Below are 115,343 nucleotides of genomic sequence, written 5' to 3' on the forward strand. Positions count from 1 at the left end.
CCGCCACTTCCAGTAATGCCAGTGCTACGGACTCAGCAGCATCGAAGGTGGCTTCATTAGCATCGCTCACTAGCTCACAGGCTAGTGATACCCATGATGCTTCCAGTGTCGCTGCTTCCGTGCTGGCCGCTGAAAATAAGGTCGATGCACCGACTCAAGCCGAACTATCTAGTGATGCTTCGGTGGCCGCCAGTGCTGCTGCCGATGCGGATAATGCTAGTTCTGCAGCTAGTCAAGCTAGCTCGAACGCAAATCATGCATCGAACATTGCCAGTTCTGCCTCTGCCAGTGCTGCTAGTGCCAGAGCAGCTGCTCAATCGGCAACCAACGACGCGGTTAGTTACGCTAGTCAAGCATCAGCTGCTGCGGTGCTAGGTAATAGCTCCGCTGCGGATGCCTTGAATAGTCAGGCCAAGTCCGCTGCGAACTCCGCTAGTGCCCAAAATTCAATTGCCCAGGTTGCTGATCAAGCTGCTTCTAGCGCTAGTTTAACTGCTGCCGGTGCCTTACAGACCGCTACCAATGCATTGAGTGCTGCTAGTTCTGCCAATTCCGTTGCATCATCGGCTGCCTCCGATGCTCAATCCAGGGCCGCTAGTTATGATGCAAACCAAAGTAAGAAACGGGCTTCGAATGCGGATTCTGCTACTAACAGCCATGCCGATGACGTTACCAGTGATCGCGCAAGTGTAAACGATACGTCCAACGTTACGAACCAAGCTGCTGAAGCCACTAGTTCTGCTAATAGTAATGCTGCTGTAGCTGCTAGTGAGACCGCTGCGCAAAGTTCGGCGCACCCTAAGAATGTTATCATTTCAAGTGCCAATTCCGTTGCCCAATCCGCTTCAACGGTGGCATCGAGTGCTTCAGCTTCGGCAAGTGCATTGAACTCGACCGTTGCAAGTGCGTCTGCAGTCATTAGTTCAGCTTCCACGACCGTCAGTTCGGCCCAACAAGCTGCTTCGTCTGCTCTCGCCAGCGCCTCGAGCTATGCTTCAATGGCTGCTGATCCGAGTTTGCCACAATCACAACGGGATGACGCTAGGGCCTCCGCTGCACTGGCTGCTGATAGCGCCGCCGCCCAAGAACAAATTGCTTCTAAGGCGGCTTCGGATGCCAATGCTGCTGCCAGTGCCACTTCCGGATTAGCCAGTCAAGCGAGTGCTGCACAATCGATTGCCAATAGCGCTGCTAGTCAGGCTGCCAGTGCTAATTCAGCAGCGAGTGCTGCTGCCACTGCCGGCAGTCAGTTTGACGCTGGCGCTGATTCCGCTAATTCGGTCGCTAGTTCCACGAGTGCCGTTGCATCCAGTGCTGCTAGCGGTGCTAGTGCCGATTCCGCAAATGCAGCCAAGTACGCTAGTCAAACTAGTGATTCCACTAGTCAAACTGCTGATGCAGCACCAAAGGCTTCTAACGCTGCTTCACAGGCAAACAGCATCTTTGCGAACTACCCAGCAAATAAGGTGGTTAGTTCAGCAGCGAGTGTAGCGACTTCCGCTGCTAGCGTTGCCAGTGCTGCCAACTCCGATGCGGCAATTGCCAATTCCCAAGCGCAATCGGCGAAGTCAGCTGCGTCTGATGCGGCCTCCGCTGCTGATCAATCGAATGCGGCGGCTAACGCTGCCAGTTCTGCTGCGGCGAGTGCTGCTAGTGCTGCCAAGAGTTACGCAAGTGATGGGGATGAATCATCTGCAAGCTCCGCAAATGTCGTGGCGTCAACGCAGGCTTCGCTTGCTAGCTCGGCTGCCAGTGCTGCGGTGGTAAATAGTCAAACCGCATCGACTGCCGTTCAATCGGCTTCGAGCGCTTCAGTTAGAGCTGCGTCCGATGCGGCCGTTGCGAATGCTGCATTATCGGCTGCGAACTCCGCCAATGCAGCGGCATCCAGCGCTGCTGCTGCCCAAGATGCTGCCGAAAAGGCTGCATCCGATGCTGCCAAGAATGCGGCTAATCAAAATAACCAGACCGCTTCCCAAGCTAGCGGGGCTGATTCAGCGAACTCATCGACTACGGCCCACGCAAACGTGGCGAGCGCTAATAATGACAATGCGCAAAGTAACTCGGCCGTGGTTAATTCGGTTACCAGCGCCATTAACAGCCTTGCTTCCAACGCCCCACAAAACAGTAGTGCACAAAGCTATGCACAACAGGCAAGTACCGCATCTGTCTTCGCTAGCTCCGCTGCCTCACGGGCTAGCAGCGCTAATTCCGTGGCCCAAAGTGCACGGAGCGCTGCCAGTGCTGCCAATAGTATGGCGGCTTCGGCTAACCAACAGGCTAGTTCGGAAGCATCGATTGCATCAGCGCTTGCTAGTCAAGCTGCTTCGGCTGCGAGTGCTGGAGATTATCCAGCAGTTAGTTCATTAAATAGTCTGTTATCCTCTGCCAACAGTGCTGGGAATTCATACTATAGTGAAGCTTCCGCTGCCAATAGCATTGCTAGTTCAGCCAACAGCGTTGCTAGTTCGGCCCAGTCATTGACGGAATCACTTGCTTCAGTGGCTGCGAGTGCTTCGACTGCAGTGCGGGATGCCTATGCGAATGCTTATCGGGTGACCCACTTGTCGAACAAGGCTGATCAATACATGCCTGCTACCAGTAATGCTGATAGCTTGACTTCAGCTAACATTAGCGCTGTGAATGCCGACTTGAACCAGGCCAACCAATACTCAGTGGCTGCTTCATCCAGCACTTCTGGCACTTACGCTCCCGCTAGTTCGGCTCAGGTATTGGCCAGTCAAGTGATCAGCCAGGCAATGTTACCGAATGCTGATTCAGCAACGCGGAGTTTCGCCTCGTTAGCAAGTTCTGCTGCCAACACGATCGCATCGGCCTCCGCTGACGCCGTGATTGCCAATCAGATTGCTAGTTCAGCCACCTCGGTGGCAAACTCCGCAGCTGCAGCGGCACGCTTTGCGGCAACGGATGCTAACTACGCCGTCAGTGCCGCCAACATCGCAAACGCTGCAGCCTCAGCTGCCTATGCGCGTGGTGATCAGGAGTCCGGTGATAGTTATGCGGCTGCTGCTTCATCCGCAGCGAGTGCTGCTGCCGTAGCGGCTAGTCAAGTCGCCAGTGCGAACTCCGTCGTTGCGTCTGCAACGGCAGTGGCTAGCCTAGCCGCTAGCCGGGCTGCCAGTGATTATCAAACGATTATTGAGTCTGCGAAGTTAATCTTCGCCCACCAACCATCAGCTGTTGATTCAAGTGCTGCTGTTGATTCGAGCGCTGCTGCTGATTACTATGAACAAGGGGTCAGGGATGCAAAGGCTAGTGTTAAGAAGAATGCTAACTACCTCAGTCAACCAAGTTATCAGGGTGGTTATGATGGTTACCGCGATGGTTACAAGAACAAGGCTAAGCAGACTGACTTTACCGGCAAGACGGCGCTCTATCGGGCTGACTATGAAAAGGCCTACCTAGTAGGGCAAGCTGCTTACCGGGCTGAAGTTGCCAAGGGCCGGGCTGCCGCTAACCGGGATCGCTTAGCAGTTGGTTCCCTTGCTGGCAAGTCAGCTGGTTATAAGTATGGCTACCAGCTCGCATTCAACGCTAAGCTGAGAAAGCATCCTAAGTATATCTACAACACGCAAAACATTTATCTTTACAATAATGCTAACTTTGCCACTGATCACCGGGTTCGTGGGTACCTTAAGAAACCGCAAAAACGGGTTTCTGAATTCAAGATTACGAAGATGGTAATTGCGAAGAATGGTCGGGTTCGGTATGCCGTTAAGAGCCACTTAGCTGACCATGTTACCAAGGGGTACTTGACTGCTAACCGGCACTTTATCGTGAATGCTTACTACAGCAAGACCGATATGAAACGGGCTAATAGTCATACCGTTCGGGTCATTAATCCGAAGGGCGCTCGACTTCATTCGACCTTAGCCTTTAGCAATAAGAATGGTCAATACTACAAGCCAGGGACTAAGCTCCACGTTAGTCACGTGGTGAACTACCATGGCTTGACCCGCTTTAGTGTTGGCAACGGGAAGTACATTACCAGTAATAAGAAATTTGTGAAATTCATTTAACGTTAATTTTAAAATAAGGGATTTAGATTGGGATGAAAAACCAACCTAAATCCCTTATTTTTTTGGTACATTGCTAAATTTATAGTCTTAAATCTAGTTAATCATTCAAATAAATGGTAGAATTTAACCATGTACAACTGTGTGCTCTTTTAATAGTGACACAAAAGATCGGAGATGTTTTAATGCTTTATAATAAATTTGAATATAGTAAAGTAAACGATAAAAAAGTCCTCCGGAAAGTCAAGAAACAATGGGTGGTCATGTCACTATCCATGTTCACAATTCTTGGTGGAGGAGCAGCCATTGGCCAACACATTACAACGGTAAGTGCCAATGCTAATACCAGTACCTATACATCTGATTCTAACAGCGATGCAGATTCTGCATCATCTAGCACGGATAAAGCATCAGCTAGCTCCTCTGCTGATGCCAGTGCCAATAACACGACTAGCTCACAATAGAGTACCACTAGCGTTAGTTCCAGCGCCACTACTGATAGCAGCGCTGCTGACGCCACCAGTGGGTCCAATTCTACCGATTCTACCAGCACCACTAGTAAAGCAAGCGAAACCGCTGCTTCCAGTAGTGCTGATGACAGCCAATCATCGAATTCAACCAGTAGTAGTGCCACTAGCAATCGCAGTTCCGCTAGTGACAAGAGCAGTGCTACCAGCAGTTCTGCTGACAGTAGTTCTGCTGACAGTAGCTCCATAGATAGTAGTTCCGCCGACAGTGCTTCAGCTAGCTCAGCTGAAAGCGCTGGTTTTGCTGCGGCTTCATCCGCTGCGCAGGCCGGAACCACGGTTTCCAGCAGTACTGATGCTAATTTTAATAAGGGCGTTTCGGAATATGCCTCCTCAGTTGCAGCAGCTTCATCAGTGGCTTCCTCAGCTACCAATGCTCAAAAGAGTTCTGCTGCTGATGGTGATAGTTCATCGGATGAAATGACCATTAGTTTATCATCGACCGCTAGCATTGATGCGGTGGAATTAGATCAAGACGTAATGGATCGGATGCTAGGGACTGATAACACTACCAGTGGCAGTAGTTCCAGTGACCAAAGTGCCGAATCCAGTGCTGCCTATTCCATTGCTTACTCCGCCTTTAGTGCCGGCTCTACTTACACCAGTAGTAATGCAGATTCTGCAGTTACTTCTGCAATTTCCAACGCGAGTGTGGCTTACAGCGCTTATAGTTCCGCCTTTAGCGCTGGTTTTTCTGCTGCTTCCTCCGCTGCATTAGCTGGGAAAAATCCGAATAATTCAAGTACTAGTGGCTATACTGACGGATTGAATGCCTACTATGCTACCAACGCCGGGGCGGTGGCTGCTTGGAACTCATTGCACCCTGATGACTTAAAATCAGCTGATTTAGCAGCCTCGTTTACCGCTAGCAATGCCTATTACGTTGCCGGTTATAATGCCACGATTGATGGTTACAATAAGTACAATGCATTGAATGCTAGTGCTGGGACCCAGTCTGGATCTGCGATTTACGGTTCCGGTGGGCTTGGCCAACAAACCAGTGTAACCAGTGGCTCCGTTAACCGGAATACCAGTGCACAGGTGGTTAATTCACCTAGCGATAGTGCCGAAGCTTCTTCTGGAAACTACGTTCAACAGGGAACCGCCGGTAACTTGACTGGAACTGGAATTAACACCGCTGCGCCAACCCAAAGCCTTGCTTATAATTACGCAGTCGACTACTTCTTAGGGCGCCAGGGAGCCTACGATGCTGAAACCGGTCGGTGGAACGGTGCTGATGGGAGCGGTGCTTATACCGTCTTGAATACCAACACCAACAATCCATATATTCAGGCCTATAACGGGGCTCAAGCTGCAATTAATAATGAGCAAAGTGGGAATTTCTTCGCGGTTACGAATTTAACCGCCGCCCAACAAAGTGCTAATTCCACTAATTATAACTATGGGTACAATGACGTTGCTAATAAGGTTAATAACCAAAACATCTATTTTGTTACCTACAATACTTCTAATGCCAATATTACTAGTTTCTTTTATCGTGCCCCTAATGGTTATACTGAACTAAGATTTACTTCTGATTATAATGCCAATCCAGCCGATATTACTGCATACACTTCAATGCCTAATACTAATATGGTTATTAATGGTGCAAACCATATTGTTGATATGCAAAAGTGGCACTATGATCCACATAATCCGGCTAGTTTAACGATTGAGAATATGGCCAAGATGTATGCATACAATATTTATGGTCCAATCAACCTATATGATTCTGGTTCTGGAAGTTTAACTTATCGGAATGTTAACTTCGAAGGTTCTCAACTATTCTATGGACCGAACCTGCCAAATGTTTACATTGACGGTGGGGTTAGTGCCATTAGTGAGGGTAAATATACCAGTCCATTCAATAAGAACTTTGGGACTCAAAATAATAATCAACAAAATATGCAGGTTAGTACCTTGGAATTACTGCCTAATTCTTATTACTATGGTAAGACTGAGCAGGGGAATAACATTGAATTAGGTAAAAACCTGGTTCTAGATCAAGGTTCTACGATGTACCTAGTTCCTCGTGGCCGGGGCGGTGAAAATGCTGGTTCCGGTGGTGACCGTGGGCTAGTAGTTAATGGTAGCGTTACAATTAACAAGAACGCTAATCTAACCGCAGCGCCTGGTGATGGCGGGGCCGATGCCTTCGTTGTTAATAATGGTGGTAGCGTTACGATTAATGGTGGTTCTATGAATTCGATTTATAATTATAATCCTACCGATAATAATCCGACCTGGATTCAAGGTAACGTTATGGTAAAGGATGGTGGAACCATTACTGCTCACGCTACCAGTTCCGCTAATAATTACAATGGTGATTTATTTACGATTAGTAACGGTGCGACCTTAAGTATCCAAAACCGTGGGAGTTTACAAATTTATTCTGACGGGACCAATACGAACTCTGGGATGACATTACTTAATAATTCCGGGACTGTTACCATTAATAACCCGGGTAAAGACATTATTTTGAGTAAGAATGGTCTTAATGGGAACGCTACTGCGAATGGTAGTGCTGGAAAATTCTTTAATACGTCTCCAATTTTAGCTTATTCTGTCATTGGACAAGTTGATAAGGTCTCTGATACTAAACCTCAATACATGGTTAAAATTAATGGTACTAATGGTAACGTGGTTCAGGTCTACAATCAAAGCGGGCAGACAGTTGCCGATCAAACCATTACTAGTTTTGATAATAGTAATTCACAGTACTTGTCATTCAAGGCGGTGCCAACTGTATTTATTACAGGAAGTCCAGCCTTATCTGCTGATCCTAGTGCGGCATCTAAGTATGACATTAACACGACGCTACAACTAACGAATATTAATAGTACTGACGGTTATGTTTACGTTCGGGTTCAAACCAATGGAACGGATGAAAAGCCAGCAGCTGGTGATAATCCAGGGAATGCGTCCCTTACCAATGGCATGTTACAAGATCCTAGTCAACCAGTTGATAATGGTCAAGATTCTGACTACCGAAATGCTTATACGACAGCCATTCCAGTATCAGCATTTACTAAGACTGGTGATGGGACTTATACGTATAGTTATAGCCATGCAATCAATGCAGTTACCGTTGCACCTACTGATGTAATTGTGACTGCTCAGTACCAAGTTACTAATAGTAGTACTGAGATTAAGAATAGTGGTAGCAATACTGTCATTACTAACACTACTCATAACCCAGCCACTACACCGGTTCAAAACAATACAACTACTGTTAGTGGTAAGATCACCGATAACATAATCGTGCCTAATAATACGGTGAAGTACAACACATCCGCCCAAACGGCTAACAGTAGCACTGCTTCATACGCTTCTTTGGCTGCTTCGGTGGCTAGTGCTGCGACCTCTTATTCAAGTGTGGCTTCGTCAGCATCATCCGTTGTGAACACTTATAGTAGTTCCGCACAATCATTTACGAGCGCGCAGAATGCAAACTTAGCTAGTGATTCCAGCTTATCATCAGCGGTTTCTTCAGCATCCACTGCTATTAGTTCATACAGTGTTGATGCTAGCAAACAATCATCAATCGCTAGTTCAGCATCTTCGGCAGCAAGCTCGGCTCTTTCTGCAGCCCTTTCTTATTCCGCAACCGCTAGCACTGCTGCTTCCGTAACATCTAGTGCGATTGCTGCCTTTAACAGCGCCGCTAGTTTATCGCCACAGGCTAGTGTTGCTTCTGCGCAAACTCCAATTAGTTCGTCTGCATTGAGTGCTGCATCTGCTGCTGCATCTGCTGCTTCTGCTGCATTGGCATCATCGGCATCAGTGAATTCCATTAATACCGATGGGCAAAAGGCTGCCTTACAGGCAATCAACGATCAGCGTTCAGCTGAAATCCAGGGATATGTGATTACATCCGCTGCTGCTAGTCTTGCCAAGTCCCTTGCGAATAAAGCAAGTAGCGAGAACAGTCAAATTGCATCAAATTCGGCTAATACTAGTAATCAGTCTTTAGCAGTTGCAAGCATTGCCAATCTCTATCCTTCTGATTCTGCAATTAAAAGTGCTCAATCAACTGCTAGTTCAGCATCATTAACCATGTCGTCAGCATTCGCTGCTGCTTCATCAGCTAATAACACTGCTCAGTTTAGTCAGTCACAAGCAATTGCCGCTTCTAGTACTGTTAGTTTATTATCAGCTACAGTTAGTTCAGCTTATTCTGTATTTAGTTACCAAATTTCACTTGCTCAAAGTTATGCCTCGAACGGTGATTTATCAAATGCTCAAAATGCTCAATCAACTGCTAGTTCGGCTTATTACGATTCTAGTGCTGTCTCTGATAGGGCTGCACTTTCTTCCGCCAATCAAGCTGCCATTACTGCTAATAGCGCTACATCATCTGCTGAAGTAATCGTTGCAGATAATTTGAAGAGTGCAAATGCTGCTGCAACAGATGCATCTAATGCTCTTTCTGGTGCTAATTCTGCGGCTACTAGTCTCGCTAACAGTGTCGGTTCGACTGCAAATTCCACTGCAGCTAGCGCTGCTTCAGTTGCTGCTTCAAATGCTTCCAGTGGAGCTTCAAATGCTGTTTCTCGTGCTAGTGACGCTAGTGTGAATGCATCCAGTGCAGCCATCAACAATTCAGTTGCTAGCTCCGCTGCAAGTGATGCTAGTCAAGCTAATTCTAATACCCAGTCGATTGCAGCTAAGAATTCTGGAAACGCTCCAATTAGCTCTGCTGCTTCAGTGGCTAGTTCTGAAAATACTATTGCTAGTTCCGCTGCTAGTGTTGCTAGTTCTGCTAACTCTGATGCCCAGTCGGCAAAGAGTCGGGCTGATGCAGATAATGCCAAGGCATCAACTGCTAGTTCAAAAGCAAATAGTGCGTCGGATAATGCTTCTTCCTATTCTTCTGCTGCCAGTTCTTATGCCGCTAACAGTAATCAGTCTGCTGCATCTAGCGCTGCAAGTGCTGCTAGTTCTGCCGCTAGTGATGCTGTTTCCGCTGCTAGTGACGCTTCTAATGCTAATAGCGATGCAGCGAGTGCCTCGAGTGCTGCATCGAGTGCTTCCAGTGTTGCTGCTAGTGCCGCTGTGGATGCTAGCTCCGCTAATTCCGTAGTGCAGTCCGCAAACTCATTTGCAAATAGTATTTTCAAAGGGGCAACTACTGCTGCTAATGAAGCCGCTAATTATGCTAGTCAAGCCAAAAGCAGTGCTAGTCAAGCAAGTGATTCAGCAACTAACAGTAGTAATGGGGCCAATAGTGCGTCTGATGCTGCGGGTAAGTACTCTAGTGAAGCTAGTGCTACTTCCAGTCAAGCTGCTCAGTCGATGAGTTCAATTGCTTCTGCTCAAACGAGCATTAATAGTTTAAACAGTCAAGCTTCAGCAAACCCAGTGGTAAGTAGTGCATCTTCAGCAATTTCTTCTGCGGCTTCAGTCGCTAGTTCCGCATCTAAGGATGCTACCGATGCCTCGAGTTCTGCTAACTCAGCCAGTTTTGCTGCTAGTTCGTACGCAGCGAGTGCAAATGCTGCTGCCAAGTCAGCTAGTGAACAGGCATCGATTGCTAGTTCTGCCGCTTCTGCTGCTGCTAGCGCTGCTAGTGCTGGAAATACTGATGCTGCTCAGGCTGCTGACTCGAGTGCTAAGGCTGCTGCTGCTTCGGCGGCAACGTTTAACAGTAGTGCTTCTGCTGCTCGGGATTCAGCCGCTAGTGAGGCTTCCGTAGCTTCATCGGCTAATTCCGTGGCTTCGAGTGCATCTACTGCGATTTCCAATGCTGCCAGTGCAGCTTCTAAAGCTGAAAATGATGCTTCTTTAGCCGTTAGTGCTGGTGACAGTGCAAACCAACAGGCTAGCTCGTATGTATCCAATGCTGAACAAGCTTCAATTAGTGCCTCTAATGCTGTGACTGGTTCTGAAAATGGATCAATTGCTGCCTCTAATGCGGCCTCCCATGCAAACTCAGTTAGTGTTACGGCTTCTAGCGTCGCAGCCAATAACTCAACGACTAGTTCATCTGCATCACTTGCTAGTTCGTATGCATCTAATGCTCAAAATATCTTAAATAGTAATCCATCTAATTCGGCAGTAAGTAGTGCCGTTAGTGATGCTAGTTCTGCTGCATCCCTAGCAACTTCTGCTTCGACTGATGCATCAAATGCTAACTCAGCTGCCATTTCAGCTAAAACACGGGCTGATAGTGATAATGCGGTGGCATCTACCGCTAATGCTAATGCAAGTAATGCAGCATCGGCAGCAAGGTCTGACTCGATTGCTGTTAGTTCAGCCGTTGCTAAGGGTGATTCCTCAGCTATATCGACAGCACTAAGTGCTGCTTCGACTGCTGCGGATAGTGCTTCGACTGCTGCAGATAATGCAGCAAAGGCGAATGCAGATGCATCATCTGCAGCTTCTGATGCGGATAGTGCATCAACAGTTGCTTCGTCAGCTTCTGTCGTGGCTTCGAATGCTGCTAATTCTGCCAAAAGTGCAGCGCAAAAGGCCTCTGATATCGCTAATGGTGGGAGTGATGCTGTTAATAGTGCCGATTCCGCTGCAAGTGCTGCTGATTCCGCTGCAAAGGCTGCAAATACAGCGGCTTCAAATGCATCCAGTGGTGCGAATAGTGCATCTAGTCAGGCCAATAATTATTCTAGTGAAGCCAGTTTGGCGTCTAGCCAAGCTGCGCAATCAATGACTTCGGTTACCACTGCCCAAAATGAAATTAATAGTCTAAACCAGTCTAATGCTGCTAACTCCACGGTAAGTAGTGCTTCTGCAACGATTTCTTCTGCGGCTTCAGTCGCTAATTCAGCAGCTAAGGATGCAACTGATGCCTCAATTGCAGCTAATTCTGCTAGTGTTGCCGCAAGCTCCTATGCTTCAACGGCTCGTTCAGCAGCTTCGGCTGCTAACGTTCAAAGCTCAACTGCTGATTCAGCAGCATCAGTTGCTCATTCTGCAGCTTCTGCTGGTAATAATTCACTAGCTAGCTCTGCAGCTTCTACAGCTTCGATTGCTGCGAATAGTGCAATTGCTGACCAACATTCTGCTGAAGATGCAAGTAATGCAGCTGATTCTCAGGTTACCGCTGGTTCCACTGCATCCGCTAACGCTGCCAATGCATCCATTGCGATTTCAAAGGCTGCCATTGCGGCTTCTCAAGCTGCTGCCGATGCTTCCTCAGCCGTTAGTGCTGGTGACAGTGCAAACCAACAGGCTAGCACGTATGTATCCAATGCTGAACAAGCTTCAATTAGCGCCTCTAATGCTGCGACTGGTTCTGAAAATGGATCAATTGCTGCCTCTAATGCAGCTTCCCATGCAAACTCAGTTAGTGTTACGGCTTCTAGCGTCGCAGCCAATAACTCAACGACTAGTTCATCTGCATCGCTTGCTAATTCATATGCAGCTGATGCTCAAAATATCTTAAATAGTAATCCATCTAATTCGGCAATAAGTAGTGCCGTTAGTGATGCTAATTCTGCTGCATCCCTGGCAACTTCTGCTTCGACTGATGCATCAAATGCTAACTCAGCTGCCATTTCAGCTAAAACACGGGCTGATAGTGATAATGCGGTGGCATCTACCGCTAATGCTAATGCAAGTAATGCAGCATCGGCAGCAAAGTCTGACTCGATTGCTGTTAGTTCAGCCGTTGCTAAGGGTGATTCCTCAGCTATATCGACAGCACTAAGTGCTGCTTCGACTGCTGCGGATAGTGCTTCGACTGCTGCAGATAATGCATCAAAGGCGAATGCAGATGCATCATCTGCAGCTTCTGCTGCGGATAGTGCATCAACAGCTGCTTCGTCAGCTTCTGTCGTGGCTTCGAATGCTGCTAATTCTGCCAAAAGTGCAGCTCAAAAGGCCTCTGATATCGCTAATGGTGGGAGTGATGCTGTTAATAGTGCCGATTCCGCTGCAAGTGCTGCTGATTCCGCTGCAAAGGCTGCAAATACAGCGGCTTCAAATGCATCCAGTGGTGCGAATAGTGCATCTAGTCAGGCCAATAATTATTCTAGTGAAGCCAGTTCGGCGTCTAGCCAAGCTGCGCAATCAATGACTTCGGTTACCACTGCCCAAAATGAAATTAATAGTCTAAACCAGTCTAATGCTGCTAACTCCACGGTAAGTAGTGCTTCTGCAACGATTTCTTCTGCGGCTTCAGTCGCTAATTCAGCAGCTAAGGATGCAACTGATGCCTCAATTGCAGCTAATTCTGCTAGTGTTGCCGCAAGCTCCTATGCTTCAACGGCTCGTTCAGCAGCTTCGGCTGCTAACGTTCAAAGCTCAACTGCTGATTCAGCAGCATCAGTCGCTCATTCTGCAGCTTCTGCTGGTAATAATTCACTAGCTAGCTCTGCAGCTTCTACTGCTTCGATTGCTGCGAATAGTGCAATTGCTGACCAACATTCTGCTGAAGATGCAAGTAATGCAGCTGATTCTCAGGTTACCGCTGGTTCCACTGCATCTGCTAACGCTGCCAATGCATCCATTGCGATTTCCAATGCTGCCATCGCGGCTTCTAAAGCTGCTGCCGATGCCGCTGCGAACGTTAACAGTGGATCTAGTGCTAATAGTGAAGCTTCTACCGCTGTTCAAAATGCCGATCAGGCTTCCATTAACGCCTCGAGTGCAGCAATTGGTTCTTCCAACGGGGCGATTGATGCCTCTAACACGGCCTCCCATGCAGCTTCGGTTGCTTCTGATGTAAACAGTGTTGCTAGTTCTAACACTGCTACCCAGAGTTCAGCCCATGACACTAGTTCATACGCTAGCACGACCAGTTCACTTGCTTCTGCGAACCCAGATAATACGGTGGTATCCAGTGCCAACTCGGTTGCAAGCGCTGCTAGTTCTGCAGCTAGTTCTGCTGCCAGTGATGCTTCTGCTGCCAGTTCCGCTGCTTCATCTGCAAATTCCCGGGTCGATTCAGATAATGTGAAGGCTTCCAGTGCAAATGTGGTTGCCAGTTCCGCTGCTTCTGCGGCGCGTTCGGCTTCCACTGCTACTAGTAGCTATGCTGCTGCTGGGAACTCAAAATCCGCTCAATCAGAGGCTGATCTTGCAAATCAACAAGCTTCAATTGCTACCTCTGCAGCTACCGACGCATCCAATGCGAATGCTGATGCCAGTGCCGCTGCTTCCGATGCCGATTCAGCATCAAATACGGCTAATACTGCATCTTCAGTTGCATCCAGTGCATCCAGTGCTGCCTCAAGTGCCGCTTCTGATGCCACTGCCAATGTTAATCAGGTGACTAACGATAGTTCAACCGCTAGCACGGCTGCTGCAAATGCCGCTGCCACCGCTACACCAGTTTCATCAGTTGCTAGTTCTGCAATCATCAGTGCCAGTGCGGCATCATCCAATGCTGCTGCCGTTAAATTAGCTAGCTCCGCAATTTCAGATGCTACTAATACTGCCAGTGTTGCCCAGAGTTCCGTTGCCTCAATGGCTACCAATAACCCTGGCAACAGCGCAGTTAATAGTGCGGCATCTGTAGTTAATAGTGCCTACAATGCTGCGAGTGTTGCTAGCCAAGACGCAACGATGCAAAATTCAGTTGCGCAATCAGCAAGTACCACGGCCTCTGCTGCTAGTTCTACTGCTAGCTCTGCTAATTCCGCAGCAGCAGCTGCTGCCAGCCAAGCTGCTCAACAATCAATTGCTGCAAGTAATGCTGCTAAGCGCGGGGACGCTAGTGCAACCTCCAGTGCTGCATCCGCTGCCCAGTCATTTGCGTCTCAGGCCGTTAATGAAAGTAACACTGCCAGCCAGGCGAGTGCTTCCGCCGATGCTGCAAGCATTGCTGCTTCTTCGGCCAATGCTGCCATCGCAAAGGATCAAACTATCGCGAGTCAAGCTGCTCATGACGGTTCCAGTGCCGCTGCTGCTGCCTCAAATGCATTAGACAGTGGTTATGCTACTGGAGCAAGTAATGCCGCTTCTAGAGCAGCTCAGGATAGCAGTGCTGCCGGTCAAGACCTTACTTCAGCTCAAAATAATGCTGACGCTGCTTCCAAGGCTTCAGTTGCTGCAAGTGGGGATAATGATCAAGCCAGCAGCTTCGCTAGTGCTGTTAACAGTGCTTCAGCTAATGTTAATAGTTTAAACAGTAATAATAGTCAAAACCCAGTTGTATCAAGCGCGTCCGCTGCTATCGCATCCGCTAGTGTCGTTGCGTCGTCCGCATCTTCCGATGCAGTGATTGCATCGAGTGCCGCTAACTCTGCGAAGGCCTCTGCTGATGCAGCTGTTGATAGTGCTAAGGCTGCATCGACGGCTGCGTCAAATGCTGCCGTTGCTGCTAGTTCATATGCTGCCCAAGCTGAATCTGCGCACGGTGATTCTGCATCTTCACTAGCAAGTCAGGCTGAAAGTGCTGCTGCCGATGCCGATGCCGCATTATCGAGTGCTAATAACGCTTCGAATGCTGCGAACTCAGCTGCCCAAAGCGCCCTTAGTGCTGCTCAACGGGCTGCCTCTGATCAATCAGCTGCATCCAATGCTGCATTAATTGCTTCGACGGCTGCTAATGATGCATCAAACGCAATTTCCGCTGGAATTTCCAGTGCCAATAGCGCTGTTAGTTCTGCCGGAATTGTCGTTACCTCCGCTTCAAATGCTGCTTCGAATGCCGCTAACGATACGAATAATGATAGTTCCGCCACTAATACCGATTCAGCCCAAGCTAGTTCCAATAATTCAGTTGCTAGATCCGCTGCGAACGGTGCGAACGTTGATGCCCAAGATGCGTCTGCAATTGCATCTGCTGCGCCAACGAACTCGTCGTTATCAGCCTTTGCTTCACAAGCTGCTTCTGCAGCAAGTGCGGCTCAATCAGCTGCATCCGATGCTAATTCAGCATCGAATGATGCTTACCGAGCATCGTCAACAGCATCGAGTGCAAATTCAATTGCAGCGAGTGCTGATGCTGACGTTAATTCTGCCAATATTGACTTTAGTTCTGCATCTGCTGCTGAAGCATCTGCTGCCAGTGCTAACAACAGTTCCGCTGCCGCTAGTGCCGCTAGTGCCGCTACTTCTGCTGCTATCCGGGCTTCGCAGGGGGCTTCAAACGCTTCAAGTGCCTCCAGTATCGCTGATGCTGCTTCGATTGCTGGTTCTAATGCTGCCAGTCGGGCTGCTGCTGCTAATACTGCTGCTAATTCATACTCAGCAATCGCCAGTTCCGCTGATAGTGCTGCGAATGCGCTTAATGGGGCCACCCCATCTGATTCTAGTGCTGGGAGTAGTATGGCTTCGAATGCCGTTAACACGACTTCTAATGCTAAGGACGTTACTGGACCCATCGTTAGTTCCACTTCACTTGCAGCATCCAGTGCCGATAGCTATGCCAAGATCGCTAGCGATGCTAATAGTGGTGCGGGTGATTCTTCCAGCGTAGCCAGTGCTGCTACCGGACAGGTAAATAGTCTTGCTTCTCAATACCCACAAAACGTGGTCGTTTCCAGTGCTGCTTCAGTAGCTAGTGGTGCCAACAGTACCGCTAGTTCAGCAGATGTGATTGCAGCCAGTGCCAATACCGTTGCTTCCACTGCTAAAGCAATTGCCGATTCAGCAGCTAATGATGCTAGTCAACAAGATTCAGTTGCTAAATCTGCTGCCATTGCTGCCTCAGCTTCTAAGGCTGCTGCTTCTGCTGCCTACGCTGCTGGTAACTACGTTGCTGGGAATAAGTTTGCGCGTCAGGCCAGCCAAGCCGCTGTTGATGCCAGCGCTGCTTCTACGAAGGCCCAGGCTGATTCTAGTGCTGCTAGTGCCGCTGTCATTGATGCTTCCAACGCTGCCGCTAGTGCTACTTCTGCATCCATTGTGGCCTCGAGTGCTGCCAGCACCGCTACTAGTGCATTGAGTGCTGCTAATGATGCTGCCAATGCTGCGAATGGGTATGCCTCTGGAGCCGTTAATGATGCCAAACGGGCGTCTTCAGCTGCCAGCGTAGCTGCAAATAATCAAAATAGTGCAAGTGGGGTCACATCAGGGGTTTCTAATAATTCATTTGATGCTTCGATTTCATCTGACATTGCATCCAGTGCTTATATTTCAACTAGTTCGGCCGCTGCTGCTGCCAATAGTGCAGTATCGATTGCAAACTCAGCATCGTCTGCATATTCGAATGATCCATTAATTTCTTCATATGCTTCAGCGACTAAGTCTGCATATTCGACTGCTTCGAGCGCGAATAGTGTTACCAGTAGTGCTAACAGTGTGGTTCAATCAGCAAGTAGCGCCGTTGACACCGCTGTTGCTTCTGCTAATAATGCAAGTTCAGCCGCTTCAAGCGCTTATGTGGTCGCATCGAGTGCTGCATCCGCTGCAGTCATTGCTGCTGCTACTGGAAACGTATCGACTGCTTCAGCTGCTAGTGTAGTGGCATCTCAACAGGCCAGTGCTGCAATCTCTGCTGCGTCCAGCGCTAGTTCTGCTCGTTCGATTGCTTATAGTGAATCGCAGGTCGCATCGAGTGCCGCATCCGTTGCTAGATCCGCCGCTGCCGCTGCGAGTGCCGTAAACGTAATTGGGAGTCAAAATGCTGCCAGTGCCCAATCACGCGCCGCTAGTTTGGATGCTTCGAATGCTACTTTGAACTCCATTCGGGCATCTAATGCTGATTCAGTTGCCATTGTTCATTCAAACAATGCCGATAGTTATGCTAGGGCAGCTTCAATTGCGAACGCTAGTGCACAGAGTTCGAATGCTCAAACTAGTTCTGCTGCCAGTGTCACTAGTGCTGCTTCCAATGCGGTCAATTCAATTGAAAGTACGTACCCGAATAACAAGGTAATTGCGGGTGCTCAATCTGCCGCTAGTCAAGCTGGCTCAGCTGCTGCTTCCGCCAGTGCTGATGGATCGATTGCCGCTAATCAAGCTAGCGCTGCTAATACCGCTGCTCAAGCTGCATCCGCATCCGCTAGCGCTGCAGTTCAATCAGCAAACACTGCTAATTCAATTGCTGCGAGCGATGCGAGTGCCAAACCATATAATTCGAGTGCTGCAGTTTCTGCTGCCAATGCTGCTGAGGCTGCCAACAATAGTGCTTCGGTTGCTGAAACGAATGCCTCATCAGCGGCATCAGCTGCTCAATCAGCATCGAACCGGGCTGCAACCGATTCATCATTGGCCAGTTCTGCTGCAATAGCTGCACAGGCTGCTCAAAACACTGCCGAAGCTGCTAGTCAAGCAATCGTAACTGCCAACAGCGTTGCTATTGATTCTGCAAAGGGATCTACTGCTTCGAGTACCGCTAATGTTGATTCTTCTAACGTTTCATCCACTGCAAGCTCAATGAGCTCAATGGCCAATAACGTCTCGAGTAAAAATAATGATGCAAGTAATCAGGCTACGTTAGCTAGTTCCGCTGCATCGGTTGCCAATTCAATGGCCCAAAGCTATCCTGCTAATCCAGCCATTCAAAGTGCTGCTCAAACTGCTACTTCACAAGCTAACAACGCAAGCGCTGCTGCTTCCGTTGCCGCTAGTGCTAATTATGCTGCTCAATCAGCCGAATCGCGGGTCAACAAGGATAGTTCGGTCGCTGCGAGCGCTAGCTCGGTTGCTAGCTCTGCTGTCAGTGCAATCAGTTCTGCATCGGTCGCTGCACAAGTTGCCGCTTCAAATGGTGATCCATCGACTGCTAGTCGGGAATCACAAGTCGCTAGTGTTGCTGCTGCCGCTGCATCCAATGCGGCCCAGAGTGCTAATGCTGCCAATAACGATGCTTCCACCGCTGCGAAGGACATGAGTAGTGCTAATTCTACAGCAAATTCCGCGGATGCTGCTGCTGCCACAGCTAACGCTGCCGCTTCCTCCGCTAATTCATTTATTCATGACATCGCTGGTAGTGGATACGATAACGTTAATTCTGCTGAATCTGCAGCCAAGGCGGCTTCGATTGCCGCTAGTTCTGCTGGTAATACCGCTGGTAGTGGTAATTCTGGAGCCGGGAGCTATGCTGCTGCTGCCAATAGTGCATCCGCTTCCGTTAGTGCTTCATCCCAGGCTGCAAATAACTCCATGGGCTCGATTACCAGTGCTCAAACCAGTGTCAATAGTCTTCAAAACGCCAACCCAAGTAATGCCGTTGTAAATTCTGCTTCCAGTACCATTAATGCGGCTTCGCAGTCCGCTAGTGCTGCATCTGCTTCTGCAACTAGTGCTTCCAGTCTAGCTAACTCAGCTAGTGTGGCTGCTAGTTCGTTTGCCAGTGCTGCTGCTAACGCTGCTCAGTCCGCTAGTGTGCAATCATCAATTGCCAGTTCCGCTGCTTCTGCTGCTAGAAGTGATGCTGATGCTGGGAACCTGTCAGCCGTTCAAACCGATGCAAGCAATGCGATCGCTGCGAAGAGTGCTGCAGATGGATTTAATAGTGCTGCAAGTACTGCTCGTGATTCCGCATCGAGTGCCAACGCAGTGGCAAACTCACAAGTTAATGTTGCAAGTAGCGCCCAAAGCGTAGTTTCCAGTGCTGCGAGTGTAGCATCGAGCGCCGCTGCTTTCGCTTCGTCAAACGTCAGTTATGTTACCGATCAAAGTAGTACTGCCAGTTCCGCTGCTTCAGTGGCTTCCAGTGCCAACGCACCGGTTTCTTCAGTGACCTCAAATACGAACTCAATCGTTAGTGCCGTTTCGAACGACGCTAACAGTGTCAAGGCGGCTTCTGATGCAACCTCGGCATCCGCTAGTGCTACCAACTCCGCTGCTTCAGTTGTTAATTCAATGGTCTCAGCTAACCCAAGTAACAGTTCGTTGGCAGCTGCATCATCAGCTGCTTCCAGTGCGGTAGCTAAGGCTAGTGCTGCCTCCAGTGACGCTACGGTCCAAAACTCCGTTGCTCAATCTGCAAGTACCGCTGCTTCAATTGCAAGTAGCAATGCCAGTGTGGCCAGTGCCTCTGCCTCTGCAGCTAATAGTAACGCTGCTGCTGAAAGCGCCGCTGCTAGCTCAGCATCTGTTGCTGGAAACTCAAGCGCCGCATTATCTGCTGCTAGCGCAGCGAAATCGTATGCTTCTGATGCAATTAATGCATCCAATGCTGCCACTGCAGCCAATAGCGCTGCTAGTGCTGCAAAGCAGAGTGCTGATTCGGCATCCACTGCTGCTGCATCCGACGCTGCCGCTGCTAGTTCCGCTGCATCCGACGCTGCCAGTGCCCAAAGTTCTGCTGGGAGTACGTTAGATAGCGGCTTTGCTTCTAATGCTGGAAGCGATGCTATTCGGGCCAGCTCAGATAGTAATTCCGTTGCCCAAATCTCGGCTGCGGTTGCTAATGCTGATAATGATGCTTCATTGAAGTCCAGTCAGGCAAGCGTTTCATCCAGTCAGGCGAGTGATTCAACTAGCGCTGCTAATTCTGCGGCCGGGGTCGTTAACAGCATCTTTAATAACAACAGTAGCAATGCTGTGATTGCCCAAGCTTCCTCCGTTGCCAGTTCGGCGGCCTCAGTTGCTAACGCTGCTTCTGCTGATGCCACGAGTGCTTCTGCCGATGCTAATCAAGCTAAGGCCGATGCCGATGCAGCTTTAGCTAGTGCCACTGCTGCTTCTACCGCTGCCTCGAATGCTGCCTCGGCTGCTAATTCATACGCCGCTGCTGCTTCGAGTGCCCATGGGGATGCTGCTAAGATGCTTGCTTCACAAGCCGCTAGTGCTGCTGTTAATGCCGATACTGCATTAGCAAGTGCCCAGGCTGCTTCGAGTGCTGCCTCCAATGCTGATAGTCGGGCAAGCAGTGCATCGAATCGGGCTTCAACCGATGCCTCGACTGCCGCAGCTGCCAATAATGCGGCCTCAACTGCTGCTTCGAATGCGGTTGCTGCAAGTAAGGCGATCTCAAACGCTAATGGAGCCCAATCACTTGCTGATGGTGCTAGTCAATACGTTAGTGCTGCAAGCGTAGCCCAAAATAGTGCGTCAATTGCTGCTAGTTCGGCTGCCTCAAATGCAACGAATGCATCTAAAATTGCTGCTGGAACGACAGGGGACGTTGCTAAGGTCACCTCGAATTCTTCTGCGGTGGCTAGCTTTGCGTCCGTCAATTTAAATGATCTAAGCGTTGCGAGTGCATCTGTTACTGCTGATGGCTACTCTTCAACTGCTGCATCCGCTTCAGCAGCTGGGTCAATCGCTGCCTCGAATGCGAATGTTGATAGTTCTAACGCAGCTTCGTTCGCTAGCCAAGCTGCCAGTCAATATGCTGCTGCCGTCGCTGCTTCGAATGCGGCAAGTAGCTACGCTTCCACTGCTGCTAGCTATGCAATTAAGGGTGATAGTGCCAACGCTTCCACCGCTGCGAGTCAAGCAATTTCGGCTGTCTCGGCTGCAAGTAACGCTGCTGCTTCTGGTTCGTCCTATAATGTTCAGGCTAATAGTGCTGCTCTACAGGCAACGACTGAATCGCAAAATGCTGCAAATGCAAAGACAGCGACCTATAATGCTGCAAATAGTGCCTCAATTCTTAAAATCGGTCTAGCTTCCTCCATTGCTAGTGTTACCGATGCCGCTTCTAATGTAGCTTCCAATGCTCAACCAGTGGCTTCTAGTGCATCCAGTACCGCTAGTTCCGCTTCATCAGGAGTGGTGGTTAATAGTCAAGCTGCTAATAACAGTTCATTAGTTGCAAGTTCTGCTAATGATTCTGCTAGTACCGCGGCTACGAACGCCCAAAACGTTGCTGATCAAACGGCTTCAATTGCTTCGGCCAACCCAACCGATTCATCAATTTCAAAAGATGCTTCAATTGCTGCTAGCACCGCGGTCATTGCCTCTAGTGCTGCCAGCGTTGCGCTAAGCGCTTCTAGTCAAGCATGGACTGACTCTTCCACTGCTTCATCTGCTAATTCGATCGCCTCATCTGCAACCGTTGCTACGAATAACTACTCCGCTGCAGCCCTGCAGAACGCGGCTTCCGCTTATGCGGCCTCAGCTGCCGGCAACATGGCGTCTGCTAGTTTTTATGCTTCGGCTGCTGCTTCGGCTGCCGCCGCTGCAGCTGCGCAAGCGGTGATTGTTAATAACGCAAGCACTGCGGCTGCACAAGCTGCTAAGGATGCTTCCGCCGCCGCTTCGCTTGCTAAGAGTGCGAATACTGTTGCACAATCTGCCAATAGTACTGCTACTAGTGCTGGTAAGGACGCTACTAAGGCTAGTTCCGCTAACTCGAATAATGCCGGTTCCGGTGCTAGTGCTGCTTCCAGTGCCGCTAGCGTTGCCCCTGGCTTTGCAAGTGGGGCTTCCGCTAGTGCTAGTTTAGCTAACTCCTATGATCAAGATGCTTCGAAATACGCTAGTGCTGCCAGCGTTGCTAGTTATGGAGCCAGTGGCTCTTCATCAGCCGCTAGTGCCAACAGTCAATATGCTAGCTCCGCCGTTTCAGCCAACCCAAGTAATTCTGCAATTAGTGTTGCTGCTGGCACCATTAATTCTGCCAACGTCGTTACGTCGAGTGCATCTGCCGATGCCAGCGTTGCTAATTCACAAGCTGTTGCTGCTAAGGCTGCCGCCGATGCTGCCAGCCAATCTGCTAGTTACCAAAGTTCACTTGCACAACAGGCAGTCTCTGACGTTAATACCGCTAGTGCGAGTGCTGCATCCGCTTATGCTGCTAAGGACTATGCTGGTGGTGATAGTTACGCTGCCGCTGCCGTGAGCGCTGCTTCTAGTGCTGCTTCAGCTAGTGCTAGCGCTGCTGTTGCCGTGAGTGCTGCATCCACCGCTGCTCAATCAGCTTCCAGTGCTGCTGTTCGGGCGCAATCTGATTCAACGGTCGCCTCCAGTGCTGCAAGTGATGCCGCCAATGCACAGGCTACCATTAGCAACGCCATCAGTGTACAAAATTCACAGGTTAGTGCTGCTGCATCCATTGCTAATTCAGCATCAGCAGCTGAAAGTACCGCTTCTGATGCTAATACCAGTGCTGGGCGGAATAACGCCGCAGTTGCTGGGAACGTTAGCTCCACTGCTTCCACTGCCACTAGCTTAGCTTCGCTTGCTAGTCTGGCCAGTTCGCAAGCAATCGATGCCAATAATGCTTCATCCGTTACTTCATCGATCGCATCAGCTGAACAGAGTGCCGATCCAGCAACAACAGCTGCTTTGAATAGTGATGCGAGCGTGGCTTCCACCGCCGCTGCATCCGCCGCCGCTGCTAAGGCGAGTGCTGATCAATTTAATGCCAGTGCCGCTGCCGCCAGTGCTGCCGCTAGTCAAGCTGCAGTCAGTGCTGCTAGTGCACGGGATGCTGCTAGTGTTGCCAATAACTCCGCAAGTAGTTATGCCAGCCAAGCTGCGAGTGCTGCGAAAGCAGGTGATAGCTCTGCTGCCGATAATTTCAACGCTCAAGCAACTGCCGCTGCCAATGAAGTGGTTACGCAAAATTCAAATGCCCAAGTTGCCGCTGCCTCGGTTGCCGCTGCAAGCAGTGCGGCCTCAATTGCTGCTTCCAATGCTGCAAGTGCATCGAGCGTTGCCAGTCAGGCTTCTTCAACGGCCTCCAGTGCAACCTCTGATGCGCAATCCAGAGCCGCAAGTTACGATGCCAACCAAAGTAAACTACGGGCATCAAACGCTTCTTCCGCCACTGATAGCCATGCTACATCCGTTAATGCTAATAGTGGTGCGGTTGCCAATGACACTAGCGCTGCTAGTTCAGCGGTTAGTGCTATTAATCAATCGGTCATTAACGCAAGTTCTGCGGCTCAGGCTGCTGCAGCACAAGCCGCTGCGCATCCTCAAAATTCAACCATTGCGAGTGCAGTCTCTAATGCTAACTCTGCATCGGTAGTTGCCTCACAGGCTGCTTCTGATGCCGTGGTAGCAAGTGGGATTATTTCGAGTGCTTCCGTAACGGTTAGTTCCGCATCGTCAGTAGTTACCAACGCGCAAACGGCGGCTTCATCTGCTTACTCCGTTGCTGCTAGTGCCGCTGCTGATGCAAGTAACCCAAGCTTAGCTCCAGATTCCAGATCAGCTGCTAAGTCCGCTGCCGCTAGCGCTGCTGATGCTGCTGCTTCTCAAGAACAAATTGCTTCCAATGCTGCCAACGCCGCAAGTAATGCTACGGATGAAGCGAATGCAGCAGCTAGTCGTGCTAAGAACGATCAATCGATTGCAAGTACGGCCGCTAGTCAAGCTAGTGATGCGAATAATGCTGCTAGCTCCGCTGCTAATGCTGGGACCCAGGGTGATTCGAGTGCCAATGCAGCTAATTCAGAGGCTAATTCCGCTTCAACGGCTGCATCCAATGCTGCTAACGGTGCCGATTCAGATGCTGGTAGGGCATCTAGTTATGCCAGTGCTGCTAGTTCTTCAACTAGCAACGTTGCTAACAATGATAGTGTAGCTTCAAATGCAGTTGTGACTGCTGATAGCTTCGCTTCTGCCAACCCAACCAATAAGCAGGTCAGTGCTGCTGACTCCGTTGCTAAATCAGCTGCAGCGGTGGTTAGTTCTGCCCATGATGATGCTAATTCCGCTAACAACGATGCCCAAAGTGCTAAGAGTGCTGCATCTAATGCTGCAGCTTCAGCGAATAGTGCTGCGACTGCTGCTAGTTCCGCTTCAGTGCTTGCTTCAAGCTACGCTTCTGCTGCCAAGAGCTACGCTTCCAATGGGGACCAATCTGCTGCTGCCAATGCGAATGCTTCCGCAGCCGCTCAGGCAACGGATGCAAGTAACGCGGCGGTTCAGGCTTCTGCTGCATCTAAGACCGCATCAATTGCCGTCCAAAGTGCATCCAGTGCTGCATCTAGAGCTGCTTCTGATCAAGTCGTAGCAAGTACTGCTGCTAGTGTAGCTTCCGATGCTGCCAATAATGCCAGCAACGCCGCTAACACTGGAGCACAGGGGATCACCAGTGCCAACAATGCCATCAATTCAGCTAACAGCGCCAACACCGCTGCATCTAACGCCGCCAGTGGCGCCAATGCGAATGCAGTCTTAGCATCTAGTTATGCTAGTGATGCTAATGTATCTACCGGTTCAGCTGCCAATGCCGACACCACCGCTACGACTGCATCGAAGGCCGCTAGTGCCGTTGCCTCTGCTAACCCAACCAATGCAGCGGTAAATGCTGCTGTTGCTTTGGTTAGTTCCGCTGCCAGCGTTGCTAGTTCCGCCCATGCGGATGCTAATTCCGCTAATGCTGACGCACAAAGTGCCAAGAGTGCTGCTGCTACTGCTGCTACAAGTGCGAATACCCAAAGCATCAACGCTAGTTCAGCCGCCAGTGCTGCTAATTCTGCTGCCAGCGCTGCCCTAAGCTACGCTGCTGCAGGTAATCCTGATTCTGCATCTTCCGCGAACTTAGTGGCTGCCCAACAGGCTGCAACTGCCAGTACCGCTGCGAGTGGCGCCGTTGCTGCCAGCATTGCTGCTTCGATTGCTACGCAAAGTGCATCCAGTGCTTCAGTACGGGCTGCTTCCGATGCTGCCGCTGCTGCTACGGCTGCCAACATTGCCAGTGCTCAAAACTCAATTGCTGCGGCTGCTGCTAGTGCCGGGAGTGCCGGGACCAATAGTGCCAATGCTTCGTCATCCGAAGCAGCCAGTGCCAACACCGCCGCAAGCAACGCCGCCAGTGGGGCCAATAACGATGCTAACTTAGCATCGAGTCTCGCTAGTCAAGCCAGTGCTTCGACCAGTGATGTTGCCAACGATGATAGCAATGCTTCTGGCAATGCGAAGTCAGCAAATAGTTATGCTACCGCTAACCCATCGAACGCCGTTGTTAGTTCGGCCGCTTCGGTCGCTACTTCTGCTGCTGCAACTGCTAGTGCTGCCCATGTCGATGCTAATTCAGCAAATAGTGATGCCCAAGCTGCCAAGAGCGCTGCCAGTGTTGCTGCCGCTAGTGCGAATGCGCAAAGCAGTGCCGCTAGTTCGGCTGCTGCTGCTGCAAGTACAGCTGCATCGAACGCCAAGAGTTACGCTGCTGCGGGTGATTCTTCTGATGCATCCACTGCTAACTCGATTGCATCCGTCCAAGCTTCGACCGCTAGTGTTGCCGCTTCTAACGCTGTGGTTGCTAGTCAAACCGCATCGACGGCCGTCCAAAGTGCATCGAGCGCTTCCGTTCGGGCCGCTTCCGATGCTAATGTTGCTGACGCTGCTGCGCAAGCTGCATCGTCTGCCAACTCAGTTGCTTCCAGCGCTGCCAATGCCGGGACGCAGGGCTCAGCCAGTGCCAGTGCAGCCCTTAGCTCAGCTACCAGTGCGAATACGGCTGCAAGTAATGCTGCGAATGGCGCCAATGCAGATGCCAGCCTAGCATCCAGTTACGCTAGCGATGCGCAAGTATCTACCGATACGACTTCTAGTGCGGACAGCACGACCGTTAAGGTGGCTAAGTCAGCTGATAGTTATGCTTCAGCTTACCCAACTAACTCAGTGGTTAGTTCCGCTGCTTCCGTCGTTGATTCTGCTGCTGCAACCGCTAGTTCCGCTCATTCTGATGCTAATATTGCTAACACGGCTGCTCAATCAGCCAAGAGTGTTGCTAGTGCCGCAGCCCAATCAGCGAATGTGCAAAGCACGACCGCTAGCTCCGCTGCTTCCGCAGCCATTTCTGCTGCGCAAGCTGCGCAAAGCTATGCTGCTGCCGGGAATGCTGATTCTGCATCTGCTGCTAACGTGGTTGCATCCACGCAGGCTGCTACGGCAAGTGTAGCTGCTAGTTCCGCCGTTGCTGCTAGTCAAACCGCTTCGATTGCTGTGCAAACTGCATCGAGTGCCTCTGCCCGTGCTGCTGCGGATGCAAAGCTTGCTAGTGATGCTGCTAGTGCAGCGGTTTCTGCTGGTTCAGTTGCATCCAGTGCTGCGAGTGCCGGGGATGCTGGATCCAGTAGCGCCAATGCTTCATCATCCGAAGCCGCTAGTGCTAACACCGCGGCAAGTAACGCCGCCAGTGGGGCGAATAACGATGCCAACTTAGCATCGAGTCTCGCTAGTCAAGCCAGTGCTTCGACCAGCGATGTTGCAAATGATGATAGCAATGCCTCTGGCAATGCAAAGTCTGCGAATAGCTACGCTACCGCTAACCCATCGAATGCCGTCGTTAGTTCGGCTGCTTCGGTCGCTACCTCGGCTGCTGCCGTGGTTAGTGCCGCCCACGTCGATGCTAATTCAGCAAATAGTGATGCCCAAGCTGCTAAGAGCGCTGCGAGTGCTGCTGCCGCTAGTGCGAATGCACAAAGCAGTGCCGCTAGTTCGGCTGCTGCTGCTGCTTCGACGGCGGCATCGAACGCCAAGAGCTATGCTGCTGCCGGGAATGCTGACTCCGCATCCGCTGCTGACGTGATTGCTTCGAACCAAGCCGCCATCGCAAGTGTGGCTGCTTCCAACGCCGTCGTTGCGAGTCAAACCGCATCAACGGCCGTTCAAAGCGCATCGAGCGCCTCATCCAGAGCCGCTTCCGATGCCAAGGTTGCTGATGCTGCTGCCCAATCTGCATCTTCCGCTAATACAGTCGCTTCCAGCGCTGCTAACGCTGGGACGCAGGGCTCAGCCAGTGCCAGTGACGCCATTTCATCAGCCAACAGTGCCAATGCTGCTGCATCTGCCGCTGCAAGTGGCGCTAACGCCAATGCAACCTTAGCATCCAGTTACGCCAGTGATGCCAAGGTATCGACTGACTCGACTGCGGCTGCAGATTCAACCGCTGCAACGGCGTCCACCGCTGCTAGTTCGGCTGCATCCGCCCAACCAAATAACACGGTTGTGACCTCGGCTGCCACTGTCATCAGCTCCGCTGCCAGTGTCGCTAGTTCAGCGCATGCTGATGCCAACTCGGCCAACGCCGATGCCCAAAGCGCTAAGAGTACCGCCGCCAGTGCTGCTGCAACTGCTGACGCCCAAAGCATTAACGCTAGTTCGGCTGCCAGTGCCGCTGATTCCGCCGCTATTGCTGCGCAAAGCTACGCTGCTGCCGGGAATGCTACTTCAGCATCCTCTGCCAACGTGGTCGCCGCATCCCAAGCTGCCAACGCTAGTTCGGCCGCCAGTGTTGCTGTGGCTGCTAGCCTGACCGCATCGACTGCGACCCAGAGTGCCTCGAGTGCTTCTTCACGAGCTGCTTCCGATGCCAAGGTTGCTACTGACGCTGCGAACGTTGCCAGTGCGCAAAGTGCGATCTTATCGTCCGCTGCGAGTGCTGGGAGTGCTGCCATTAGTAGTGCCAATGCTTCCTCATCCGAAGCATCTAGTGCTAACACCGCTGCAAGTAACGCTGCTAGTGGTGCGAACAACGATGCCAACTTAGCATCGAGTCTCGCTAGTCAAACTAGTGCATCGACCAGTGATGTTGCCAACGATGATAGTAATGCCTCTGGCAATGCGAAGTCAGCGAATAGCTATGCAACTGCCAACCCATCGAACGCCGTTGTTAGTTCCGCCGCTTCGGTCGCTACTTCGGCTGCTGCCGTCGTTAGTGCTGCCCATAGCGATGCTAATTCGGCAAATAGCGATGCCCAAGCTGCCAAGAGTGCTGCTAGTGCTGCTGCCGCTAGTGCGAATGCACAAAGCAGTGCCGCTAGTTCCGCCGCCGCTGCTGCTTCGACGGCTGCATCGAATGCCAAGAGCTACGCTGCTGCTGGTGATGCTTCCGATGCAGCTACGGCTAACTCAATTGCAGCTACCCAAGCCTCAACCGCTAGTGTGGCCGCCTCGAACGCTGTCGTTGCCAGTCAAACCGCATCGACGGCTGTCCAAAGCGCATCCAGCGCCTCATCCAGAGCTGCTTCCGATGCCAAGGTTGCTGATGCTGCTGCCCAATCCGCATCCTCTGCTAATGCAGTCGCTTCTAGCGCTGCTAACGCCGGGACGCAGGGTTCAGCTAGTGCTAGTGATGCGATTGCATCGGCCAACAGTGCCAATTCTGCTGCATCTACCGCTGCGAGTGGCGCCAATGCGAACGCAACCTTAGCATCCAGTTATGCTAGTGACGCTAAGGTATCGACTGATTCGACTGCCGCTGCTGATACGACTGCTGCCACTGCTTCAACGGCTGTCAGTGCTGAAGCAGCTGCCCAACCAAACAACACCGTGATAACTTCAGCTGCTACTTTGATTAGTTCTGCCGCTAGTGTTGCTAGTTCGGCCCATGCTGATGCTAACTCGGCCAACGCCGATGCTCAAAACGCCAAGAGTGCCGCTGCGACTGCTGCTGCGACCGCGAATGCTCAAAGCATCACCGCCAGCTTAGCTGCCAGCGCTGCGGATTCTGCCGCTAGTGCTGCGCAAAGCTATGCTGCGGCTGGGAATGCTGACTCAGCATCCTCTGCCAACGTAGTTGCAGCCTCCCAAGCTGTCACTGCCAGTTCTGCTGCCAGCGTTGCTGTAACTGCTAGCATCACTGCCTCCACGGCGACTCAGTCTGCATCGAGTGCTGCTTCCAGAGCTGCTTCCGATGCTAAGCTAGCTACCGATGCTGCAAACGTTGCCAGTGCACAAAGTGTGATCGCATCGAACGCCGCGAATGCCGGAATTGCCGGCTCTAATAGTGCTAGTTCCGCTTCCTCCGAAGCTGCTAGTGCCAATACCGCTGCAAGCAACGCTGCCAGTGGGGCCAATAATGATGCTAACCTTGCATCGAGCTACGCTAGTCAAACCAGCGCTTCGACCAGTGATGTTGCCAACGATAATACAAATACCTCAACTGCTGCGACGTCAGCGAATAGCTACGCTTCCGCTGATCCATCGAATGCGGTCATCAAGTCCGCTGCGTCAGTGGTTAACTCCGCTGCCGTAGTGACGAGCTCCGCTAATTCAGATGCTGCGATTGCAAACACTGCTGCGCAAGCTGCCAAGAGTACCGCGAGCGATGCTGCTGCCAGTGCCACTGCGCAAAGCAGTGCCGCTAGTTCCGCCGCCGCTGCTGCTTCGACTGCGGCATCCAACGCCAAGAGCTACGCTGCTGCCGGGAATGCTGACTCCGCATCTGCTGCTAACGTGATTGCGTCCAACCAAGCTGCTGCTGCGAGTGTGGCTGCTTCCAACGCTGTCGTTGCTAGTCAGACCGCATCGACGGCCGTACAAAGTGCATCGAGTGCTTCCGTGCGGGCTGCTTCCGATGCCAAGGTTGCTGATGCTGCAGCCCAATCCGCATCTTCCGCCAATGCAGTCGCATCGAGTGCTGCTAACGCCGGGAACCAGGGTTCAGCTAGTGCCAATAACGAAATTAGTTCAGCTAATAGTGCGAATACGGCGGCAAGCAATGCTGCCAGTGGGGCCAATGCTAACGCAACCTTAGCATCCAGTTACGCCAGCGATGCCCAAACTTCGACTAACTCGACTGCCAATGCTGACACGAATGCTGCCACTGCTTCAAAGGCCGTTAGTGCCGAAGCATCTGCACACCCAACCAATGCAGTCATCAGTTCAGCTGCCAATGTAATCAGTTCGGCCGCTAGTGTCGCTAGCTCCGCCCATGCTGATGCAAACTCAGCTAACGCTGATGCTCAAAATGCTGCAAGTGTGGCTGCGAGTGCTGCTGCGAGCGCTAATATTCAAAGTACCAACGCTAGTTCGGCTGCCAGTGCTGCTAATTCGGCTGCAAATGCTGCCCAAAGCTACGCTGCTGCTGGGAATGCTGACTCAGCATCCTCAGCCAACGTGGTCGCAGCCTCCCAAGCCGTCATCGCAAGTACGGCTGCGAGTGCCGCTGTAGTCGCTAGTCAAACCGCATCAATTGCCACTCAATCTGCATCTAGTGCTGCTTCGCGAGCCGCCTCCGATGCCAAGGTTGCTACTGATGCTGCGAACGTGGCCAGTGCCCAAAGTGTAATTGCTTCGAACGCTGCCAGTGCCGGTGATGCCGGATCTAATAGTGCTAGTTCCGCTTCATCTGAAGCCGCTAGTGCCAACACCGCGGCAAGTAACGCTGCCAGTGGGGCCAATAACGATGCTAACTTAGCATCCAGTCTCGCTAGTCAAGCCAGTGCTTCAACTAGTGACGTTGCCAACGATGATAGCAATGCCTCTGGCAATGCTAAATCAGCAAATAGCTACGCTACCGCTAACCCATCGAATGCCGTCGTTAGTTCGGCCGCTTCGGTTGCTACTTCGGCTGCTGCCGTGGTTAGTGCCGCCCATGTCGACGCTAATTCGGCAAATAGCGATGCCCAAGCTGCCAAGAGTGCTGCTAGTGCTGCTGCCGCTAGTGCGAATGCACAAAGCAGTGCCGCTAGTTCCGCCGCCGCTGCTGCTTCCACCGCTGCATCGAACGCCAAGAGCTACGCTGCTGCAGGTGATGCTTCTGATGCATCCACTGCGAACTCAATTGCAGCTGCCCAAGCTTCGACCGCGAGTGTCGCTGCTTCCAACGCCGTGGTTGCAAGTCAAACCGCATCAACGGCCGTGCAATCCGCATCGAGCGCCTCATCCAGAGCCGCTTCCGATGCCAAGGTTGCTGATGCTGCAGCTCAATCCGCATCCTCTGCCAATGCAGTCGCTTCCAGCGCTGCCAATGCCGGGACGCAGGGATCAGCCAGTGCCAGTGATGCGATTTCATCAGCCAACAGTGCCAATGCTGCTGCATCTGCCGCTGCCAGTGGCGCTAACGCCAATGCGACCTTAGCATCCAGTTACGCCAGTGATGCCAAGGTATCGACTGACTCGACTGCGGCTGCAGATTCAACCGCTGCAACGGCGTCCACCGCTGCTAGTTCGGCTGCATCCGCCCAACCAAATAACACGGTTGTGACTTCGGCTGCCACTGTGATTAGCTCCGCTGCCAGTGTCGCTAGTTCAGCGCATGCTGATGCCAACTCAGCCAACGCCGATGCGCAAAGTGCTAAGAGTACCGCTGCGAGTGCCGCTGCGACTGCGAATGCGCAAAGCATTAACGCTAGTTCGGCTGCCAGTGCCGCTGATTCCGCTGCCAGTGCTGCGCAAAGCTACGCTGCTGCCGGGAATGCTACTTCAGCATCCTCTGCCAACGTGATCGCCGCATCCCAAGCTGCCAATGCTAGTTCGGCCGCCAGCGTTGCTGTGGCTGCTAGCTTGACCGCATCGACTGCGACCCAGAGCGCCTCGAGTGCTTCTTCACGAGCCGCTTCCGATGCCAAGGTTGCGACCGATGCTGCCAATATTGCTAGTGCGCAAAGTGCGATCGTATCGTCCGCTGCGAGTGCTGGGAGTGCTGCCATTAGCAGTGCCAATGCTTCATCATCCGAAGCATCCAGTGCCAACACCGCTGCAAGCAATGCTGCCAGTGGGGCCAATAACGATGCTAACTTAGCATCGAGCCTTGCTAGTCAAACCAGTGCATCGACCAGTGATGTTGCCAACGATAATACCAATACCTCAAATGCCGCAACGTCAGCCAATAGCTACGCTTCAGCTGATCCTTCGAATGCGGTCATCAAGTCCGCTGCGTCAGTGGTTAACTCCGCTGCCGTAGTGACGAGCTCCGCTAATTCAGATGCTGCGATTGCAAACACCGCTGCGCAAGCTGCCAAGAGTGTTGCCAGTGATGCCGCTGCCAGTGCCACTGCCCAAAGCAGTGCCGCTAGTTCTGCCGCTGCTGCTGCAAGTACAGCTGCATCGAACGCCAAGAGCTACGCTGCTGCCGGGAATGCTGACTCCGCATCCGCTGCTAACGTGATTGCGTCCAACCAAGCTGCTGCTGCGAGTGTGGCTGCCTCCAACGCTGTCGTTGCCAGTCAAACCGCATCGACGGCCGTCCAAAGCGCATCGAGTGCCTCATCCAGAGCCGCTTCCGATGCCAAGGTTGCTGATGCTGCAGCCCAATCCGCATCTTCCGCTAATGCAGTCGCATCTAGCGCTGCCAACGCCGGGAACCAGGGTTCAGCCAGTGCCAGTGATGCCATTTCATCAGCTAACAGTGCCAATGCTGCTGCATCTGCCGCTGCCAGTGGCGCCAATGCTAATGCAACCTTAGCATCCAGTTACGCCAGCGATGCGCAAACTTCGACTGACTCGACTGCGACTGCTGATACAACTGCTGCCACTGCTTCAAAGGCCGTTAGTGCCGAAGCATCTGCACACCCAACCAATGCGGTCATCAGTTCCGCTGCTAATGTCATTAGCTCTGCTGCTAGTGTCGCTAGTTCCGCCCATGCTGATGCTAACTCCGCCAACGCCGATGCTCAAAATGCCAAGAGCGTTGCTGCTAACGCTGCTGCCAGTGCTAATATTCAAAGTACTAATGCTAGTTCGGCTGCTAGTGCTGCGGATTCTGCCGCTAGTGCTGCGCAAAGCTACGCTGCTGCTGGGAATGCTGACTCAGCATCCTCAGCCAACGTGGTCGCAGCCTCCCAAGCCGTCATCGCAAGTACGGCTGCCAGTGCCGCTGTGGTCGCTAGTCAAACTGCATCGACTGCGACCCAAAGTGCATCGAGTGCTGCTTCGCGTGCTGCTTCCGATGCCAAGGTTGCTACTGATGCTGCGAACGTGGCCAGTGCCCAAAGTGTAATTGCATCGAGTGCTGCGAGTGCCGGTGATGCTGGATCCAGTAGCGCTAACGCTTCGTCATCTGAAGCTGCTAGTGCTAACACCGCCGCAAGCAACGCTGCCAGTGGGGCCAATAACGATGCGAACTTAGCATCCAGTCTCGCTAGTCAAGCCAGTGCATCGACCAGTGATGTTGCAAACGATGATAGCAATGCCTCTGGCAATGCAAAGTCTGCGAATAGCTACGCTACCGCTAACCCATCGAATGCCGTCGTTAGTTCGGCCGCTTCGGTCGCTACTTCGGCCGCTGCCGTGGTTAGTGCTGCCCACGTCGATGCTAATTCGGCAAATAGCGATGCTCAGGCTGCTAAGAGCGCTGCTAGTGCTGCTGCCGCTAGTGCAAATGCCCAGAGCAGTGCCGCTAGCTCCGCCGCTGCAGCCGCTTCAACGGCTGCCTCAAACGCCAAGAGTTACGCTGCTGCCGGGAATGCTGATTCCGCATCCGCTGCTGACGTGATTGCATCGAACCAAGCTGCTGCTGCGAGTGTCGCTGCTTCCAACGCCGTGGTTGCGAGTCAAACCGCATCAACGGCCGTCCAAAGTGCATCGAGTGCCTCATCCAGAGCCGCTTCCGATGCCAAGGTTGCTGATGCTGCAGCTCAATCCGCATCCTCTGCCAATGCAGTCGCTTCCAGCGCTGCCAATGCCGGGACGCAGGGCTCAGCCAGTGCCAGTGACGCCATTTCATCGGCCAACAGTGCCAACACCGCTGCAAGTAATGCTGCCAGTGGTGCTAACGCCAATGCGACCTTAGCATCCAGTTACGCCAGTGATGCCAAGGCATCGACTGACTCAACTGCGACTGCTGATTCAACCGCTGCGACTGCTTCAACTGCTGCCAGTGCTGAAGCGGCTGCCCAACCAAGCAACACGGTTGTGACTTCTGCGGCTGCTGTGATTAGTTCTGCCGCTAGTGTTGCTAGTTCAGCGCATGCTGATGCTAACTCGGCCAACGCCGATGCCCAAAGTGCCAAGAGTACCGCCGCTAGTGCCGCTGCAACTGCTAATGCCCAAAGCATTAACGCTAGTTCGGCTGCCAGTGCCGCTGATTCCGCCGCTAGTGCTGCGCAAAGCTACGCTGCTGCCGGGAATGCTACTTCAGCATCCTCTGCCAACGTGGTCGCCGCATCCCAAGCTGCCAATGCTAGTTCGGCCGCCAGTGTTGCCGTTGCTGCTAGCTTGACCGCATCGACTGCGACTCAATCTGCATCCAGTGCCGCTTCACGAGCTGCTTCCGACGCTAAACTAGCTACTGACGCTGCGAACGTCGCCAGTGCGCAAAGTGTAATCGCATCGAACGCCGCTAGTGCTGGTGCTGCCGGATCTAATAGCGCTAGTTCCGCTTCCTCGGAAGCCGCTAGTGCCAACACGGCTGCAAGTAATGCTGCCAGTGGGGCCAACAACGATGCGAACTTAGCATCGAGCTACGCTAGTCAAGCGAGTGTTTCGACCAGTGATGTTGCTAACGACAATACGAACACTTCGAATGCCGTTACCTCAGCTAATAGTTACGCTTCCGCTGAACCATCGAATGCGGTCATTAAATCGGTTGCTTCAGTGGTTAACTCTGCTGCTGTGGTTACCAGCACCGCTAATTCTGATGCGTTGATTGCAAACACTGCAGCCCAATCTGCTAAGAGTACCGCCAGTGATGCTGCCCAATCGGCAACGACGCAAAGTAGCTACGCTAGCGTTGCTGCCATCGCTGCTAGTTCGGCTGCCGCACAGGCCAAGAGCTACGCTGCTGCTGGTAATTCTGAGGCTGCTGCGACTGCTAATAGTATTGCTTCACAACAAGCTTCGATCACTAGTCAAGCCGCTGCCGCTGCTGTGGTGGCTAGTCAAACTGCTTCGGCTGCTGCCCAAAATGCATCCAGTGCATCCGTTCGGGCGGCTTCCGATGCTAAACTTGCCGATGCTGCCGCTAGTGCTGCTTCATCTGCCATGGTGGTGGGCTCCAGCGCTGCCAATGCTGGTAACCAGGGTTCAACCAGCGCAAGTAATACCATCTCATCAGCTAATAGTGCCAACACTGCCGCATCCAATGCTGCCAGTGGGGCCAATGCTGATGCCGCGTTAGCATCGAGTTACGCCAGTGATGCCCAAGTTTCCACGAATTCAACCGCTAATGCTGATACGACTGCTGCGACGGCTTCGAGTGCCGTCAGTGCACAAGCATCTGCACAACCAGCTAATGCCGTCATTACTTCCGCTGCCGTCGTCATCAGTTCCGCTGCGAGCGTGGCTAGCTCGGCCCATGCTGATGCTAATTCAGCTAACGCCGATGCCCAAAGTGCTAAGAGCACTGCTGCTTCCGCCGCTGCGACTGCCAATGCGCAAAGTATGAATGCCAGTTCGGCTGCCAGTGCTGCTGATTCCGCTGCCAGCGTTGCGCAAAGCTACGCTGCGGCTGGGAACGCTGATTCAGCATCCTCTGCCAACGTAGTTGCAGCATCGCAAGCTGTCATCGCAAGTTCCGCAGCGAGCGTGGCCGTGTTTGCTAGTCAAACCGCTTCGACCGCAACTCAATCTGCATCGAGTGCTTCAGCTAGAGCTGCTTCCGATGCTAAGGTGGCCACTGATGCTGCGAACGTCGCCAGTGCCCAGAGTGTGATCGCATCGAGTGCTGCCAGTGCCGGCACTGCTGGATCCAATAGTGCCAGTGCGGCTTCCGTTGAGGCTGCCAGTGCCAACACGGCGGCAAGTAACGCTGCCAGTGGGGCGAATAACGATGCTAACCTCGCATCGAGTCTCGCTAGTCAAACTAGTGCATCGACCAGTGATGTTGCTAACGACAATGCAAATACCTCAAATGCCGCAACGTCAGCCAATAGTTACGCCTCCGCTGAACCATCGAATGCGGTCATCAAGTCGGCTGCATCAGTCGTAAACTCCGCTGCCGTGGTTACCAGTTCCGCTAATTCTGATGCCGTCATTGCCAATACCGCGGCCCAAGCTGCCAAGAGTGTTGCCAGTGATGCTGCTGCGAGTGCGAATGCGCAAAGTAGTGCTGCTAGTTCCGCCGCTGCTGCCGCTTCGACGGCGGCCTCGAACGCCAAGAGCTACGCCGCAGCCGGCAATGCTGATTCAGCATCCGCTGCTAACGTAGTTGCTTCGAACCAAGCTGCCGCCGCAAGTGTGGCTGCCTCGAACGCCGTGGTTGCGAGTCAAACCGCATCAATGGCCGTCCAAAGCGCATCCAGCGCTTCATCCAGGGCCGCTTCCGATGCCAAGGTGGCTGATGCTGCTGCCCAATCCGCATCCTCCGCTAACGCAGTTGCATCGAGTGCTGCTAACGCTGACGCCCAGGGTTCAGCTAGTGCCAGTGCTGCAATTGCCTCTGCTAACAGTGCCAATTCCGCTGCATCTGCTGCCGCTAAGGGTGCCAACGCCGATGCCACATCAGCATCGAATTACGCTAGTGCTGCGCAAGTTGCTACTAACTCGACTGCGGGATCAGATAGCACGGCTGCCGATGCTGCTAAATCAGCTAATGCTGCTGCCGCTGCTAATCCATCGAACGCCGTCATTAGTGCTGCGACAGTTACCGTTAATTCAGCTGCCAGTGTTGCTAGTTCAGCGCATACCGATGCCAACGCTGCCAATGCTGATGCGCAAAGTGCCAAGAGCACGGCTGCTGCCGCTGCTGCGAATGCTAATACGCAAAGTACCAACGCCAGTTCGGCTGCCAGTGCTGCCAACTCCGCTGCAAGCATTGCGCAAAGCTACGCTGCTGCCGGGAATGTTGATTCAGCATCCTCCGCTAACGTGGTTGCATCATCGCAAGCTGCGGTTGCTAGTGCTGCTGCCAGTGCCGCCGTCGTTGCTAGTCAAACCGCATCGACTGCGACCCAATCTGCATCGAGTGCCGCTTCCAGAGCTGCTTCCGACGCTGAGGTAGCTTCCAACGCTGCTAGCGCTGCTACTGCTGCCAATGGTGTCGTATCCAGTGCTGCTAATGCAGGCAATGCTGAATCCAGTAGCGCCAATGCTTCCTCATCCGAGGCTGTCAGTGCCAACACTGCCGCAAGCAATGCCGCTAGTGGTGCGAATAATGACGCCAACCTGGCATCCAGTTATGCGAGCGCTGCCAGTGCCTCAACGAATGACGTTGTGAACGACACGACCAGTGCGACTGCTGCTGCCAAGTCTGCAAGTAGTTATGCATCTGCGCACCCATCGAATGCGGTCGTAAGTGCTGCTGCTTCAGTTGCTAATTCTGCTGCGGCAGTGGTTAATTCAGCTAATACCGACGCGAGCGCTGCCAATAGCGATGCCCAAAGTGCCAAGAGTGCTGCCAGTGCCGCCGCTGCTAGTGCCAATGCCCAAAGCAATGCCGCTAGTGCCGCCGCTGCTGCTGCTTCCACGGCTGCATCGAACGCCAAGAGTTATGCTGCTGCTGGCGATGCTGATTCAGCCTCCGTTGCCGACGTAGTTGCTTCATCGCAAGCCGCTAATGCTAGTGTTGCTGCTTCCAATGCGGTCATTGCTAGTCAGGCGGCCTCAACTGCCGTCCAGAGTGCATCCAGTGCCTCATCCAGAGCTGCTTCCGATGCTAAAATTGCTGATTCAGCTGCAAGTACTGCTGCCTCCGCTAACTCGACGGCCGCCAGTGCCGTTAACGATGGCAACCAGGGTTCAGCTAGTGCAAGCAACGCCCTTAGCTCCGCTACTTCTGCTAATACCGCTGCATCGACTGCTGCCAGTGGTGCGAATGCAGATGCTACGCTTGCATCTAGCTACGCTAGTGCTGCGCAAGTTTCGACTGATTCGACTGCAACTGCTGATACGACTGCTGCTACAGCTTCTACGGCTGCTAGTGCAGAAGCAGCTGCCCATCCAACCAATGCGGTCATCAGTTCGGCTGCCACGCTCATTAGCTCCGCTGCCAGCGTTGCTAGTTCCGCCCATGCGGATGCCAACATCGCAAACGCTGCTGCACAATCTGCAAAGGCGGTTGCCAGTGCTGCTGCTCAATCCGCAAATGCCCAGAGTATCAATGCTAGCATGACCGCCAGTGCTGCTACTTCCGCTGCCAATGCGGCCCAAAGTTATGCGAATGTAGGGAATACTGCTTCCGCATCATCCGCTAACGTCGTGGCAGCTTCACAAGCGGTAAGTGCCAGTGTGGCTGCGAGTGCTGCTGTGGCTGCTAGCTTGACGGCTTCAACTGCGGCCCAAACTGCATCGAGTGCCTCCGTGAGAGCTGCATCCGATGCGAAGGTCGCCACCGATGCTGCCAATGTTGCTAGTGCGCAAAGTGTGATTGCATCCAACGCTGCTAGCGCCGGCGATGCCGGATCAAGTAGTGCTGATGCTTCCTCATCTGAAGCAGCCAGTGCCAATACTGCTGCAAGCAACGCCGCTAGTGGTGCGAACAACGATGCCAACCTGGCATCCGGTTATGCTAGTGCTGCCAGCGCTTCGACCAGTAGCGTTGCAAATGACGATGGAACGGCTTCAAGTGCGGCATCATCTGCTAACAGCTACGCTGCTGCTCATTCTAGCAACCCAATCGTTAGTTCCGCAGCTTCGGTTGCTAATTCGGCTGCCATCGTTGCCAGTTCGGCTCATATTGATGCCAATACCGCTAACGTTGCTGCTCAATCAGCCAAGAGTACCGCCAGTGCCGCTGCTCAATCAGCAACTGCACAGAGTACGTTGGCTAGTTCCGCTGCCGTAGCTGCAAGTACGGCGGCATCGAATGCCAAGAGTTATGCTGCTGTTGGTAACGTTGCCTCCGCTTCTGCTGCCAACGTGGTTGCTTCATCGCAAGCTGCGACTGCTAGTGATGCTGCTTCGAATGCAGTCATTGCCAGTCAAGTTGCTTCCACCGCTAAGCAAAGTGCATCGAGTGCTGCTTCCAGAGCTGCATCTGATGCCAGTGTTGCTAGCGCCGCTGCAAGTACTGCGACCTCCGCTAATGTGGTTGCATCCAGTGCCGCCAGTGCTGGTGATCAAGGTTCTGCTAGTGCCAGTGATGCCATTAACTCGGCCAACAGCGCCAATACCGCTGCATCAAATGCGGCCAAGGGTGCCAATGCCGCTGCGACCTTAGCATCTAGCTACGCCAGCGCTGCCGTTATTTCGACTAACTCAACTGCCGCTGCTGATGCTAGTGCTGCTGCAGCATCGACTGCCGCCAGTGCCGAAGCTTCTGGCCACCCAACGAATGTGATTGTCACCTCCGCTGCTGCCGTCATTAGTTCGGCTGCCAGTGTCGCTAGTTCCGCCCATGCTGATGCGAATGCTGCCAATGCCGATGCGCAAAGTGCTAAGAGTACTGCCGCTGCCGCTGCTGCGACCGCCAACGCCCAAAGCACCAATGCGAGTGCGGCCGCCAGTGCTGCTGATTCTGCCGCTAGCCTAGCGCAAAGCTACGCTGCTGTTGGTAACGCCACTTCGGCTGCCTCTGCCAACGTCGTTGCTTCATCGCAAGCTGCCAACGCCAGCGTTGCCGCCAGTGTTGCCGTGGTTGCGAGTCAAACCGCATCGACTGCGACCCAATCCGCATCGAGTGCCTCATCCAGAGCTGCTTCTGATGCCCAGGTTGCGAGCGCTGCTGCCAACGTGGCTAGTGCGCAAAGTGTGATTGCATCCAGTGCCGCTAGTGCGGGGGATGCCGGTGTTAACAGCGCCGCTGCTGCCTCCACCGAAGCCTCGAGTGCCAACACCGCTGCAAGCAATGCTGCGAGTGGGGCGAACAACGATGCTAGCCTAGCTTCGAGCTACGCTAGTCGAACCAATGTCTCGACCAGCTCCGTTGCTAATGACAACGGGACTGCCTCCAGTGCTGCCAGTGCTGCTAACAGTTACGCTGCCGTTCAATCTAGCAACGTCGTGGTTAGTTCTGCCGCTTCAGTATCCACTTCCGCTGCTGCGGTTGCTAGTGCTGCTAATTCCGATGCCACCACTGCCAATGTTGCTGCTCAATCGGCTAAGAGCACTGCCAGTGCTGCTGCTCAATCGGCTGCAGCCCAAAGTAGTGCTGCGAGTGTGGCTGCAAGTGCTGCAAGTAGTGCCGCTGCGATTGCTAAGAGTTATGCTGCTGCCGGAAATGCTGACTCCGCATCCGCTGCCAACGTGGTCGCTTCATCGCAAGCAGAAAGTGCCAGTGCTGCTGCATCGAATGCGGTCGTTGCGAGTCAAACCGCATCGACGGCCGTGCAAAGTGCATCCAGTGCTTCCGTGAGAGCCGCTTCCGATGCCCAGGTTGCTAGTTCGGCTGCTTCCACTGCCGTTTCAGCTAACTCAATCGCATCCAGTGCCGCCAGTGCCGGGATGCAAGGGTCAGCCAGTGCCAGTGACGCGCTTAGCTCTGCAACCAGTGCCAATACTGCTGCATCGAATGCGGCCAAGGGTGCCAACGCCGATGCCACATTAGCATCGAGTTACGCTAGTGATGCACAAGGATTCACTGACTCGACTGCCAATGCTGATACGACTGCTGCAACGGCTTCAAAGGCCGCCAGTGCACAGGCTTCAGCACATCCAACCAACGCGGTCATCAGCTCGGCTGCGACCTTGATCAGTTCGGCCGCCAGTGTGGCTAGTTCCGCCTATGCGGACGCCAATGCTGCCAATGCTGATGCCCAAAGTGCCAAGAGTACGGCTGCCGCTGCTGCTGCAACTGCCAACGCTCAAAGTACCAACGCTAGTTCGGCTGCCAGTGCCGCTACTTTGGCTGCGAGTGCGGCCCAAAGCTACGCTGCAGAGGGGAACGCCACTTCAGCTGCTTCTGCTAACGTTGTCGCTTCTTCACAAGCCGCCAACGCCAGTGTTGCCGCCAGCGTTGCCGTTGCTGCTAGTCAGACTGCTTCGACTGCGACCCAATCCGCATCGAGTGCTGATTCAAGAGCTGCTTCTGATGCTAAGATGGCCACCGATGCTGCCAATGTCGCTAGTGCACAAAGCGTAATCGCATCTACCGCCGCTAGTGCGGATGATGCCGGGATCAGTAGTGCCGATGCTGCCTCGAATGAAGCTTCCGGTGCTAGTTCGACGGCAAGTACCGCTGCCAGTGGTGCTAATAACGATGCCAGTCTTGCATCCAGTCTCGCTAGTCAAACCAGTGCTTCGACCAGCGATGTTGCCAGTGATGATTCCAATACTGCTGACGCTGCTAGTTCTGCAAACAGCTACGCCGCAGCCAACCCATCGAATGCAGTCATTAGTTCGGCTGCTGCCGTGGTCAACTCCGCTGCCGTAGTTACCAGTAATGCACGCTCTGATGCGAATGCTGCCAACAATGTGGCTCAAGCTGCCAAGAGTGTCGCCAGTGCTGCCGCTGCTAGTGCCACTGCGCAAAGCAGTGTCGCTAGTTCAGCTGCCGCTGCTGCTTCAACGGCTGCCTCGAATGCTAAGAGCTACGCTGATGCCGGGAATGCTGACTCCGCATCCGCTGCGGACGTGGTTGCTTCATCGCAAGCTGCCACTGCCAGTGCTGCTGCTTCGAATGCCGTGGTTGCGAGTCAAACCGCATCGACGGCCGTGCAAAGCGCATCCAGCGCCTCCGTGAGAGCCGCTTCCGATGCCAAGGCTGCTGATGCTGCCGCTAACGCTGCATCATCTGCAAATGCAGTTGCATCCAGTGCCGCCAGTGCCGGGACCCAAGGGTCAGCCAGTGCCAGTGATGCACTTAGTTCCGCTACTAGCGCGAACACCGCTGCTTCAAATGCTGCTCAGGGCGCTAACGCCGATGCCACATTAGCATCGAGTTACGCCAGTGATGCGCAAGGGGCCACTGACTCGACTGCCAGTGCCGACACAACTGCTGCGACAGCTTCAAAGGCCGCCAGTGCTGAAGCTGCTGCCCACCCAACTAACGCGGTCATCAGCTCGGCTGCGACCTTGATCAGTTCCGCTGCCAGCGTTGCTAGTTCCGCCCACGCGGACGCCAATGCTGCCAATGCCGATGCGCAAAGTGCCAAGAGCGTTGCTGCAGCTGCTGCTGCGACCGCCAACGCCCAAAGCACTAACGCTAGTTCGGCTGCCAGCGCCGCTAGTTTGGCTGCGAGTGCGGCCCAAAGCTACGCTGCTGTTGGCAACGCCACTTCGGCTGCTTCTGCTAACGTTGTGGCATCTTCACAAGCCGCCAACGCCAGTGTTGCCGCCAGTGTTGCCGTTGCCGCTAGCCAAACCGCTTCGGCTGCGACCCAATCCGCATCTAGTGCCGATTCGAGAGCCGCTTCCGATGCTAAATTAGCCACCGATGCCGCCAACGTTGCTAGTGCACAAAGTGTGATCGCATCTAATGCCGCTAGTGCCGGTGATGCCGAATCCAATAGTGCTAGTTCCGCTTCATCCGAAGCCGCTAGTGCCAACACCGCTGCAAGTAACGCTGCCAGTGGCGCTAACAATGATGCCAGTCTTGCATCGAGTTACGCTAGTCAAACTAGTGTTTCGACCAGTGATGTGGCTAATGATAATGCGAACACGGTTAGTGCCGTTAGTTCTGCGAACAGCTACGCCTCAGCCAACCCATCGAATGCGGTCATTAGTTCGGCTGCTTCAGTGGTCAACTCCGCTGCCGTGGTTACCAGTGCCGCTAATTCAGATGCATTAATTGCCAACTCCACTGCGCAAACCGCTAAGAGTACCGCCAGTGATGCTGCGCAATCGGCAACGACGCAAAGCAGCTATGCGAGTGTTGCTGCCATTGCTGCTAGTTCCGCTGCTGCTCAAGCGAAGAGCTATGCTGCTGCTGGTAATTCTGAGGCTGCTGCGATGGCCAATAGCATTGCTTCACAACAAGCATCGGTTGCTAGTCAGGCTGCCGCCGCTGCCGTGGTTTCCAGTCAAACCGCTTCCGCTGCTGCCCAAAGTGCTTCCAGTGCTTCCGTGAGAGCCGCTTCCGATGCTAAACTAGCTGACGATGCCGCTTCCGCTGCTGCATCTGCGAACGCAATTGCATCCAGTGCTGCGACTGCCGGGACCCAGGGCTCCACTAGCGCAAGCAATGCGCTTAGTTCTGCAACCAGTGCTAACACCGTTGCAAGCAATGCCGCCAGTGGTGCCAACGCCAATGCTCAATTAGCATCGAGTTACGCTAGTGATGCACAAGGATCCACTGACTCGACTGCCAGTGCCGACACGACTGCCGCAACGGCTTCCAAGGCTGCCAGTGCGCAAGCTTCAGCCCACCCAACCAACGCGGTTATCAGCTCGGCTGCAATCTTGATCAGTTCGGCCGCCAGCGTGGCTAGTTCCGCCCATGCGGATGCCAATGCTGCCAACGCCGATGCGCAAAGTGCTAAGAGCGCTGCTGCTGCCGCAGCTGCGACCGCCAACGCCCAAAGCACCAACGCTAGTTCGGCTGCCAGTGCCGCTACTTCCGCTGCCCAGATTGCCCAAAGCTATGCTGCTGTTGGGGATGCTGACTCCGCTGCTTCCGCCAACGTGGTGGCCTCATCACAAGCGGTCGTTGCTAGTGCCGCCGCCAGCGTTGCCGTTGCTGCTAGTCAGACCGCATCGACTGCCACGCAATCCGCATCCAGTGCTGCCTCCAGGGCTGCGTCCGATGCTCAACTTGCTACCGATGCTGCCAACGTTGCTAGTGCGCAAAGCGTAATCGCATCCAGTGCCGCCAGCGCCGGTGATGCTGGAATCAGTAGTGCCGATGCTGCCTCGAATGAAGCTTCCGGTGCTAACGCTACGGCAAGCACTGCCGCCAGTGGTGCCAATAGCAACGCCAGCTTAGCATCTAGCTACGCTAGTCAAGCTAGTGCATCCACCAGCGTGACTGCCAATGCTGATTCCACAACCGCTAGTTACGCAGCTTCCGTCAACAGCGATGCTGCTACTCATTCTAGCAACAAGGTCGTTAGTTCGGCTGCGTCAGTCGTTAACTCGGCTGCGAGCGTGGCTAGTGCTGCTCACTCCGATGCCAACGTTGCAAATTCTGCCGCGCAATCTGCCAAGGCAGTTGCATCCACGGCTGCTGATTCCGCAACCGTTGCTAGTGCGAACGCTTCCGTTGCCGCATCGATCGCAGCTAGTGCTGCCAGTGCCGCCCAAAGCTTTGCCAGTGCCGGGAATGCTGACTCCGCTGCTTCAGCGAACGTAATTGCATCCACCCAAGCTGATAATGCTTCTGCTGCTGCATCCCAAGCAGTCATCGCTAGTCAGACCGCATCGACTGCGACCCAAAGTGCATCCAGCGCTTCCGTGAGAGCCGCTTCTGATGCCAAGGCCGCAACCGATGCCATGAGTACCGCTTCGGTCGCTGCCGATGTTGCTAACAGTGCCGCTAGTGCCGGTGATCAAGGCTCAACGAGTGCAAGCAACGCCCTTAGTTCTGCTACGAGCGCCAACGCGGCTGCTTCGACGGCTGCTAGCGGTGCCAATGCCGATGCTGCCTTAGCATCCAGTTACGCTAGTGACGCTGCAGTGTCAACGAGTTCCACGGCAAGTGCTGCTAATACCGCCAATGCTGCGTTAGCTTCAGCAACTGCCGCTGCCTCTGCGCACCCAACGAACACGGTCGTTACTTCTGCTACGTCCGTTGTAACTTCCGCTGCATCGGTTGCCAGCGCTGCCAGTGCTGATGCCGTCGTAGCGAATGCCGCTGCCCAATCAGCTAAGAGCACCGCTGCCGCTGCTGCTACGACTGCCACTGCGCAACGGATGAACGCTAGTTCTGCTGTTAGTGCTGCGACCTCTGCTGCTCAGATGGCCCAAAGCTACGCTGCTGCCGGCAATGCTGACTCCGCTGCCTCTGCGAACGTGGTCGCAGCATCACAAGCCGTCCTTGCAAGTAGCGCTGCCAGCGTTGCGGTCGTTGCTAGTCAAACCGCATCGACTGCGACCCAGAGTGCATCGAGTGCCGCTGCTAGAGCTGCTTCCGATGCCCAAGTCGCCATTGCTGCTGCTAATACTGCCACTACTGCCGGGAGCGTTGCTACTACCGCTGCTAGTGCAGGGGATGCTGAATCCAGTAGCGCTACCACTGCTTCATCTGAAGCAGCGAGTGCCAATACCGCTGCCAGCACCGCCGCTAGTGGGGCGAACACGAATGCTAGCCTAGCATCCAGCTATGCAAGCATTGCTAGTTCCGCTAATAGTGACGTTACCAGCGATAACAGTACGGCTACTAGCGCAATGACGTCTGCTAACAGTTATGCCGCTGCGCATCCTGCTAACCCGATCATCAAGTCCGCAGCTTCAGTGGCTACCTCCGCCACTGCGGTGACCAGTGCTGCCCACTCAGATGCGAGCGCTGCCAACGTGGTTGCTCAATCTGCCAATAGTGTGGCTAGTGCCGCTGCCCAATCGGCAACTGCCCAAAGCACGCTTGCTAGTTCGGCTGCCGCTGCTGCCAGTGTTGCTGCTGAAAATGCAGAGCTACGCTGCTGCTGGGAACACTAGTGCTGCTGATTCTGCTGACGTGGTCGCATCCTCACAAGCTGCCACGGCCAGTGCTGCTGCTGATGCCACTGTCACTGCCAGTCAAACGGCAGCGACTGCGACTCAAGCTGCTTCAAGTGCCGCATCTAAGGCTGCTTCGGACGCCAAGGCTGCCGATGCTGCTGCGCAAGCTGCTTCATCTGCGAACGCGCTTGCATCTGCTGCCGCTAGTGCTGAGGATCAAGGCTCCACCAGTGCCAGCAACGCCCTTAGCTCCGCTACTAGCGCCAATACGGCGGCAAGGAATGCTGCCCAGGGTGCCGATAGTAACGCCGCACTCGCATCTAGTTATGCGAGTGCCGCCGCAGTATCGACGAGCTCCACGGCCAGTGCGAATAGCATGACCTCTGCTGCTGCCAAGGCTGCTGATGGTTATGCATCTGCATATCCAGCTAATACCGTGGTGACTTCCGCTGCATCCGTAATCAATTCGGCTGCCGGAACGGCTAGTGCCGCCAATGCCGATGCAACCGTTGCTAACTCGGCTGCGCAATCCGCGAAGGAAGCTGCGAGTGCTGCTGCGCAATCTGCAAACGTCCAAAGTACGAATGCTAGTTCCGCTGCCAGCGCCGCCACTTCCGCTGCTCAAATGGCCCAAAGCTACGCAGCTGCCGGCAATGCTGACTCCGCATCATCTGCGAACGTGGTTGCTTCTACCCAGGCCATGACCGCTAGTTTCGCTGCTAGCCAGGCCGTTGTTGCTAGCCTTGCCGCTTCGACTGCGGCCCAGGTAGCAGCCAGTGCTTCGGTCAGAGCTGCTTCTGATGCCCAAGTTGCCAGTGCTGCTGCCGATGCCGCTTCCACGGCTTCGGTCACTGCATCCAGTGCCGCTAGTGCTGAGGATGCTGGTGTGAGTCAAGCTAGTTCTGCTGCCTCCGCTACTGCAAGTGCAACTGCGATCGTCATCTCCGCTGCCAGTGGGGTAAGTGCAAACGACCGGTTGGCTTCCATCTATGCAAGTGTCACGAGTTCAGCAACTAGCGATGTTGAAAGCAATAGCAGTATTGCATCCAGTGCTACGACCTCCGCTAATAGCTACGCCTCAGCACATCCATCCAATGCAGTTATTAAATCAGCTGCCTCCGTGGTCAACTCCGCTGCCGTAGTTACTAGCTCAGCCAACGTGGTGCTCAACGCTGCTAACGCCGTTGCCCAATCCGCAAAGAGCGTTGCCAGTGCTGCTGCTGATTCTGCAAACCAACAAAGTAGCGTCGCCAGTGTCGCTTCCGTGGCTGCGAGTGCTGCCGCTTCAACTGCCAACAGCTACGCTGCCATTGGCAATGTTGATTCAGCTGCCTCCGCGAATGTAATTGCATCGCAACAAGCTTCGACTGCCAATCAAGCTGCTGCTGCCGCTGTGGTTGCTAGTCAAAACGCTGCGAACGCTACTCAATCTGCAGCGAGTGCGTTCGCTAACGCCGCTGCTGCCGCTAAGGCCGCTTCCGCTGCTGCCAGTGCCGCATCATCTGCGAACGTGGTGGCTTCGACTGCCGCTTCGGCAAACGATGCTGAAAACACGAGTGCCAGCACCGCGCTTAGTTCTGCTACCAGTGCTAGCGCAGTGGCCGTCAGTGCCGCCAATGGTGCTAACACCAACGCTAGCCTCGCAGTTAGTTACGCCAGTGCTGCGATGATTTCGACCAGTTCAACCGCCAGTGCGAATGATTCAGCAGCCACTGCGAACCGGTCAGCTGAAAGCTATGCTTCTAACCACCCAACGAACCCAGGGGTTACCTCTGCTGCTGAATTAGCTAGTTCCGCTGCGTTCGTGGCTAGTTCGGCTCACTCCGATGCTGACGTTGCGAATGCTGATGCCCAAGCTGCTAAGAGTGCTGCTATTTCAGCTGCCACCCTTGCCAACTTGCACAGCACCACCGCCAGTTCGGCTGCCAGTGCCGCTAGTTATGCTGCAGCCCAGGCAAGCAGCTATGCCAATACTGGTAATTCTGCTTCTGCCGATTCCGCAAATGTGATCGCTGCTCAACAAACCGCGCTTGCTAGTTCCGCTGCTGCTCAAATCGTAGCTGCTAGTCAAGCCGCATCGATTGCGAACCAATCCGCTGCGAGTGCTTCGGTCAGAGCGGCTTCAGACGCACAATTAGCCATTGATGCAGCGACTACCGCTGCGAGTGCGAGTGCAACCACAACGAGTGCTGCTAGTGGGGCTGATGCTGAATCCAGCAGCGCCACTGCTTCCTCATCGGAAGCAAGTAGCGCTACCGTGGCTGCCAGTGCCGCTGCGAGCGGTGCGACTGCCGATGCTGCCTTAGCATCGAGCTACGCTAGTGCCACCGCGGTTTCCACCAGCGCGACTGCGAATGCAGATCAAGCTGCGAATACCGCTGCGGTTACTGCTAACAGCGCTGCTGCTGCTCATGCTTCCAACGTAGTCGTTAGTTCCGCTGCTGCAGTCGCTACTTCAGCCGCCAGTGCTGCGAGCGCTGCGCACGTGGTTGCTGACTCCGCGAATGCGGATGCGCAATCGGCTAAGAATGCTGCCAGCGTTGCTGCTAACTCAGCGAATGCCCAAAGCATGCTCGCTAGTTCGGCCGCCCTTGCTGCCAGCGTTGCCGCATCGAACGCCCAACGGGATGCCGCTTCTGGAGACTCTGCCTCCGCATCGGCTGCCAACGTGGTCGCTTCCACGCAGGCTTCAACCGCCAGTGTTGCGGCCGCTGCTGCAGTGGCTGCTTCACAAACCGCATCGACTGCGACCGTCTCAGCATCTAATGATGCAATGACGGCTTCATCCGCTGCGAGCGTTGCCAGTGCCGCTGCCAGTGCTGCTGATTCCGCCAGTGCAGTTGCATTTAGTGCCGCTAGTGCTGAGGATGCTGGCGTAAGGAGTGCCAGTGCTGCTTCATCTGAAGCCGCTAGTGCTACGCCAGCCGCTTCGAATGCTGCTAGTGCCACGAATGTAAATGCCAGCCTTGCCGCTAGTGCTGCGATTGCAACATCCACTTCGACTGATACCACCACGAGTGCCGCTAGTGTAACTGCTGCTTCGGCTGCAATTGCAAATAGCATTGCTGCTGGCCATACTGCAAACGCCGTGGTTAGTTCCGCTACTTCCGTAGTCAATTCCGCAGCTGCCGTAGCCAGTTCGGCCCATGCCGACGCTGCATTAGCCAATACTGATGCTCAATCAGCAACCAGTGTTGCCAGTGCCGCTGCTCAAACAGCCACGGCCCAAAGTACGCTTGCTAGTTCCGCTGCCAGTGCTGCAACTTCGGCTGCCGCAGTTGCTAAGCAGGCGGCCGTAGTCGGGAATGCCTCCCTGGCCGCATCTGCGAACGTGGTGGCTGCATCGCAAGCTGCGACTGCTTCAACTGCAACCTCCGTTGCTGTTGCCGCTAGTCAAGCTGCTTCGACTGCTGCAGAATCCGCTGCCAGCGACTCTGCCCGGGCTGCTTCCGATGCGCAGTTGGCCATTGCTGCCGCTAGTGCCGCATCATCTGCTACCATGGTTGCGAGTGTTGCTGCCAGTGCTGAAGATGCCGAATCCAACCGGGCCGGCGCTTCATCATCCGAAGCTGATCGTGCCAACGTGACGGCTTCTGCTGCTGCCAGTGGGGCGGTCGTAAATGCCAGCCTTGCTGCTAGTTATGCCAGTGCTGCTTCAATTGCCACTAGCACGACTGCCAGTGCCGATGCTGCCGCAACTTCATCAGCATCAGCCGCCAACAGTGCTGCCGCAACGCATCCAAATAATCCGGTCGTAAGCTCCGCCGATGCAGTGGTTAATTCCGCTGCGAGCGTAGTTAGCTCCGCGCATGCGGATGCCAACGTTGCCAATGCCGCTGCCCAATCGGCTAAGAACGTCGCCAGTGCCGCTGCCCAATCCGCAGTTGCCCAAAACGCATTGGCTAGTTCCGCCGCTAGTGTTGCCAGTGTTGCTGATTCAAATGCTAAGCACTTCGCTGATGTAGGGGACTCCTCCGCCGCAAACTCTGCGAACGTGATTGCTGCGCAACAGGCATCGATTGCAAGTTCGGCTGCCAGTGCGGTGGTGGTTGCCAGTCAAACGGCTTCCACGGCCACTCAATCCGCATCCAGTGCTGCTGACCGGGCCGCCAGTGATGCGAGTGTTGCCACTGCGGCTGCCAAGGTAGTTGCTACTGCCACGACCACGGTCACGAGTGCTGCAAGCGCTAATGATCAAGCCGACTCCAGTGCAAATGACACGTCTTCTGCCGCCGCTAGTGCTGGTTCCGCCGCAGTTTCGGCTGCGAGTGGGGCCACGACCAACGCGAGTGTGGCTACCAGTGCCGCCAGTGTCGCTAGCGTTGCTGCTATTCAAACCACGAGCGCTGAACAAATCGCAGCTACGACTTCCGCTAACGTTAACAGTCTTGCAACAACGCATGCTGCTAACCAAGTGGTTAGTTCCGCTGCTGGCGTAGTCAACTCGGCTGCGAGCGTAATCAGCTCCGCTAACTCGGACGCTAGCGCTGCCAATGCGATCGCTCAATCGGCGAAGAGCGTGGCTACCGCTGCTGCCCAATCCGCAGCGACCCAAAGCCTGCTTGCTAGTTCGGCTGCCAGTGCTGCAAGCAGCGTTGCCGCCAGTGCAAAGCGCTTTGCCGATGCTGGAAATGTAACGTCAGCCGCATCTGCGAACTCGCTTGCTGCGCAACAGGCAGCGACCGCTAGTTCCGCTGCGTTTGCCGCTGTGGTTGCTAGTCAATCGGTTTCATTTGCGACCCAATCCGCTACCAGCGCTGCCGTTCGGGCAGCTTCTGATGCGCAGGTTGCTTCGATTGCCGCTAGCCTAGCTTCATCAGCCAACGCGGTCGCCATCAGTGCCGCTAGCGCTGAGGATGCTAACATCCATAGTGCTCAGTCCGCTAGCGCTACCGCTACCAGCGCCAATGCGGTGGCCAATAGCAATGCCAGTGCGGTGACCGTCGCTGCTAGCCTTGCCGCTAGTTACGCCAGTGATACCGCTGCTTCCACTAACTCAACTGCTAGTGCGAACTACGCGGCTGCTACTGCTGCTAAGAATGCGGATAGCGTTGCTACGACCCACTCGGCTAATCAAGCGGTGAGTTCCGCTGCTTCGGTTGCAAACTCTGCCGCCAGCGTTGCTAGTTCGGCCCACGCTGATGCTAGTGCCGCCAGTGCGGATGCCCAATCTGCGAAGAGCGTGGCCACTGCGGCTGCCCAATCTGCATCCATCCAAAGCACGACCGCTAGTTCCGCCAACGCGGCTGCTAGTTCCGCTGCTATCAATGCGCAAAGCTACGCTGCAGCTGGTGATTCAGTTAATGCTGCTTCGGCTAACGCCGTTGCATCACAACAAGCTACGATTGCTAGCTCCGCTGCTGCACAAACCGTCGTTGCTAGCCAAACGGCATCCACCGCCGTGGTTGCTGCTGCTAGTGCTTCGGCGCGGGCCGCATCCGATGCGCAGGTCGCAATTGCTGCTGCCAGTGTTGCTGCTAGTGCGAATAGCGCTGCCGCCACTGCCGCTAGTGATGATGACCAGGGCGTTTCGAATGCCAGTGCCACTTCATCTGCTGCTGCGAGTGCCAACGTCGTTGCATCCAGTGCCTTCATTGGCATTGCTTCCGATGCGAACTCCGCCGCTAGTTACGCCAGTGCTGCGAGTGCATCAACGAGTCAAACCGCCGATGCTACTTCGGCCACTGCGAGTGCGACTGCGGTCGTGAACGGGATGCTTTCTGCGCACCCAACGAACCAAGTGGTTAGTTCCGCTGCCGCGGTTGCTAACAGCGCCAATGCCGTTGCTAGTGCTGCCCGTATTGATGCAAATTCAGCGAATGCGGATGCCCAACTTGCTAAGAGCGTGGCTAGCTCAGCTGATCAACTGGCTGCTGCCCAAAGTGCAGCCGCTAGTTCCGATGCCGCTGATGCTGCAATGGCAGCCTTTAATGCTAAGATGTACGCTGCTGCCGGCAATTCGGTTGCTGCAGCGAGCGCCAACATGGTGGCATCACAACGGGCTGCCAGTGCAAGCACTGCCGCTGCCCAAGCAGTGTCAGCTAGTCAAACGGCATCCACCGCGGTTTCCTCCGCATCTAGTGCTGCAGCCAGAGCTGCTTCTGATGCGCAGGTCGCAAGTGCTGCTGAAATCAATGCTAGCCTAGCGGTTGTGAATGCATCATCCGCCGTAAGTGCTGGGACGCAAGACGACAGTAGTGCCAATGCTTCGATTTCAAGTGCTAATAGTGCGAGTGGCATTGCCATCAGTGCTGCTAATGGGGCGACCCAAAATGCATCACTGGCTGCCAAGTACGCTAGTCAAGCAAGTGCTTCGACCAGTCAAGCCGTTAGTGGCAATGCGACTGCTTCCGGTGCCGCTAGTCAGGCCAATGCAACGGCCGCTGCGCACCCAACGAACCAAGTTGTTAGCTCCGCTGCGAGCGTGGCTACTTCCGCTGCTTCCGTTGCCAGTGCTGCCACTGTCGATGCGCAATCCGCCAATGCGGATGCCCAATCGGCGAAGGTCGCTGCTAGTTCTGCTGCTGGCGTGGCCACTGCTGCCAATAACAACGCCAGCGTAGCGACTGCCGCTGCATTATCAGCTGCTGCCGCCGCTAAGCGTTATGGAGACAATGGTGACAGCAGTGCCGCTGCGAGCGCTAATTCCGTTGCTGCCTCACAAGCACAAGTAGCAATGGCTGCTGCTTCCACCGCCGTGGTTCAATCGAACGCCGCTGTGGTAGCTGCGCAAAGTGCTGCGAGCGCTTCTGCCCGTGCAGCTTCTGATGCTGCGATCGTAAGTGCTGCATTATCCACGGCTGCTTCTGCGAACCAAATGGCTACCAGTGCTGCTAACAGTGGGAGTGTGACCTCGAGTGCTGTTGCAAGTACCACTGCAAACACTAGTGCTCAGGGGAGCCAAGCTGCTTCCCAAGCCCAAAGTGCGCAAAGTGCAAACTCACTAGCATCGATTTACGCTAGCTCCGCTAGTGCTAATAATACTGGGGTCCAAAGTAACACGACTGCTGCTAGTTCAACCGCCAGTGCTACTAACAGCATTGCTGCTGGTGCATCGCAAAATGCCAGTGCCCAAAGCTACGCGAGCCAAGCTGCCAGTGCCGCTACGGTGGCCAGTGCCGCCGCATCACAGGCTGCTTCGAACAACGCCATCGCCCAAAGCGCAAGCAGTACCGCGCGTTCAGCTAACAGTCAGGCTGCCAGTGCTAATAGCATGGCTAGTTCCGCTGCCAGCGTTGCTAATTCACTTGCCAGCGCAATTAATTCCGCAGCCAATGCCGGAAATTACTCCGCAGTGAACACGCTTAATAGTCAACTCGCATCCGCTAATAGTGCTGTGAGTGCCTACTACAGCAATGCAACGCTTGCCAATCGGGTCGCAGACGATGCCGCCAATACAGCAAGCGGGGCCCAATCAGCTACCCAATCGTTGAATGCGGTGGCCACTAGTGCTTCGGCAGTTGCCAGCGCTGACTACTCGAATGCCGTTCGGGTAACCACGTTGTCGAATGCCGCTAGTCAATATGCTAGTGTTGCCAGCGTTGCAAATAGCAATGCCGCAATTAACGCTAGTTCCGTAAGCGCTGACTGGAACCGGGCTGCGCAATACTCAATTGCTGCATCCTCAAGCACTTCGCTGACCTATGCACCTGCTAGTCAAGCCCAATCGATTGCCAGTCAAGCCATGAGCATGGCCGCAACGATCTACGCAACGCCAGCAGTGCTTAGCTACGCTAGTGCGGTTAATTCCGCTGCCCAAGTGATTGAATCCGCATCTGCGGATGCGGTCATTGCCAATAGTCAGGCGCGGTCCGCCACTGCGATTGCTAGTTCTGCTGCGGTGGTTGCAAGTAATGCTGCCAATGCTGCCAACGCAGCCTACAGCGTTGCTGCAAGTGCAAATGCGGCCGCATCACTTGCTTACTCCCGTGGCGATGCTGCTGCTGGGAATAGCTATGCTGCGATTGCTTCCACTGCTGCTAGCTCCGCTGCCGCTGCGAATACGCAGTTGCAAGGGGCCAACTCATTGGTTGCAGCTGAGACTTCGTTGGCTAGTTCGGCTGCTAGTCGGGCCGCTAGCGATTATCAAACCATCGCTGCTGCCGCAAAGGTCATCTTTGCACAACAATCCGCCGCAAGCAGTGCGAATAGTTCGGCTAGTTCCACTGGTTCGAACGGCACATCAAGTGCGAATAGCTCGGCCACGTCAGCTGCTAATTCAGCTAACTACTACTCCGCTGGGGTCAGTGCCGCTAAGCACGCCCAAAAGAAGAACGCTAGCTACGCAAATGAACCAACTTACCAAGGCGCCTACGATGGTTACAAGGCCGGGTACAATAATAAGGCCGCCAAGAGCGACTTTACTGGATTAACTTCAGCCTACGCCACTGACTATCAAAAGGCTTACCAAGCTGGGCAAGCTGCTTACAAGGCGCAAGTGGCCAAGGGAACTGCTGCTGCTAAGCGGGCTAGTCGGGTAGCACAATCGTTAGCTGGCAAGTCTGCCGGGTACAAGTATGGCTACCTCAAGGCGTTCAATGCGAAGTTGAAGCGTCATCCTGAATACGTTTACAACACGCAGGGCCTTTACGTCCACGCCGGGAAGAACTTCACGACGAACGGCCGGCTGAAGGGTTACGCTAAACCATCAGCACAAAACAAGATTTCTGAATTCAAGATCACCAAGGTTGCCATTGCCAAGAGCGGACTCGTTCGTTACTACGTCAAGAGTCGTTTAACGGACAATCCAATCAGCGGCTACATTACCGCTAAGCATGGCTTCACCGCTAACACTTACTACCGGCAAGGTGAAATGAACCAAGCCAATAGTAAGCACGTCCAGGTCATTGGTAAATCTGGGATCCGGATTCATGAAAGTCAACGCTTTGACTCAAAGGCGGGTAAGTACTACCGGCCTGGAGCTAAATTAAACGTTGAACGGATTGTTAAATATAAGGGCATTACGCGCTTCTACATTGGAAATGGCAAGTACATTACCAGTAATAAGAAGTTCGTTAAGTTCATTTAACATTAATTAAAAATAAGGGAATTAGATCGACAGGGATGCCGATTTAATTCCCTTATTTTTTTACAATTTAAATTATTAAATTACTGTTAATTTTTGTGATAAGTGTTAAAATTTAATCATACGTTAGTGTGCAATCAGTATCCTTGCACGTTCAGATTGGAGATGTTCCGATGCTTTATAATAAATTTGAATATAGTAAAGTTAATGATAAAAAAGTCCTCCGGAAAGTGAAAAAGCAATGGGTAGTAATGTCACTATCCATGTTTACAATTCTTGGTGGGGGTGCGGCAATTAGCCAACACATCACGACGGTTAGTGCCGATGCTAATACTAGCTCTACATACACTTCGAGTGAAACTAGTGATGATACTAAATCATCCGCTAGTGCTGAAAATGCGGGGGCTAGTTCTGCTGATAATTCAAGCGCTACGACCGCTTCTAGTACGCAGGACAGCTCTGCAAGTACTACTAGTGCGAGCTCAAGTGCGACCACGGAAAGTAGCTCGACTGACACGACCAGTGGGGCTACTTCGACCAGTAGTGACAGTAATTCTAGCACTGCTTCAGCTTCCAGTAGTGCTGATGGTAGTAGTACTTCCAGCAGCGCTGACAGTAGTAGTGCCGATAGTAGTTCCGCCGACAGTGCCTCAGCTAGTTCAGCTGTAAGCGCTGGTTTTGCTGCGGCTTCATCAGCTGCAAAGGCTGGGACCACGGTCTCAAGTAGTTCTGATGCTAACTTCAATAAGGGGGTTTCAGAATACAATTCCTCAGCTGCTGCAGCTTCTGCTTCTGCTGATTCAAAGGGGAGTTCCTCAGCTGACAGTCAGGATAGTTTATCATCCGCAAGTGCTTCTAGCTTATCAGCAACCGCTAGCAGTGCAGCTATTCAATTGGATCAAGGTTTAATGGATCGGATTGCTGATGATACTGATGGTACTAATAATACCAATAATGGTGGTACTGATGGTAACACCGACAATAATGGCACCACTAGTGATGGTAGTGATGCATCTAGTGCCGCTTACAATACGGTGCTTGCTGCACTTAAGAGTGGAGAATCATACAGTGTTAGCAACAGTTCTGATTCTGCCATTTCTGCTGCGATTTCGAATGCTCAGGTAGCTTATAGTGCTTATACCTCAGCATTCAGTGCTGGATTTATGGCAGCATCGAATGGAACTTCAGCCAATGTTAGTAGTAGTGATTCCAATGCAGCTAATGATGGGAGCTATGCTTATGCAGCAGCTACTGCTGGTGCAGTGGCTGCTTGGAACTCGTTGCACCCTGATGATTTAAAGTCAGCAGCTTCCAATTCCTATAATACTTCAAGTAATGCTTACTACGCATACTATGCAAATGGTTATAATGCCACAATTGATGCATATAACAAGTACAATTCACTAAATGCCAGTGCTGGGACCCAATCTGGTTCCGCCATCTACGGTTCCGGTGGGCTTGGCCAACAAACTAGTGTAACTAGTGGATCCGTTAACCGGAACACCAGCGCCCAAGTGGTCAATTCGCCTAGTGATAGCGCCGAAGCCACTTCTGGTAATGATGTAACATCTGGCACTGCCGGTAATATTTCTGGTGCTTCGGTGAATGCTTCGACTGCTAACGTTGCATATAACTATGCGGTCGATTACTTCTTAAGTCGTCAAGGAGCCTATGATGCTGAAAGTGGGCGTTGGAACGGTGCCGATAGCAAGGGCTCTTACACGGTTCTTAATACTCAGACCAATACCAATAATCCTTATATTCAAGCATACAATGGGGCCCAAGCTGCAATTAATAATGAAAGTACCGGTAGTTTTACATCCGTTAATAAGTTAACTGGTAACAATAGTACTAACTATACTTATGGTTATAATGACGTTGCCAATAAGGTTAATAATGGTTACGTTGATGCTACTGGCACCACCACGTACATCTACTTTGCTTCGAATGCAGGGATGGTGGATAGTTACTTAGGATCCAGTAGTATTAACGGTAATCATACCGAATTACGACTGACCACTGATATGCTAAGTACGAGTGGGAGTAACCAAGCAACTCCTAATGGTACGTCGACTTACATCACTATTAATGGACAAAACCACATTGCTGATTTGACCACGATGCATAATAACCCAGTTAATGTTAATTTAACGCTGGAAAACTTTGCTAAAATGTATGGTTCTAATATTTATGGACAAATTAATATGTATAGTTCCAACCAAGGAAGCCTAACGTATAAAAACTTAAACTACGAAGGTTCCCAACTCTTCTATGGGCCTAACGTTCCGAATGTTTATATTGCTGGAAACGTTAATGTTATTAGTGAAGGTCACTACACCAGTCCATTTAATACTAATTATCCGACTCAAAATAATAACCAACAAAATATGCAAATCAACAACCTTGAATTACTGCCGAACTCTTCTTACTACGGGCAAACCGAAGATGGAAACGTAATTGAATTAAATGGAAACTTAGTTATGGATCAAGGTTCAACGATGACCCTTGCGCCTGGTGGTAGTGGTGGTGAAAATGCTGGTAGTTTCAGCCGAAACGGCCAAACTGGGAATGAAGGGCTAGCCATCACCGGTGGGGGTGCCACGATTAACCAAGGTGCCACGTTGAACATTATTCCCCGCGATAACCAAGCCGATGCAATGGTTAACTCCGGGTACGTTAACATTAACGGTGGAACCATGAACGTTATTTATAACAACGCTCCATCTGATGGTGATCCACTATGGATTAAGGGTTCTGTGAACGTGCAAAACGGTGGAGCCCTTAATGTTCATGGAGCTGGAGCTAATTTCGCTGGCTTTGGTGGCAACATGGTGACGGTTACGAATGCTTCCATTAACATCCAAAACCGGGGAAACTTGGCGATTTATACGGATGGTCAAACGACTAATACTGGCTTGACCCTCTTAAAGAACTACCAAAGTCAAGTGACCATCAATAACCCCGGAACCAACGTCTTTTTGAGTAAGAATGGGATTGATAATAATGCTGGTGGTAAAGGGGTTGGGAACTTCTTTAACACTACGCCAATCAATGCCTATGCAGTGAAGGGGCAGGTTGATGATCAAACAGATACTCAGCCACAGTATTTAGTTACGATTAACGGGAAGAGTGGAAATGTGGTTCAGGTCTATGACCAAAATGGAAAATTAGTTAGTGATCCAGCCATTACGAACTTTGACAATGCTAGTTCCCAATATTTAGCATTCCATTCCGTGCCAACCGTCTTTATCGCTGGGACCCCAGCTTTAGCAAATGATTCAAACGCGGCATCTAAGTACGATGTTGCTTCTACCATTAACTTAAGTAACGTTAATGATACCAGCGGCTATGTCTACGTGCGGGTAACCACTAATGGTAGCGATGAACCTACTGGCACCACTAGTGTGACGACTAACAATCCTACTGTGGATAATCCAGCGAATGCCGCCCTGACTAGTGGGATGTTGAAAGATCCTGGTCAGGCAGATTCTACCGGTGGTGATACCGCAATCAAGAATGCCTATACGACTGCCATTCCGGTTAGTGCGTTTACTAAAACGGGTGATGGAACTTATACCTACAATTATTTACACGCAATTAATGCCACCACTAGTGAGCCAACCGATGTTATTGTAACTGCGCAATATGGGGTTACTAACAGTAGTACTGAAATTAAAAATAATGGTAGCAATACTACGGTTACGAACGTTTCACATAACCCTGCAACCGCACCAATTACTAATAGTACCAATACTATTTCTGGTAAGATTACTAGCAACGTTGTATACCCAGATCGGACGGGCCAATATAACTCAGCAGCACAATCAGCCCAAAACAGCGCTGCTTCATATGCGACCGATGTTGCTAATGTATCCAATGCAATGACATCATATTCTAGTGTTGCTAGTTCTGCCTCCGTGGTAGTTGATAGTTACAATGGTGCTGCGCAATCATTAGCGAACGATTCTGGAATTAAGAGTGATGCTAGTTTAGCATCAGCTGTTAATTCTGCATCCGTTGCAATTAATTCAAATAGTGCTGATGCTAGCAAACAATCATCCATTGCTAGTTCGGCTTCTTCAGCTGTGAGCGCTTCAATCGCACAAGCACAGTCATTAGCAAGTACTGCTAGTTCGTATGCAGTGCAAGCATCCAGTGCAATTAATGTTTTTCAGAGTGCTACTAGTGTTACTCCATCGGCTTCTGCTACTAGTGCTATGAGTTCAGTCGATGCTGCTGCTTCTGGCTATGCATCTAATGCTATCTCTACTGCTTCATCAGCAAGTGCTGTTTCAGCTGCTATTAGTTCTATTAATAACGATGGGCAAAAAGCTGCTGCGCAAGCAGTTCAAGATGAAAATTCAGCTGCATTCCAGGGAACGGTTCTTGCATCTGCTGCTAATAGTTTAGCTAAGTCGTCTGCTTCTAAGGCTGATAGTGAAAACACTCAAATTTCATCTAATTCAACTGCTACTAGTTCTCAAGCTAGTGCAATCGCATCCTATGCGAGTGCCTTCCCTAAGAATACGACTGTGCAAAGTGCTAATACTGTTGCGGAATCTGCGGCTAAAACGATGTCATCAGCTTATTCTGCTGGTTCATCAGCTAATTCAGTTGCTCAAGCACAATCTAGTATTGCTAGCTCTGCATATGCAGCTGCTCAAGATGCATTTGGTAGTGCTAGTTCAGCTTATTCATTCTTTAGTTCGCAGGTTTCATCGGCACAACAGCTTGCTTCTTCAGGAAGCAATGCTAGTGCTAGTGCTGCATTATCTACTGCGATTGCATCATATGAAGCTGCTAGTGCTTCTCGCTCCGCAGTTCAAAGTCAGTATAATTCTGCATATGCCGCTAAAGTTTCCGCATCAAGTGCTGAATCCGTGGTTGCTGCTAACTTGAAGTCGGCTTCCGCTGCTGCTGTTGCTGTATCTAAAGCAAATATTGATGCATCAAGTGCTGCTTCTTCTGGAATTAGTGCTAATGGTACTGCTAAAACAGCCGCTGATGATGCTTCGAGTGCTGCTAGTGTTGCTGCTAGTGCCGCAACGGGATCATCAAATGGCTCCAATAATCCAGCCAATACCGCTTCTCGTGCTGCTTCAGTTAGTTCAGCTGCCTCTGATGTTGCATCTAATAATACTAATACTAGCTCGTCAACATCGCTTGCTAGCTCATATGCAAATAATGCAGATGCTGTAGCAAAATCTAACCCTAATAATTCGGCTATCCAGTCCGCAGCTAGCACCGCTAGTTCATATGCTAGTGATGCTGCCTCTGCATCTAGTGCCGCATCTAATGCTAATGATTCTGCATCATCAGCTAAGGTGAAAGCGGATAGTGCAAATGCAGCTGCGTCCTCAGCCAATAGTGCTGCTCAGTCTGCTTCCGTAAATGCTAGTTCTGCATCCGTAGCTGCTAGTCAAGCAATTGCAAATGGTGATGATCCATCTTCTGCCCTAGCTAGTGCTTCAGTTGCTCAATCCATTGCAGTTTCTGAAGCTAGTGTTGCTTCTAGTGCTAATATTTCAGCAGCAGATGCATCCAGTGCTGCTTCTAATGCGTCAAGTGTTGCCTCCAGTGCAGCATCTAAAGCCGCAGGTGATGCTACTTCCGCTAGCGTTGCTGCATCGAATGCAGCTAGCATTGCAAGTTCAGGGGCCGCAGTCGCTACTTCTGCTGATGGGGATGCTAAGGCTGCTGCCAGTGCCGCTTCAGTTGCTAATGATGCGACTTCTAATGCCTCTAGTGGTGCTGATAGCGCTTCAACTGCCACTAGTAAATACTCTAGTGAAGCTAGTGCTTCATCCAGTCAAGCTAGTGTTTCAATTGGTTCTGTAACTTCTGCTCAGACCACAGTTAATGGTTTGAATAGTGCTAACTCATCGAATCCAACTGTAAGTAGCGCTTCATCTGCAATTTCCAGTGCTGCTTCCGTGGCTGATGCAGCATCCAGTGATGCCCTTGATGCATCCAGTGCTGCTAGTTCAGCTAGTTCGGCTGCTAGTTCATATGCTGCTTCCGCTAGTTCAGCAGCATCCGATGCTAATGTTCAAAAATCACTTGCCTCTAGCGCGGCTTCTGCTGCCCATTCTGCTTCGGCTGCAGGGGACTTCTCTGCTGCTAGTTCAGCAGCGTCAGTAGCTGCTAGTGCAAAGGACAAGGCAATTACCGATCAAAATACTGCAGAATCTGCTTCTAAATCTGCTGATGGTCAGGTTACAGCTGGATCAAATGCTGCATCTAAAGCCGCCAGTGCTTCCAGTGCAATTGCCAGTGCTGCTAAGGTTGCATCCGATGCCGCATCTGCTGCCCAATCCGCTGCTGATGCTGGTAAGGATACTAACAGTAAGGCTAGTGGCTACGCTTCAAGTGCTGATAACTATGCAAGTATCGCTTCTAGTGCCGCCTCTGGTTCTTCCAGTGGTTCTGCCGACGCATCCAATGCGGATTCGCACGCTAGTTCAGTGAGCGCCGCTGCTGCTAGTGCATCAGATAATAATGAAACGACGAGTTCATCTGCATCCCTTGCTAGTTCATATGCATCCGATGCTAATAACGTTTTAAGTAGCAATCCTTCTAATTCCGCCGTTAGCAGCGCTGTAAGTACCGTTAATTCTGCTGCTACGGTTGCATCATCTGCATCAAACGATGCATCGAAGGCTAACTCTGCAGCTCAAGCTGCGAAGAGTCGTGCTGATGCTGATAGTTCTACTGCTGCTTCAGCCAACGTTGCTGCCTCTACTGCTGCTTCGACTGCACATTCTGCCTCAACGGCTGCTAGTGAAGCTGCTGATAAGGGGGACTCAAGTGCTGCTGCAACTGCATTAAGTGCTGCCTCGAATGCTGTTAACAGTGCTAGTGCTGCTGCCAGTGTTGCCTCAAGTGCTAACGCGGATGCTTCAAGCGCTGCTTCAGATGCAAGTAGTGCATCTTCAGTGGCCTCTAGTGCATCTTCAGTGGCTTCCAGTGCTGCTGATGTTGCAAAGACGGCTACGCAAAGTGCTACCGACGCTGCCAAAACTGCTGGCCAGGGATATGTAGATAGTGCAAATGCTGCCTCCAGTGCTGCTAGTTCCGCTGCTGCTGCTACACAAAATGCTGCTTCTAACGCCTCTAGTGGTGCTGATAGCGCTTCAACTGCCACTAGTAAATACTCTAGTGAAGCTAGTGCTTCATCCAGTCAAGCCCATGACTCAATGGGTTCAATTGCTTCAGCTCAATCATCAATCGAGAGCTTAAATAGTTCTTATGCTAAAATTCCAGCGGTAAGTAGTGCAACTTCAGTAATTTCTAGCGCTGCTTCGGTTGCTGATGCCGCTTCTAAGGATGCTACTGATGCCTCCAGTGCTGCTAACTCTGCTAGTTCCGCTGCAAGTTCACATGCTGCTGTTGCAAGTTCAGCCGCTGCCGATGCAGTTAAACAAAATAGTGCTGCATCATCTGCTGCTTCTGAAGCCAGTGCTGCTGCTGCTGCTGGTGATAATGTGAAGGCCAGTTCAGCTGCATCTGCAGCGGCCGCTGCGCAAAGTGCTGCGCAAAATGATCAAAAGGCTGCAACGGATGCCAGTTCTGCAGCTGACGCTGAAGTCTCAGCTGGTTCAGCTGCTGCTGCAAAGGCATCGAGTGCATCGAGTGCCATCCAAAATGCAGCCTCAATTGCTGCTGATGCTGCATCCCACGCTGCTGAATCCGTTAGTGCCGGAAACGCATCCAATGCAAGTGCAGGTAATTACGCTGATACTGCTGCAAAGGCATCGAGTGCTGCTGATAGTGATGCTACTGGTGCTAATTCGGGCGCTTCTGCCAACCCAGCTAATACTTCATCACGGGCTGCTGCGGTAAGTACCGCTGCCTCTGATGTAGCAAGTAATAACTCTGCAGCTTCAAGCGGAGCTAGTTCGGTTAATTCCTATGCAAGCGAAGTTAATTCAATCGCATCTAGGAACCCAACGAACTCCTCAATCGCAAGTGCTAACGCAACCGTTAGTTCAGCAGCTGTCGTTGCTAATTCAGCTGCTAAGGATGCTTCTGATGCTAACTCTGCTGCTCAATCTGCTAAGAGTCGTGCTGATAGTGATAACGCGGTTGCTTCGTCTGCTAATACGGTGGCTTCTCAACAAGCCTCTGCTGCTAAGTCTGCATCAATTGCTGCCAGTGATGCGGTAGCGAGTGGTGATCCATCTACAGCTTCCAGTGCAGTTTCAGTTGCATCGACTGCTGCATCGACTGCTGCTAGTGCCGCTACGGTTGCTCATAATGCGAATGCTGATGCTGCATCTGCGCAAAACGATGCGAATGCAGCTTCAGCTAAGGCTTCCAGTGCCGCTGGCACCGTTGCTGATGCAAATAAAACTGCCGCTGCCGCTGCTGACGTTGCTAATAAACAACAAAACGGAAGTTACGCTTCCGCCGCCGCTGCTGCTGCTGCTAAGGCGCAAGCCGATAGTACCGCTGCTTCCGGTGCCAATGGTTCCGCTGCTAATAACGGAACCGATGCATCACTGAAGTCCAGTCAAGCTGGGGCTTCATCCAATCAGGCCAGTGTTGCCAATAGTGGGGTAAACTCCGCTGCTGCCGCTGTCAACTCCTTGAACAGCTTGAACAGTAGCAACCCAGTGGTCTCCAGTGCTTCTGCAGTGATTACTAGTGCTGGTTCAGTTGCTGCTTCTGCTTCTGCTGACGCCACCAGTGCGTCTTCAGATGCATCGAGTGCGAAGTCCGATGCCGATGCTGCAACTTCCAATGCAATCGCTGCATCCACTGCCGCATCGAGTGCCTTTGTTGATGCTAGTTCATACGCCAATGCTGCTTCCGTGGCTGCTTCTAATGGTGATGGTCAAGCTGCATCTACAGCTGCCAGCCAGGCTGCTTCCGCTGCTGCAGTTGGTGATAGTGCATTATCCAGTGCAAACGTAGCTTCCAATGCTGCTAACTCGGCTGCCCAAAAGGCCACTAGTGCTGCCCAACGGGCTGCTGGTGATCAATCAGCTGCTGCTAGTGCTGCCTTAGTTGCTTCCAATGCCGCTAATGACGCTTCAAATGCCATTGCTAACGGCATTTCCAGTGCCAACAGTGCGACTAGTTCCGCTGGAACTGACGTTTCATCAGCCAGTGCAGCCGTTTCAAGTGCTGCTAGTGCTACCAGCTCTGCTAGTGCTGCCACAAGTACTGATTCATCACAAACTAGTATTTCCAGCTCCACCGCTAGTTCATTTGCAAACAACGCAAACTTAGATGCTGCTGATGCTGCTGCCGTTGCTTCTGCTAACCCAGGGAACGCTTCGATCGCCTCTGCTGCGACCCGGGCTGCCAGTGCTGCAAGTACTGCTAACTCCGCTAGTTCAGTTGCGCAATCTGCTTCCCAAACGGCATCGAGTGCTTCCAGTGTTGCTAGTTCCGCTAACTCGACTGCTAATAGTGCTAACAGTGACGTTAGTTCCGCTAATAGCGACTATGCCTCTGCATCCGCCGTTGAAGCCTCCGCTGCTAAGACTAGTAATAGTGCCTTAGCATCAAGTGCCGCTAGTGCTGCTGCATCTGCCGCTGCCCGGGCTAAGTCCGGGGCTGCCGTTGCGAGTCAAGCTGCTGCGACTGCATCATCGGCTGCCGTTGATGGCTCCAATGCCGTTGTTACTGGGAGTAGTGCGGCTGTTGTTGCTTCAGGGGCTGCCACTGTGGCTTCCCTTGCCGATAGCACCGCTAATTCCATGAATCCTGTTAAGTCAACTAACAATGACTCAGCTGCCAGTGCTGGAAACAGCATGGCATCCAGCGCCGTTAGTGCCGCTAACTCTGCATCCGCTGTGACTGGATCAGATTCTAGTGCCACGAGCGCTGACGCATCGAATGCTGATAGCTACGCTTCCGTTGCTTCCACTGCCAATTCCGGTGCCGGAAGTTCGACTAGTGTTGCTAACAGCGATGCTGCTCAAACCAATAGTTATGCTTCTCAATACCCAACGAATACCACCATTAGTAGTGCCAACAGCGTTGCTAGTTCCGCAAACTCCGTTGCTAATTCTGCAAATTCGGATGCTGCTAGTGCCAACAGCGTTGCTGCCAATGCTAAATCCGTTGCTGACTCCGCATCCAATGATGCTAGTCAACAAAACTCGGCTGCTCAATCAGCTGCTAGTGCCGCTAGCGCTGCTTCTGCTTCCGCTTCATCTGCCTATGCTGCAGGGAGTACCGCTGCTGGGGACCGGTTTGCTCGTCAAGCCAGCCTCGCTGCAAGTAACGCTTCTGCTGCTGCTAATCAGGCTGCTTCAGATTCATCGACCACTAGTTCCGCCGTTGCGGTAGCATCCAGTGCTGCATCGACTGCAACTTCCGCTAGTTCAGTGGCTTCATCCGCTGCTGGCGTGGTTTCAAGTGCCTTCAATGACGCTTCCTCCGCAGCTTCTGCTGCCGGTGGTTACGCAAGTGGGGCGGCTAACGATGCTTCGATTGCATCGAGTGCTGCTTCCGGTGCTAGTGCTAATTCGGCTGCCACTGGGTCAGATCAATCTAACGTTGCCAGTGCTTCTTCAGTTGTGAACTCCGCAGTTAGTGCTACTTCAAACTTTGCTGGCACCGCCGGTTCCGCTAGTTCGGTAACGGCATCGATTGCTTCTGCTAACCCATCCGATTCAAGCCTTGCTAGTGATGCTCACGTTGCATCCTCTGCAGCATCAGTTGCTAATTCTGCAAGTGGGGTGGCTAGTTCTGCTAACTCCGTCGTTAGCGCAGCAAACTCCGATGCAAGTAACCAAAACGCTAGTGCCAATGCTGCTAGTTCTGCTGCTGCAAATGCTGCCACTGCCGCTAGTTCTGCTGCGGTCGTTGCTTCTAGCGCCGCTGCTAAGGGTGATAACTCAACTGCTAGTTCTGCTAGTGTCGTTGCTTCTCAACAAGCATCCACTGCAAAATCAGCATCGAGTGCTGCCTCTGCTGCGCGTTCCAATGCTGATAGCGATGCTGCCGTTGCGTCACAAGCTGCCAACGATGCATCTTCAGCCACCAACGCTGCTAGTTCTGCCAATGCAGTTGCTAGTTCCGCTGCTAACGATGCCCAATCCAGAGCCGCTAGTTTGAATCCATCCGATTCAGCTGCTAACCCTGCCCGGGCAAGTAATGCTGCCTCTGCTGCTGCATCAAATGCTGCTGCCACTGACAGTTATGCTAAGGTCGCTTCATCAGCTAATAGTGGGGCTAGTGCAGTTCCATCACAAACGAGTGCCAATAGCTCGACTGCTAGTTCTGCAACTAGTTTGACGAGTGCAATTGCATCCAAGTACCCAAGTATTGCTGCGGTTAGTTCCGCTAACCAAGCTGCCATCGTTGCTTCCAGTGCTGCTAGCTCGGCTAATAACGATGCTTCCATTGCTGCAGACCAGGCCAGTGCTGCCAATTCATCAGCGCAAGCTGCTAAGACCAGTGCTGATAGTGCCGCTGCAGTTGCTAGTTCCGCAAACTCCGTTGCTGCGAGCGTTGCTAACAAACAACCATTTGATTCCGCCGCTGCTTCCAGTGCTGCCAGTGTTGCTGAATCTGCGAACGCCGTTGCTTCAGCTGCACAAAGCAATGCTTCTAACGCTGCCAGTGATGCTCAATCAGCATCCGTCCGTGCAGCGACCGATTCCGGCTTAGCTCAGTCCGCTGCTTCGGCTGCAAGTACTGCTGCAAGTAACGCTGCTGCAATCAGTAACGCTATCGATGGTGCAAACTCAGAAGCTAGTTCAGGTAGTTCCGCTGCTTCAAGCGCCGCTTCAGATGCCACTAGCTATGCCAGTGGCCAACCAAACGGCCCAATCAGTGCCAACAACGCTGCTTCCCACGCCGCTTCAGTCAGCGTGATCGCATCCAGTGCTGCCTCTGCATTGAATTCTGATACTTCGGTTGCCAGTGCCACCAGCGCTAGCGCTGCCACTGTGAACTCACTTGCCAGTGCGAACCCATCGAACGGGAGCATGCAATCCGTTGCTTCGGTTGCCAACAGCGCCGCTGCCAATGCTTCTGCTGCTAGTTCGGCTGCTTCAACTGCGAACACCGCAATTCAATCAGCCAAGAGTCGTGCAGACGTTGCTTCATCTACGGCTGCTAGTGCCAACTCCGCAGCTAACTCGGCTGCCCAAGCTGCTAGCCTAGCTAGTTCTGCTGCTAAGTCAGCTGCCAACGCTGGGGATCCATCCACTGCTTACAGTCAAGCAAACATCGCTAGTCAAGAGGCTGACAAGGCCAGAAGTGCCGCTGCTGCTGCTAGTGCTGCCAATAACGATGGTTCCGCTGCCGCAACCGATGCTGATACCGCTGCTAAGAGCTTGAACTCTGCAAACAGTGCCCTTGCTTCTGATGCAACCGTGGTATCTAGTGCTGCCAATGCTGCTAATTCAATGGCTGATGGTGGTTACGCTTCCGCTGCTGCTGACGCTGCTGCTAAGGCTGCAAAAGACAGTGTCGCTGCTTCAGGCGCAAATGGTTCCGCTGCTAATAACGGCACCGATGCATCCTTGAAGTCTAGTCAAGCCAGCGTTTCATCTAGTCAAGCTAGTGTTGAAACCAGTGCGGTTAATTCAGCTGCTACGACCGTTAACTCCTTGAACAGCTTGAATAGCGCGAACCCAGTGGTGGCTTCTGCGACCTCAATGGTCAACTCCGCTAGTTCAGTTGCTAATTCAGCTTCCGCAGACGCTACGCTTGCATCATCCGATGCTTCCAGTGCTAAGTCCGCTGCTGATTCCGCCACTGCTAGTGCTGCTTCTGCTTCTGTTGATGCTTCCTACGCTGCTTCTGCTGCTAATAGTGCTGCCAGTGCTGCTAAGACGGCGCACGGTTCCGCTGCTGCTAGTCTTGCTAGCCAAGCTGCCGTTGCCGCATCCAGTGCTGACACCGCATTATCAAAAGCTAACGTGGCTTCAAATGCTGCCAACTCGGCTGCCCAAAAGGCTACGAGTGCCGCTCAACGGGCTGCCAATGATCAATCCGTTGCCAATAGTGCTTCGTTAGTCGCTTCCACTGCTGCTAGTCAAGCAATGAGTGCCGTTTCAGCTGGGATTTCTAGTGCTAATAGTGTGACTAGCTCTGCTGGAGCTGACGTTTCATCAGCAAGTGCGACTGGCTCCAATGCCGCTGTTGCCACTTCATCCGCTAGTGTTGCTACTAATTCTGATTCAGTTCAGACTAGTTCTGCGAGTGCAACTGCCAGCGCTGCTGCCAACAATGCTAATTTGGATGCCCAAGATGCCGCTGCGGTTGCTTCTGCTAACCCAGGAAACTTCGTGATTGCATCCAATGCCACGAAGGCATCCTCCGCTGCCAGTGTTGCTGCTTCCGCTAGTTCGGTTGCGAACTCCGCATCCCAAACCGCTTCCAGTGCTTCTAGTGTTGCTAGTTCTGCTAACGTGGTCGCATCGAGTGCTAATAATGACATTAGTGCTGCTAACAGTGACTACGCATCTGCATCCGCCGTTGAAGCTTCCGCTGCTAAGACCAGCAATAGTGCTTTAGCATCGAGTGCCGCATCTGCTGCTGCATCTGCCGCTGCCCGTGCAAAATCCGGTGCAGCCATTGCGAGTCAAGCTGCTGCGACTGCTTCCTCCGCTGCTGTGGATGGTTCCAATGCCGTTACTGCTGGCTCCAGTGCTGCCTTTGTTGCTAGCTCTGCCGTTGCCACTGCTTCGGCTGCGGACGCTGCTGCCAATGCATCCAACGCTGCTAAGCCATCTGATCCGGACTCCGCTGCCAGTGCTGGAAATGCACTTGCATCGAGTGCGGTCAGCACCGCTAATTCGGCTGCTGGGGTAACCACGCCAGCTGCTAGTGCTACCAGTGCCGATGCATCGAATGCTGATAGCTACGCTAAGGTGGCTTCCGATGCTAATACCAGTGCCGGCAGTTCAACCAGCCTTGCTAACAGCGATACTGCTCAAATTAATAGTTATGCTTCTCAATACCCAACGAACGTTGTCATCAGTAGTGCCAGCGTTGTCGCTAGTTCAGCCAATTCAGTGGTTAATTCCGCAAACTCAGATGCTGCTAGTGCTAACAGCGTTGCTGCTAATGCCAAGTCCGTTGCTGACGCCGCATCTAACGATGCTAGTCAACAAAACTCAGTTGCTAGTTCTGCCGTTGCTGCTGCAACCGCAGCTTCCAACTCCGCTTCATCAGCCTACGCCGCAGGAAGCACTGCTGTCGGGGACCGGTTTGCCCGTCAAGCTAGTCTTGCCGCAAGTAATGCTTCATCTGCCGCTGCTCAGGCTGTCCTAGATTCAAGTACCACTAGTTCTGCCGTTGTGGCTGCTTCCAATGCTGCTTCGACTGCTACTTCCGCTAGCTCAGTTGCTTCATCTGCTGCTGGGGTGGTTGCAGGAGCCTTCAATGACGCTTCCTCCGCAGCTTCTGCTGCTGGTGGTTACGCAAGTGGGGCTGCAAACGATGCTAAGAAGGCATCGAGTGCCGCTTCCGTTGCAGATTCCAACACCGCTGCTACGAATTCAGATCAATCTGGTATTTCCAGTGCCGCTGCATTCGTAAACTCAGCTGCTGGTGCTACTTCGAACTTCTCGAATGCCACTAGTTCTGCTAGTTCCACTACTGCATCGATCGCATCAGCATATCCAAACGACTCCAGCCTTGCTAGTGACGCTACCGTTGCTTCCTCCGCTTCCGGAGTAGCTAGTTCCGCTAACTCGACGGTTAGTTCCGCTAACACCGTTGCGAGTGCCGCTAGTGCCGATGCAAGCAACCAAAATGCCAGCGCCAATGCTGCTAGCTCGACTGCCAATGCCGCTGCTAGTTCTGCTAGTTCCGCTGCTGTGGTTGCTTCGACTGCGGCTGCAAATGGTGATAACTCGACCGCTAGTTCCGCTAGTGTCGTTGCTTCTCAACAAGCATCGACTGCCATGTCAGCTTCTGATGCCGCCGTTAGTGCGCGTTCGAATGCTGATAGTGACGCTGCCGTTGCTTCCTCCGCTGCCGTCGTAGCTAGTTCTGCGACCGCCGTTGCCAGTTCTGCTAACACCGTTGCCAGTTCTGCTGCTAACGATGCTCAATCTAGAGCCGCTAATTTGAATCCTTCGGATCCAACTGCGAACTTGAACCGGGCAAGCAATGCTGCTAGTGCTGCTGCATCCAATGCTGCTGCTACTGATAGCTATGCTTCCGTTGCGTCATCCGCTAACAAGGGTGCTAGTGCAATGCCTAGTCAAACTAGCCTCGCTAGTTCGACCGCTACGTCTGCAACGACCGTTACCGGTTCAGTGGCTAAGACGTACCCAAGCAATACCGCAATTTCGTCCGCTAACCAAGCTGCCATCGTTGCTTCAACGGCTGCTAGTTCCGCCAATACCGATGCTTCGATCGCTGCTAGTCAAGCAAGTGATGCAAACTCATCAGCCCAAGCTGCTAAGTCAGTTGCCGATAACGCTGCTGCCTCCGCTTCCGCTGCGAACTCCGTTGTTGATAGCATTGTGGCTTCCGCAACGCCATTCACTTCGAGTGCTGCATCTGCAGTTGCTTCTGCTACTAGTTCTGCTGAAGCTGCAAACTCCGCTGCTAGTGCTGCTCAAACGAATGCTTCTAACGCTGCTTCTTCAGCTCAATCAGCATCCGTGCGGGCCGCTACCGATTCATCATTAGCTAGTTCCGCTGCGTTGGCCGCAAGTACCGCTGCCAGCAACGCACTTGCAATTAGTTCCGCCATTGTGACTGCGAACTCAATTGCTAGTTCAGGAAACTCCGCTGCCTCTAGTGCCGCAATCGTAGCTACGAGCTACGCTACTGGTCAATCCAAGAGTGATGCAAGTAATGCTGCTTCGAAGGCCGTGACCGTTAACTCCCTTGCTTCCAGTGCGAACTCAACGTTCAACATTGCTAGTTCCGCTGCCAGTGCGGTTAGTGCTAGCAACGATGGAATTAATTCCATTGCTAGTGCCAACCCATCGAACGGGAGTATGCAATCAATTGCCTCGGTTGCTAACAGTGCTGCTGCCAATGCTTCTGCTGCCAGCGCCGCTGCTTCAACGGCAAATGATACGATTCAATCAGCTAAGAGCCGTGCAGACGTTGCTTCTTCGACTGCCGCGAGTGCGAACTCCGCTGCGAACTCCGCTGCCCAAGCCGCTAGTCAAGCCAGTGTTGCTGCCTCGACTGCCGCTGCGACCGGTGATCCATCGACTGCCAGCAGCCAAGCTGCCGTTGCCAGTCAACAGGCTGATAAGGCTAGAAGTGCTGCCAACGCCGCTAGTGACGCATACAGTGCCGGAAGCGATGCATTGACCTCAGCTCAATCCGCTGCCAAGGTCTTAGACTCTGCTAATGGCGCCATTGCTGCTGATTCCAACGTGGTTGCGAATGCCGCTAACGCTGCGAACTCATTGGCCGATGGTAGTTACGCCTCTGCTGCTGCGAATGCTGCTGCCCGGGCTACTCAAGATAGTATTGCCGCTTCTGGAGCCAATGGTTCCGCTGCTGCCAATGCTACTGACGCTTCATTGAAGTCCAGTCAAGCCAGCGTTTCATCCAGTCAAGCTAGTGGGGAAACTGGCGTTGCCAACTCCGCTTACTCACTGGTTAACAGCTTGAACACGAACAACAGTGCCAACCCAACCGTTGCCTCTGCTAGTTCCGTGGTCGCTTCCGCTAGTTCCGTTGCTAACTCAGCATCCGCTGACGCAACCCAAGCATCATCTGATGCTACGAGTGCTAAATCCGCTGCTGATTCATACACGGCTAGTGCTGCCAATGCTTCAACGGCTGCTTCATTAGCTGCCTCTGCTGCGAACTCATTTGCCGCTCAGGCGAAGTCAGCCCACGGTTCTGCTGCCGGTAGTCTTGCTCAACAAGCATCCGCTGCTGCCAGTGCCGCTGACCTTGCATTCTCAAGTGCCGCCGTTGCATCGAATGCTGCGAACTCCGAAGCCCAAAAGGCTACCAGTGCTGCATTGCGGGCTGCTTCAGATCAATCATTAGCATCCAATGCTGCCAATGATGCATCGGTTGCTGCCGGCCAAGCTTCGAGCGCCATTGCCGCTGGGATTTCCAGTGCCAACAGCGTTACGAGTTCTGCTAGCGCAACGGTATCATCCGCAGTCGTTACCGGCTCGAGTGCCGCTAGCGTTGCTAATTCCGCAAGTTCTGCTACTAGCAGCGATTCAGTACAAACGAGTTCCGCTAGTTCGACTGCAAGCTCTGCCGCTAATAGCGCTAACTTCAATGCTAATGATGCATCTGCCATTGCATCTGCTAACCCAGGCAATGCTTCAATCGCATCCGCTGCAGCGAAGGCTGCCAGTGCCGCTACAGTTGCTAACTCCGCATCTAGTGTTGCAAGTTCTGCTTCACAAACTGCATCCAGTGCTGCGAGCGTTGCAAGTTCCGCTAACACGGTTGCCGCCAGTGCAAATAACGACATCACTTCCGCTAATAGTGACTATGCTTCCGCTTCTACTGCTGAAGCATCCGCTGCTAGCGCTAACGATAGTTCAGCCGCATCCAGTGCTGCATCTGCCGCTGCATCTGCTGCTGCCCGGGCTAAGTCCGGTGCTAGCGTAGTATCCAACGCTGCGAGTGCCGCTGCTTCCGCTGCCGTCGTTGGTTCTAGTGCCGTTGTTGCTGGTAACAGTGCTGCTGGGGTTGCTAGTTCCGCTGCTGTCGATGCATCGAATGCTGATAGTGCTGCCAACTCAATGGATAGCTCTAAGCCAGCTGATCCATCTGCTGCTGCCAGTGCCGGAAACAGCACCGCTGCCAGTGCTACTAGTGTAACTAGTTCCGCTGCTAGTGTGACTGCACCAATTGCTGCTGCTACTAGTACCGCTGCTTCCAATGCTGATAGCTACGCTAAGGTTGCTTCTGACGCCAACACCGGTGCCGGGAGTTCGACCAGCGTTGCTAACAGCGATAATGCTCAAATTAATAGTTATGCTTCTCAATACCCAACCAACGCTACGATCAGTAGTGCAAACTCAGTTGCAAGCTCCGCGAACGTCGTTGCAAACTCCGCAAATGTAGTTGCTGCGAGCGCCAACAGCGTGGCTGCCAATGCTAAGTCCGCTGCTGACTCCGCATCCAACGATGCTAGTCAACAAAATTCAGTTGCGCAATCAGCAAATAGCGCTGCGAATGCTGCTTCTGTAGCTGCATCCTCTGCATACTCAGCTGGGAACACCACTGCTGGTGATCGTTACGCCCGGCAAGCAAGCTTAGCTGCTACTGACGCTTCCAACGCTGCCGTTAAGGCGGTTAGTGATTCAAGCGTTGCTAGTGCAGCCGTGGTCGCTGCTTCAAATGCAGCTTCGACCGCTATTTCCGCTAGCTCAGTTGCATCATCCGCTGCTGGGGTCGTTACGAGCGCCTTCAACGATGCCTCTTCCGCAGCTTCTGCTGCCGGTGGTTACGCAAGTGGGGCGGCTAATGATGCTAAGAAGGCATCCAGTGCTGCTTCGGTTGCTACTTCGAATGCTGCTAGCGCTAACTCCGGTCAATCCGGCGTTTCAAGTGCTTCATCAGTCGTAACTTCCGCTACTAGCGCTGCTTCTAGCGTTGCAAGTGCTACGATCGCTACCAGCAACGCCATCTCAGCCGCTAATTCGACTGCAACTGCTGGTGGTCATCCTAACAACCCACAAATCTCAAGTGATGCCAACGTTGCATCATCCGCTGCCGTCGTTGCTAATTCAGCTAACGCAGTCGTAAGTAGCGCTGCCAACGACTTTGCGAACGCTAGTTCCAATGCCAGTGCTGCATTTAGTAGTGCCAATGCTGCTAGCTCCGCTGCCAACAGTGCCGCTACTGCCGCTAGTTCCGCTGCCGTCGTTGCATCGACCGCTGCTGCTAAGGGTGATAACTCGACTGCCAGTTCCGCTAGCGTGGTTGCTTCTCAACAAGCATCAACTGCCATGTCAGCATCCAATGCTGCCGTTAGTGCTAGTTCGAATGCCGCCGTTGCATCCAATTCAGCTAGTGTAGCTGCTTCGAAGGCTGCCTCCGCTGCTGCAGTTGCTAGTTCTGCAAACACGGTCCAAAGTAACGCTGCTAAGGATGCCCAATCCAGAGCCGCTGCTTTGAATCCAAATGATCCAACCGCGAACTCAGACCGGGCAAGCAACGCTGCTGCTGCTGCTCAATCCAATGCTAACGCTGCTGATAGCTACGCTGCAGTTGCCGCTAGTGCAAATAGTGGAGCACAACCACTATCCAGCCAAGCAAGTGTATCCAACAGTCAAGCTAATTCCGCAGCTAGTTTGGTAAACTCAATTGCTTCTAAGTATCCAAGCAATTCCGCAATTTCCAACGCTCAAAATGCGGTTTCCGCTGCTGATAGTGCTGCTAACTCTGCTAACAACGATGCTTCGATCGCTGCGAACCAAGCAAGCACTGCCAACGCCTCCGCTCAAGCTGCTAAGTCGACTGCTGATAACGCTGCTAGTTCGGCTAGTGTTGCTAACTCGATTGCAGCATCTGCTGCTCAGGTCACACCATTTACTGCGAGCGCATCTGCCGCTGCTTCAAAGGCTGCTGATAGTGCTGAATCCGCTAATGCGGTCGCATCTGCTGCCCAAAGCAATGCTTCAATTGCCGCTAGTTCCGCTCAATCCGCATCGAACCGGGCTGCTATCGATTCATCATTAGCAAGTTCGGCTGCTGCTGCCGCTAACGCTGCGCGTGACAATGCGATTGCCGCTAGTCAAGCCATCGCAAGTGGGGCCAGTGCTCAGGCTGCTGCACAAACTGCTGAACAATACGTGAAGGCTGCCAGCGTTGCCGCAAGCAACGCCGTTCCAGTTCAAACGTCCGCAAGTTCCAATGCTGCCAATGCCGTTGCCAGTGCGAATGCTACTGGTAGTGACATCGCTGCATTGAGTGCTACGAACTCCGCTGTTACTAGCTTAGCTTCAGTTAACTCCGGTGATTCTGGAGTTGCTAGTGCCGCTAGTTCAGTTGCTTCATACGTTGCTGCCGGCTCAACTGCATCCGCTGCCGGCTCCACGGCCGCTTCCAACGCTGCCGTTGACAGCACCAATGCCGTTAATGCCGCTAGCCAAGCTGCTGGTCAATTCCAAGCTGCTTCGAATGCTTCACTTGCCGCTTCATCCTATGCTTCCGCTGCTGCTAGCTTCGGTAGCAATGGTGATAGCGTCAATGCTTCCATTAACTCCAGCTTAGCTGATTCAGCCGTTGCTGCTGCTAGCCAAGCCGCTGTGAATGGTTCATCATACACTAACGTTGCCGTTAGTGCCGCTCAACAAGCAACCACTGAATCCCAAAACGCTGCGAGTGCAAAGGCTGCTACTAACGCCGCTGCATCCAATGCTGCGAAGGTTCAATTGAGCGTTGCCAACTCCGTTGCCCAGGTTAACAATGCTGCATCGAATGAAGCTAGCTCCGCACAACCAGTTGCATCCAGTGCTACTTCCGGAGTGAGTGCTGCTTCATCTGGCATCGTGGTTTCCAGCAAGTCTGCTGATGTTAGTTCATCAGTTGCTAGTTCTGCAAACGATGCTGCTTCTGATGCCGCTTCGACTGCCAGCGATGCTGCTAGTCGGGCTGCCAGCGTTGCATCTGAAAACCCAACTGACTCCTCAGTTGCCAGCGATGCTGCGAAGGCTCAATCAGCTTCCGTTGTTGCTTCGGTTGCTGCTTCCACTGCTGCTGCTGCCTCGAGTGCTGCACGGGATGCTTCCAGTACCGCATCCAGTGCGAACGACACGGCTTCATCTGCTAACACCGCTGCAAACAGCTACTCCGTAGTTGCTTCTAGCGATGCCACTGCCGCTTACCAAGCATCCAGTGCTGGGAACATGTCAGCTGCTAAGTCTTACGCAGATGCCGCTTCTACCGCTGCTGGTTCTGCATCGGCTCAAGCATCGATTGCTAATGCCGCATCCAGTGCCGCTGCCTCTGCTGCGAAGTCAGGTTCAGACGCTGCCGCTAAGGCCGTCAGTGCCCAAACCGTTGCATCTAGTGCTGCCGTGGTTGCATCCAATGCCGGGAGCTTTGCTTCCTCTACTGGATCATCCAATGTTGCCAACGCGACTGATGCAAACAGTGCCGCTAGTTCAGCTGCGCTTGCCGCATCTAGCTTCGCAGCTGGTGCTACGACCAGCCTCTCCGATGCCAATGCGACTGATTCAGCTGCATCTAGTTATGCTGCTGACGCTAGTTCCGCTAATAGTGGGGCTACCGGAACTTCCAATGCCGTTAACAGCTTGAATGCTTCCGCCAATAGCGTTGCTTCTGCTAACCCAAGCAATGCGGTTGTAAGTAGCGCCGCTACGACCATCAGTTCCGCTAACCAAGCGGTTTCTAGTGCGGTCGTTACTGCAGTCAGTGCAAACAGCCAAGCTTCCGCTGCGAAGTCAATTGCTGATGCCGCTGCGAACTCCGCTAGCGTGCAAAACTCATTGGCTCACCGGGCTGCTGACCAAGCCGCTGCTGCTTCTGCAAGTGCTTCATCTGCATACGCTGTGAAGGACTACGCTGCAGGCAATAGCTTTGCCAGTGCTGCCGTTGCTGCCGCATCGAACGCTTCGGTTGCCAGTGCGAATGCATCGAATGCCGATTCAGTCGTTCAATCTGCTACGGACTCAGCTTCTAATGCTGATGCCAGTGCGGTTGCTGCTTCTAGCACCGCCGCTAGCCTAGCTGCGGTTGCCAGTGCTGCTGCTGATAGCTTGAACGCTGCCGTTAAGGTCCAAAATTCACAAACGAGTGAAGCATCCTCAATTGCTAGTTCAGCTACCGCCGCTTCTAGCGTTGCCAATGCTGCCAATAGCAACACCAGCAACAACAATTCTGCTACTTCTAGCAATGCGGTTGCTGCCGGTTCGACTGCTACGTTAGTTTCATCCACGGCTGTATTGGCTAGCTCCCAAGCTGCCAATGCCCATGCCGCTTCTAGCGTTGCATCATCCGTTGCTGCTGCTGAAAACATTACTGATCCAATCACTTCTTCACAACTTACGAGTGACGTTTCAGTTGCATCCTCCGCTGCAACGAGTGCCGATGCTGCTAACTCATCTGCTGCTCAAGCCCAAAGCGATGCCAATGCTGCTTCATCGACAGCAAATGGGGCTTCAAAAGCTGCTTCAGCTGCGAGAGCATCTGCTGCCGCTGCAACGGTGAACGCAAACTCACTTGCTAGTCAAGCTTCATCCGCTGCCGTTGCTGGGAACAGTTCGGCTGCTGATAGCTTGAACAGTCAAGCTAAGGCTGCTGCCGATGCCGCAAGTGCCCAAACCGTAAGCGCCCAAGCTGCCGATAGTACTGCTGCCAGTGCTAGTTCGACTGCTGCCGGGGCTTCACAACGGGCTAACAGCGCCTTCAGTGCCGCTAGTGTTGCGAACTCGATCGCATCATCCGCTGCTTCTGATGCTCAATCCAGAGCCGCTAGTTACGATGCTAACCAAAGCAAGAAGCGGGCTTCGAATGCTGATTCAGCAACCGATAGTCACGCCGGAGTAATTAGTAGTGATAGTGCAAACGTTAACAGCGCTTCTGCTACCACCAGCAACGTGGTTTCAAACACCACGGCTGCTTCTAGCAACGCTGCTAGCGCCGCTAGTGCTACTGCTGCTCAAGCTTCTGCACATCCAAAGAACTCAGTGATTGCCAGTGCGAACTCGACTGCCCAATCCGCAGCTGCCGTTGCATCCAATGCTGCTTCAGATGCTAGCGATGCGAACGCAATCGTTTCGAGTGCATCCAGTACCGTTAGTTCTGCCTCTGCAGTTGCGAAGGGTGCACAAAGCTTAGCTTCCGCTGCTTACGACAGTGCTTCAGCTTACGCATCGCAAGCCGCTGATTCGACTGCCACGCCAGCCGCCCGGGCCGCTGCTCGGTCCGCTGCTGCCAGTGCCGCTGATAGTGCTGCTGCACAAGAACAAATTGCATCGAACGCTGCTGCTGCTGCTGACAATGCAAATAGTGCTGCCAACAGTGCTACGAGCCGGGCTAACCGTGATCAATCGATCGCAAACACTGCCGCTGACCAAGCTGCCAGTGCTAATGCTGCTGCTAGTGACGCTGCTAACACCGGTTCACAGACCAACAGTGCTGCTGATTCCGCTGTGAATGCGGCTACGACTGCTAGTTCGACTGCCTCAACCGCTGCTACCGGTGCCAATAAGGATGCTAGTCTTGCTTCGAAGTACGCTAGTCAAGCTAGTGTATCGACTAGCCAAGCATCCAGTTCTAACACCTTAGTTTCCGGTGCTGCATCATCTGCAAATAGCATTGCAGCTCAATACCCAAGCAACTCCGCCGTTGCTTCCGCTGCAACTGCTGCTACGACTGCTTCCAACACCGCAAGCTCTGCTACTTCAGATGCCGAAAGTGCTAATGCCGATGCTCAATCGGCTAAGGCCGCTGCTTCAGCTGCTGCTTCCAGTGCTAATGCTGCCAGTGCTGCTGCTAGTTCCGCATCGATCGTTGCCACTAGTGCTGCTTCGAATGCGAAGAGCTACGCCAGTGATGGGGATGAATCCGCAGCCCAAAGTGCAATGGCGGTTGCTTCGAATGCTGCTTCGACTGCCGTTTCCGCAGGTTCAACTGCGGTTGCTGCTAGTCAGACTGCTTCGACGAACGCTTCCGTTGCATCGAGTGCTTCAATTGAAGCTTCTAAGGCCGCTGCAATTGCTTCCGCTCAGGTTGCCGTTGCCAACTCAGCTAACAACGCTGCTAGTGCTGCTGCTAGTGCTGGGAACCAAGGTTCCGCTAGTGCGACTGCTGCATCGAACACCGCTAGTGCTGCTAACTCCACGGCTTCCGTTGCCGCTAGTGGTGCCAATGCCGATGCTACTAAGGCATCCAGTTACGCCGTTCAAGCTAGTGAATCAACGGATTCAGCATCGAATGCCGATGCTTCCGCCGCTGATAATTCAGCCGCTGCAAGTAGCTTTGCTTCAGCCCACCCAAGCAACGCGGTCGTAAGCTCCGCTGCTGCTGTGGTTAGTTCCGCTGCCAGCGTTGCTAGTTCCGCCCACGCTGATGCTAATAGTGCTAACTCACAAGCTCAATCAGCGAAGGCTGCTGCTTCGACTGCTGCTGTGACTGCTAACTCAGCAAGTACGGTTGCTTCGAACGCTGCCGATGCTGCTTCATCCGCTGCTAGCGAAGCTGCTAGCTACGCCGTTGCCGGAAATGCTGCCTCAGCTACCGCTGCCAATGCAATTGCATCCAGCCAGGCTGCGACTGCTTCCGTTGCCGCTTCGACTGCGGTTGAACAATCCAAGGTTGCTTCGACTGCCACTGAATCAGCATCCAGTGCCTCCGTCAGAGCATCCAATGACGCTCAGACCGCGATTGCTGCCGCTTCTGCTGCTTCGTCCGCTGAAACCGACGTTGCCAATGCCGCTAAGGCCGGTGATCAAGGTTCAACGAGTGCTAATACTGCAAACAGCGAAGCATCCAGTGCGAACACCGCTGCTTCCAATGCTGCTATCGGTGCTAGTCAAGACGCTGCCTTAGCTGCGAAGTACGCATCCCAAGCTAGTGATTCCACGAAGGTGGCATCCAGTGCTGATGTTAGTGCTTCTGGCTTTGCCAGTGATGCCAACAGCATGGCTTCTGCTCACCCAAGCAACGCAGTCGTAAGTTCCGCTGCTTCCGTTGCTACCTCTGCTGCTAGCGTGGTTGCTGCTGCTCATACCGATGCAAATAGTGCTAACAGTGATGCTCAATCTGCAAAGGCTGCCGCTTCGACTGCTGCTGCCTCCGCCAATGTTGCCAGCACCGCTGCCTTGAGTGCTGCTTCAGCAGCCTCAATTGCCGCTTCCGTTGCAAAGAGCTTCGCTGCTGCTGGGAACACCGTTTCCGCTGCTTCTGCGAACGTGGTTGCTTCGAACCAAGCTAGTGCTGCTTCAGATGCCGCTGCTTCCGCAGTTGCTGCATCCAGTGCTGCTTCGACTGCGACTGAATCCGCATCGAGTGCTTCCGTCAGAGCTGCAAGTGATGCCAAGGCTGCTACCGATGCAATGAACGCCGCTTCATTAGCTAACTCAACTGCCAACAGTGCCGTGGTTGCTGGTTCTCAAGGATCAGCTAGTGCTGATGCTTCATCTTCTGAAGCATCCAGTGCCAACACCGCTGCTTCGACTGCTGCCAGTGGGGCCAACAATGATGCTGTCATTGCTTCTAGTTACGCTAGTTTAGCTAGTTCATCGACTAGTCAAACTGCTGGTTACAACCAATCCGCTGCCGTCGTTGCTAGTTCTGCTAACAGCATTGCCAAGGCGCACCCATCCAACGCAACGGTTAGTTCCGCTGCTTCAGTGGTTAACTCCGCTGCCAGCGTTGCTAGTTCGGCCAATGCAGATGCTGACGTTGCTAACAGTGCTGCTCAATCTGCTAAGGCTGCTGCTAGTGATGCCGCTGCCAATGCGGATAACCAAAGTGCAGTCGCAAGTACCGCTGCCGTTGCTGCTAGCCAAGCTGCTGCCAACGCTAAGAGCTACGCAACTGCTGGTGATTCCGCTTCTGCTTCCGCTGCGAACGTAGAAGCTGCTAACCAGGCTGCGACTGCTAGTCAAGCTGCATCTAACGCTGTGGTTGCAAGTCAAACTGCTTCAACCGCCGTTAAGTCAGCTGCGAGTGCTTCATCCAGAGCTGCCAGTGATGCCGCCATTGCCAGTGCTGCTGTTAACTCCGCAATCGCTGCTAATTCAGTTGCTAACAGTGCTGCGAATGCTGGTTCGAACGAAGCTGATAGTGCTAACACGACGACTAAGTCTGCAAATAGTGCTAGTGCTGCTGCAGTTAACGCTGCCAGCGGTGCCAATGCTAACGCCAGCTTAGCAGCTAGTTACGCTAGTGATGCTAATAGTTCGACCGTTCAAACTACGAACGCCAATAATTCAGCATCGAACAACGCAAGTTCCGCAAACAGCTTTGCTTCAGCGCACCCAGCTAACAAGCTCGTTAGTTCCGCTGCTAGCGTTGCCACTTCGGCCGCTGCAGTTGCTAATTCAGCTACGACTGATGCCAACTCCGCAAATGCTGATGCCCAAAGTGCAAAGAGCATTGCGACTGCTGCTGCTCAATCTGCTAACCTCCAAAGCACGACCGCCAGTTCCGCTGCTGCTGCTGCTAGTTCCGCTGCAGTGGATGCGTTGAGCTATGCCGCAATTGGAAACTCAGCATCTGCTGATAGTGCCAACGTTGCTGCATCTAAGGCTGCCGTTACTGCTAGTGATGCTGCTGCTTCCGCAGTTGCAAATAGCCAAACTGCTTCGATCGCAACCCAAAGCGCTGCTAGTGCTTCAGCTAGAGCTGCTTCTGATTACGCCGTTGCCAGTGCTGCTGCTAACACCGCATCATCAGCTAACGATGCTGCATCCAGTGCCGCTAGTGATAATGATCAAGGTTCAGCTAGTGCTAATGCTTCATCATCTGAAGCTGCGAGTGCGAACACCGCTGCTTCCAATGCTGCTAGTGGGGCCGTAAACGATGCCAACTTAGCATCCAGTTACGCTAGCGCTGCTTCCAGCTCAACTAGTGTGGTTGCTAGTGCAAACAACGATGCGACTGCCAATGCTTCGGCTGCTAATAGCCTTGCTTCAGCTCATCCAGCAAACAAGGTCATCAGTTCCGCTGCTTCAGTAGTTGCTACTGCTGCCGGGGTGGTTAGTTCCGCTAACGCCGATGCCAGTTCTGCTAATGCTGATGCACAATCAGCTAAGAGCGTTGCATCCGATGCCGCTAACTCCGCGGTCGTTAACAGCATGAGTGCAAATGCTGCTGCGATTGCCGCTAGTTCGGCTGCTGCAGTTGCCAAGAGCTATGCCGCAACTGGTGATTCAGCTTCTGCATCATCTGCCAACGTGGTTGCCGCTCAACAAGCAAATAGTGCAAGTGCATTTGCTGCTTCTGCGGTTGCCAACAGTCAAACCGCTTCCAATGCGGTCTTGGCTGCATCCAGTGCTTCCGCTCGGGCTGCATCCGATGCGCAAGTCGCTACCGATGCTGCTAAGTTCGCTGCCGATGCCACTGCTGCTGCTTCGAATGCTGCTAGTGCTAACGATCAAGGTTCTGCCAGTGCTAGTGCTTCAGAATCAAAGGCCAACAGTGCTAACACCGCCGCTGCTTCTGCAGCTAGTGGGGCCAACGCCGATGCTAACTTAGCTTCGAGCTACGCTAGTGACGCCAGTGCTTCGACTAGTCAAACCGCAACTTCCGATAGCGCTGCTTCAGCTGCCGCAACGACCGCTGATAGTTACGCTTCCGCTAACCCTGATAACCAAGTCGTTAGTTCTGCTGACTCGGTTGCTGATTCCGCTGCTGCTGACGCAAGTTCTGCTCATCAAGATGCCAACTCTGCGAATGCCGATGCTCAAATAGCTAAGAGTGCTGCTAGTTCCGCTGCTGCTTTAGCTGATGACCAAAGCAGTACCGCTAGCTTTGCTGCGAGCGCTGCTAACTCTGCTGCATCGCTTGCATCCAGTTACGCTGCTGCTGGTAATTCCGCTTCCGCATCATCCGCAAACGTGGTTGCTGCCCAACAAGCTGGCAACGCCAGTGTCGCTGCTTCGAATGCTAGAACCGCTAGTCAAGTTGCTTCGACCGCTGTCCAAAGTGCATCGAGTGCCTCCGTACGGGCCGCTTCCGATGCCCAAGTGGCCAGTGCTGCTGCTAGCCTCGCTTCATCTGCGACCGTCGTTGCTGCAAGTGCTGCGAGTGCCGGTTCTGCTGGAATTCAAAGTGCTCAATCCGCTACGGGTTCAGCTACGAGCGCGAACACTGCTGCTTCTAACGCTGCCTCTGGTGCCAATAACGATGCCAGCCTTGCTGCTAGTTACGCCAGTGCTGCTTCTGAATCCACTAGCTTAACCTCTAATGCAGATTCATGGGCTTCCGCTACTGCTCAATCTGCTAACGGCTACGCTTCTGCACATCCAAGCAACGCCGTGGTTAGCTCCGCCGTTGCAGTCGTTAACTCCGAAGTTGCCGTTGCCAGTTCCGCCCATGCCGATGCAAATTCAGCCAATGCTGATGCTCAATCGGCCAAGAGCGTTGCCAGTGCTGCCGCTGCTTCAGCGACTGCCCAAAGCGCAAATGCCAGTGCCGCTTCCGTTGCTGCGAGCGTTGCCGCTTCGATTGCAATGAGCTACGCTGCTACTGGTGATTCAGCTTCTGCATCATCCGCCAACGTGGTTGCTGCTCAACAAGCTGCGAATGCTAGTTCTGCCGCTGCTGGCGCTGTTGCTGCGAGTCAAACCGCATCGATCGCCGTGCAAAGTGCATCCAGTGCTTCCGCACGGGCCGCTTCTGATGCGCGGGTCGCTGCCGATGCTGCCAGTTACGCTGCTTTTGCTAACAACACTGCATCGAGTGCTGCTAATGACAACGACCAGGGGGTTGCTAGTGCCAATGCTTCCTCATCCGAAGCAAATAGTGCTAACACAGCCGCAGGCAAGGCTGCCAGTGGGGCTGCAAATGATGCCAACTTGGCATCCAGCTACGCAAGTGATGCTAGTGCATCAACTAGTCAAACTGCCGACGCTGATTCAAACGCATCCAGTGCTACTGCGATCGTTAACAGTGCGCTTTCTAGCCACCCAAGTAACGCCGTGGTTAGCTCCGCTGCCGTAGTTGCCAACAGCGCTTCCGCCGTTGCTAGTTCCGCCCATGCCGATGCTAACTCAGCCAATGCTGATGGCCAATCCGCTAAGAGCGTTGCTAGTTCCGCTGCTGCTTTTGCTGCTGCGCAAAGTGCTGCTGCATCTGCTGACGCTTCCGCTGCTGACACTGCCGCATCGAATGCTAAGATTTACGCTGCTGCAGGTAGTTCTGAAGCTGCTGCTTCCGCCAACGCGGTTGCATCACAAAAGGCTGCCAGTGCGAGCGCTGCTGCTTCCCAAGCCGTGGTTGCTAGTCAAGTAGCATCGACTGCCGTGCAAAGTGCATCGAGCGCCTCTGCTAGGGCCGCTTCCGATGCGCAGGTCGCAAATGACGCTGCTAGCGCTGCTAACTCCGCTGCCTCCGTTGCTTCATCTGCCGTGGTTGCAGGTGATCAAGGTTCTGCCAGTGCCAATGCTTCTATCTCCGAAGCAAATAGTGCCAACACAACTGCTTCTGGCGCCGCCAGTGGTGCTAGCCAAAATGCTTCCCTTGCTGCGAAGTACGCTAGTCAAGCCAACATCTCGACTACTCAAGCCGTTAGTGGCAACGCATTAGCTTCAGGTGCCGCAAGTCAAGCTAACGCGATTGCATCTGCTAACCCAGCTAACCAAGCAATTAGTTCTGCTGCGACCGTAGCTACTTCCGCTGCGGTAGTTGCAAGCTCTGCTGCTGGAGATGCACAACAAGCTAACTCAGATGCTCAATCTGCTAAGGCAACTGCTAGTGCCGCTGCTGCTTCTGCCAACGCCGCTAGTTCAACGGCGAATGTAGCCACTTCCGCTGCATTGTCCGCTGCCGCAGCTGCAAAGAGCTACGCAACGACTGGTGATAGCCTAGCTGCTTCATCCGCTAACCTCGTTGCTGCTTCCCAAGCTGCCGTAGCAAGCTCCGCTGCTTCCACTGCGGTTGCTCAATCTAGTGTTGCTTCGACTGCTACGCAAAGTGCATCCAGTGCTTCGGTTCGGGCTGCCTCCGATGCCGCCGCTGTCAGTGCCGCATTATCAGTTGTTAACTCAGCTAATAACGCTGCTTCCAGTGCTGCTGCCGTTCAAATGGCTACTTCCAGTGCTGCATCTAGCGCTGCCGCTAGTGCCAACGCTCAAAGCAACCAGGCTGCATCCCAAGCCCAAAGTGCTGTGACTGCTAACTCGTCAGCATCCGTTCACGCTGCTTCTGCTAGCGCTAATAACGCTGGAGTCGACAGTAACTCGAATGCCGTTAGTTCAACCGCTAACGCCATCAACAGTATTGCTGCTGGTGCACCACAAAACGTGAGTGCCCAAAGCTACGCTGGTCAAGGAATGAGTGCTTCATCCACTGCTAGCGATGCTGCTAGTCGGGCTGCCAGTGCAAACGTAGTTGCCCAGGGGGCAAGCAGTGCTGCTAGTTCTGCTAACGCACAAGCCGCAGCTGCTGATAGCATGGCAAGTTCCGCAGTTTCAGCTGCTAACTCGCTTGCTAAGGCCGTTGCATCTGCTGCCAGTGCCGGAAACTACGCTGCAGTAACCTCACTCAACAGTCAATTAGCTTCTGCTAATAGCGCTGCCGGTTCTTACTACAGTGCCGCTGCCGTTGCCAACCGGTTGGCTAGTTCCGCTGCTGGAACCGCAAGTGCTGCTCAATTAGCAACACAATCGTACAACTCCGTTGCGACGAGTGCTTCTGCAGTTGCCAGTGTTGCTTACTCGAATGCCGTTCGGGTAACGACGTTGTCCAACAACGCAAGTCAATACGCTTCATCTGCTAATGTTGCGAACAGCTATGCTGTAAGTAACGCTAGCGTTGTAAACGCCGACTTGAACATTGCTGCTCAATACTCAGTTGCTGCATCATCAAGCACTTCGATGACTTACGCACCTGCTAGTCAAGCACAACAAATTGCTAGTCAAGCCGTTAGTCTTGCTGGATCATTGTATGGTAACTCAGCGGTTAACAGTTTTGCATCACTTGCCAACTCCGCTGCACAAATGATCACGTCTGCATCTGCTGATGCGATGATTGCAAATAGCCAAGCTAGTTCCGCTACGCTGCTTGCTTCATCCGCTGCTGCGGTTGCTAACACGGCTGCGAGTGCTGCCAACGCTGCAAATAGCGTTGCTGCCAGTGCCAATGCTGCTGCATCATTAGCATACTCACGGGGTGATGAATCAGCCGGAAACAGTTATGCATCGCTTGCTTCATCCGCTGCTAGTTCCGCTGCCGCTGCTACAAGTCAAATGCAAGGTGCTAACTCCGTAGTTGCATCTGTTACGATGCTTGCTAGTTCTGCTGCCAGTCGGGCTGCTAGTGATTATCAAACGATCGCATTGGCTGCGAAGGTCATCTTCGATAACCAATCCTCCGCTGCGAGTGCCGTTAGTTCCGCCAGTTCAGCTGTTTCATCAGCTAACTCCGCTAACTACTACTCCGCTGGGGTTAGTGCTGCTAAGCACAACGAAAAGAAGAGCGCTAGTTATGCTAACCAACCAACCTACCAAGGGGCATACGATGGTTACAAGGATGGTTACAAGAACAAGGCTGCTAAGGCTGACTTCACTGGCCTGACTGCTGATTACGAAGATAGTTACCAACGGGCTTACCAAGCAGGTCAAACTGCTTACAAGGCTCAAGTAGCTAAGGGTGCTGCCGCTGCTAAGCGGGCGACCCGGGTTGCTCAATCGTTGGCTGGTAAGTCTGCCGGATACAAGTATGGATACCTCAAGGAATTCAATGCGAAGTTGAAGCAGACACCACAATACGTTTACAACACGAAGAACCTTTACGTTCACTCTGGTAAGAGCTTTACCACTAAGAACCGGGTTCTAGGGTATGCTAAGCATTCAGCACAAAACAAGATCTCAGAATTTAAGGTTACCAAGGTTGCAATTTCGAAGAGCGGACTTGTTCGTTACTACGTCAAGAGTCGCTTGTCGGCTGAACCAACCAGCGGTTACATTACTGCTAAGCATGGTTACACCGCCAACACTTACTACAGTCAAGGCGAAATGAACCAAGCTGGCACGAAGACCGTTCAGGTAATTGGTAAATCTGGAATCCGGATTCACGATAGCAAGGTCTTTAACACGAAGACCGGCCAACACTACAAAGCTGGTAAGAAGCTAAACGTGCAAAGAGTTATTAAACACAATGGAATTACCCGTTTCTACGTTGGTAGTGGTAAGTACATCACTAGTAACAAGAAATTCGTTAAATTCATTTAATGTTTAACGTCAATTAATTAAAATAAGGAAACTAAGTTGGATTTTCATCCGGCCTAGTTTCCTTATTTTTTTTAAGATTTTTTAAATTTAACGGTAATAAATTCATGTGCAATTATTTAATAAGTGTTAAACTGTAAGTATGTAATATTAGGCGGTAATTTAATAATTACCATGAAGCTAATTAAGATAGGTAGGGGAGATGTCCTTATGCTTTATAATAAATTTGAATACGATAAAGTAAATGATCAAAAGGTGCTCCGCAAGGTGAAAAAGCAATGGGTAGTAGTCTCACTATCCATGTTAGCAATCCTTGGGGGGACAGCACTAGAGCAGTCTGGCCGCGCGAATGCGGAAACGGTTGACTCTAGTGCCAATGTGAGTCAAAAAGCAACAACGACTAGTGGTACATATGGTGAAAGCTCTGGTGCAGCAACGACCCAAAGTGCGACCTCAGCAAATGATAGTGCTACGAACACCACTGAATCCGTCCAATCGGGTTCCACGCAGACTGATAGTTCGACTGCAAGTGCTACTAGTACTAATGGTTCAAATCCTAGTGCTAGTTCTACGGTTTCATCTAGCGCTGATACTAGTGCAGCGACTAGTTCCACTAACACCAGTACTGGCTCCAGTGCGAGTTCGGATACCAGTGCGACTGTAAGTTCTTCCGCTAGTGCTAGCTCTTCTGCTGAAAGCAACGGGAGTTCATCTGCTACTGATAGTCAAAGCAGTAGTTCGACGACGGATAGTAGTAGTGCATCTGCAGATAGTAGCGCTGCTAGCGCTGCCGTTAGTGCTGGTTTTGCGGCTGCTTCATCAGCTGCGCAAGCCGGGACGACTGCGCCAAGTAGTGCGGACGCTAACTTCAATAAGGGCGTTTCAGAATACGCCTCTTCAGTTGCCGCTGCGTCTTCATCCGCATCCAATCACGATGGTAGTTCAGACTTAGATCAAACTGCCAAAAGTTTAGCTAATGGGCTCAGCTTGCGGGATGCTGATGGTAATGATGACGGCATCAACGGTAGTAATGGTAGTAGCGGAAGTGACGGCAGTAATGGTAGTAATGGCAGTAATTCCGCCGATAGTGCATCCAGTGCCGAATACAGTTCGGCCTATTCACTAGCCTTTTCAGCTGCCTCAAACGGGTCTTCTTACTCTGCCAGTGGCAGTGTTGATTCAAACGTCGCCAGTGCGATTTCCGCAGCCCAAGTGGCTTATAGTGCTTATAGTTCAGCATTTAGTGCTGCTTTTATTGCTGCTTCCAATGCTGCATTAGCTGGTAAATCAGCTGTAACAAGCAGTGTTAGTGGTTATAATGATGGGCTGCAAGCTTACTACGCGGCTAATGCCGGGGCTGTATCGGCTTGGAATTCGTTGCATCCTGATGATTTGAAATCAGCTGATTCAGCAGCCTCCTTTAACGCTAGTAACGCCTATTACGTTGCTGGTTATAATGCCACGATCGATGGGTTTAATAAGTATAACGCATTAAATAGTAGTGCTGGAACCCAATCTGGCTCTGCAATTTATGGTGCTAACGGAATCGGACAAACTACTAGCGTGACTAGTGGTTCCGTTAACCGGAACACCAGTGCCCAGGTGGTTAATTCACCTAGTGATAGCTCTGAAGCTACTTCTGGCAACGATGTTCAACAGGGGACTGCCGGCAACTTGACCGGGACCGGAGTTAACACTGCTGCGCCAACCCAAAGTCTGGCTTATAACTACGCTGTTGACTACTTCTTAGGTCGGCAGGGAGCCTATGATGCTGAAACTGGTCGGTGGAACGGTGCTGATGGGAGCGGTGCTTATACCGTCTTGAATACCAAAGCCAACACCAATAATCCATACATTCAGGCCTATAACGGGGCTAATGATGCTATTAATAATGAGCAAAGTGGGAATAATTATTTCTCAGTTACGAATTTAACCGCTGCCCAGCAAAGTGCTAATTCCACTAATTACAATTACGGGTACAATGACGTTGCCAATAAGGTTAACAACCAAAACATTGTTTTCGTAACTTATAATACCAGCAGTAAAAATATTTCTAGTTTCTTTACCCGTGGTTACATTAACGGGAACTCTGAAATGCGCTTTACCTCTGATTTTAATGCGACCTCTGCTGATGTTACCGGGACAGCTTACGGTAGTAATATGAACATGATCGTTAACGGGCAAAACCACATTGTCGATATGCAAAAGTGGCACTATAACCCATATAACATTAATAGTTTAACGGTTGAAAATATGGCCAAGATGTATGCTTGGAATATTTATGGACCCGTTAACCTTTACAATTCTACTTCTGGAAGCTTAACTTACCGGAACATTAACTTTGAAGGCTCTCAATTATTCTATGGATCGAGCTTGCCGAATGTATACATTGACGGTGGTGTTAGTGCGATTAGTGAGGGTCGCTATACCAGTCCATTCAATAAGAACTTTGGGACCCAAAATAATAACCAACAGAACATGCAAATCACTAATCTAGAGTTATTGCCAAATTCCTATTACTATGGTCAAACCGAAGATGGGAACGTAATTGAATTAGGTGGCAGCTTGAAACTTGATCAAGGGTCAACGATGACCCTTGCACCTGGTGGTAGTGGTGGTGAAAATGCTGGTAGTTTCAGCCGAAACGGCCAAACTGGGAATGAAGGGCTTGCCATCACCGGTGGGGGTGCCACGATTAACCAGGGTGCCACGTTGAACATTATTCCCCGTGATAACCAAGCCGATGCAATGGTTAACTCTGGTTACGTTAACATCAACGGGGGAACGATGAACGTTACCTACAATAACGCCCCGTCTGATGGGGATCCAATCTGGATCAAGGGGTCCTTAAATGTCCAAAATGGTGGATCATTTAATGTCCACGGGGCCGGGGCTGGTTTCGCGGGCTTTGGTGGCAACATGGTCACGGTTACGAATGCCTCCATTAACGTTCAAAACCGTGGGAATATGTCAATCTATACTGATGGACAAACGACTAATAAGGGCTTAACCCTCTTAAAGAACTACAAAAGTCAAGTGACCATCAATAACCCCGGTACCAACGTTTTCTTGAGTAAGAATGGGATTAATAACGATGCTGGTGGTAAAGGGGTTGGGAACTTCTTTAACACTACGCCAATCAACGCCTATGCAGTGAAGGCCCAGGTTGATGATCAAACTGATGAAAAGCCACAGTATTTAGTTACGATTAATGGGAGTAGCGGAAACGTGGTTCAGGTCTATGATCAAAATGGAAAGCAAGTTGCTGATCCAACCATCACAAACTTTGATAATGCCAATTCCCAATATTTAGCATTCCACGCCGTCCCAACGGTCTTCTTGAATGGTACTCCGGTACTATCACAGAATGCGAATGCTGCCTCTAACTATAACGTTAATGCGAACCTACAATTAAACAATGTTAATAGCACCGATGGTTATGTTTACGTTCGGGTTCAAACCAATGGAACGGATGAAAAACCAGCAGCTGGGGATAATACTTCGAACACCACGACTGATAGTAATGGGATGTTAACAGACCCTGATCAACCGACTAGCACCGGTGGCGATAGTGATTATCGGAATGCCTATACGACTGCGATTCCCGTGTCTGCATTTACCAATAATGGGAATGGGACTTATTCATATAGCTATAGTCATTCAATTGATGCAATTAAGGCGCCCACTAAGCCCATTGATGTCATCGTGACTGCTCAATACCAAGTTACTAACAGTAGTATTGAGATTAAGAACAATGGTAGTAATACCAATGTTATTAATCTTTCACATAATCCCGCGACTTCACCGGTTACTAATAGTAACACTACCGTTAATGGTACGATTACCGACAACGCAATTGTAGTGAACCAAACGGGGAATTATAATACCGCCGCCCAAACAGCTAACAGTAGCACTGCTTCATACGCTTCTTTGGCTGCTTCGGTGACTAGTGCTGCGACCTCTTATTCCAGTGTGGCCTCATCAGCCTCAGCTGTTGTTGATAGCTACAATTCGAATGCCCATTCGCTAGCTAAGGACTCCAACTTAGTTAGTGATGCTAGCTTATCATCAGCGTTTGCTTCAGCATCCAGTGCCATTAATTCATACACTGCTGATGCTAAATCACAATCCTCGATTGCTAGTTCAGCGTCGTCAGCAGCTAGTTCAGCATTTGCTGCAGCCCTTGCTGCGTCTTCAGCAGCTAGTTCCGCTGCTGCTGTAACTGCTAGCGCAATCGTAGCTTTCAGTAGCGCTGCTAGTCTATCGACCCAACCTAGTGTTGCTTCTGCCCAGAACTCAATTAATAGTAACGCATCTTCTGCATCCAGCATTGCATCAAGTGCTGCTTCGGCTGCATTGTCACTATCGGCAGCAGTGACTTCCATTAATGCTGATGGGCAAAAGGCTGCCTTACAGGCAATCAACGATCAGAGTGCGGCTGAAGTTCAAGCCCTTGTGTTAAATTCGGTTGCAACTAGTCTAGCCAACTCATTTGCTGGGAAGGCTGATTCTGAAAATAGCCAAATTAGCTCCAATGCAAGCGCAACTAATCAAGACGTTGCTTCCGTTGCCAGCATTGCTAGTCTCTATCCTTCTAATTCCGCAATTCAAAGTGACAAGGCTAGTGCTGATGCTGCATCTGCTATGATGTCATCAGCCTCTTCAGCTGGTTCAGCTGCTAATGCAGAAGCACTTAACAACAAGAGTCTTGCTGCTAGTGCAAGCGCTGCTGCTAGTTCCGCAGCTGCAACCGTCAGTGCTGCGAATGCTACCTTTAACAGCCAAGTTGCTGCAGCCCAAAATTTGGCTTCGAATGGATACAGTGCCAGTGCCCAATCAACGTTAACGAGTGCTTTGATTGCATATGCTGGTGCTAGTTCAGCGCGGGTGGTCCTCCAAAATGCGAATAAGGCAACGCTAAACGCTAACGTGGCCGCAAGTTCAGCTGAGTCCGTAGTGGCTGAAAACGTTAAGTCGGCTGGTCCTGCTGCAACTGCGCTTTCTAATGCCTCCAGTGCGGCTGCAAGTGCTAATTCAACTGCAACCAGCATTGCAAATAGTAATGGGGGCAGTGCCGTTACCGCTGCTAACGATGCATCTAAGGCAGCTTCTTCTGCTGCTACTGGAGCATCCAATGGAGCTTCAGATGCGGCAAACGCATCATCACGGGCTAACTCAGTGAGTGTGAACGCATCCGGGGCATCAGCAAATAACCAATTAGCAAGTTCAGCTAATAGCGCTGCTACTCAGGCATACACTCAAATCCAAGCGATTGTTTCCAATAATCCAAATAATTCACAATTAACTTCTGCTGCTAGCGCTGCTAGTTCTGCAACTAGTGTTGCCACTTCCGCTGCTAATGCTGCTTCTGATGCTAATAGTGCTGCTCAAGCGGCTAAGCAAAGTGCTGATACTGCTAACGCGAAGGCATCATCTGCAAATACCGCTGCCAGTCAAGCAGCCACCGCAGCTTCTTCTGCCTCCGTGGTTGCTAGTGAAGCCGCTGCCAAGGGCGATCAATCGGCTGCATCCATTGCTGCAAGCAGTGCGATTGCTGCTGCTAGTCAGGCCAGTGCTGCTGCTAGTGATGCTGCATCTGCTAATGATGATGCTTCAACTGCATCAAACGCTGCAGCTAATGCTTCTAGCGTTGCCTCCAGTGCAGCCTCTGCAGCCGCGAGTGCTAATGTCATTGTCCAATCTGCTAATTCCGTTGCCAATAGTATTGCCGGTGGCGCATCGAGTGCTGCCAATGCCGCAGCCAGTTATGCTAATCAAGCCTCTGTGAGTGCTAGTCAAGCAAGTGATTCTGCCACTAACAGTAATGATGGGGCGAATAGTGCATCGAGCGCTGCTGGTAGTTACGCCAGCGCAGCGGATGCTACTTCCAGTGAAGCTGGTTCATCCAGCAGTGCGGTTACTGCTGCACAAAGTGCCATCAATAGTTTAATTAGTTCTAACCCAAGCAGTACGAGTGCTTTCAGTGCTGCTAGTGCCACTATTTCCAGCGCTTCAGCTGCGACTTCATCGGCTACAGGTAATTTAAACAGTGCATCTACCAGTGCAAGTTCCGCAAGTTCCGCTGCTGGTTCGTACGCAGCTAGTGCTAGTTATTATGCCAACCAGGCTAGTATTCAGGCTGCTATCGCTAGTTCTTATGCTAGTGCCGCAGCATTTGCTGCAAAGAATGAGAATACTGAATCAGCTACCAGTGCTGCTGCGTCAGCTTCCATCGCTGCTTCGAATGCCGCATCATACAATACTTCTGCTGCCGCTGCACGTGATTCTGCCGCTAGTGAGGCTTCCAAGGCTTCCGCAGCTAATTCCGTAGCATCGAGTGCTTCAGCGGTAATTTCAAACGCCGCTCACGATGCTTCTAGCGCTGCAGCATCAGCTGCTCAAGCGGCCGGTGAAAATGCTGCGAGCGATGCTGATAATAACGCTAGTTCGGCTGCCAGTGCCGCTGCCTTAGCTAAGAGTGCCGCTTCGAATGCGTTTAGTGGGGCGGATAGTGCCGCCGCTGATGCAGGGAAGTACTCCAGTGCTGCTAGCTCTGCATCCAATCAGGCTGCCCAATCAATGGGGTCAGTCACCTCCGCACAAACTGCAATTAGTAGTATGGCTAGTGATAATCCGAATGATCCAACCGTAAAGAGTGCTGCTGGCACGATTGCCAGTGCTAGCGCTGCCGCTAGTTCCGCTGCCAGTGATGCTACTAGTGCTAATAGTGCTGCTAATTCAGCTAGCGTTGCTGCCAGTGATGCTGCTTCTCAAGCGCATTCAGCTGCTTCTTCAGCAGATAGTGCTGCTGCGTCAGCTTCTAATTTTGCTAGCCTTGCTCACTCCGCTGCTTCCGCTGGGGATGTTAGTTTAGCCAATTCTTATGCTAATGATGCTTCCAGCGCTAATGACAATGCCCAGTCTGCTAAGGCATCTGCAGAATCGGCAAGTAACTCCGCTAATTCACAGGTAGCAGCAGCTTCTAGTGCTGCTGCTAAGGCTGCCAGTGCCTCAAATGCTATGCAAAGCATTGCTAGTGAAGCCGCTGCCGCTGAACAAGCTGCTGCTAAGGCGGTCGCTGGTCAAAATACGAACAAGCAGGCTAGTGCATACGCTTCCACTGCCGATAGCGCTTCCGTTGTCGCATCCACTGCTGCAACTGGTTCTGCCCAGGGGGCATCCGATGCATCGAACACAGCTTCACACGCTAATTCGGTCAGCGTAACGGCTTCTGACGTTGCGTCAAGCAACGTTGCTGCTTCCACAGCTGCCAGTTCTGCGAACTCATACGCTAGTGCTGTGAACTCGATTGCATCTGCGAACCTAACTAACCCGACGATTTCCAGTGCTAATTCCACCGTTAACGCTGCTGCTTCAGCTGCTAACTCGGCATCCAGTGATGCGGCAAGTGCCAACTCCGCTGCGCAATCTGCCAAGAGTCGTGCTGACAGTGATAACGCCAAGGCTGCTTCAGCGAACGCTGCTGCAAGTGCTGCTGCGAGTGCTGCGCATTCGGCTTCTGCCGTTGCGAGCCAAGCGGTTGCCAACGGGAACACTTCCGTTGCTGCATCTGCATTATCAGCGGCTGCTGAAGCTGCTGCTAGTGCTACGAGTGCTGCTAGCGATGCATCCAATGCTAATGCTGATGCCGCCTCTGCTGCTAGTGATGTGGATCGTGCCTCTACGGTTGCTTCCAACGCTGCTAATGTGGCTTCCAATGCTAATTCCGTTGCCGCCTCTGCTGCTGCTGATGCTAATAAGCAACTAGATAGCGGCTACGCAGCGGCTGCATCCGATGCTGCTGCTAAAGCGAAAGCCGATAGTGTGGCTGCTTCAGGCGCCAATGGTTCTGCTGCGCTGAACGGAAACGATGCTGCATTGAAGTCCAGCCAGGCTAGCGTTTCAGCCATTCAAGCTGGGGATGCTACCAGTTCAGTCAATTCCGCTGCTTCCACGGTTAGTGCGCTCAACAGCCTGAATAGCGCCAACCCAGCGGTTGCCTCCGCTAGTTCGGTCGTGGCTTCCGCTAGCTCCGTTGCTAATTCAGCTTCAGCAGATGCTACGCTTGCATCCTCCGCTGCGAATAGTGCTAAGGCTGCGGCTGATTCCGCAACCGCTAGTGCCGTTGCGGCTTCGACTGCTGCCTCAGATGCTGCAGTGAAGGCCAGTTCATACGCTGCCGATGCGCAATCTGCGCATGGGCCTGCTGCATCCAGTCTTGCTAGTCAAGCCGCCTCTGCTGCTGGCGATGCTGATAGTGCATTAGCCAGTGCTAATTCAGCATCCAATGCCGCCAACTCCGCTGCTCAACAGGCGACGAGCGCCGCATTGCGGGCTGCTTCAGATCAAGCATTGGCTACCAGTGCTGCTAATGACGCCGCCAGTGCCGCTAATAATGCATCCAGCGTGATTGCTGCCGGGATTTCCAGTGCAAATAGTTCCGTTAGTTCGGCTGGTAGTGATGTTGCATCCGCAGTTACGACCGGGACCAGTGCAGTTAGTGGGGCTACTTCCGCTAGTTCCGCTACTAGTCAAGCCTCGGCCTCTGCTAATTCATCGAATTCATTAGCTAGTTCGGCTGCCAATAACGCGAACCTGGATGCTCAAGATGCCGCCGCCATCGCTTCTGCTAACCCAAGCAATGCTTCAATTGCTTCCGCTGCGAGCCAGGCTGCCTCCGCTGCCGGGACCGCTAGTTTTGCTGCTTCGTTGACTAGTTCTGCTTCCCAAACGGCTTCGAGTGCCTCCAGCGTTGCTAGTTCGGCTGCCAACGTTGCCACTAGTGCTAACAACGATGTAAGTGCTGCTAACAGTGACTATGCATCGGCTGCTTCCGTTGCCGCTGCGGCCGCTAAGACCAGTAACAGCGCCTTAGCATCGAGTGCTGCCAGTGCTGCGGCCTCCGCTGCTGCTCGCGCGAAGTCGGGTGCGGTACTAGCTAGTTCCGCCACTGCGATTGCATCATCAGCCGCTATTGATGGCACGAGTGCTGCTGCTAAGGCTGCCAGTGCCGCTGCGGTTGCTAGCTCCGCTAACTCGGTTGCTAACGCTGCCGATAGTGCTGCTAATTCAATGAACAGTGCCAAGCCTGCTAACTCCGCATCTGCTGCCAGTGCCGGGAACAGTACGGCTACTTCTGCGGTTGCTGCCACCAGTTCTGCTGCAGGCGTGACTGGACCAGCCGCTAGTGCTACCAGTACGGACGCTTCCAATGCCGATAGCTACGCCAAGGTTGCTTCAGATGCAAATGCCGGTGCCGGGAGTTCCGCTAGCCTTGCTAATAGTGATACCAGTGCCGTTAACAGCTATGCAAGCCAGTTCCCAACCAACAGCCTCATCAGTAGTGCCGCTGTGGTTGCTAGTTCCGCTAATTCAGTGGTCAACTCCGCTAGTTCGGACGCTGCCAGTGCCAACAGTGTGGCTGAGAATGCTAAATCGACTGCCGATTCTGCCTCTAATGATGCTAGTCACCAAAACTCAGTTGCCAAATCCGCAGCTAGTGCTGCTTCCGCTGCTTCCTTAAACGCTGCTGCTGCATATGCTGCTGGTAGTACGACTGCAGGGGACCGGTATGCTCGTCAAGCTAGTCAAGCTGCTACCGATGCTAGTTCCGCTGCTACCCAGGCCCAAAGTGACTCATCCGCCGCTAGTTCAGCTGTCGTCGCTGCTTCGAGTGCTGCTGCGACTGCCACTTCAGCTTCTAGCGTCGCTGCCAGTGCTGCTAAGGTGGTTACCGGTGCGTTTGACGACGCCTCATCTGCAGCTTCAGCTGCCGACGGTTACGCAAGCGGTGCCGATAGTGACGCCAAGAAGGCTAGCAGCGCTGCTTCAGTGGCTGCTTCTAACGCCGCTGCCACTAGTACCGATCAATCAGGAGTTACCAGTGCTTCTTCAGTCGTTAGCTCCGCTACGAGCACTGCGACTAGCGTTGCTAGTGCGACGACTTCCGCCAGTGCCGCCATTTCCGCTGCTAGCTCAATTGCTGCCGCCGGTGGGCACTCAGATGATCCACAAATTTCAAGCGATGCAAGTACGGCTAGTTCGGCTGCCAGTGTTGCGAGCGCCGCTAATTCGACCGTAAGTAGTGCTGCTTCGGACTTCAATTCCGCCAGTGTTGATGCTAGTTCAGCAATTGCCAGTGCCAGTGCAGCCAGTTCAGCTGCCAACGATGCCGCTAGTGCTGCCCGTTCAGCTGCGAACGTCGCATCTAGTGCCGCTGCTGCTGGTGATAATGCTGCCGCTAGTTCCGCTAGTGCCGTTGCGTCCCAACAAGCTGCTTCCGCAATCGCTGCATCGACCGCTGCTGCATCCGCACGGACCAGTGCTGATAGCGCCTCGACTGCTGCAGCTAAGGCTGCTAGTGCGGCCGCTGCTGCTGCGAACGTTGCTAGCTCCGCCAATGCAGTGCAAAGTTCCGCTGCCAATGATGCCCAATCGAGAGCTGCTAGTTTGAACCCAACCGATTCGACTGCCAATTCGATGCGGGCAAGTAATGCTGCGAGTGCCGCAGCCTCCAATGCTGCTGCGACTGACAGTTATGCCAAGGTTGCTTCCGATGCCAATGCTGACACCCAACCAACCGCTAGTTCTGCTGGTTCATCGGCCAGTGTTGCTAGTTCTGCTACCGCTGTCGTTAACTCGTTCGCTAAGCAATACCCAAGTAATGCTACCATTGCTGCCGTTAACACCGCTGCAAACAACGCCAACAGTGCCGCTAGTTCTGCTGGGACCGATGCTTCGATCGCTGCGAGTCAGGCGAGTGCTGCTAATTCATCCGCTCAGGCTGCTAAGGTCGTAGCGGATAGTGCTGCCAGCGTTGCCAGTTCCGCTAATTCCGTTGCCGCCAGTGCTGCCAGTGCGAGTCCATTTGACTCTGCTGCTGCATCGCAGGCCGCTGCTGATGCTGAATCCGCAAATGCGGTCGCATCCAGCGCCCAAACGAATGCTTCATCGGCCGCCAGTGCTGCCCAATCCGCATCCAACCGGGCTGCAATTGATTCCTCGTTAGCTAGTTCCGCTGCTCAAGCAGCCAGTGGTGCTGCATCGACTGCCACTTCCGTTGGCAATGCGCTTGCAAGTGCTAATTCAGTGGCTAGTTCTGCGAACCCAGCTGCTTCCAGTGCTGCGAGTGACGCCACTAGCTACGCCAGTGGTCAACCTAACGGGCCAAGCGATGCTGATAATGCTGCTTCCCACGCCGCTTCGGTCAGTGTAGTGGCTTCCAGCGTTGCCAGTGCCTACAACAGTGCTAGTTCCATGGCTGCATCCGCTAACGATGCTGACGATAGTGCTCAATCAGTTGCGAGTGCTAACCCTGGCAACTCAGCACTTCAATCCGCAGTTTCAATTGCAAATAGTTATGCACAAAATGCATCGGCCGCTAAGTCAGCAGCTGCGATTGCTAACTCCGCCGTGCAATCCGCTAAGAGTCAAGCAGACGTTGCTTCATCGACGGCTGCGAGTGCTAATTCCGCTGCTAATTCTGCTGCTCAGGCTGCTAGCCTAGCTAGTGATGCCACTTCCAGGGCTGTCGCAAATGGTGATCAAAACGCCGCTGCCAGTCAAGCCGTAGTGGCCAGTCAACAAGCATCGATTGCCGCTAGTGAAGCTGCAGTGGCTAAGGCTGCCAACACCGATGGCTCAAATGCCGCCAGCGTTGCTAGTTCTGCTGCCGCTAATTACAATTCCGCAAGCAGTGCATTAAGTTCTGCTGCTGGTTCGCTTGCCGAGGCTTTGAACAGCTTTAATTCCGCTGCCAATAGTGGCTATGCTTCCGCTGCTGATGCTGCTGCCGCACGGGCTGCTCAAGACCATAGTGATGCTTCCAGTGCCAACAGTGCTGCCGCAATTAATGGCAATGACGCTGCGCAAAGATCAACGCAAGCTAGCGTTTCATCCAGTCAAGCTAGTTCTGAGACCGGGGCTGTTAACTCAGCATCTGCTGCAGTATCCGCATTGAATCAACAAAATAGTGCCAACCCAGTCGTAGCTTCCGCTAGTTCGGTGGTTGCTTCTGCTAGCTCGGTTGCCAACTCCGCATCTGCAGATGCCACGATTGCATCCGCATCCGCATCCAGCGCAAAGGCTGCTGCTGACGCAGCCACTGCCAGTGCTGTCGCTGCTAGTTCCGCTGCTTCCAGCGCTGCTGCTAAGGCATCCAGTGCTGCGAGCGCAGCCAAGGGCGCCCAAGGCCCATCCGCTGCTAGCCTTACGAGCCAAGCCATTGCTGCTGCAAACGATGCCGATGTGGCAGCATCGAACGCTTCTACTGCTTCCAATGCTGCTAATGCTGCCACCCAAAGTGCTGCGAGTGCTGCATTACGGGCCGCTTCTGATCAAGCATTGGCTTCCAATGCTGCCCGGGATGCTAAGAACGCTGCTAACGACGCTTCCAATGCAATTGCTGCTGGGATTTCCAGTGCCAATAGTGTGGTTAGTTCAGCTGGTTCTGATGTCTCATCCGCTAGTGCGGCCGGATCGAGTGCTGCGGTTGCCACTAGTTCTGCTAGTGATGCCACTAGTCAAGCATCTGCTCAAACGAATCTCGACAGTGCCAGTGCTAGTTCCGCTGCTAATAGCGCGAACTTAGACGCCCAGGATGCTGCTGCCATTGCAGCTGCTAACCCTGGCAATGCTTCGCTCGCCGCTGCTGCCGCTAAGGCATCCAGTGCTGCAAGCGTCGCTAGTTCTGCAAACACAGTTGCTAGTTCCGCTTCCCAGACCGCATCCAGCGCTGCAATTGTTGCTAGTTCTGCGAACGTGGTCGCATCGAGTGCCAATAATGACATTAGTGCTGCAAACAACGACTATGCATCCGCATCCGCCGTTGAAGCTTCCGCTGCCAAGACCAGCAATAGTGCCTTAGCATCGAGTGCCGCATCTGCTGCTGCATCTGCCGCTGCCCGTGCGAAATCCGGTGCAGCCATTGCGAGCCAAGCTGCTGCGACGGCTTCAGCTGCTGCCGTTGACGGCTCCAATGCCGTTACCGCTGGTGATAGCGCCGCTGCCGTTGCTAATTCAGCCGCCAGTGATGCTTTCGCTGCGGATAGTGCCGCTAATGCAATGAACACTGCTAAGCCATTAGATCCCGCTGCTTCTGCTAGTGCCGGGAACAGTGTGGCCGCTAGTGCCGTTAGTGTTACCAGCTTTGCCACCAGCGTTGCCGATCCAATCTCAGACATTGCCAGCACCGATGCATCAGCTGCAGATAGCTATGCGAAGGTCGCATCCGCTGCCAATACCGGGACCGGTAGTGATGCTAGTCTCGCTACTAGCGCCACCAGCGCCGTTAACAGCTATGCAAGTCAATTCCCAACCAACACGCTCATCAGTAGTGCTGCTGCGGTCGCTAATTCCGCCAATGCAGTGGTCAACTCCGCTAGTTCAGACGCTGCAAGTGCCAACAGCGTAGCTGCCAATGCTAAGTCGGTTGCCGATGCTGCATCTAATGATGCTAGCCAACAAGCTTCCGTTGCTGATTCTGCTAACACCGCTGCGATTGCAGCATCGAGTGCTGCTTCATCCGCATACGCTGCCGGGAGTACTGCTGCCGGTGATCGGTATGCTCGTCAAGCCAGCCTTGCTGCTAACGATGCTAGTTCCGCCACGAGTGCTGCTAAGAACGACTCCACAGCTGCTAGTTCAGCCGTTGTCGCTGCCTCCAATGCTGCCTCGACTGCCGTTTCCGCTTCTAGCGTAGCTGCCAGTGCCGCTGCGAACGTGGTCAGTGCGTTTAGTACTGCCTCGAATGCCGCCCAAGCTGCTGGTGGTTATGCCGGTGGTGCCGATAGTGATGCTAAGAAGGCCAGCAGCGCCGCTTCGGTTGCCAACTCTAACGTGGCTGCCGCTAGTTCGGACCAAACCAGCGTTGCCAGTGCTTCTTCAGTCGTTGAATCTGCCCAAAGCGCTGCTACCAGCGTTGCTAGTGCAACGACGTCCGCTAGTGCTGCCATCGCTGCCGCTAGTTCAATTGCTACCGCCGGTGGGCACTCAGCTGACCCACAGATTGCTTCCGATGCAAGCACGGCTAGTGCTGCTGCCAGCGTTGCTAGCGCTGCGAACGCGGTCGTAAGTAGTGCTGCTTCAGACTTTACCTCCGCCAGTGCTGCTGCTAGTTCCGCAATTGCCAGTGCCAACGTAGCTAGCGCATCCGCAAACGATGCCGCTAGTGCTGCTCGTTCCGCTGCTAACGTCGCATCGAGCGCCGCTGCTGCTGGGGATAACGTAACTGCTGCTTCTGCTAGCTCGGTTGCCCCTCAACAAGCTGCATCCGCAATCGCAGCCTCCAATGCTGCCTCCGCTGCCCGAACCAGTGCCGATAGTGAGACTGCTGCTGCAGCTAAGGCTGCTAGTGAGGCCGCCTCCGCTGCCGCCGTTGCTAGCTCCGCGAACGCGGTCCAAAGTTCGGCTGCAAACGATGCTCAATCCAGAGCCGCTAGTTTGAACCCCGCTGATCCGACTGCGAACTCAGCGCGGGCAAGTAATGCCGCTGCTGCAACGCTATCAAATGCGTCAGCAACCGGTAGTTACGCTTCAATTGCCTCCGTTGCTAACGATGGGGCCCAAACGACCGCCCCACAAGCTGGTCAATCCAGCAGTCAAGCTAGTTCCGCAACTTCCGTTGTAAACTCGCTTGCTTCCCAATACCCAAGCAATGCCGCTATTTCCGCCGCTAACAACGCCGCCAATGCTGCTAACAGTGCCGCTAGTTCTGCTGCCAGTGACGCCGTGACCGCTGCCAACCAGGCAAGTGCTGCTAAGTCCTCCGCGGTGGCCGCTTCTCAATCCGCTGCGGTTGCAGTGGTAATTGCCAATAACGCTAGTTCGACTGCTGCATCCCTCGCCAGCGCACAACCATTTGACTCCGCTGCATCGCTGGCACTCTCCAGTGCTGCGAGCGCTGCTGATTCCGCCAATGCATCCGCTGCCGTTGCCCAAAGCACCGCTTCCACGGCTGCTAGTGCTGCGCAATCCGCATCCAACCGGGCTGCGACCGATTCGTCATTGGCTAGTTCCGCTGCCCAGGCTGCCCAGGCCGCGCAAGCTGCCGCACTGAACACGACGCAGGCATTATCGACTGCCGCTAGTGCTGCCGCTGCCGCTCCTGGAGCCGGGAAGTACGTTTCCGCTGCATCATCTGCCGCTAGCTCGGCTACGAGTGCCGCTAGTTCGGCTGGTTCCAATGCCGGCAACGCCGTAGCGAGTGCTGCGGCTACCACCAGTGATACCGCTACATTGAGCGCAACCAGTTCAGTGGTTGCTAGCGTCGTTGCTGCCAACCCATCCGATGCTTCAGTTGCCGCTGCTGCCAGCACCGTTGCTTCATACGTTGCTGCTGGCGCAAGCGCATCTGCTGCCGGGGCTCAAGCCGCATCGCAAGCCGTTGTTGATAGTTCCGCTGCTAGCGTTGCTGCTGACCAGGCTGCAAGTCAATATGCTGCTGCCGTGAATGCCTCCAACGCTGCCAAGTCGTATGCTGATGCTGCGAACAGCTACGCCCAAACGGGTGATAGTGCGAATGCAGCCTTGAACTCCAGCCTAGCTGATTCCGCCGTTGCTGCCGCATCACAAGCTGCATTGACCGGTTCGTCATACGCCAATGCCGCCGTTAGTGCTGCCCAACAAGCAACGACTCAATCCCAAAGTGCTGCTAGTGCTAAGACCGCGACCCAATCAGCTGCTTCTGCTGCCGGTCAGGTTCAATTAAGCCTTACCAACTCGGTTGCCCAGGTTAACTCGGCAGCTTCGAGTGAGGCTAGTTCCGCCCAACCAGTTGCAGCCAGTGCCAGCGCTGATGCTAGTGCCGCTGCTTCCGGAGTGGTCGTTAACAGTAGCGCCGCCGCTGTTAGTTCATCGAACGCTAGTTCCGCAAATGATGCTGCTTCGACTGCCGCTTCGAATGCTGCCACCGTTGCCAGCACCGCCGCTAGCGTGGCTGCTGCCAACCCGAAGGATGCATCGATTGCAAGTGAGGCTGCGCAAGCCGCATCTGCCAACGCCGTTGCATCCAGTGCCGCTTCCGTCGCTGTTCAAGCCTCCAGTGCGGCATGGACTGCTTCTAGCACGGCATCCAGTGCGAACGTAGTCGCTGCATCTGCTAACACGGCCACCGATAGCTTCTCAGCCGTGGCTTCGACTGAAGCTGCCGCTGCTTACCAGGCTTCCAATGCTGGCAACATGGCCGCTGCGAAGTCACATGCTGATGCTGCATCTAATGCTGCTGCAAATGCTGCTGCCCAAGCCGTTGTTGCTGATTCAGCTTCTGCTGCTGCATCCCAGGCTGCTGTAGCTGGCTCCGCTGCCGCTAGTCGCGCTGCCAGCGCCCAGGCGACAGCCCAAAGTGCTGCGGTGGCTGCTTCGACTGCCGGGAACTTTGCTTCCTCCGCCAGCTCGTTTAATTCTTCTGACGCAGTGACTGGCAGCAGTACTGCTGCTAGCGCCAATAGTGCCGCCGCTTCATTTGCCGGTGGGGCTGCTGGCAACGCCGATGATGCGAATAGTAATGATCAATTGGCATCTAAGTACGCCAGTGAAGCTAGTTCTGCTACCAGTGGCGCCAACCTTTCGGCTTCCAGTGTAAGTAGTGCTGCTACTTCTGCTGGCGCAGTCGTTGCCGCCAACCCAAGAAATTCAGCCATCAGCAATGCTGCTGCTGCAATCAATTCTGCTAACGTAGTTGCATCTAGTGCGAACTCCGATGCAGTGCTTGCCAACAGTCAAGCTGCATCTGCTAAGGCTGATGCTGACGCTGCTAATAACACCGCCAGTTCACAAAGTAGCCTTGCTAAGCAGGCCGCTGCTCAAGCAAGCACGGCATCTGCCAATGCTTCGCTGGCATACGCCACTAAGGACTATGCTGCCGGAAACAGCTACACCGCCGCTGCGGTTGCGGCTGCTTCGAACGCATCGAATGCTAATTCCGCCGCTGCTTCTGCCGCTGCCGCTGTTAAATCGGCCACTGACGTTGCATCGAGTGCCGATGGCCGTGCCATCGCTGATTCCAAGGCTGCTGCGAGTGCCGCGTTAAGCGCGAGTGCTGCTGTGGACGCCTTGAACAGCGCCGTTACAACCCAGAATTCACAAATTAGTGTGGCAAATGCCAACTCGAGTGCCGCTAGTTCCGCTGCTAGTGATGCGAGTGCTGCTAGTGTCAATGCTGACAGCAACAGTGCTTCGGCTGCTGCCAACTCGAGTGCCGCTAGTTTAGCTGCTGCCCAAACGTCTAGCAGTGTCAGCCTCGCTGGTTCATACACCAACGATGCGAGCGTTGCATCCTCCGTTGCTGCCCAAAACAGTGCGGATCCTGCGACCGTATCCGCATTATCCAGTGATGTAGCAGTTGCTTCGAGCGCCAATGCCCGGGCCAACGCTGCTAACCAAGCCGCCAGTGATGCTAGTTCGGTCGCCACCGCCGCTAGTTCTGCTGCATCGAGTGCGGTAGGGAGTGCGTCGACTGCCAACGCCGTTGCATCCTCTGCTAACCGCACCGCAAGCAAGTTGGCTAGCCAAGCTGCCTCCGCTGCTGCGACTGGCAAGAGTTCGGACGCTGACCGTTACAACACCTTAGCTAGTGCTGCTGCTAAGTCAGCTGCCGATGCTACCGCTAGTGCCCAAGCTGCCGCCCAGGTCGTTGCGAGTGCTAACTCAGTGGCTGCCAGTGCAACCCAAGCTGCCCAGAGTGCTTCGAGCACCGCTATTTCAGCTGGGTCACTTGCATCCTCCGCTGCTTCTGATGCGCAATCCAGAGCCGCTAACTTTGATGCTGACCTCAGCAAGAAGCGGGCATCGAATGCCTCCGTTGCGACTGATTCACACGCTGGTGAAATTGCCAGTGATAGCGGAGTGGTTTCGAGCGCTTCCAGTGTTACCAAGAGTGCGATCTCAGCTGCTAACAAGGCATCGAGTTCTGCTGATAAGGCAACTTCCGCTACTGATTCACTAGCTTCTGCTAACCCTGAAAATGCGGTCGTTTCCGCTGCTAATTCAACTGCCCACTCTGCTTCAGCAGTGGCTTCTAACGCCGCTTCTGATGCCGTGGTCGCAAGTGGCATCGTTTCGAGTGCTTCGGCAGTCGTTAGTTCCGCTTCATCGGTTGTTTCAGATGCTCAACAGGCCGCATCGAATGCTTACTCCACCGCATCGAGCGCCGCTTCCGTTGCTGGTGATCCAACCATCACGGCTGAATCACGGGCCGCAGCGCGGTCTGCTGCTAAGGTGGCTGCGGATAGTGGGGCGGCTCAAGAAGCATTGGCTTCGTCAGCTGCTACCGATGCTTCCAACGCTGCTGCTGCTGCGAGTCAAGCTGCCGGCCGGGCTAGTCGTGATCAATCGATCGCGTCAACCGCCGCTGCCCAAGCTGCTGCCGCCCAACAAGCTGCGCAAACCGCAGTGAACAATGGGGCTAGTTACAACCGGGCCGCTGATTCAGCTGCGACTGCTGCCGCTGGTGCTGATACGACCGCATCCAATGCGGCTGCTGGTGCTGATCAAGATGCATCCCTTGCATCTTCATACGCAAGTCAAGCCAGCGCTTCAACTAGTCAAGCGGTTAGCGGGAACGCAAGCGTTTCCAACGCCGCTGCTGAAGCTACCAGCATTTCATCATCGAACCCAACCAACACCGTAGTTAGTGCCGCAGCTTCGACTGCGACTTCCGCTGCTGTTGTCGCTAGTGCCGCTACTTCCGATGCCGTAATTGCTAATTCACAGGCCCAAGCTGCTAAGCAAACGGCTAGCCAAGCTGCTAGTTCGGCTGACTCCGCTAGTGCTGCTGCTAGTTCTGCGAACGTAATTGCTGTATCTGCTGCATCGGCTGCCAAGAGTTATGCCAGTGCCGGGGATGAATCCGCTGCCCAAAGCGCAAACGCAATTGCTTCGAACCAGGCTGCGACTGCCGTTTCTGCTGCTTCGGTCGCCGTCCTTGCATCCAACACCGCATCGGTCGCCGTCCAAAGCGCATCCAGTGCTTCGGTCCGGGCTGCTTCCGACGCCGCTGCCGTTGGTTCAGCCTTGAGCATTGCAAACTCCGCCAACGCCGCTGCTTCTGCTGCTGCAGAGGCTGGGAAGCAGGGCTTAGCTAAGGCTGATGCCACAACTTCCGAGGCCACTTCGGCTGACACGGCTGCTGCGAATGCTGCTAGTGGAGCTGGAAGTGATGCTGCCTTAGCCTCCAAGTATGCAAGCCAAGCTAGTTCATCAACGAGCGAAGCTGCGACTGGCGACGCGGTGGTCAACACCAACACCAGTCAAGTCAACAGCATTGCATCTGCGAACCCAGCTAACAAGCTCGTTAGTTCCGCCGCTGTGGTTGCAAACTCCGCATCGATTGCCGCTAGTTCAGCTACTTCCGATGCTGTGATTGCAAATAGTAACGCCCAGGCTGCCAAGAGCACTGCCAGTGCTGCTGCTAGCGCTGCGACCTCGAACAGTTCGGCTGCCAGTGCCGCTGCTTCCTTAGCAGCCAGCGTTGCCGTTACTGCCAAGAGCTTCGCCAGTGCTGGTGATCCATCCGCTGCTGAAACGGCTAACTCGACTGCTGCTAGCTATGCTAACGCTGCTAGTGCTGCCGCTGCCCAAGCGGTTAGTGATTCATCAACGGCTAGTTCTGCTACCGTCGTTGCATCCGATAATGCAACGCGGGCTGCTAGTGACGCTGCTGTGGTTTCCGGTGCGGTCCAAGCGGTGCTTTCCGCTAACTCCGCTGCCGCTTCAGCTGCTGCCAATGGGGCTAAAGGGACGTCCAGTGCCGATGCCTCATCCTCGCAAGCCGCTAGTGACAACGCTGCTGCTAGTGCTGATGCAAGTGGTGCTGATAGTAACGCTGCCCTCGCATCCAAGTACGCAAGTCAAGCTAGCGTTTCAACTAGCCAGACTGCTGAAACGACCGCGAGTGCCAACTCGATCAATAGCGCTACGTCCAGCATCGCAGTTGCCCACCCATCGAATGCAGTGATCAAGTCGGTCGCATCCGTTGCTAGTTCCGCGACTTCGGTTGCTCAATCAGCCAATAGTGATGCCATCACCGCCAACTCCGTAGCCCAAAGTGCTAAGAGTGCTGCCAGTGCTGCTGCTGCATCCGCCGATGCCGCAAGCAAGGTCGCCAGTTCGACTGCTACGCTTGCCGCTAGTTATGCCACTGCTGCGAAGAGCTACGCCACTGCTGGTGATGAATCCGCCGCTGCTGCTGCCAATGCTTCTGCAGTTGATCAAACAAGCATCGCTAGTTCCGCTGCCGTTCAGGCCCATACCGGTTCGGTCGACGCCTCGACTGCTGCCCAAGCGGCATCATCCGCTTCGGTCCGGGCTGCTTTGGATAGCTCAATTGCTGCCCATCAACTAAGCATTGCGGCTGTGGCTGGTTCAATGGCTGCTTCCGCTGCGAACCAACAAAGCGCCGATGCACAATCTGCATCCGCTGCCACTAGTCAAGCTGCTGCCACTAGTGTTGCGACTGCTTCTAAGGCTGCCAGCGCTGCCAGTGCCAACACCGCGACGACTTCGATTGCCAGTGCGGTCAGCGCCAACAATGCGAACACGCAAAGTGCGAACAACGATGCTGCATCCGCTGCCAACCAGGCCACGAGCTTAGCTGCCAATGCGCAACAAAACTCCAGTGCCCAATCATTTGCAATCCAGGCAATGTCGGCACAACAAACGGCCGCATCCGCTGCTGCTTTAGCCGCTAGCGCTAATTCGACCGCCCAAAGTGCCAAGAGTGCCGCTAGTGCTCAAAACAGCATTGCTTCGGGTGCTAACAGCATGGCCACGATTCTAAACCGGGATGCCGCTAGCTATGCTAGTGCTGCATCTGCTGCCGCAAGTGCCGGGGACTACAGTGCCGTTAGTTCATACAACGCACTGGTCAACTCCGCAAACAGTGCCGCTGCTGGTTACTACAACATGGCTTCATCAGCTAATTCGGCTGCGAGCGCTCAAGCTTCAATTGCCGCTGCCGCTCAATCCACGGTTGCATCTGCAAACTCAGTTGCCATGGTGGCCCGGGCCAACGCCCAATACGCCGCTGCCGCTGCTTACAATGTGACCCACTTGAGTAACAACGCAAGCAAGTACGCTGCAGCCGCAAGCACGGCTAACAGCTATGCGGTTTCAGCCGCCAGTGCGGTTAGTGCCGATCAAAATACGGCGGGCATGTACTCGTCAGTAGCATCTAGCTACACTTCATCGACGTTCCTACCGGCTAGTTCTGCTCAACTGCTTGCTAGTCAAGCTGCTAGCCTCGCTGCTTCTGCGACTGATAATTCCGCATTAGCTAGCTACGCCGTGGCTGCTAGTTCGGCTTCGACCACGATCACTTCGGCGTCTGCCGATGCTGTGATTGCTAACAGTATTGCTAGTTCAGCGACCAACGTTGCCAATGCGGCTGCTTCTGCTGCATCGATTGCTGCTGCTAATGTCAACAAGGCCAACGCAGCTGCTAGTTCCGCTAACGTTGCTGCTTCGACGGCTTACGCACAGGGGAATCAATCACTTGGTGATAGCTATGCTTCCCAAGCTTCCCAAGCTGCGGCTTCCGCTGCTTCGGCTACCACGCAATTGCAAAGTGCCAATGCTACGTTGTCATCAGCCACCAGCGTTGCGCACTCCGCTGCTCAGCGGGCTGCTAGTGATTATCAAATCATCATTATGGCTGCGAAGGTCATCTTTGATGGGCAATCCAACATCGCTTCGGCCACTAGTAGTGTTGCCTCATCCGTGGCTAATGATTACTACAATCGTGGGTTAGCCGATGCCAAGAATGATAGTGCGAAGGACTCTGCCTACGCTAGTTATCCTTCCTACACGGGCGCCTACGATGGTTATCGTGATGCTTACAAGGGTAAGACTGCGAAGACCGACTTCACCGGCCAATCCAGCGTTTACGCTGCGGACTACGCCGCTGCATACGCGGCCGGCCACGCTGCTTACTTGAAGCAGGTCCGGGCTGGAAAGGCGGCTGCTCAGAAGTCACCTTACTACTCTAAGGCTTCGCTCAAGAACAAGTCGGCCGGCTACAAATTCGGGTACGTCAATGCCTTTAATGCTAGGTTGAAGAAACACCCAATCTACATTTACAATACCAAGGGGCTCTATGTTCATACGCAGGCGACCTTCGGTCAGAAGACCCGCTTGAAGGGGTATGCTAAGAAACCACAAAACAAGATTTCTGAATTTAAGGTCTCCAGAATTGCCCTTTCCAAGAGTGGCTTGATCCGTTACTACATCAAGAGTCACTTGAGCAGTAGTGTCACGAAGGGTTACTTGACCGCAAACCGGAACTTTGTTGTGAATGCTTACTACACCAAGCGTGAACAGGCGGCTGCTAAATCCAATACCATTCAAGTAATTAACAAGAAGGGGATTCGGGTTCACAACAGCACCACCTTCGGTTCCAAGACTGGTCAATACCACAAGCAAGGAGCCAAGCTCCACGTTGACAGAGTGGTTAAATACAAGGGCTTAACCAGGTTCTACATCGGCCATGGTAAGTACATCACAAGTAACAAAAAATTTGTGAAGTTTATCTAATCACTAGGTCATGATTTAAAAAACACCATTTAATCAGTGTTGATACTGATTAAGTGGTGTTTTTTTTGGTGGCTAGCGGTTGCCCGAATTTGTTCGAGTGCTATAATAAATTACATCATCATTCTTAATAAAAAAGGGGACATCCATTAGATGACGCAAAACAATGCTTGGAAACGGAACTTATGGGTCCTATGGTTTGGGACCTTTATTGATGGGATGGGATTTAGTGAGGTCATCCCGTTCCTGTCACTTTACGTTGGCTACCTGGGGCATTATTCCAAGGGTGAACTATCGATGCTAAGTGGATTGGTCTACTCAGCATCCTACGTGGTGGTGATGCTGACCGCGCCGATTTGGGGTCGGTTCGCAGATCGGCACGGGCGGAAACGAATGGTACTCCAAACGGCCCTGGGGTCTGCAATCACGTTGGGACTAATGGGCTTAGTGACTAACGTGTGGCAGCTAGTCTTGCTACGGGTGTTGCAAGGCTTCTTTGCCGGGGTGATTCCGAATTCGACCGCCTTAGTGGCGACTGAGACCCCCAAGGAACACGCCGGCTATGCCATGGGGATCATTACGACCGGATATGTCGGGGGCAATCTAATTGGCCCGATTTTAGGGGGCATTTTAGCCCGCATCTTTACGATTCGGATCACGTTCTTGATTACCGCCGGCTTTTTACTGGTGTCATTTTTGATTACCTGGTTCTTCGTCAAGGAAACTTTCAAGCCGGATCCGGAACGGGCCAAAACACCACTGTTTGATATTCATTTATTACGTGGTTTTCCGAAGCCCCGGTTTGTTATTTGGATGCTTTCTGCGACCGTAATCATCCAAGCCGGGTTATTTTCCATTTACCCGATCATTAGTTTATTGGTCAAGCAATTGATGCATGATCGCGGCCCGGTCACGATCGTTGCCGGATTGATTGCTTCACTCCCCGGAATTTCCATGTTTTTGACCTCCTCGATTTGGGGCCGCATTGGGGATACCCACGGGACGCAACGGGTCTTGATTCTGGGGATCGTGTTCTCTGGAATCCTGTACTTCCCCCAGGCCTTCACCACGAGTGTGGTAACGCTTGGGATTCTCCGCTTCCTGGTCGGGGCTGCGAATGCGGCAGTGTACCCCACGATTCAAACGATGTTAGCCAAGGAAACGCCTAGTAATATGACGGGGATGGTCTTTAGTTTGAATCAGGCTGCCCAGGCACTGGGGGCCGTAATTGGTTCGATGATCGGTGGGGTCATTTCAAACCTCTTTGATTACAGTGGGGTCTTCATCTTTAATACGCTGATGTTATTATTTGTGTTAGTATTAATCCTGTGGCGGGTTCCCGAACTGCGTTGGAACGCAGGTAGGGCGACCAGCCAAAACGTTAGAAAGGAAGATCAGGATGGCTAAAAATTTAAGAATTGTCGAACTAGCTGATGGCGGGTTAGATCAGGCGGTCATGGCCCAGCCAGCAGTCGACCTACCGACGAAGCAGTTAGCCGACTTGTTGTACCGCAGTCAATACAAATCTGAAAATCAGGGGATTTACGTTGCGCCATACGAATCCTACCATGCTGACTCGGATACCTATGATGCACAGGAACCATACGATCAATACTTGGAACACATGATCGCTGATTACCTGGGTGAATTTGCAACGATTCGCGAAGAAGCCCAAAGGCATTTCCACCGTGAAATGTCGGTCGGCTACTACGTCGAATTATTCATTGCCCGCCTGCATCGCAAGTTTGAGAACCACCAAGATGTCGGGTCGTTGGTGATGGTCGATGGGTATGAAAAAGAACTGACTGAATTAAAATAATAAATAGGAATGCCGTCCGTTGCGAGGAGCATTCCTTTTTTAACGCAAATTAATAATAAGGAGGAATTGATAATGACAGAGTCAAATCGGAACTGGCGGAAAAATCTGTGGGTCCTTTTATTTGGGACCTTCATCACGGGGGTGGCGTTCAATGAAGTGATTCCATTCATGTCGCTATACATTAGTGATTTGGGCACCTTTACGTCCGGACAACTATCGATTTTAAGTGGGATCGTTTACGCCGCATCGTTTTTGGTCGTGGCGCTCACCGCACCGTTTTGGGGGAAATTTGCTGACCGTCACGGCCGCAAGCGAATGATTTTACAGACTGCATTGGGTTCAGCAATTTCAATTGCCCTGATGGGCTGTGTGACCAACGTCTGGCAGTTCATTGGCCTGCGGTTTTTACAGGGCTTTTTTGACGGGGTCATCCCCAACTGTATTGCCCTGGTGGCGACTGAAACCCCACGCGACCGGGTCCAATCGGCCCTCAGCATCCTTTCGACCGGCTACACCAGTGGCTTTTTACTGGGCCCCATCTTTGGCGGGATTTTAGTGAGTTTCATTTCGATTCGGGTCTCCTTTTTTGTGACTGGCATACTACTATTTTCATTTTTCCTAATGGCCTTATTAATGGTCACGGAGGATTATCAACCGGATCCGGATGCTGATGAGACTGGCTGGCATTTATTCCGGAACTTTCCGAATCCGCACTTCGTGTTGTACATGCTATTAACGTCGGTAATCGTCCAAAGCGGGTTGAACGCAGTCTTTCCGATTATTACGCTCTATGTTAAACAGTTATTAGGTGGCCACGGGCCAATTGCAATCGTGGCGGGGTTAATTACCGCGTTGCCCGGGATGGCAATGGTGTTAAGCTCCCCCATAATGGGGCGCTACGGTGATCGCCACGGGGCTTCTAAGGCGTTAACGATTGGCTTTATCATTGTCATCATTGCCTACTTCCCACAGGGGTTCGCGACTAGCGTTACCATGTTGGGCATCTTTCGGTTCATAAACGGGATCGGGAATGCGGGGGTCTTCCCATCGATTCAAACCCTCTTTGCCAAGGGAACGCCCCCGACCATGACCGGGATGGCATTTAGCTTAAACCAGGGGGCCCAGGCGATTGGTTCGGTCATTGGGGCCATCGTTGGTGGGGTCATCTCCAATTTCTTTGGTTACAGCGGGGTCTTTTACTTTGCCGCTGCGACGATGATCATTAACCTCGTCATTATTAAATGGCGGGTCCCGGAAGTGCGAAAATACTAAAAAAACGATTGCTACTCTACTTCGAGTAACAATCGTTTTTAATTAGCATCATAATTGATTAATACATGTCATCGGAACCTTTTTTGGCCTTTTCCACATCACTTTGGTTGTATTTTACAAAGTAGATGATGGTCATAACGGCAAGGAAGATGACCCCGATAATCAATGGAACCCGCGTTGCGTCGTTAAAGAACATAAAGATCAACGTCAAGATCAAGAAGAAAATCGTGATGTAATTCGTATATGGTGATAGGGGCATCTTAAATGGATGGCCCTTCATTTCTTCGGGATGCAACTTCCGGAACCGAATTTGGCTGATCAAAATTACGAACCATGGTACCATTCCGGGAAGCACACTGGAACTATAAACCATTACGAAGATTTCGCCAGCGTTCTTGAAGAACAGGGGCAGCACGAAGTTTAAGACGACCCCGATGAAAATCCCAAAGGAAATCGCCCCGACCGCATAGAACGGCACTCCATGACGATTAATTCTTAAGAACCGCTTAGGGAGCTTGTGGTCTTCTGCCAGTAACAACGTCATCCGGCTGGCACTGTAAATTCCGGAGTTCGAACCAGAAAGGGCGGCCGTTAGGACCACAAAGTTAATGATTCCAGCCGCAGCGGTAATTCCCAGCTTAGCGAAGGTTTCCACAAATGGGGAACCAATTTCACCAATCTTATCCCATGGATAGATACTGAGAATTACGAAGATTGCCCCGATATAAAAGATTAGGATCCGACCAATCGTGGATTGAATCGCTTCGATTAATGACTTCTTCGGGTTTTCAGCTTCCCCAGCGGTCACCCCGATTAATTCGATTCCCTGATACGATCCGAGCACGATGGCCAGGGCGAAGAAGAAGCCCTTGACGCCACCGGTAAAGAATCCGTACTTCCAAATGTTACTAATCCCGACTGGATGCATATCATGGCCAAACCCAAAGATAATCACACCCAATCCAGCGATAATCATCAAGACGATCGTGACCACCTTGATCATGGCGAACCAGTATTCAAGTTCCCCGAACGCCTTGACTGAAATCAGATTAGCAATTGCTAGTGAAACGACTGCGACTAATCCTGGAATCCATCCCGGCAGGCCTGACCACCAGAATTTACAGTAGGTCCCGATCGCAATCACTTCACTCATTCCAACCACGATGTATTGAAAAATATTACTCCACGCCGTTAAGTACCCAAAGACTGGGTGCATGTACTGGTTCGCGAACTGGGCGAACGATCCGGTCACGGGATGGACGTATAACATTTCCCCGAGCGACCGCATAATTAAGTATAGAAAAATTCCGGCAATGGCGTAGTCGATCAAAACGGACGGGCCGGTCCAACCAATCGTTGAAGACGAACCCATGAATAGGCCGACCCCGATGGTCCCGCCCAATGCAATCATTTGCATGTGGCGGGGTGCCAACCCCCGTTGTAAGTTTTTTGGTTTCTCTGCCATATTAAACACTTCCTCAAATTTAAGTCAACGGTTCAATATTACTGAACAACTGTTCATTTGTCAAATAAAGGTAATTAAAAACGGCCCCGAATCACTTCGGTACCGTCCTGATGTTAAGCTTATTTATCAAAAATTTCCTTACCCTGATTCTTCCGGCGTTCTTCTATGTCAGTCCGATTATACTTAACAAAGTAGATAATCGTCATGATGGCGAGGAACACGGCCCCGATAATTACGGGGACCCGGGTATCGTTATTAACGACCATGAAGATTAAGGTCACGAATAAGACGAAGAGGGTGATGTAATTAGTGTATGGTGACCATGGCATCTGGAAGGGGTGGTTTTCTAGTTCTTCTGGGTGCAGCTTTCTAAACCGCATCTCACTAACTAAAATGACGAACCATGGGACCATTCCAGGTAAGATACTGGAACTGTAAACTAACACGAAGATGTCCCCAGCGTTCTTAATAAAGAATGGTAGGACCACGTTTAGAATTACCCCGATGAAGATTCCACCGGAAACGGCGAGCACCGTGTACAACGGCACGCCGCTCTTGGTCAATTCGAGGAACTTCTTTGGTAACTTGCCCTCCTTAGAAAGCAGGTAGGTCATCCGACTGGAACTGTAGATTGCGGAGTTCGAACCGGAAAGCGCAGCCGTTAACACCACGAAATTAATGATTCCAGCCGCAGCGGTAATCCCTAACTTGGAGAAGGTAAGCACGAATGGGGAACCGATGGTCCCAATCTTATCCCATGGGTAGATTGAAACGATTACGAAGATGGCCCCGATGTAAAAGATTAAAATCCGGCCGATCGTGGATTGAATCGCTTCAACGATTGACTTCTTAGGGTTGTCAGCTTCACCAGCCGTGACCCCGATCAATTCGACCCCTTGGTACGAACCGAGGACGATTGCAAGGGCGAATAGGAAGCCCTTCACACCCCCGGTGAAGAAACCATCTTTCCATAGGTTACTGATGCCGACCGGATGGCCACCGTGGCCGAACCCAAAGATGATCACGCCTAGCCCGGCAACGATCATTAAGACGATTGTGACCACCTTGATTAAGGCGAACCAGTATTCCAGTTCTCCAAATGATTTTACGGAGAAGAGGTTGGCGAGGGCTAACGCGACGATGGCAATGATGCCGGGAACCCACCCGGGTAATCCGGGGAACCAGAAATGACAATAGGTTCCAATGGCGATCACTTCACTCATTCCAACGAGGACCCACTGGAAGATGTTACTCCAAGCGGTTAAGTATCCGAAAACGGGATGCATATATAGGGTGGCAAATTGCGAAAACGCCCCGGTAACTGGATGGACGTAAAGCATTTCCCCCAATGCCCGCATGATTAAGTATAAAAAGACACCGGCAAGGGCGTAGTCTAACAACACGGAGGGACCGGTCCAATGAATCGTGGATGATGACCCCATGAATAATCCGACCCCGATGGTTCCACCAAGGGCGATCATTTGCATATGACGAGGAGCTAACTTACGTTCTAGTTCTTCGTTTTTTTCTGACACATTAACACCTTCTTAAAAAATTTAGAAAAACGTAATGGTATCTTACAAGATGAACCATTCCTAAGTCAAGCCAATGTAATTGAACCCAACAGCTTCCATTTTAGCCTAAAAACGAATAAATTTAAATAGATTAATTTAAATGTTCGTAAAATCACATGTGCAAACGCAAATAAAAAAGCCACCTGGGAAGGCGACTTTCCTAGTCATCTTGTTTTTCGATGGCGGTATTAAGGCGTTCTTGAATATTTTGAATATTCTTGAGTGCTGCATTAAACTCTTCAGGGGTGTAACCCATTTGGTTTAGACACATTTCAGTACAGTTAGTAATTTCGCCTTGGAGTTCTTTACCGTGGGGGGTAAGTGAGACGATCAAGCGACGTTCATCCTCTTTATCACGTTCACGGGTAATCCAACCACCTTTTTCCAACCGTTTTAAGAGCGGGGTCAAGGTCCCATTGGTCAAGTCCAATTCTTTACTAAGGGTATTGACGGTAACACCATCTTTTTTCCAAAGAGTCA

At 52.8% G+C, this 115,343-nt stretch carries 13 protein-coding genes (2 of these 13 running past the window's edge); 9 read left to right on the forward strand and 4 right to left on the reverse strand.

Translation table 11 applies throughout. From position 1 onward, the window contains the following. Together MOO44_RS04330 and MOO44_RS04335 are read left to right on the forward strand one after the other, a co-directional pair. A protein-coding gene (locus MOO44_RS04330) for a DUF5776 domain-containing protein (RefSeq protein WP_260117189.1) crosses the window boundary here: on the forward strand, positions 1-4,040 show its final stretch. Its footprint begins 16,204 nt before the window's first position; only the last 4,040 of its 20,244 coding nucleotides appear in the window; its start codon lies beyond the left edge, outside the window; it ends in the stop codon at positions 4,038-4,040. A 182-nt stretch (positions 4,041-4,222) separates the two neighbouring features. Beyond that, positions 4,223-4,501, forward strand: a complete 279-nt coding sequence (locus MOO44_RS04335) for a KxYKxGKxW signal peptide domain-containing protein (protein WP_260117190.1) — start codon at positions 4,223-4,225, stop codon at positions 4,499-4,501. On the opposite strand, the gene MOO44_RS04340 is transcribed toward MOO44_RS04335, so the two are convergent. Then, positions 4,390-4,938, reverse strand: a complete 549-nt coding sequence (locus MOO44_RS04340) for a hypothetical protein (protein WP_260117191.1) — start codon at positions 4,936-4,938, stop codon at positions 4,390-4,392. The genes MOO44_RS04335 and MOO44_RS04340 overlap by 112 nt on opposite strands. Here MOO44_RS04340 and MOO44_RS04345 point away from each other — a divergent pair. The 7 genes from MOO44_RS04345 (at position 4,919) to MOO44_RS04375 (ending at position 111,824) form a co-directional block, all read left to right on the forward strand. Continuing rightward, complete coding sequence (locus tag MOO44_RS04345; RefSeq protein ID WP_260117192.1) at positions 4,919-45,394, forward strand: hypothetical protein; 40,476 nt, start codon at positions 4,919-4,921, stop codon at positions 45,392-45,394. The two genes, MOO44_RS04340 and MOO44_RS04345, sit on opposite strands and share 20 nt — an antisense overlap. Then, positions 45,285-54,425, forward strand: coding sequence for a DUF5776 domain-containing protein (locus tag MOO44_RS04350; protein ID WP_260117193.1), 9,141 nt, complete (start codon positions 45,285-45,287; stop codon positions 54,423-54,425). The genes MOO44_RS04345 and MOO44_RS04350 overlap by 110 nt, the downstream gene beginning before the upstream one ends. 170 nt (positions 54,426-54,595) lie before the next feature. Beyond that, positions 54,596-86,215, forward strand: a complete 31,620-nt coding sequence (locus tag MOO44_RS04355) for a DUF5776 domain-containing protein (RefSeq protein ID WP_260117194.1) — start codon at positions 54,596-54,598, stop codon at positions 86,213-86,215. A 207-nt stretch (positions 86,216-86,422) separates the two neighbouring features. Beyond that, positions 86,423-108,736, forward strand: a complete 22,314-nt coding sequence (locus MOO44_RS04360) for a DUF5776 domain-containing protein (protein ID WP_260117195.1) — start codon at positions 86,423-86,425, stop codon at positions 108,734-108,736. A 150-nt stretch (positions 108,737-108,886) separates the two neighbouring features. Beyond that, positions 108,887-110,140, forward strand: a complete 1,254-nt coding sequence (locus tag MOO44_RS04365) for an MFS transporter (protein WP_260117196.1) — start codon at positions 108,887-108,889, stop codon at positions 110,138-110,140. Next, the gene (locus MOO44_RS04370; RefSeq protein WP_260117197.1) at positions 110,133-110,552 is read left to right on the forward strand and encodes a hypothetical protein; all 420 of its coding nucleotides are present in this window, start codon (positions 110,133-110,135) and stop codon (positions 110,550-110,552) included. The genes MOO44_RS04365 and MOO44_RS04370 overlap by 8 nt, the downstream gene beginning before the upstream one ends. Before the next feature lie 72 nt (positions 110,553-110,624). Beyond that, positions 110,625-111,824 (forward strand): MFS transporter, encoded by a 1,200-nt coding sequence (locus MOO44_RS04375; protein WP_260117198.1) that lies wholly within the window; start codon positions 110,625-110,627, stop codon positions 111,822-111,824. A gap of 58 nt (positions 111,825-111,882) precedes the next feature. On the opposite strand, the gene MOO44_RS04380 is transcribed toward MOO44_RS04375, so the two are convergent. The 3 genes from MOO44_RS04380 to MOO44_RS04390 form a co-directional block, all read right to left on the reverse strand. Then, positions 111,883-113,289, reverse strand: a complete 1,407-nt coding sequence (locus MOO44_RS04380; RefSeq protein ID WP_260117199.1) for an amino acid permease — start codon at positions 113,287-113,289, stop codon at positions 111,883-111,885. Positions 113,290-113,408: 119 nt separating this feature from the next. Next, a complete protein-coding gene (locus MOO44_RS04385; RefSeq protein WP_260117300.1) occupies positions 113,409-114,776 on the reverse strand; it encodes an amino acid permease in 1,368 nt (455 codons plus the stop codon). Positions 114,777-115,023: 247 nt separating this feature from the next. Beyond that, a protein-coding gene (locus tag MOO44_RS04390) for a MarR family winged helix-turn-helix transcriptional regulator (RefSeq protein ID WP_260117200.1) crosses the window boundary here: on the reverse strand, positions 115,024-115,343 show its 3' portion. It continues 130 nt past the right edge of the window; 320 of the gene's 450 nt are visible here — the last part of the coding sequence; the start codon falls outside the window, past its right edge; the stop codon is at positions 115,024-115,026.

The organism is Nicoliella spurrieriana (assembly GCF_023380205.1).
Lineage (GTDB): Bacteria > Bacillota > Bacilli > Lactobacillales > Lactobacillaceae > Nicoliella > Nicoliella spurrieriana.

What these genes read in the sequence shown, in the direction of transcription:
- MOO44_RS04335 (WP_260117190.1), top strand. Translation starts at nt 4,223, where the DNA reads ATGCTTTATAATAAATTTGAATATAGTAAAGTAAACGATAAAAAAGTC.
- MOO44_RS04355 (WP_260117194.1), top strand. Translation starts at nt 54,596, where the DNA reads ATGCTTTATAATAAATTTGAATATAGTAAAGTTAATGATAAAAAAGTC.
- MOO44_RS04360 (WP_260117195.1), top strand. Translation starts at nt 86,423, where the DNA reads ATGCTTTATAATAAATTTGAATACGATAAAGTAAATGATCAAAAGGTG.
- MOO44_RS04365 (WP_260117196.1), top strand. Translation starts at nt 108,887, where the DNA reads ATGACGCAAAACAATGCTTGGAAACGGAACTTATGGGTCCTATGGTTT.
- MOO44_RS04370 (WP_260117197.1), top strand. Translation starts at nt 110,133, where the DNA reads ATGGCTAAAAATTTAAGAATTGTCGAACTAGCTGATGGCGGGTTAGAT.
- MOO44_RS04375 (WP_260117198.1), top strand. Translation starts at nt 110,625, where the DNA reads ATGACAGAGTCAAATCGGAACTGGCGGAAAAATCTGTGGGTCCTTTTA.
- MOO44_RS04380 (WP_260117199.1), bottom strand. Translation starts at nt 113,289, where the DNA reads ATGGCAGAGAAACCAAAAAACTTACAACGGGGGTTGGCACCCCGCCAC.
- MOO44_RS04385 (WP_260117300.1), bottom strand. Translation starts at nt 114,776, where the DNA reads ATGCAAATGATCGCCCTTGGTGGAACCATCGGGGTCGGATTATTCATG.